Annotated in this window: 104 protein-coding genes, 5 tRNA genes and 1 pseudogene (2 of these 110 running past the window's edge); 47 read left to right on the plus strand and 63 right to left on the minus strand. The window is 70.8% G+C overall.

The features are described from left to right. Positions 1-79 carry the 5' end (the start) of a hypothetical protein gene (locus NFX31_RS09420; protein WP_045250081.1) on the minus strand. It extends 524 nt beyond the left edge of the window, so the window shows 79 of its 603 coding nt (coding positions 1-79); its start codon is at positions 77-79; its stop codon lies beyond the left edge, outside the window. Positions 80-303: 224 nt separating this feature from the next. Next, positions 304-1077 carry a hypothetical protein gene (locus NFX31_RS09425; RefSeq protein WP_045250080.1) on the minus strand — a complete coding sequence of 258 codons (774 nt, stop codon included), beginning with the start codon at positions 1075-1077 and terminating at the stop codon, positions 304-306. A 173-nt stretch (positions 1078-1250) separates the two neighbouring features. Between NFX31_RS09425 and NFX31_RS09430 the strand changes: the two genes are divergently transcribed. Both NFX31_RS09430 and NFX31_RS09435 read left to right on the plus strand, forming a co-directional pair. After that, positions 1251-3251, plus strand: coding sequence for a DUF262 domain-containing protein (locus NFX31_RS09430; protein ID WP_262955564.1), 2001 nt, complete (start codon positions 1251-1253; stop codon positions 3249-3251). Continuing rightward, complete coding sequence (locus NFX31_RS09435; protein WP_045250078.1) at positions 3251-4513, plus strand: alpha/beta fold hydrolase; 1263 nt, start codon at positions 3251-3253, stop codon at positions 4511-4513. Before NFX31_RS09430 ends, NFX31_RS09435 begins: the two co-directional genes overlap by 1 nt. Before the next feature lie 9 nt (positions 4514-4522). Here NFX31_RS09435 and NFX31_RS09440 read toward each other — a convergent pair whose 3' ends face one another. Then, positions 4523-5047, minus strand: a complete 525-nt coding sequence (locus tag NFX31_RS09440) for an SRPBCC domain-containing protein (RefSeq protein WP_045250077.1) — start codon at positions 5045-5047, stop codon at positions 4523-4525. Then, the gene (locus NFX31_RS09445) at positions 5044-5361 is read right to left on the minus strand and encodes an ArsR/SmtB family transcription factor (RefSeq protein WP_262955565.1); all 318 of its coding nucleotides are present in this window, start codon (positions 5359-5361) and stop codon (positions 5044-5046) included. The genes NFX31_RS09440 and NFX31_RS09445 overlap by 4 nt, the downstream gene beginning before the upstream one ends. Positions 5362-5509: 148 nt before the next feature. Between NFX31_RS09445 and NFX31_RS09450 the strand changes: the two genes are divergently transcribed. Further along, positions 5510-5716, plus strand: coding sequence for a CsbD family protein (locus NFX31_RS09450; RefSeq protein WP_045250075.1), 207 nt, complete (start codon positions 5510-5512; stop codon positions 5714-5716). A gap of 65 nt (positions 5717-5781) precedes the next feature. Here NFX31_RS09450 and NFX31_RS09455 read toward each other — a convergent pair whose 3' ends face one another. From NFX31_RS09455 to NFX31_RS09475, 5 genes are all read right to left on the minus strand, one after another. Further along, positions 5782-7578: an alpha/beta fold hydrolase gene (locus NFX31_RS09455; protein ID WP_262955566.1), complete on the minus strand. Its 1797-nt coding sequence runs from the start codon at positions 7576-7578 to the stop codon at positions 5782-5784. After that, on the minus strand, positions 7575-8174 hold the full coding sequence (locus tag NFX31_RS09460) for a TetR/AcrR family transcriptional regulator (RefSeq protein ID WP_262955567.1): 600 nt from the start codon (positions 8172-8174) through the stop codon (positions 7575-7577). The genes NFX31_RS09455 and NFX31_RS09460 overlap by 4 nt, the downstream gene beginning before the upstream one ends. Before the next feature lie 79 nt (positions 8175-8253). Continuing rightward, a tRNA-Ile gene (locus NFX31_RS09465) sits at positions 8254-8327 on the minus strand. A gap of 47 nt (positions 8328-8374) precedes the next feature. Beyond that, on the minus strand, positions 8375-8905 hold the full coding sequence (locus tag NFX31_RS09470; protein ID WP_091476737.1) for a gamma carbonic anhydrase family protein: 531 nt from the start codon (positions 8903-8905) through the stop codon (positions 8375-8377). Between the two features lie 31 nt (positions 8906-8936). Further along, positions 8937-11042 carry an acyltransferase family protein gene (locus NFX31_RS09475; RefSeq protein WP_262955568.1) on the minus strand — a complete coding sequence of 702 codons (2106 nt, stop codon included), beginning with the start codon at positions 11040-11042 and terminating at the stop codon, positions 8937-8939. A gap of 205 nt (positions 11043-11247) precedes the next feature. Between NFX31_RS09475 and NFX31_RS09480 the strand changes: the two genes are divergently transcribed. Further along, positions 11248-11733, plus strand: a complete 486-nt coding sequence (locus tag NFX31_RS09480; protein ID WP_045250071.1) for a Dps family protein — start codon at positions 11248-11250, stop codon at positions 11731-11733. Positions 11734-11766: 33 nt separating this feature from the next. Here NFX31_RS09480 and NFX31_RS09485 read toward each other — a convergent pair whose 3' ends face one another. The 7 genes from NFX31_RS09485 to NFX31_RS09515 form a co-directional block, all read right to left on the minus strand. Then, positions 11767-12438, minus strand: a complete 672-nt coding sequence (locus NFX31_RS09485) for a response regulator transcription factor (protein ID WP_091476745.1) — start codon at positions 12436-12438, stop codon at positions 11767-11769. 47 nt (positions 12439-12485) lie between these two features. Next, on the minus strand, positions 12486-13850 hold the full coding sequence (locus NFX31_RS09490; protein ID WP_262955569.1) for a sensor histidine kinase: 1365 nt from the start codon (positions 13848-13850) through the stop codon (positions 12486-12488). Between the two features lie 108 nt (positions 13851-13958). After that, positions 13959-15455, minus strand: a complete 1497-nt coding sequence (locus tag NFX31_RS09495; RefSeq protein ID WP_045250068.1) for an amidohydrolase — start codon at positions 15453-15455, stop codon at positions 13959-13961. Then, positions 15452-16111 (minus strand): FMN-binding negative transcriptional regulator, encoded by a 660-nt coding sequence (locus tag NFX31_RS09500; RefSeq protein WP_045250067.1) that lies wholly within the window; start codon positions 16109-16111, stop codon positions 15452-15454. Before NFX31_RS09500 ends, NFX31_RS09495 begins: the two co-directional genes overlap by 4 nt. A 52-nt stretch (positions 16112-16163) precedes the next feature. Next, the gene (locus tag NFX31_RS09505; RefSeq protein ID WP_045250066.1) at positions 16164-17162 is read right to left on the minus strand and encodes an Fpg/Nei family DNA glycosylase; all 999 of its coding nucleotides are present in this window, start codon (positions 17160-17162) and stop codon (positions 16164-16166) included. Next, the gene (locus NFX31_RS09510) at positions 17162-17647 is read right to left on the minus strand and encodes a ribose-5-phosphate isomerase (RefSeq protein WP_262955570.1); all 486 of its coding nucleotides are present in this window, start codon (positions 17645-17647) and stop codon (positions 17162-17164) included. The genes NFX31_RS09505 and NFX31_RS09510 overlap by 1 nt, the downstream gene beginning before the upstream one ends. 61 nt (positions 17648-17708) lie before the next feature. Further along, a complete protein-coding gene (locus NFX31_RS09515; RefSeq protein ID WP_258955300.1) occupies positions 17709-18899 on the minus strand; it encodes a ferrochelatase in 1191 nt (396 codons plus the stop codon). Positions 18900-19080: 181 nt separating this feature from the next. On the opposite strand from NFX31_RS09515, the gene pepN (NFX31_RS09520) reads away from it, so the two are divergent. The 5 genes from pepN (NFX31_RS09520) to NFX31_RS09540 all read left to right on the plus strand — a co-directional run bounded on the left by pepN (NFX31_RS09520) (position 19081) and on the right by NFX31_RS09540 (position 25551). Continuing rightward, positions 19081-21675 (plus strand): aminopeptidase N, encoded by a 2595-nt coding sequence (pepN, locus tag NFX31_RS09520; RefSeq protein ID WP_262955571.1) that lies wholly within the window; start codon positions 19081-19083, stop codon positions 21673-21675. 141 nt (positions 21676-21816) lie between these two features. After that, a complete protein-coding gene (locus NFX31_RS09525) occupies positions 21817-23034 on the plus strand; it encodes a mechanosensitive ion channel family protein (protein WP_082072211.1) in 1218 nt (405 codons plus the stop codon). Continuing rightward, on the plus strand, positions 23031-23468 hold the full coding sequence (locus tag NFX31_RS09530) for a globin (RefSeq protein WP_045250062.1): 438 nt from the start codon (positions 23031-23033) through the stop codon (positions 23466-23468). The genes NFX31_RS09525 and NFX31_RS09530 overlap by 4 nt, the downstream gene beginning before the upstream one ends. Positions 23469-23510: 42 nt before the next feature. Next, a complete protein-coding gene (locus NFX31_RS09535; protein ID WP_045250061.1) occupies positions 23511-25181 on the plus strand; it encodes an FAD-binding dehydrogenase in 1671 nt (556 codons plus the stop codon). 82 nt (positions 25182-25263) lie between these two features. After that, positions 25264-25551 carry a helix-turn-helix transcriptional regulator gene (locus NFX31_RS09540; protein WP_045250060.1) on the plus strand — a complete coding sequence of 96 codons (288 nt, stop codon included), beginning with the start codon at positions 25264-25266 and terminating at the stop codon, positions 25549-25551. A gap of 21 nt (positions 25552-25572) precedes the next feature. Here NFX31_RS09540 and NFX31_RS09545 read toward each other — a convergent pair whose 3' ends face one another. Then, positions 25573-26238, minus strand: a complete 666-nt coding sequence (locus NFX31_RS09545) for a DUF8185 domain-containing protein (protein ID WP_045250059.1) — start codon at positions 26236-26238, stop codon at positions 25573-25575. A gap of 63 nt (positions 26239-26301) precedes the next feature. Here NFX31_RS09545 and NFX31_RS09550 point away from each other — a divergent pair, with 63 nt between their 5' ends. After that, a complete protein-coding gene (locus tag NFX31_RS09550; RefSeq protein ID WP_082072207.1) occupies positions 26302-27186 on the plus strand; it encodes an acyl-CoA thioesterase in 885 nt (294 codons plus the stop codon). Positions 27187-27202: 16 nt separating this feature from the next. Here NFX31_RS09550 and NFX31_RS09555 read toward each other — a convergent pair whose 3' ends face one another. The 3 genes from NFX31_RS09555 to NFX31_RS09565 form a co-directional block, all read right to left on the minus strand. Next, the gene (locus NFX31_RS09555; RefSeq protein ID WP_045250117.1) at positions 27203-27664 is read right to left on the minus strand and encodes an acyl-CoA thioesterase; all 462 of its coding nucleotides are present in this window, start codon (positions 27662-27664) and stop codon (positions 27203-27205) included. A gap of 76 nt (positions 27665-27740) precedes the next feature. After that, the gene (gene ettA, locus NFX31_RS09560) at positions 27741-29420 is read right to left on the minus strand and encodes an energy-dependent translational throttle protein EttA (protein ID WP_045250058.1); all 1680 of its coding nucleotides are present in this window, start codon (positions 29418-29420) and stop codon (positions 27741-27743) included. 108 nt (positions 29421-29528) lie between these two features. After that, the gene (locus NFX31_RS09565; protein WP_248700403.1) at positions 29529-30035 is read right to left on the minus strand and encodes a DUF6993 domain-containing protein; all 507 of its coding nucleotides are present in this window, start codon (positions 30033-30035) and stop codon (positions 29529-29531) included. A 159-nt stretch (positions 30036-30194) separates the two neighbouring features. On the opposite strand from NFX31_RS09565, the gene NFX31_RS09570 reads away from it, so the two are divergent. Beyond that, on the plus strand, positions 30195-31790 hold the full coding sequence (locus tag NFX31_RS09570) for an isocitrate lyase (protein ID WP_262955572.1): 1596 nt from the start codon (positions 30195-30197) through the stop codon (positions 31788-31790). A gap of 102 nt (positions 31791-31892) precedes the next feature. Here the strand turns inward: NFX31_RS09570 and NFX31_RS09575 are convergent, their stop codons facing one another. Both NFX31_RS09575 and NFX31_RS09580 read right to left on the minus strand, forming a co-directional pair. Next, the gene (locus NFX31_RS09575) at positions 31893-32363 is read right to left on the minus strand and encodes a single-stranded DNA-binding protein (protein WP_045250056.1); all 471 of its coding nucleotides are present in this window, start codon (positions 32361-32363) and stop codon (positions 31893-31895) included. 162 nt (positions 32364-32525) lie between these two features. Continuing rightward, on the minus strand, positions 32526-33152 hold the full coding sequence (locus NFX31_RS09580; RefSeq protein WP_045250115.1) for a LysE family transporter: 627 nt from the start codon (positions 33150-33152) through the stop codon (positions 32526-32528). Positions 33153-33255: 103 nt separating this feature from the next. Here NFX31_RS09580 and NFX31_RS09585 point away from each other — a divergent pair, with 103 nt between their 5' ends. The 7 genes from NFX31_RS09585 (at position 33256) to pdxR (ending at position 37057) form a co-directional block, all read left to right on the plus strand. Next, on the plus strand, positions 33256-33519 hold the full coding sequence (locus NFX31_RS09585) for a hypothetical protein (RefSeq protein ID WP_052674237.1): 264 nt from the start codon (positions 33256-33258) through the stop codon (positions 33517-33519). 123 nt (positions 33520-33642) lie between these two features. After that, entirely contained in the window at positions 33643-34341 is a 699-nt protein-coding gene (locus NFX31_RS09590; protein WP_052674236.1) for a phosphatase PAP2 family protein, read from the plus strand. Between the two features lie 65 nt (positions 34342-34406). Further along, on the plus strand, positions 34407-34772 hold the full coding sequence (locus tag NFX31_RS09595) for a hypothetical protein (protein ID WP_082072205.1): 366 nt from the start codon (positions 34407-34409) through the stop codon (positions 34770-34772). Further along, a tRNA-Arg gene (locus tag NFX31_RS09600) sits at positions 34763-34837 on the plus strand. The genes NFX31_RS09595 and NFX31_RS09600 overlap by 10 nt, the downstream gene beginning before the upstream one ends. Positions 34838-34876: 39 nt before the next feature. Further along, the gene (orn, locus tag NFX31_RS09605) at positions 34877-35503 is read left to right on the plus strand and encodes an oligoribonuclease (RefSeq protein ID WP_045250055.1); all 627 of its coding nucleotides are present in this window, start codon (positions 34877-34879) and stop codon (positions 35501-35503) included. A gap of 36 nt (positions 35504-35539) precedes the next feature. After that, positions 35540-35612 (plus strand) — tRNA-His (locus NFX31_RS09610). Positions 35613-35680: 68 nt separating this feature from the next. Continuing rightward, positions 35681-37057, plus strand: coding sequence for a MocR-like pyridoxine biosynthesis transcription factor PdxR (gene pdxR / locus NFX31_RS09615; protein ID WP_262955573.1), 1377 nt, complete (start codon positions 35681-35683; stop codon positions 37055-37057). A 40-nt stretch (positions 37058-37097) separates the two neighbouring features. Here the strand turns inward: pdxR and NFX31_RS09620 are convergent, their stop codons facing one another. Next, complete coding sequence (locus tag NFX31_RS09620) at positions 37098-37709, minus strand: LysE family translocator (protein WP_262955574.1); 612 nt, start codon at positions 37707-37709, stop codon at positions 37098-37100. 140 nt (positions 37710-37849) lie between these two features. Here NFX31_RS09620 and NFX31_RS09625 point away from each other — a divergent pair. From NFX31_RS09625 to NFX31_RS09640, 4 genes and pseudogenes are all read left to right on the plus strand, one after another. After that, positions 37850-38203 (plus strand): annotated as a pseudogene (locus NFX31_RS09625) (GNAT family N-acetyltransferase); the annotation flags it as partial. Between the two features lie 159 nt (positions 38204-38362). Beyond that, the gene (locus tag NFX31_RS09630) at positions 38363-38710 is read left to right on the plus strand and encodes a metallopeptidase family protein (RefSeq protein ID WP_420847436.1); all 348 of its coding nucleotides are present in this window, start codon (positions 38363-38365) and stop codon (positions 38708-38710) included. Beyond that, positions 38707-39003 carry an ATP-dependent Clp protease adapter ClpS gene (gene clpS / locus NFX31_RS09635; RefSeq protein WP_091477472.1) on the plus strand — a complete coding sequence of 99 codons (297 nt, stop codon included), beginning with the start codon at positions 38707-38709 and terminating at the stop codon, positions 39001-39003. The genes NFX31_RS09630 and clpS overlap by 4 nt, the downstream gene beginning before the upstream one ends. A 5-nt stretch (positions 39004-39008) precedes the next feature. Beyond that, a complete protein-coding gene (locus NFX31_RS09640; RefSeq protein ID WP_262957204.1) occupies positions 39009-39494 on the plus strand; it encodes a DUF2017 domain-containing protein in 486 nt (161 codons plus the stop codon). A gap of 9 nt (positions 39495-39503) precedes the next feature. Here NFX31_RS09640 and NFX31_RS09645 read toward each other — a convergent pair whose 3' ends face one another. The 8 genes from NFX31_RS09645 to NFX31_RS09680 all read right to left on the minus strand — a co-directional run bounded on the left by NFX31_RS09645 (position 39504) and on the right by NFX31_RS09680 (position 46793). After that, entirely contained in the window at positions 39504-40085 is a 582-nt protein-coding gene (locus NFX31_RS09645) for a nucleoside/nucleotide kinase family protein (protein WP_262955576.1), read from the minus strand. Then, positions 40069-40401, minus strand: coding sequence for a hypothetical protein (locus NFX31_RS09650; protein ID WP_045250051.1), 333 nt, complete (start codon positions 40399-40401; stop codon positions 40069-40071). The genes NFX31_RS09645 and NFX31_RS09650 overlap by 17 nt, the downstream gene beginning before the upstream one ends. Positions 40402-40460: 59 nt before the next feature. Then, positions 40461-41714: a DNA polymerase IV gene (gene dinB / locus NFX31_RS09655; protein ID WP_045250050.1), complete on the minus strand. Its 1254-nt coding sequence runs from the start codon at positions 41712-41714 to the stop codon at positions 40461-40463. A gap of 67 nt (positions 41715-41781) precedes the next feature. Next, the gene (gatB, locus tag NFX31_RS09660) at positions 41782-43296 is read right to left on the minus strand and encodes an Asp-tRNA(Asn)/Glu-tRNA(Gln) amidotransferase subunit GatB (protein ID WP_045250049.1); all 1515 of its coding nucleotides are present in this window, start codon (positions 43294-43296) and stop codon (positions 41782-41784) included. Further along, the gene (gatA, locus tag NFX31_RS09665) at positions 43296-44810 is read right to left on the minus strand and encodes an Asp-tRNA(Asn)/Glu-tRNA(Gln) amidotransferase subunit GatA (protein WP_045250048.1); all 1515 of its coding nucleotides are present in this window, start codon (positions 44808-44810) and stop codon (positions 43296-43298) included. The genes gatB and gatA overlap by 1 nt, the downstream gene beginning before the upstream one ends. Further along, positions 44807-45106 carry an Asp-tRNA(Asn)/Glu-tRNA(Gln) amidotransferase subunit GatC gene (gene gatC / locus NFX31_RS09670; protein ID WP_045250047.1) on the minus strand — a complete coding sequence of 100 codons (300 nt, stop codon included), beginning with the start codon at positions 45104-45106 and terminating at the stop codon, positions 44807-44809. The genes gatA and gatC overlap by 4 nt, the downstream gene beginning before the upstream one ends. A gap of 55 nt (positions 45107-45161) precedes the next feature. Further along, positions 45162-45950, minus strand: coding sequence for a cache domain-containing protein (locus NFX31_RS09675; RefSeq protein WP_052674233.1), 789 nt, complete (start codon positions 45948-45950; stop codon positions 45162-45164). Between the two features lie 57 nt (positions 45951-46007). Further along, positions 46008-46793, minus strand: a complete 786-nt coding sequence (locus tag NFX31_RS09680; RefSeq protein WP_045250046.1) for a FadR/GntR family transcriptional regulator — start codon at positions 46791-46793, stop codon at positions 46008-46010. Between the two features lie 120 nt (positions 46794-46913). Between NFX31_RS09680 and NFX31_RS09685 the strand changes: the two genes are divergently transcribed. From NFX31_RS09685 to NFX31_RS09710, 6 genes are all read left to right on the plus strand, one after another. Beyond that, positions 46914-47996 (plus strand): ABC transporter ATP-binding protein, encoded by a 1083-nt coding sequence (locus tag NFX31_RS09685; protein WP_052674232.1) that lies wholly within the window; start codon positions 46914-46916, stop codon positions 47994-47996. 44 nt (positions 47997-48040) lie between these two features. Next, on the plus strand, positions 48041-49216 hold the full coding sequence (locus tag NFX31_RS09690; protein WP_262955578.1) for an ABC transporter substrate-binding protein: 1176 nt from the start codon (positions 48041-48043) through the stop codon (positions 49214-49216). A gap of 64 nt (positions 49217-49280) precedes the next feature. Continuing rightward, positions 49281-50204 (plus strand): ABC transporter permease, encoded by a 924-nt coding sequence (locus NFX31_RS09695; RefSeq protein WP_091476814.1) that lies wholly within the window; start codon positions 49281-49283, stop codon positions 50202-50204. 8 nt (positions 50205-50212) lie between these two features. After that, the gene (locus tag NFX31_RS09700) at positions 50213-51013 is read left to right on the plus strand and encodes an ABC transporter permease (protein ID WP_045250043.1); all 801 of its coding nucleotides are present in this window, start codon (positions 50213-50215) and stop codon (positions 51011-51013) included. Between the two features lie 78 nt (positions 51014-51091). Then, on the plus strand, positions 51092-52792 hold the full coding sequence (locus NFX31_RS09705) for a long-chain-fatty-acid--CoA ligase (protein ID WP_262955579.1): 1701 nt from the start codon (positions 51092-51094) through the stop codon (positions 52790-52792). 55 nt (positions 52793-52847) lie between these two features. Continuing rightward, entirely contained in the window at positions 52848-54746 is a 1899-nt protein-coding gene (locus NFX31_RS09710) for a DEAD/DEAH box helicase (RefSeq protein ID WP_045250347.1), read from the plus strand. Between the two features lie 39 nt (positions 54747-54785). On the opposite strand, the gene NFX31_RS09715 is transcribed toward NFX31_RS09710, so the two are convergent. The 5 genes from NFX31_RS09715 to NFX31_RS09735 all read right to left on the minus strand — a co-directional run bounded on the left by NFX31_RS09715 (position 54786) and on the right by NFX31_RS09735 (position 61690). Next, positions 54786-55535 carry an ABC transporter permease gene (locus tag NFX31_RS09715; protein WP_262955580.1) on the minus strand — a complete coding sequence of 250 codons (750 nt, stop codon included), beginning with the start codon at positions 55533-55535 and terminating at the stop codon, positions 54786-54788. A 98-nt stretch (positions 55536-55633) separates the two neighbouring features. After that, positions 55634-57949 carry an NAD-dependent DNA ligase LigA gene (gene ligA / locus NFX31_RS09720; RefSeq protein ID WP_262955581.1) on the minus strand — a complete coding sequence of 772 codons (2316 nt, stop codon included), beginning with the start codon at positions 57947-57949 and terminating at the stop codon, positions 55634-55636. A 52-nt stretch (positions 57950-58001) separates the two neighbouring features. After that, the gene (locus NFX31_RS09725; RefSeq protein WP_045250344.1) at positions 58002-59273 is read right to left on the minus strand and encodes an ATP-binding protein; all 1272 of its coding nucleotides are present in this window, start codon (positions 59271-59273) and stop codon (positions 58002-58004) included. Positions 59274-59378: 105 nt separating this feature from the next. Next, a complete protein-coding gene (gene mnmA / locus NFX31_RS09730; protein WP_262955582.1) occupies positions 59379-60476 on the minus strand; it encodes a tRNA 2-thiouridine(34) synthase MnmA in 1098 nt (365 codons plus the stop codon). A 41-nt stretch (positions 60477-60517) separates the two neighbouring features. Next, positions 60518-61690, minus strand: coding sequence for a cysteine desulfurase family protein (locus tag NFX31_RS09735; RefSeq protein WP_262955583.1), 1173 nt, complete (start codon positions 61688-61690; stop codon positions 60518-60520). Positions 61691-61789: 99 nt separating this feature from the next. On the opposite strand from NFX31_RS09735, the gene glgX reads away from it, so the two are divergent. From glgX to NFX31_RS09765, 6 genes are all read left to right on the plus strand, one after another. Then, complete coding sequence (gene glgX, locus NFX31_RS09740; protein WP_262955584.1) at positions 61790-63889, plus strand: glycogen debranching protein GlgX; 2100 nt, start codon at positions 61790-61792, stop codon at positions 63887-63889. A 46-nt stretch (positions 63890-63935) separates the two neighbouring features. Next, complete coding sequence (locus NFX31_RS09745) at positions 63936-66017, plus strand: maltotransferase domain-containing protein (protein ID WP_420847408.1); 2082 nt, start codon at positions 63936-63938, stop codon at positions 66015-66017. Next, entirely contained in the window at positions 66014-68212 is a 2199-nt protein-coding gene (gene glgB / locus NFX31_RS09750) for a 1,4-alpha-glucan branching protein GlgB (protein WP_262955585.1), read from the plus strand. The genes NFX31_RS09745 and glgB overlap by 4 nt, the downstream gene beginning before the upstream one ends. Before the next feature lie 59 nt (positions 68213-68271). Continuing rightward, positions 68272-68832, plus strand: coding sequence for an RNA polymerase sigma factor (locus tag NFX31_RS09755; protein ID WP_045250340.1), 561 nt, complete (start codon positions 68272-68274; stop codon positions 68830-68832). Next, positions 68829-69926, plus strand: a complete 1098-nt coding sequence (locus NFX31_RS09760; protein ID WP_262955586.1) for a DUF4349 domain-containing protein — start codon at positions 68829-68831, stop codon at positions 69924-69926. Before NFX31_RS09755 ends, NFX31_RS09760 begins: the two co-directional genes overlap by 4 nt. A 61-nt stretch (positions 69927-69987) precedes the next feature. Beyond that, the gene (locus NFX31_RS09765; protein WP_262955587.1) at positions 69988-71337 is read left to right on the plus strand and encodes an acyltransferase family protein; all 1350 of its coding nucleotides are present in this window, start codon (positions 69988-69990) and stop codon (positions 71335-71337) included. Here the strand turns inward: NFX31_RS09765 and proS are convergent. Both proS and NFX31_RS09775 read right to left on the minus strand, forming a co-directional pair. After that, the gene (proS, locus tag NFX31_RS09770; RefSeq protein ID WP_262955588.1) at positions 71331-72749 is read right to left on the minus strand and encodes a proline--tRNA ligase; all 1419 of its coding nucleotides are present in this window, start codon (positions 72747-72749) and stop codon (positions 71331-71333) included. The two genes, NFX31_RS09765 and proS, sit on opposite strands and share 7 nt — an antisense overlap. A 77-nt stretch (positions 72750-72826) precedes the next feature. Further along, positions 72827-72899, minus strand: a tRNA-Glu gene (locus NFX31_RS09775). Between the two features lie 128 nt (positions 72900-73027). Between NFX31_RS09775 and NFX31_RS09780 the strand changes: the two genes are divergently transcribed. After that, positions 73028-73666 carry an MBL fold metallo-hydrolase gene (locus tag NFX31_RS09780; RefSeq protein WP_045250337.1) on the plus strand — a complete coding sequence of 213 codons (639 nt, stop codon included), beginning with the start codon at positions 73028-73030 and terminating at the stop codon, positions 73664-73666. 15 nt (positions 73667-73681) lie between these two features. On the opposite strand, the gene NFX31_RS09785 is transcribed toward NFX31_RS09780, so the two are convergent. Together NFX31_RS09785 and pepN (NFX31_RS09790) are read right to left on the minus strand one after the other, a co-directional pair. Then, complete coding sequence (locus tag NFX31_RS09785; protein ID WP_045250336.1) at positions 73682-74854, minus strand: cation:proton antiporter; 1173 nt, start codon at positions 74852-74854, stop codon at positions 73682-73684. 26 nt (positions 74855-74880) lie between these two features. Next, a complete protein-coding gene (gene pepN, locus NFX31_RS09790) occupies positions 74881-77376 on the minus strand; it encodes an aminopeptidase N (RefSeq protein WP_045250335.1) in 2496 nt (831 codons plus the stop codon). A gap of 55 nt (positions 77377-77431) precedes the next feature. Between pepN (NFX31_RS09790) and NFX31_RS09795 the strand changes: the two genes are divergently transcribed. Together NFX31_RS09795 and NFX31_RS09800 are read left to right on the plus strand one after the other, a co-directional pair. Further along, positions 77432-77929, plus strand: coding sequence for a YbaK/EbsC family protein (locus NFX31_RS09795; RefSeq protein ID WP_045250334.1), 498 nt, complete (start codon positions 77432-77434; stop codon positions 77927-77929). 81 nt (positions 77930-78010) lie between these two features. Then, the gene (locus tag NFX31_RS09800; RefSeq protein WP_262955589.1) at positions 78011-79165 is read left to right on the plus strand and encodes an acyltransferase family protein; all 1155 of its coding nucleotides are present in this window, start codon (positions 78011-78013) and stop codon (positions 79163-79165) included. Positions 79166-79208: 43 nt separating this feature from the next. On the opposite strand, the gene NFX31_RS09805 is transcribed toward NFX31_RS09800, so the two are convergent. The 6 genes from NFX31_RS09805 to NFX31_RS09830 form a co-directional block, all read right to left on the minus strand. Beyond that, entirely contained in the window at positions 79209-81650 is a 2442-nt protein-coding gene (locus NFX31_RS09805) for an HAD-IC family P-type ATPase (RefSeq protein WP_262955590.1), read from the minus strand. 3 nt (positions 81651-81653) lie between these two features. Continuing rightward, positions 81654-82508 (minus strand): SDR family NAD(P)-dependent oxidoreductase, encoded by an 855-nt coding sequence (locus NFX31_RS09810; protein ID WP_262955591.1) that lies wholly within the window; start codon positions 82506-82508, stop codon positions 81654-81656. Between the two features lie 43 nt (positions 82509-82551). Continuing rightward, positions 82552-83868, minus strand: coding sequence for an MFS transporter (locus tag NFX31_RS09815; protein WP_262955592.1), 1317 nt, complete (start codon positions 83866-83868; stop codon positions 82552-82554). Next, a complete protein-coding gene (locus NFX31_RS09820) occupies positions 83865-84452 on the minus strand; it encodes a helix-turn-helix domain-containing protein (RefSeq protein WP_262955593.1) in 588 nt (195 codons plus the stop codon). Before NFX31_RS09820 ends, NFX31_RS09815 begins: the two co-directional genes overlap by 4 nt. Before the next feature lie 114 nt (positions 84453-84566). Then, on the minus strand, positions 84567-85835 hold the full coding sequence (locus NFX31_RS09825) for an MFS transporter (RefSeq protein ID WP_045250363.1): 1269 nt from the start codon (positions 85833-85835) through the stop codon (positions 84567-84569). An 87-nt stretch (positions 85836-85922) separates the two neighbouring features. Beyond that, positions 85923-87128, minus strand: a complete 1206-nt coding sequence (locus tag NFX31_RS09830; RefSeq protein WP_045250329.1) for a trans-sulfuration enzyme family protein — start codon at positions 87126-87128, stop codon at positions 85923-85925. 113 nt (positions 87129-87241) lie between these two features. Here NFX31_RS09830 and NFX31_RS09835 point away from each other — a divergent pair, with 113 nt between their 5' ends. From NFX31_RS09835 to NFX31_RS09845, 3 genes are all read left to right on the plus strand, one after another. Continuing rightward, the gene (locus NFX31_RS09835) at positions 87242-87715 is read left to right on the plus strand and encodes an Lrp/AsnC family transcriptional regulator (protein WP_262955594.1); all 474 of its coding nucleotides are present in this window, start codon (positions 87242-87244) and stop codon (positions 87713-87715) included. 114 nt (positions 87716-87829) lie between these two features. Continuing rightward, positions 87830-90379 carry a phosphatidylglycerol lysyltransferase domain-containing protein gene (locus NFX31_RS09840; RefSeq protein ID WP_262955595.1) on the plus strand — a complete coding sequence of 850 codons (2550 nt, stop codon included), beginning with the start codon at positions 87830-87832 and terminating at the stop codon, positions 90377-90379. Positions 90380-90747: 368 nt separating this feature from the next. Beyond that, the gene (locus NFX31_RS09845) at positions 90748-91602 is read left to right on the plus strand and encodes a peptidoglycan DD-metalloendopeptidase family protein (protein ID WP_248700421.1); all 855 of its coding nucleotides are present in this window, start codon (positions 90748-90750) and stop codon (positions 91600-91602) included. A gap of 67 nt (positions 91603-91669) precedes the next feature. Here the strand turns inward: NFX31_RS09845 and NFX31_RS09850 are convergent, their stop codons facing one another. Further along, the gene (locus NFX31_RS09850; RefSeq protein WP_262955596.1) at positions 91670-92191 is read right to left on the minus strand and encodes a hypothetical protein; all 522 of its coding nucleotides are present in this window, start codon (positions 92189-92191) and stop codon (positions 91670-91672) included. Between the two features lie 7 nt (positions 92192-92198). Beyond that, positions 92199-92609: a DUF4383 domain-containing protein gene (locus tag NFX31_RS09855; RefSeq protein ID WP_091476860.1), complete on the minus strand. Its 411-nt coding sequence runs from the start codon at positions 92607-92609 to the stop codon at positions 92199-92201. Between the two features lie 218 nt (positions 92610-92827). On the opposite strand from NFX31_RS09855, the gene NFX31_RS09860 reads away from it, so the two are divergent. Continuing rightward, positions 92828-93787, plus strand: coding sequence for a DNA topoisomerase IB (locus tag NFX31_RS09860; RefSeq protein ID WP_262955597.1), 960 nt, complete (start codon positions 92828-92830; stop codon positions 93785-93787). Between the two features lie 43 nt (positions 93788-93830). Here the strand turns inward: NFX31_RS09860 and NFX31_RS09865 are convergent, their stop codons facing one another. The 3 genes from NFX31_RS09865 to NFX31_RS09875 all read right to left on the minus strand — a co-directional run bounded on the left by NFX31_RS09865 (position 93831) and on the right by NFX31_RS09875 (position 96297). Continuing rightward, positions 93831-94244 (minus strand): SRPBCC family protein, encoded by a 414-nt coding sequence (locus NFX31_RS09865; protein WP_262955598.1) that lies wholly within the window; start codon positions 94242-94244, stop codon positions 93831-93833. A gap of 14 nt (positions 94245-94258) precedes the next feature. After that, positions 94259-94723: a DUF6098 family protein gene (locus NFX31_RS09870; protein WP_091476871.1), complete on the minus strand. Its 465-nt coding sequence runs from the start codon at positions 94721-94723 to the stop codon at positions 94259-94261. A 104-nt stretch (positions 94724-94827) separates the two neighbouring features. Next, positions 94828-96297: an SDR family oxidoreductase gene (locus NFX31_RS09875; protein WP_262955599.1), complete on the minus strand. Its 1470-nt coding sequence runs from the start codon at positions 96295-96297 to the stop codon at positions 94828-94830. Positions 96298-96510: 213 nt separating this feature from the next. On the opposite strand from NFX31_RS09875, the gene NFX31_RS09880 reads away from it, so the two are divergent. Continuing rightward, entirely contained in the window at positions 96511-98394 is a 1884-nt protein-coding gene (locus tag NFX31_RS09880; protein ID WP_082072258.1) for a bifunctional metallophosphatase/5'-nucleotidase, read from the plus strand. Between the two features lie 51 nt (positions 98395-98445). Here the strand turns inward: NFX31_RS09880 and NFX31_RS09885 are convergent, their stop codons facing one another. Together NFX31_RS09885 and NFX31_RS09890 are read right to left on the minus strand one after the other, a co-directional pair. After that, on the minus strand, positions 98446-99270 hold the full coding sequence (locus tag NFX31_RS09885) for a glutamate ABC transporter substrate-binding protein (protein WP_262955600.1): 825 nt from the start codon (positions 99268-99270) through the stop codon (positions 98446-98448). 1 nt (position 99271) lies between these two features. After that, positions 99272-100999, minus strand: coding sequence for an amino acid permease (locus tag NFX31_RS09890; RefSeq protein ID WP_082072257.1), 1728 nt, complete (start codon positions 100997-100999; stop codon positions 99272-99274). A 189-nt stretch (positions 101000-101188) separates the two neighbouring features. On the opposite strand from NFX31_RS09890, the gene NFX31_RS09895 reads away from it, so the two are divergent. The 3 genes from NFX31_RS09895 (at position 101189) to NFX31_RS09905 (ending at position 102529) form a co-directional block, all read left to right on the plus strand. Beyond that, a complete protein-coding gene (locus tag NFX31_RS09895) occupies positions 101189-101560 on the plus strand; it encodes an MmcQ/YjbR family DNA-binding protein (protein ID WP_045250322.1) in 372 nt (123 codons plus the stop codon). 166 nt (positions 101561-101726) lie between these two features. Further along, positions 101727-102176 (plus strand): hypothetical protein, encoded by a 450-nt coding sequence (locus NFX31_RS09900; RefSeq protein WP_045250321.1) that lies wholly within the window; start codon positions 101727-101729, stop codon positions 102174-102176. Beyond that, the gene (locus NFX31_RS09905; RefSeq protein WP_045250320.1) at positions 102173-102529 is read left to right on the plus strand and encodes a hypothetical protein; all 357 of its coding nucleotides are present in this window, start codon (positions 102173-102175) and stop codon (positions 102527-102529) included. Before NFX31_RS09900 ends, NFX31_RS09905 begins: the two co-directional genes overlap by 4 nt. 3 nt (positions 102530-102532) lie before the next feature. Here the strand turns inward: NFX31_RS09905 and NFX31_RS09910 are convergent, their stop codons facing one another. Further along, positions 102533-103102 carry a DUF4386 domain-containing protein gene (locus NFX31_RS09910; protein ID WP_262955601.1) on the minus strand — a complete coding sequence of 190 codons (570 nt, stop codon included), beginning with the start codon at positions 103100-103102 and terminating at the stop codon, positions 102533-102535. A 121-nt stretch (positions 103103-103223) separates the two neighbouring features. On the opposite strand from NFX31_RS09910, the gene NFX31_RS09915 reads away from it, so the two are divergent. After that, complete coding sequence (locus NFX31_RS09915) at positions 103224-103907, plus strand: TetR/AcrR family transcriptional regulator (RefSeq protein WP_045250318.1); 684 nt, start codon at positions 103224-103226, stop codon at positions 103905-103907. A 181-nt stretch (positions 103908-104088) separates the two neighbouring features. Then, positions 104089-104526 (plus strand): VOC family protein, encoded by a 438-nt coding sequence (locus NFX31_RS09920; protein WP_045250317.1) that lies wholly within the window; start codon positions 104089-104091, stop codon positions 104524-104526. Between the two features lie 130 nt (positions 104527-104656). Here the strand turns inward: NFX31_RS09920 and NFX31_RS09925 are convergent. The 9 genes from NFX31_RS09925 to NFX31_RS09965 all read right to left on the minus strand — a co-directional run. Continuing rightward, a tRNA-Gln gene (locus tag NFX31_RS09925) sits at positions 104657-104731 on the minus strand. 114 nt (positions 104732-104845) lie between these two features. Further along, positions 104846-106351: a glutamate--tRNA ligase gene (gene gltX / locus NFX31_RS09930; protein WP_262955602.1), complete on the minus strand. Its 1506-nt coding sequence runs from the start codon at positions 106349-106351 to the stop codon at positions 104846-104848. Positions 106352-106477: 126 nt separating this feature from the next. Further along, positions 106478-108028 carry a S53 family peptidase gene (locus NFX31_RS09935; protein WP_262955603.1) on the minus strand — a complete coding sequence of 517 codons (1551 nt, stop codon included), beginning with the start codon at positions 108026-108028 and terminating at the stop codon, positions 106478-106480. Between the two features lie 134 nt (positions 108029-108162). After that, positions 108163-109437: an MFS transporter gene (locus tag NFX31_RS09940; RefSeq protein WP_262955604.1), complete on the minus strand. Its 1275-nt coding sequence runs from the start codon at positions 109435-109437 to the stop codon at positions 108163-108165. Continuing rightward, positions 109434-110213 carry a fumarylacetoacetate hydrolase family protein gene (locus NFX31_RS09945; protein WP_045251861.1) on the minus strand — a complete coding sequence of 260 codons (780 nt, stop codon included), beginning with the start codon at positions 110211-110213 and terminating at the stop codon, positions 109434-109436. Before NFX31_RS09945 ends, NFX31_RS09940 begins: the two co-directional genes overlap by 4 nt. Before the next feature lie 26 nt (positions 110214-110239). Beyond that, the gene (gene gnd, locus NFX31_RS09950; RefSeq protein ID WP_091477218.1) at positions 110240-111298 is read right to left on the minus strand and encodes a phosphogluconate dehydrogenase (NAD(+)-dependent, decarboxylating); all 1059 of its coding nucleotides are present in this window, start codon (positions 111296-111298) and stop codon (positions 110240-110242) included. A gap of 77 nt (positions 111299-111375) precedes the next feature. Then, positions 111376-112488, minus strand: a complete 1113-nt coding sequence (locus tag NFX31_RS09955; RefSeq protein WP_045251859.1) for a branched-chain amino acid aminotransferase — start codon at positions 112486-112488, stop codon at positions 111376-111378. A 51-nt stretch (positions 112489-112539) separates the two neighbouring features. Beyond that, the gene (locus NFX31_RS09960; protein WP_262955607.1) at positions 112540-113601 is read right to left on the minus strand and encodes a 3-isopropylmalate dehydrogenase; all 1062 of its coding nucleotides are present in this window, start codon (positions 113599-113601) and stop codon (positions 112540-112542) included. A gap of 98 nt (positions 113602-113699) precedes the next feature. Next, positions 113700-114505: the 3' portion of an MFS transporter gene (locus tag NFX31_RS09965; protein ID WP_045251857.1), read on the minus strand. 733 nt of this gene lie beyond the right edge of the window; 806 of the gene's 1539 nt are visible here — the last part of the coding sequence; its start codon lies beyond the right edge, outside the window — the gene reads right to left on this strand; it ends in the stop codon at positions 113700-113702.

Genomic DNA, 114505 nt, shown 5'->3' on the forward strand with positions numbered 1-114505 from the left:
CGCAGCCGGCGAGCAGGACGAGTGCAGTCCCCGCCAGCAGAGCCGTCGCCCGCGCACGCAGGTCTCTTCGCCGCACCATGAGCGCCCCCCGGTCGTCGAGAGCCGTCTCGCTTCGCGTACGGCACGTTCCCGAAGCTAGCACGAGGGCGGGACCGACCCTCAACGAGTCGGGGTGCCCCGACCACGCGAAGGGCCCTCGGCAGCGCCGCTCCCGTCTCCTGTGGAGGGTGCGCGAAGCACGCCGGGAACTGCATTGCCGAGGGCCCCTCGGTGCCCTGGGACGGGCTCAGGGACTGACGAGGCTCAGGCCTCGCTCATCGCGATCTTCTCCTGCTGACCCTTGGCGGCGTAGTACGCGGCGCGAGCGGCGTCACGACGCGCCTGCTCCTCGTAGCCCGCGTCGAGGATCGCCTGGTCGACGGGGTAGTTCTCCACGTCCTGCGTGCCGTGGTACTTCTCGATGTAGGCGTCGAGCTCCGGGCCCGAGGTCCACGACGTGATGAGGCAGTAGCGCGGCTCGGTGCCGTTGTGGGTGGCGGCGTGCCAGAGGCGCTGGGTGTCGACGATCAGCTGCGCCCCCGCCGGGAGGGCGATGCGGTACTCGACGCTCGGGTCGGTGCGGTTCTCGCGCAGGACGAAGTAGCTGTCCTTGTCGTCGGTGAGGTTGAAGAAGCCGCGCACGACCCATCCGGTGCCATCCGGGTTGAGGCGGTTGTTGTCGTCCTGGTGCAGGTTGTACAGGCACTCGCCGTAGGGCGTGGGCTGCAGCTCGATGACGCGGCAGCGGCCGACGTTCGCGCCCGGCTCCTGCGCGCGACGCGTGAGGTTCGGGGCCTTGGCGGTCTGCGACTCGATCCAGACGCCGTCCTTGTCCGTACGTGGGGGCACGTGGTTCCAGAAGCCGTTGCACTCGATCTCGCCCTTGGCGCTGGCGAGCGGCGCGAAGCGGGTGTCACCGGAGGACTTCCAGTCGTTGTACTCGATGTCGAGCCACTCCTTGGGGTCGAGCTCCTGGTTGTAGCTGTCGAGGACGACGAAACCCTTGTCCTCGAGGGCGGCGGACTTGATGTATGCCATGAGCGAGTCATGTCCTTTCATAAGGGGCCAGCACGTTTTAACAGGCCCTTCTTAGGACAGCCTAACAGCGGCCCTCCGACGCGCCCCGGGGCCCGGCCGTGAATATCCGAGCCCGGATCCGCGCCTGAATAGACTGGATGAGCAGTCCGGAACCGAGGAGAAGCGCAGCGAGCATGAGCACGGCCACCAACGTCGAAGCAACCGCAGTGTCAACGATCGAGTGGCTGTCCTCCCCCGAGACCACGATCGTGGTTCCCGTCTACCAGCGCCAGTACCGCTGGGACATCGGCGGCTGCGAGAAGCTGCTCACCGACATCCGCGCCGTCGCCGACGAGGACGATGCGCACCGCCACTTCATCGGCTCGATCCTGTCCGCCGCCGACGACGCGCATCCGCAGGCCGACCTCATCCTGATCGACGGTCAGCAGCGCATCACCACGCTGATGCTCCTCATCGCCGCCCTGCACCACTCCGTGCGCGAGACTGATCGCGCGCTCGCCGAGGAACTCGAGCGCGTCCTGGTGCGCCCCGGCGATCCGGACCGCACCAAGCTGCGTCCGCACGAGGCGTGGGCGGGGCTCTTCGAGTCGGTCGTGCTCGATCGTCGTGCACCGGACCAGCCCGAGTCCCGCTTCGACGACAACTACGCGTTCTTCCGCTCCCAGGTGCATGCCGACGAGGCGCCGCGGATCTGGCGCGGGCTGCAGAAGCTCGAGCACGTCGCGATCACGCTCGGCGCGGCAGCCAGCGCGCAGCAGATCTTCGAGAGCCTGAACTCCACCGGCGAGCCGCTCCGCGACCACGAGCTGATCCACAACTACGTGCTCATGGGCCTCTCCCACGCCGAGCAGCAGCAGGTGGAGGACGAGTTCTGGCTGCCGATCGAGCGCAGCACGGGTGAGGCGATCGGCGCCTTCTGGCGGCACTACCTGATCATGACCACCGGTCGTGAGGTCGCCGTCGCCGGAGAGCACGGCGTGTACAGCGCATTCCGCCACGAGTTCCCCCGGCCGGACCTCGAGACGCTGCGGGCGCAGGCGCTCGTCTGGCGCGAGTATGCCGAGATCTACGGCGTGCTGCTCGATCCCGCACGGGAGCAGGATCCGGAGATCCGCCGGCAGCTGGCGTACGTGAACACCTTCGGGCGCTCGACCTACCCCCTCGTGATGAGCGCCTACCGCGACCACCGGCACGGGGCGATCACGAAGGACGAGCTCCTCCGCACCCTCGAGCGGGTGCAGTCCCTGCTGCTGCGCCGCGCGGTGGTCGGCGTGCCGACCGACCGCCTCATCGCGCGCCTGTGTCGGGCCAGGACCGAGGGCCCCGAGCAGCTGCTCAAGGCGTTCGCGCGCATCACCCCCTCGGACGAGCGCATCCGGGTGGCGCTGAAGTTCGCCGATCTGCCGCACGCGCTGTACGTGCTCGGACGCCTCGAAGGGCTGCAGGATCCGGAGGGCTACGACGTCGAGTACGTGGCGCCTCCGGCCCCGCACAACAACTGGTCCGGCGACGGCGTGCGGCCGTGGAGCGAGTACACCGAGGACGAGCAGAACAGCCACCGCGCCCTCGCCACCACGCTCGGCAACCTGACGCTCATCGAGGAGTCGCTCGCGGAGCGCGTCTTCGGAGACTCCTTCCCCAGCAAGCGCGACGCGTACCGTCGCAGCCGGATCGCGGGGACCGCCGCCCTCGCCGAGCTCGACGCGTGGGGCACCGCTGCGATCTCGCGGCGCACGGCCGACCTCACCGACGCCTTCCTGCGGATCTGGCCGCGCCCCGCGGTCACCGACATCGACGACGACGGCCTGACCCCGATCCTCGACGCCGTGCGCCGCCGCGGCTGGCCCGCGGGCTGGGAGCGCGAGTTCGAGTACGTCGAGTACCGCGGCGAGCGGTGGGACGTCCCCGACGTGAAGTACCTGTTCAACCGCGTCTTCCGTCGCGGCTGGACCGATACCCGTGCGGCGCTCGACGCGTTCAACGCCCGCAACGGAGGACCGATCTACGACGAGAAGGCGTGGAACGGGCCCTGGGACCAGCTCGACGACGACCACTTCCTCTACATGGGCTGGGACTCGAAGTACATGATGAGTGCCGTGCAGGGACTGCTGGAGGAATCGGGTCTCGCCGAAGAAGTGTTCGTGAAGTACTCCTACATCGGGAATGTGATGTGATGACGATCTCTGCCGCCCCTGTCCTGCGCCGCCGGATGATGGACCTGACGCTCGAGGAGCACACGCTCACCGTGCCCCTGGTGTGGTCCGATCCCGCAGACGCCCGCACGATCGACGTCTTCGCGTCGGTGGTGATCCGTCCGGGCGGAGAGGACCTGCCCTATCTGGTGTTCCTCCAGGGAGGTCCGGGACACGAGGCGCCGCGGGCCCTGCACACGCCCGCCGGCCCGTCCTGGCTCGACCAGGCGCTGGCCCACTATCGCGTGGTGATGATCGACCAGCGCGGCACGGGCCGGTCGACGCCGGTGTCGGACGACATCCTCGCCCTGGGCTCCGAGGCCGTCGCCGAGCACCTCACGCATCTGCGGGCGGACTCGATCGTGCGCGACTGCGAGGCGATGCGCGAGCACCTCGGCGCGGAGCGATGGAACGTGCTCGGGCAGTCCTTCGGCGGCTTCACGACGCTCGCCTACCTCTCCACGAACGCCGCCTCGGTCGACACCGCCTATCTCACCGGCGGTCTGAGCACGGTCACGCGCACCCCGGACGAGGTCTACGCCCTCTGCTACGACAAGATGCGCGACGCCTCCGAGCGGTACTACCGCCGGTTCCCCGAGCACCGCGACCGCATGCGCCGGCTCGTGGATCTTGCGGACGCCGGCGAGATCGTGCTGCCCGACGGAGAGGTTGTCTCGCCGTCCCGGCTGCGGTCGGTCGGCTCCGCGCTGGGCACCGACGACGGGTGGCAGACCGTGTGGAAGCTGCTCGAGCTCGAACCGGGCTCCAACGCGTTCCGGTACGACCTCGCCGCGGCCATGCCGTTCGACGGCCGCAACCCCCTCTACTTCGTGTTCCACGAGTCCAGCTACGCGAACGGGCATGTGACCGACTGGTCGGCGGAGCGCGTCGAACCCGCCGACTTCGCGGCCGACGTGACGCTGTTCACCGGAGAGCACATCCGCCGCGACTGGACGGAGACGGTGCCGGCGTTCCGCCCGTGGCGCGACGTGTCGCTCGCGCTCGCGCAGCACGCGTGGCCCACGATCTACGACGCCGAGGCCATCGCGGGCTCCGGTGCCCGGGGTGCGGCGGCCGTCTACGTCAACGACCCGTACGTGCCGCTGGAGTTCTCGATGGAGACGGCAGCCCTCCTGCCCGACCTGCGCCTGTGGGTGACGAGCGAGCATGAGCACAATGGCCTGCGCTCCGGCCCGGTGCTGGAGCGGCTCATCGCACTCGCGCAGGACCGCCGCGTGCGCTGACGACGTGCGTCAGCCGGCGCGGACCTGCTCGTAAGCGGGGATCAGCTCCTGCCAGCGTGACCGCCACGCTTCGGCGGGCTGCTGCGACGACCAGCCGCCGGGATGGGTAGGTGCGTCGTTCCGCAGCGAGAGCCCGAGGTCTTCGAGGTGCACCTGCCAGCCCGCGGCGTGGAAGTGCAGCACGCCGGATCCGAGCCCGCGCTCCTCGACGATCAATCGCGTGCGCGTGCCCTCCGCCTGGAGCCAGGCCTCGATCACCGTCTCCTCCTCGGTGCCCGGCTGTTGGGTGAGCACGAGGTGACGGGGCGCCTCGCAGACGTCGATCCGCATCCGCCCGGTCCAGGTGCTCGTGAACGTCGCGTCGAGCACACCGCCCGGGCGGAGGTCGCCGTGCACCTTCACGATCCAGCGCTCCAGACGCGCCGGATCCGTGCACGCCTGCCACAGGTCCGCGATGTCGGTGTCGTACACGTCCTCCACTCGGATGCCCCCGTGGGCGTCGTCGATCTCCCACATCGTGCCGGTCACGATCATGTCCCGTCCTTCTTCCCTCGCGCGATCTCGGTGTGCAGGGCGTCGAGTCGCTGGATCCACAGATCGCGATAGTCGTCCAGCCAGGCGTCGATGCCGATGAGCGCCTCCGGCCGCAGGCGATAGATCCGCCGCTGCGCCTCCTGCCGAACGGCGACGAGGCCCGCCTCGCGCAGCACGCGCAGGTGCCGGGAGACCCCGGGGCGGGCGATCGGCAGCGCGTCGGCGAGTTCGCCCGCCGTAGCCTCATGGTCGCGCAGGATCCCGAGCACGACCCGACGGCTCGGGTCGGCGAGGGCTTGCAGTACGGCGTCCATGGGTTGCAATGTACCTGGAGCGTTACGTACCCGCAAGGATAAATACTCGCGCTCTGTAGCGCCCGCCCCGCGGTCCGTCAACCCCGTCGACCGATCCGCACCCGACTGCGAGCCTGTCAGCATCGACCGACTGGAGAGGAGCAGACCCATGAGCGCTGCCGACCACGTGAAGAACACCGCAGAGAAGATGGCGGGGAAGGCGAAGGAGGCGACCGGGAAGGTCACCGACAACGAGAAGCTCGAGAACGAGGGCAAGCTCGACCAGGCCAAGGCCGACCTGAAGGAGGCCGGCGAGCATCTGAAGGACGACGCGAAGAAGGCCGGCGAGCACCTCAAGGACGCCACCGACCGCTGACGCAGAGCGTTCGCGCCGCCTCGTCGGGGTCCGGAGGGAGTACGACGGGGCGGCGCGACGTCATGTCAGGCGCGGATCACGTCGGACAGCACCTCGGCGAGAGCCGCGCCGTGAGTCAGCTGCGGATGGTGCCCGGCGCCGGCCACCGAGATCAGCTCGACGTTCGGACGGGACGCGAGACGCGCGAGCATGTCGGGATCGAGCGGATCCTCGCTCCCCGTGATGATGCGGACCGGTCCGTCGAATCGTTCGAGCGCCTCTCGCAGCTCGGCACGCCACCGGGGCGAGCCGGCGAGAGCGAGCTGGGCGGCCACGCGTGCTGCACCCGTGCGCCTCAGGTCGCCGATCGTGGACTCGAGGGCCGCCGCGTTCGCCGCCGATCCGGTGAGCCGGATCGACAGGCGCGCCGCGTCGACGTGCCGCAGGTAGCTGCGCACGAACGGTCGCAGGGGCGCTGCGAATCCTGACCGCGGCTGAAGGAAGAACGGCGCGACCAGGGTGAGGGAGGTGACGCGCTCCGGACGGCGCACCGCCGCGAGGACGGCCGCCGCCGCGCCGAGCGAGTGTCCGATCAGCTCGACGGGCTCCTCCCCCTGCACGGCGGGCAGCCAGCGGTCCCAGTCCTGCACGCCGGTGCCGCCGCTCAGGCCCAGACCCGGGAGGTCGACGGCGCGCGCGTCCACGGCCGAGGCGACCTCGGCCCAGGTGTCGGCGTTGACCGGCAGCCCGGGCAGGATCACCCGGCTCGAATCCGATCGCCCGAGCTCGAACGTCCTCAGTCCCCCGCGCTCGACGATCCGCCGGTCCTCGGCGTTCGCACGACCGAAGCGGTGCGCCGCCAGATGGTCCGCCCACCGGTCGAGGGACACCAGGACGTCCGGCGTCCGGAGACCGTGCTTCGCCGCCAGCGCGTTCGCGGGCCCCGTCGGATAGCGGTCGTCCGAGAGGAAGCCGAGGGTCTCGGGATCCGCCTTGGTGATCTGCGGCGGAAGCCGCTTGATGATGCCGACGGGCACGCGCAGCCACGGCACCTTCGCCCCGAGATGCCGACCGACGTGCGACAGCATCTCCGCCAGAGGAGGGGTCGCGTCATCGAGGATCCAGTACGCCTTGCCGACGGCGGCCGGATCACTCGCGGCCTTCGCCATGAACGCCGCCAGGTAGTCGACCGTGAGAACAGGCAGGAAGGTGCCCCTGCCCGCGGGCAGCGCGGTCGCCGTCCCGTCCCAGATCTGCTCGATCGTGGTGGCCAGCCCGATGTGCTGATCGGACTCCCCCGTCGCACTGTCGCCGATCACGCTCGCCGGATTGACGATCGTCCACGGGATCCCGCGCTCCAAGGCTCTGGCCTGGAAGATGGCATCGGATTCCACCTTCGACGCCTCATAGCCGCCGAGCTCCTTGTAGACCGCGGCACGGTGCTCCTCCGACCACGGGACGGTCGCCGGATCCTGCCCGCCCACGCGGTAGCCCGAGATGTGGACGATGCGCTGGAGCGCAGGGATCCCCTCGGCGAAGTCGAGCAGTTTCTCGACGATGCCGACGTTCGCGCGTCGCGCCTCGTCCGCGGGCATCCCGAACCGATAGGCGCCGGCGCAGTTGTGGATCTCGGTGACGGACGCGAACGCCTCCGCTCCGCCTGCCACGATCTCCGGGGCGTCGAAGTCGACGATCGTCGTCTCGATGGCCCGCGTCAGGCCGTGCTCCCTGAGCCAGCGCTCGACGCGAGCGCCGGAACCGGCGCTGCGGACGGCCGCGGTAACGCGCGCCCCGGCCCCGGCGAGGGCGAGGATGAGGTGACGGCCGACCAGGCCCGAGGCACCGAAGACGAGTGCGTGACGCGGTGCATCGAGCGCGCTCATCGGGCTCCTCCGTCCTGCGGAAGGCGCTGTTCGAGAAGACCGGCGATCACGTCGGCGGCCGCGGACAGCGGCTGCGTGGTCTTCATCGCGCGGGACACGATGACCGCTCCCTCGATCGTCGACACGATGACGGTCGCCAGGCTCCGCGCCTCTTCGGCGCCGATGCCGCCGGATTCGAGGAGCGCAGCCGTCGGGCCGATCCACGAGGAGAACGCCGCGGCGCACGCCTCACGGAGCCGCTCACTCTCCGCGCCCATCTCGATGGTGACCACCGAGACCGGGCATCCCAGCCGGAAGTCGCTCCCGCCGACGATCGTCGCGAGCGCATCGATCGCTCGGCGGACCGCGTCGGGGATGCTGTCCGCCGCATCGACGGCCTCGGCGATCAGCGCTCCGAACTGAGCTGCGGCGAGGTCGACGGCCGCGACACCCAATCCCTCCTTGCCGTCGGGGTAATGGAAATAGATCGAGCCCTTCGGCGCGGCGGCGTGTTCGATCACCGCGTTCAGGCCCGTGCCGCTGTAGCCGCTGCTCTGGATCAGCTCGAGCATGGACTCTGCGAGCCGTGCCTTGGTCAGGTCTCCCTTGGTTGCCATGCCACCAGAATAGACCGGTCTACCTATTTTGCAAATCGACGACTACAGCGCCGCTCACAGCGGTCGCAGGTCTTTCAAGTGGGGCGGGCGGGACTTGAACCCGCGATCGTTGGGTTATGAGCCCACTGCCTTCACCAGCTTGGCCACCGCCCCGGATGCTTCGAGACTACCGGGCGCCGGTGACGCCGCGTGCGCGGCTCTCAGAGCGGGCGCGCCTGGCGGTGCAGCGCCGAGTGCTCGCGGTAGACCCGCGCGTTCCGCCGCAGCCCCTCGCGCTCCTCCGCGGTGAGCTCCCGGCGGACCTTGCCCGGGACCCCGGCGACGAGCGAGCCGTCGGGCACCTCCATCCCGCTCAGCACCAGTGCACCGCCGGCGATCAGGCACTCGGAGCCGATCACGGCGCCGTTGAGCACGACGGCGCCCATGCCGATCAGCGACCCGTCGCCGATCGTGCAGCCGTGCACGACGGCGTTGTGACCGATCGAGACGTCGTCGCCGATCGTCACGCCGTGGCCGGGGTCGACGTGCACCGAGACGCTGTCCTGCGCGTTGCTGCCCGCACCGATCCTGATCTCGGCGGAGTCCGCGCGCAGCACCGCGTTGTACCAGACGCTGGATCCCTCTCCGATGGTGACGGATCCGATGATCCTGGCACCGGTGGCGAGGAAGGCGGTCGGGTCGATCGCGGGCGTGCGGTCGGGCAAGGACAGGATCGTGGCGTCGTCGCTCATACGCCGACCCTATCCAGCCCGGGCGCGGAGATCAGCCCAACCCCATCGCGGTCTTGAGCGCGGCGGTGTACTGCGGGGCGAGGGAGTTCGCGAAGGTCACGGTGATGTGGTCCTGATCGCGGTAGATGTTCGCGCCGCCGACCACCGCTCGGCAGTCCTGCTCGCCGCAGAACACCTTGGTGAAGTCGAGCAGGGTCACGTCCTTCTGCCCCGCGGCCGCCTCGCGCAGCGGATCCTTCTCCGTGAGCAGGTCCGATCGCGGTCCGTCGCACGCCGCCTGCGCGCGGGTGCGGAGGCACTTGTTCGGGTCGGTCTCCCACACGGGGTTGTCGACCACGGTGATCACCGGCGTGCCCTTCGACGTCTGCGTGGCCCACGCCTCGCGGTAGCCGGCGACGGCCGCCTCATAGGAGGAGGCGTGATCCCCGGCGGCGTACGGCGTGGTCGACAGGGCGGCGGTGAAGACGGCATCGAAGTGCTTGCTCTCGAGCTGCTTCGCCACCGCCGCGCGATACTGCGTGCACGCGTCGCCGAACGCGCCGCCCGTCGACAGCGGCGTGGTGTTCCAGGGGCAGGCGCCCTTGAAGTAGGTGGTCAGGTGCCACCCCTCCTTCTCGGCGATGCCCTGGAAGGTCGTCAGCAGCTGATAGGCGTGACTGTCGCCGATGAGCGCGATCCGCTTGGCCTTCGGATCCTTCGACCCGAACTCGCAGGCCACCGCCCGCGCATCGTTGAGCTGCACGAAGCACTGCGATTCCTCCGGCCGGTCGACTCCCGCGAAGCCGGGTGCGGGGAGGATCTTGTCGGTCGTCGTGCCCGCACAGGACTCGTCGAGGACCGCGGCGGCGCCGAAGCACGCCGGCGGGTTCGCGCGCAGCTGGGCGATCGCCTGCACGCCCTGCTGGTAGGTGCCCGCGTTCGCCGCCCAGCCCGCACCCGCGGTGCCCGCGACGATGACCATCGCCGCCAGGGCCGCCCACAGCGAGAGCCGCGGCTTGCGCGAGGTGAGCGGCTTCCAGGTGCGGGTGGGGTCCTCGACGAACTTCTTGGTGAGCCACGCCAGCACGAAGCAGATCCCGACGAGGGCGACCCGATGGTAGATCGTGAGACCCCAGAACGGTACCGACGGGGCGATGATGATGAGGGGCCAATGCCAGAGGTACAGGCTGTACGAGATGTCGCCGGTGAAGCGCATCGGGCGGATCGCCAGGATGCGCGTCGGGTACCACCAGCGCTCGGTGTTCGACGCCGCGATGATCGCGGCGGCCGCCAGGGTCGGGATCGCGGCCATGTACCCCGGGAACGGCGTCTGACCGTCGAAGCGGTAGATCACGACGAGCAGCACGATGATGCCGCCCCAGCCCAGAAGGAAGCTGCCGATCGCGTTGCTGACCCGCAGGCGCGGGACGAGGGCGAGCACGGCGCCGACGCCGAACTGCCACATGCGGCCGAACGTCACGAAGTAGGCGGGGGCGGGATTGGTCGCGGTGAACCAGACGCAGAACGCGAACGAGGCGACCGACACCACGCCGATCGCGATCGCGGCGGCGCGCAGCCGTGATCCGCGGAAGTACTTCACCGCGATCCATGCCGCCAGCAGCATGATCAGCGGCCAGAGCACGTAGAACTGCTCCTCGAGCGACAGCGACCAGTAGTGCTGCACCATCGTCGGGTCGCCGGAGTGCGCGAGATAGTCCGCGGAGTTCAGGGCGAGGAACCAGTTCTCCACGTAGAAGGTGGAGGCGACGATCTCCTGCAGCTCCGCCGGCAGCTGCGACAGGGGAGACAGCACGGGGATCGCGGCGACGATCGCGCAGAACAGCAGCACCAGGAGCGATGCGGGCAGCAGACGACGTGCGCGACGCGCCCAGAACTGCCCGAGGTTCACCCGGCCGGTGGCGTTCAGCTCGCGCGCCAGGTGCGCCGTGATCAGGAAGCCCGAGATCACGAAGAAGATGTCGACGCCGACGTAGCCGCCGCTCAGCCGCCCGGGCCAGAAGTGGTAGAGCACGACGGCGAGCACAGCGATCGCGCGCAGGCCCTGGACGTGCGGGATGAAGTTCGCACCGACCTTCTGCGCGGCGGATGTGCGGGAACGGCGCAGGGCCGCACGGGAGGAGGTACGAGCTGTTGCCACCTGACGAAGGTATCCCGGATCACTGTGCGCTCCCGTCTTCCACGCGGTGCTCGACGGGATCCGCAGGCAAGGCAAGCCTTGCCGAAATGTGCTGTGATCTGCGAGTTAGCGTTGCCTCAGCTTGGTTGCGGAACATTCTGAGCCGAGTAGCGTTGAGGTCACCACATCAGCACGCACGGATCCGAGCGATCACCGAGGAGACATCATGAGCAACGCAGAGACCATCACCGCCACCTCCGTCGACCCGACCGTCGCGGCAGGTGCCGCACAGTTCCTCACCCCTGTCGTGCTGGGTCTTCAGGCCCTGACGCTGAACGGCAAGCAGGCGCACTGGCACGTGCGCGGCGCGAACTTCGTCGGCGTGCACGAGCTGCTCGACGTGATCGTGGACCACGCCGGCGACTTCGCGGACACCGCCGCGGAGCGCATCGTCGCCCTGGGCCTGCCGATCGACGCGCGCGCCTCGGTCGTCGCCGAGAAGGCGGGCGCCACGCAGGTGCCGGCCGGCTTCACGAAGTCCGACGAGCTCGTCCGCGCCGTCATCGCCGACATCGACGCGGTCCTCGTGGACGTCAAGGCCGCCGTGGAGGGACTCGACGAGATCGACCTCACCAGCCAGGACGTGGCGATCGAGATCCAGCGCGGCCTCGAGAAGGACCGCTGGTTCCTCGTGTCGCACATCGCCGCCTGACGCCGCACATCACGCGCACGACCCCCGTTCCGCTCAGGGACGGGGGTCGTGCTGCAGGTAGGCGAGCACGGCGAGCACGCGCCGGTGATCGGTGCCGGAATCCTCCAGCCCGAGCTTGGCGAAGATCGCAGAGATGTTCTTCTCCACGGCTCCCACGCCGATGGTCATCCGGGCGGCGATCGACGCGTTGCTGCGTCCTTCCGCCATCGCCTCCAGCACCTCGCTCTCCCGCGGGGTGAGCGTCGCCAGCGGATCCGGGCCCGTGCGCACGAGCTGCTGCACGACCCGCGGATCCAGCACGGTCCCTCCGCCGCGCACCTGGCGCACGGCGGCGGAGAGCTCGTCGAGGGACGTGACCCGGTCCTTGAGCAGGTAGCCGACGCCGCCGTCGCCCGCGCCCAGCAGCTCCCGGGCGTACACGCCCTCCACGTACTGGCTCAGCACCAGGACGCCGACGCCCGGCAGCGCTGCCCGCACCGCGAGGGCCGCGCGGATCCCCTCATCGCGGAAGCTCGGCGGCATCCGCACGTCGAGCACCGCGACATCCGCACCGGACGTCCGCGTGCGGGTGACTACGTCCTCGACGTCGCCGTACGCTCCGACGGTCTCGAACCCCGCCTCGGCGAACAGGCGCACCAGGCCCTCGCGGAGGAGGATGGAGTCCTCGAAGAGGATCACGCGCAGCGGGGTCTCCGGATCTGTCACGTCCTCAGACTAGGGGCCGGCGACGATCGCGCCGGAACGTGCCGGTCTTATGCGGAGACCGGCACGACGGCCGTCACGACGGTGGGGCCTCCGTGCGGGCTGTCGATCTGCAGCGTGCCGCGAAGCCCCTGCACCCGACGCGCGAGTCCCTCGAGCCCACCGCCCGGACGCGGCTCCGCGCCGCCGCGGCCGTCGTCGGTCACCGTGACGCGCACCTCCGCGCCGCTGCGCACCACGTCGACCGACGCGCTGAGCGCGGCCGCGTGCTTGGCGGCGTTGGTCAGCAGCTCCGCGACCACGAAGTACAGGTTGCGCGCCGCCTCCGGGCTCAGCGACGCCGTCACCTCGGGGGCGACCGACGCCTCCACGATCAGCGGACTCGCCGCAGCCAGCGCCGTGATCGCCTCGGCGATCCCGCGATCCTGCAGCAGCGGCGGCGCGACACCGCCCGCGAGCGCCCGCAGTTCGTCGAGTGCGGCCTGCGCGTGTCCCCGGCTCTCCGCGGCGAGGGCGGCGACCGCTGCGGCGTCGCCCTCGGCCGCGCGACGCTCGAGGGCGGCGAGATCCATCTGCAGCCGCACCAGCCGCTGCTGAGGCCCGTCGTGCAGGTCGCGCTCCAGCCTGCGCAGGCCCTCGTCCTCGGCCTGCACGGCCGCACCGCGCGAGGCATCGAGGCCGGCCACCTCGGCCGCGAGGTCGTCCGATTCCCAGCGCCCGACCAGCGCGGAGGCCACCGCCCCGTGCATGGCGACCAGGCCGCGGAGCACGAGCGGAAGAGTGCCGAGGAACACGACGCCCACGATCAGATACAGCATCGACGCCCACAGATGCGGATCCGGATCCGGATCGATGCCCCCGAAGAGATGCTGCACCGCCCAGGGCACCCAGATCTCCTCCGCGCTGCCGTTGCGGGTGAACGGCGACCAGTACCAGTAGGTGGGGCCGCCGAGCGCGAGGACGATCCAGATCGTGGCGAACGCGAAGGCGATGATCGCCACGATCGGGCGCACGAGCAGCGCCGACAGCAGGGCCATCCAGTAGTGCCCGTTGCGCAGCGGCTGCGTCAGCCGCGCCCACCGGCCGTCGCCGCGTGCCCCGCGTCGCCAGTCCGGCGCGGCGATCGGCGGAAAGTCGGTCATCCGCAGGAGTGCGCGCTCGGCTTCGCCGAACCCGCGGGCTACCTGGAGCGCCCCGGCGAGCACGGGGAGGCCGATCACGAGCACGAGGATGCCGAGGCCGAGTCCGAACACCAGCCAGGTCACCGCCATCGCCACGATCGCGAGCGGCACGGCGAGCAGCACGAGGTAGAGTGCGTTGGCCGGCGCGGCGGCCCAGGCGCGTCCGTATCCGCGGCGGCGAGCGGCCGGTGGGGCGTCGGGGTGGGTGTCGAGCCGTCGGGCGACGGTGGTCATCGTGATCTCCTGGAAGTGTGCGAGGCGGGCGCGGATCTGCGCCCTCCTCTACGATGCCGTCGCCCCGCGCTCTCACCCAGGGTGCGGCCCGCCGGATCCGTCCGGGGGTTATCCCCCGTGCGTGACCCGTCCGCCGACGACGGTCGCGACCACCGGCATCGTGCGCAGCGTCTGCGCATCGGCCGTGTACGGATCTGCACCGAGGAGCACGAGGTCGGCCACCGCCCCCGGCGTCACCGCCGCTCCTCCCCCGGTCCCGTCGTGCGCGCTCGCGGCGAGAGCGGTCTCGACGTCGATGCGCTCCTCCGGATGCCAGGCCGGGCGCTCGTCGTCGGTGCGGAAGACGGCGGCCGAGATCGCATGCCACGGATCCAGGGGCGCGACGGGGGCATCGGATCCGAAGCGCAGGCTCGCCCCGGCACGGTGCAGCGACGCCAGCGGGTACGCGATCGCCGTCTGCGCCGCCCACAGCGCGTCGGCGGTGTCGCGGTCATCCAGGGCGTGCTGCGGCTGCACGCTCGCGGCGATGCCGAGCCGCGCGAACCGTGCCAGGTCGCCGTGCCGCACGAGCTGCGCGTGCTCGACGGTGCCGTGGGCGCCGGTCGCAGCGAACGCGTCGAGCGCCGCGGTGACGGCGACGTCGCCGATCGCGTGCAGCGCGATGTCGAGACCGGCGCCGGTCGCGCGCAGGAGCAGGGCGTGGAGCTCGGCAGGCGGGACGGTGAGCACGCCGTGATTGTGCGGGTCGTCCGCGTAGCCGTGGCTGCAGGCAGCGGTCCGCGTGCCCAGCGATCCGTCCGAGATGATCTTCAGCGGGCCGACGCGCACCAGCCCGCGGCGGTCGTCCACGAGATGCTCGCCCGTGCGCAGGCCGGCCGCGATCGCGCGGTCGAGATCATGCGGATACACCGCGAACTCGACACGGTGCGTGTCGAAGCCCGCCGCGAGGCGTCGCGTCCACGCGTCGGCGTTCCACGCCATGTCGAAATCGACGAGGCCCACGACGCCGCGCGCGGCGGCCCGTCGTGCCGCCGCGGCGACCGCCTCGTCGGCGACGGCGGGATCCGTGGCGTTCAGGCGCCGCGAGATCTCGAACGCGTCCTCCTCGCGCAGGATCCCGTCCGGCGGCGCGTCGAAGGCCTCGCGCCGGAAGGCCGCGGAGTTCAGCCAGACGCTGTGCACGTCGGCGTTGATGAGGTACGTGGGGATCTCTCCGCTGCCCTCGTCGAGCAGGGCGAGAGTCGGGCGATCCGTCCAGCGCACGTCACGGAACCCGGCGCCCACGCGGCGTCCGTCGGGGAGCACCGGAGCACGGGACATCAGCGCGGCGGCCTCGACGGCGCTCCGCGTCGCGGACAGATCCTCGCGCTGCGCCGCGAGCGCCCACTGCACGGTGTGCACGTGATGATCCCAGAGTCCGGGTGCGATCCACGCGCCGTCCCCGTCCCGCACCTCCCCGTGCAGCCGAAGGGCCCCGGCGGGCGCGATATCGGCGATCCTGCCGTCCTCGAGGAGCACGTCGACGGGGCCGTCGAGGGCGAGCAGATGCCGCCCCGCCCCGGCGACGCGCACGTCGCGGATCGCCGCGATGGTGCCGCCGCTCATCGATCCGCCGCCGTGGCGGCGCGGGCCGCGAGACGCGCGTCGTGGGCGCGCTGCATCTCGGCGGCCAGAGCCGGGTTCGCATACACGCCGTCACCGGTGAGCTCCAGGATCACGTTCTCGATCACGTCGTCGGGCTTGTTCTGGCTGAGCTTGCGCTTGGCCGTCACCCGCGTCGGAGTGAGCCGGAACCCGACCGTGCCCGCCTCGAGCCGGCGCACGAAGGCCTCGTCGTTCGGCGGGGTCCACATCCCGCGCGGATCCGCGAGCCCGCCCTCGAAGTGATCCACGAGGTGACCGAGCACACGCAGGTTCTCCTCGGGGTCGAGCAGCTCCGGCACGCCGGACAGGTGCACGGCGACGTAGTTCCAGGTGGGGACCGCGGCGACGTCTCCGTACCAGCCCGGCGAGATGTATCCGTGCGGCCCCTGGAACACCACCAGCAGCTCCTGCGTGCCGAGGCCCAGCACCAGGTCGTCCGGCCGCCCCACGTGCGCCACGATCGTGAGGTCGTCACGGTCGGGATCCAGCAGCACGGCGTAGTGCGAGGCGGTCATGCCGCTCTCGTCGCGGCCCACGAGCGTCGCCCACGGGTGCGCGGCGATGATCCGCCGCAGCTCGGCGACGTCGGTCATGGCGAAGCTCGGGTTCTGGCGCATGAGTTCAGCCTAGGGTCGCGCCCGACACGCGGGACTCAGGTCGCGCGATCCGTCACGCCTGGCAGCGCGGGCACCAGTAGAGCTTTCGGGCGCCGATCTCCTCGAGCACGATCGCGGTGCCGCACACCCGGCAGGGCAGGCCCGTGCGGTGATAGACCCAGTGCCGGTCGTCCCGGTGGGCCATCGCCGCACGGTACTGCTCGGGCGACAGATCGTCCATGGTCATCATCTGCCCGGTCTCGACGCCGATCGCGAGCAGGCGCACCCAGTCGCGCCAGAGCGCGCGCACCGTCTCCTCGGGGACATCCCTTCCCGGCGTGTGCGGGTTCAGCTGCGCGCGGAACAGCAGCTCGGCGCGGTACACGTTGCCGATCCCGCTGACCACCGCCTGATCCATGAGCAGCAGCGCGATCGGCACCGCCCGGCGCCGCACAGCGGCCACGAACCGCTCCTCGCCCTCGTCCACGTCGCCCACGAGCGGATCCGGCCCGAGCTTGGCGACCGTGGCGAGCATCTCGTCCGGGGTCTGCAGCACGCAGGCGGTCGGGCCGCGCAGGTCGGCGCAGGTCGCCTCCGTCATCAGGCGCAGACGCACCTGCCCGACCACGGGCGGCGGCCACTCGACGCCCTCATCGGCGAGGCCCTTCGTGGCCTCCGACATGCGCACGTGCACGCGCGTCTTGCGGGGCGCACCGATCGAGGCGAGGGAGTTCTCCCCCGCGTCGTCGAGGATCGGAGCCTCCAGATCGGTGCCGCGCTGGTTCGTCTGGCCCATCCGCCCGTTCGCCGAGGCGATCGTCGGATCCACGAGGATCTCGCCCGAGAAGTCCCAGGCGCCGTAGAGCCCGAGATGCACGCGCAGCCACAGGTCCCCCTCGGTCTCGAGGAACATCTGCTTGCCGACGGCCTGCACGCTCTCGACGACCCGGCCGTCGAGCAGCGCCGCTCCCTCCGCGAAGCGCCCCTGGGGGCTCGACGCGGCGACGGGCCTGCCGACGAAGTTGCGGGCGAACTGCCGCGCGATCCGGTGGACGGAATGGCCCTCGGGCATCAGGCGCGCGGGTCCGGCAGCAGGGATCCGTCGCATTCGAAGTCGGCGATCTGAGCGATCCGGCGCACGTGCCGCTCCTCGTTCGAGAACGGCGTGGCGATGAAGCGGTCGATGAAGCCCGCGACCTCGTCGAAGGTGTGCTGGCGCGCACCGATGGCGATCACATTCGCGTCGTTGTGCTCCCGGGCGAGCTCGGCGGTCGCGATGCTCCACACGAGCGCGGCGCGGATTCCCTCGACCTTGTTCGCCGCGATCTGCTCGCCGTTGCCGGAGCCGCCGAAGACGACGCCCAGCGCGTCCACGCCGGCGCGCTGATCGGCGACGGTCGCCTGCGCCGCGCGGATGCAGAACGCCGGGTAGTCGTCCAGGGCGTCGTACTCGACCGGCCCGTGGTCGACGACCTCATGCCCCGCCTCGGCGAGGTGATGCTGCAGCTGCGTGGAGAACTCGAGACCGGCGTGGTCCGTGGCGATGTGGATGCGCATGCTCCAATCCTACGGAGCGCCGGGCGCGCCTCGGACGGGGTGACGAGCACCCCGTCGGGCGTCAGGGGGCGATGCCGGCCGCGGCGGGCTTGAATCCCGCGCGGATGTTCTCGCAGCAGCCCGGGCGGCACACGTCGAAGGCCGGCCCGAGCGAGGTCACGTGCCGGCGGTCGGCCGCGGGGCGTCCTTCCAGCCGCTCCTCGATGAGGTCGACGATCCCGGCGACGAACGACGCGGACACGCCCGGCGTCGGCGTGCGCACGAAGGCGAGCCCCGCGTCGGCCGCGGCCTCCTTGGCCTCCGTGTCCAGGTCCCAGAGCACCTCCATGTGGTCGCTCACGAAGCCCAGCGGGACGACGGCCACCGCGGTGCGGCCGCGACCGGGCAGCTCCTCGATCACGTCGCAGATGTCGGGCTCGAGCCACGGCTGCGACGCGGGTCCGGACCGCGACTGGTAGACGAGCTCCCACGGCACCTCGGCGGCGACGGGCAGCAGCTCGGCCACCCGGCTCATCACCCACGCGGCGACCGCCTCGTGCTGCGCCGCGTACGCGCCGCCCGTACCCCAGTCGACGTCGCGCGGCCCCGAGCGCAGCGCATCGTCGGTCGGCACGCTGTGCGTCGTGAACAGCACCTGGATCGCCGACGGGGCCGCACCGTCCGCCGTGAATGTCTCGACCGCGGCGCGCACGCCCTCGACGAAGGACTCCACGAAGCCCGGGTGGTCGTAGAACGGACGGATCTTGTCGATCGTCACCGACCGGTCCAGACCCGTCTCCTCGAGCACGCGCGCGAAGTCCTCCCGGTACTGCCGGCAGCTGGAGAAGGAGCTGTAGGCGCTGGTCGCGAAGGCGAGGAGCGTCGTGTCGCCCTGATCGGCGGCCTCGGTGACCGCGTCGGCGAGATACGGCGTCCAGTTGCGGTTGCCCCAGTAGACGGGCAGCGCGATGCCGCGGCGGGCCAGCTCGGCCTCGAGGGCGGCCTTGAGCGCACGGTTCTGCGCGTTGATAGGGCTCACGCCGCCGAAGTGCCGGTAGTGGTGGGCGACCTCCTCCAGACGCTCGTCGGGGATGCCACGGCCGCGCGTGACGTTGCGCAGGAAGGGGATCACATCGTCCTGCCCCTCGGGGCCGCCGAACCCGGCGAGCAGGATCCCGTCGTAGGCGACGGGCGTCTCGACGTACTCGGGGCCGCTCGCCGCAGCCGCGGAAGCGAAGGGGACGGTAGCTTCGGTCACATCTCGCGCACTCACCCTTCCATCTTCCCCTGAGTTTCCTTTGCCGTCGCCGAGCGCCGCTGCGACGCGGCCCGCCGAGCGGCTGCAGTCCTCCGAATCGCGCGACACGCGCACTGGCGTAGGCTGGGACGGTTGCCGCCGGCGCCAGCAGCGCGGATCTTGCGGTCGAAACCCCTCACCCCTGGGAGTCTGAGCAGTGCCTGGAGAGAACCTCACCCGCATCGAGGCGCAGGAGCGCCGCGCGATCGTCGACACCGAGTCGTACGAGATCGCGCTCGACCTGACCAAGGGCGCGGAGGTGTTCGGATCCCGCAGCGTGGTGCGCTTCACCGCGACCGAGGGATCGTCGACGTTCATCGACCTGATCGCCCGCGAGGTGCGCGAGATCACCCTGAACGGCGAGCAGATCGACCCGATCAGCGCCTACGCCGACTCGCGCATCGCCCTCGACGGGCTCGCCGCCGACAATGTGCTCGTCGTCGACGCGGATTGCGAGTACACCAACACGGGTGAGGGCCTGCACCGCTTCGTCGACCCCGTCGACGGCGAGGTCTACCTCTACTCCCAGTTCGAGGTCCCGGACTCCCGTCGCGTGTTCGCGGTCTTCGAACAGCCCGATCTCAAGGCCACGTTCCAGTTCACGATCACGGCCCCGGCGGCGTGGAAGGTCGTCTCCAACTCCCCCACCCCCGAGCCGATCGTGCACGACCCGTCCACCGAGTCGGGCACCGGATCCTCGGCCACGTGGGGCTTCGAGCCCACCCCGCGCATCTCGTCGTACATCACCGCGATCATCGCCGGCCCCTACGAGGAGACGTTCTCCGAGCTCACCAGCGCATCCGGCCGGGTGATCCCCCTCGGCGTCTACGGCCGCAAGAGCCTGTGGGAGCACCTCGACGCCGACTACATCTTCGACAAGACGCGCGAGGGCTTCGCGTACTACGAGGAGAAGTTCGGGGTCCCCTACCCGTTCGCCAAGTACGACCAGCTCTTCGTGCCGGAGTTCAACGCCGGCGCGATGGAGAACGCGGGCGCGGTGACGTTCACCGAGACCTACGTCTTCCGCAGCAAGGTGACGGACGCCGTCAAGGAGCGCCGCGTCGTCACGATCCTGCACGAGCTCGCGCACATGTGGTTCGGCGACCTGGTGACCATGAAGTGGTGGAACGACCTCTGGCTGAACGAGTCGTTCGCCGAGTGGGCGTCGACCATCGCGACCGCCGAGGCCACCGAGTGGACCGAGGCGTGGACGACCTTCAACGCGATGGAGAAGACCTGGGCGTACCGCCAGGACCAGCTCCCCTCCACCCACCCCGTCGTCGCCGAGATCAACGACCTCGACGACGTCCAGGTCAACTTCGACGGCATCACCTACGCCAAGGGCGGATCCGTCCTCAAGCAGCTCGCCGCCTGGGTCGGCATCGAGGCGTTCTTCGCCGGCGTCTCGGAGTACTTCCGCAAGCACTCCTGGCAGAACACCGAGCTCAGCGACCTGCTCGTCGAACTCGAGCGCACGAGCGGCCGCGACCTGAGCTCGTGGTCGAAGAAGTGGCTCGAGACGGCCGGTGTCAACACGCTCGCCCCCGTCATCGCCGAGGCCGCCGACGGTACGATCTCGCGTTTCGCGGTCACCCAGACCGCCCCCGCGGACTACCCGACCATCCGCCCGCACCGCCTGGGCATCGGCTTCTACAACCTCGACGCCGCGGGCGCCCTCGTGCGCACGCACCACGTCGAGGTCGACGTGGACGGCGACCGCACCGAGATCCCCGAGCTGCAGGGCCTGAAGCGCCCGGATCTGGTGCTGCTGAACGACGAGGACCTCGCCTACGCGAAGATCCGCCTCGACGAGCGTTCGCTCGCGACGGCCGTGGCGCACCTCGCCGACATCAGCGACCCGCTCGCCCGCTCGCTCGTCTGGGGCGCGGCCTGGGACCAGACCCGCGACGCCGAGAGCGCCGCGAGCGACTACATCGACCTGGTGCTCGGCAACATCGGCCGTGAGACCGAATCGACCACCGTGCGCACGACGCTGAGCCAGCTGCAGACCGCGGCCGCGCTCTACGTCACCCCGGAGCACCGCTCCGAGGCGCGCACCCGGGTGGCCGACGGCCTGTGGGCCCTCGCTCAGGGCGCCGCGGCCGGATCCGACAGCCAGCTGCAGTTCGTGACCGCGTTCGCGAACTCGCTCACCACGCCGGAGCACGCCGACGTGGTCCGCCGCCTGCGCGACGGCGAGCTCGTGCTGGACGGTCTCGAGATCGACACCGATCTCGGCTGGCAGCTGCTGGTGGGTCTCGCGACGGTCGGCGCCGTGGACGGCGCGGCCATCGACGCCGCGCTGGCGAGCGACAACACCGCGAAGGGCGGCGAGTTCGCCGCCCAGGCGCGTGCGGCCCTGCCGACCGCCGAGGACAAGGAGGCCGCCTGGGCCTCCCTCGTCGAGCGGGACGACCTGTCCAACACGATCGTGCGCGCGGCCGCGCTCGGCTTCACGCACCCGGCCGGCGCCGCGCTGCTCGAGCCGTTCGTGCCGAAGTACTTCGACAGCCTCCTGTCGATCTGGGAGGGCCGCACGTTCCAGGTGGCCAATTACCTGATCGTCGGGCTCTACCCGAAGACGCTCGCGAACACCGCGCTCCGCGATGCGACGCGCGCCTGGCTCTCCGCCCACCAGGATGCGGCCCCCGCGCTGCGTCGCCTGGTGTTCGAGAACCTCGCCGACGTCGAGCGCGCACTGGCCGCCCAGGCGCGTGACGAGGAGAGCGTCGAGGCGACCGCCCAGGCCTGATCGACTGCGCTCGAGGGGCCGGAGGGAGTTCACTCTCCCCGGCCCTTCGTCGCGTCAGGATCGTGCGCAGCCCGGCTTGCCCGGGGAAGCGCCGTCGCCGTTCAGAACCCGCCAAGGGCCTCGGACATAGGATCGGGAGCGATGAACATCGTCCCCATGGATCTGGCCACCGACATCACGAAATGGTGGGAGGGGCTGCCCAGCGCACTCCTCGCCATCGGCGGCAAGGCGCTGCAGGCGGCCCTGGTCATCGTGATCTGCGCAGCCCTCGCCTACGGTCTGCGGTTCGCGATCCGTCGCGTCGTGCGACGCATCGTCGCGGGCGCCAAGTCCAAGGCCGAGGTCACGGACACGAGGGCGCTGGAGCGCTCCCCGCTCGCGGACATGCGGCTCGTGCAGCGCACTCGGACGCTCGGCACGATCCTGCAGAACATCGTCAACGTCATCCTCGTGGTGGTGGCGATCGTGCTGATCGTGAACATCATCGACAACTCCCTGCTGGGATCCCTCACCCTGCTCACGGCCGCGGTCGGCGCGGGGCTCGGCTTCGGCGCCCAGAACATCGTCAAGGACGTGCTGAACGGCATGTTCCTCGTCGCCGAGGACCAGGTCGGCATCGGAGACGTCGTGGATCTGGGCCTCGCCTCGGGCGTCGTAGAGTACGTGAGCGTGCGCATCACCCAGGTGCGCGACGCGAACGGCACGCTCTGGTACGTGCGCAACGGCGAGATCACCCGGATCGGCAACATGTCCCAGGGCTGGGCACGCGCGATCATCGACCTCGGGGTACCGGCCGATGCGGACGTTGCGGCCGTCGAGGAGGCGCTCCTCACCACCGCGCAGGGACTCGCGAAGGATCCGAAGTGGCGCACCCGTATCATCGAGAAGCCCGAGATCTGGGGGCTCGAGTCGATCGACGGCGACGCTCTCGTCATCAGGATCGTCATGAAGACGCGAACGAACGCGATGGACGACGTCGCCCAGGAGCTGCGGATGCGGCTGCGAGACACCGTGCTCGGAATGGACCTGACCGTGCCGAGCATGGCCACGGTCCAGCTCGCCGGTCCCGAGGGCGCGCGCCGCGTCCACGGTGCGAATCCGCCGCGCACCCGCCCGAACCCGGTGGCCGCGCCGTCGGTGCCCGAGCGCGGCTTCTGGCGTAAGAAGAAGACCGGCGGCGAGAAGCCGGCCACCGTCACCCCGCCGCCGCGCACCAAGCCCGCGCCGGCCGACTCATCCGGGCCGAAGAGGACCGAGAAGCCGAAGACCCCGCCTTCCGCGCCGCAGAGCCTTCCTCTGCCTCCCCTCGCCGATCCGCAGAGTCCGCAGGATCCGCAGAACCCGGGAGACGAGCGATGAGCGAGCCGATGTCCTTCTACGACGAGGTCGGCGGCCACGCGACCTTCCAGCGCCTCGTTGACGTGTTCTACCGCGAGGTCGCGCTCGACCCCGTCCTGAAGCCCATGTATCCCGAGGAGGACCTCGGTCCCGCTGCGGACCGGCTCCGCATGTTCCTGGAGCAGTACTGGGGCGGTCCCACCGCCTACGGCGAGCAGCGCGGCCACCCCCGCCTGCGCATGCGGCACATGCCGTTCCACGTCGATCCCGACGCCCGCGACCGCTGGCTGCGCTGCATGCGGACGGCCGTCGACGACGCCGCCCTCTCCCCCATCCATGAGGCGACGCTGTGGGACTATCTCGAGCGCGCCGCGCACGCGATGGTCAACACGTTCGAGCCGAGCCGCGCCGGTGCCGACGGCGCTCCACCCCTGGGCGGGCGCCCGCTCCTGTAGGCGTTCCTCCTGCCCGCACATCGAGAGTTCGACGGAGATCTCATGACGACGAAGACCAGCACCCATTCCACCGACGTCCTGGTGATCGGCTGGGGCCTGTCCGGCCTGGTCGCCGCCGCCGAGGCCGCCGCGGCGGGACGACGCGTGATCGTCGTCGACCAGGAACCTCGCACGAACCTCGGCGGTCAGGCCTGGTGGTCGTTCGGCGGCCTCTTCCTCGTCGACTCTCCGGAGCAGCGGCGCATGGGCGTATCCGACTCCTACGAGCTCGCGCGGCAGGACTGGTTCGGCAACGCCGGCTTCGACCGCGACGAGGACGCCTGGCCTCGGCGCTGGGCGGAGGCGTACCTCCAGTTCGCCTCCGGCGAGAAGCGCGCCTGGCTGCGGGAACGCGGCGTCGGCTTCTTCCCCGTCGTGGGCTGGGCCGAGCGCGGAGGATACGGCGCCCTCGGGCCCGGTAACTCGGTTCCGCGCTTCCACATCACCTGGGGCACCGGACCAGGGATCGTCGCGCCGTTCCAGGCGGCCCTCGAAGAGGCCGAACGCAGCGGGCGTCTCGTGGTGCTCCCCCGCCACCGCGTGACGGGGCTCGCCGCGCAGGATGGCGTCGTGACCGGCGCGCACGGCGAGATCCTGGCGTCCTCGCCGGCAGCCCGCGGAGTGCAGAGCAGCCGGGAGACGATCGGCGCGTTCGAGATCACGGCAGGCGCGACCGTCGTGACCTCGGGCGGCATCGGCGGCAACCACGACCTCGTGCGCGCGGCCTGGCCCAGCCGACTCGGAACCCCGCCCGCGGACATGCTGACGGGCGTGCCGGCCTACGTCGACGGCTCGATGCAGGCCGTGTCCGCGGCGGCGGGAGCGCACCTCATCAACGGCGACCGCATGTGGCACTACGTCGAGGGCATCCGCAACTGGGATCCGGTGTGGCCGGGTCACGGCATCCGCATCCTGCCCGGTCCCTCGTCGCTCTGGCTGGATGCGACAGGCCGGCGTCTCCCCGTCCCGCTGTATCCCGGGTTCGACACGCTCGGCACACTGGCGCACCTGCGCACGACGGGGCACGACCACTCGTGGTTCGTCACCACGCGCCAGATCGTCGAGAAGGAGTTCGCCCTCTCGGGGAGCGAGCAGAACCCCGACCTCACCGGCAAGGACGTGCCGCTGCTGCTGCGCTCGCGTCTCGCCAAGGGGCCCACGGATCCCGTCCAGGCCTTCCTCGACCGCGGCGAGGACTTCGTCGTGGAGTCCGACCTCGGCCGGCTCATCGCGCGGATGCAGGAGCTGCCCGGCGGCGACGTGCTGGATCCGGATCGGGTGCGGGACGAGGTCGTCGCGCGAGACCGGGAGATCGACAACGACTTCACCAAGGACGCACAGATCGCGATGCTGCGCTCGGCCCGCGCGTATCGCGGCGATCGCCTGATCCGCACCGCGACCCCGCACCGCCTGCAAGACGCCTCCGCGGGCCCAATGGTCGCCGTCCGCCTGCGCGTGATCACGCGCAAGTCGCTCGGCGGCATCGAGACGGATCTCGACGGCCGGGCGCTCGGCGCGGACGGCGGGGCCATCCCCGGACTGTTTGCCGCGGGCGAGGCGAGCGGCTTCGGCGGCGGCGGTGTGCACGGGTATCGAGCCCTGGAGGGGACCTTCCTGGGCGGCTGCCTCTTCTCCGGGCGCCAGGCGGGACGTGCCGCCGCACAGGCGACCTGACCCGCTTCCCGATACAGAGAGTTGTACTGAAAGTACAAGTTCCTTTGCTGACTGATCAGCGTGGTCCCGGTCGACTGGAAGCGTGCCCCCTACGCCGCCCGAGCCTGATCTGGATCAGCTCCGCGTGGCGTTCAACCGGGCGCGGCACGCGTCCACCCTCACGTTCGACCAGCTCGCCGAACGCTCGGGGGTGAGCCGGCAGACGCTGATCAACCTCTCGCAGGGCCGGCACTACGGCGACCTGAAGACGTGGCTGAAGCTCTCCGCCGCCTTCGGCGTGAGTCTCGACGATCTCGTCCGCCCGGTCTGGGACGACGGCTCCTCGCCGGAGCACGAGTACACGGCCGAGCTCCGCCGGGCCCGCGGTTGAGGACTCCCCGGGCGACCGGATTCAGCCTGCCGTGCCCGTCGACCTCACCGCGGTCAGGCCGACCGCGGCGGGGCCGCGGCTGAGCACGTGCCCGCGCGCGAAGGCGAGGCGGGTCCAGCGTCCCGAGGTCGTGACCGGCACCAGCTCCGCCCCGGAGATGAAGCCGAACGCGTGTGCGGCGAAGGCGATGCCGCGGGGCAGGCCCAGAAGGTCCTCGTCCGGCTCGCCCCAGATCGCTGCCCGGAGGGAGCGCACCGCATCCTCCCCCGCCCCCGCCGGCGATCCGTGGGCGACTGCCGAGATCCCCCACTGCGCGCGCTGCGCGATCACGTCGGCGCCGAGAGTGCCGGACGGCGCCCATCCGCCGCGCGGCGGCGCGACGCCGGCCCACGCCGGGCTGCGTCCCGTATCGGGCAGCGCGAGGGCCCGGGCGTCGTCGGTGGCCGTGAGCTCGTCGATCACGATGTCGCAGCGCAGCTCGGGATCAGCCCGCACGATCCGCATCGCGAGGATCGTCGGAGTCGCATCGAACAGGCTCTGCGGCGCAAGGGCCGCCGCCGTCATCGCCAGGATGCCGCCGTCGGCCTGCAGGCGCACCCCCTCGTCACCGGCTCGCGCTGCGCGGGCGACGAAGGTGAGCGCGTCGCGCGCGGTCTCGGGGTCGGCGAGGATCAGGGGCGTGGTCACGCCCTCTAAACTATCAATCGGCCCGCGGCAGCCCCGCCCCGTGACCGCGGCGGAGAGGACCCCATGGCTTCGGATGAGGACGCCCGGCGCTCGGTCGACATGCTGCTCGGGATCCTCGATCTCGGCTCCACCGACGCCCGCACCACCGAGGACATCTTCACCGGCGCCTCGCATCCGATGCCCACCGGGCGGATCTACGGCGGCCAGGTGCTCGGCCAGTCGATCATCGCCGCCGAGCGGACCATGCCCGAGGGGCGAGTCCCGCACTCGATGCACGGCTACTTCCTGCGCGCGGGCGACGCCTCGCAGGGCCTGACCTTCGCGGTGGACCGGATCCACGACGGTCGCTCCTTCTCCACGCGGCGCTCGCAGGCGTACCAGAACGGCGTGCCCATCTTCTCGATGATCGCCTCCTTCCAGGACGAGAACCCGGGGATCGAGCACGCCGAGCCGATGCCCGCCGACATCCCGGACCCCGAGACCCTGCGCACGGACGAAGAGCTCTCCGCCGGCATCCACCCGCTGTCCAGGCGCATGCTGACCGAGCGTCCCGTGGACATGCGCCATGTCGAGGGGCCGCTCTTCCTCGACGCCGGCCCGGAGCGGATCGCGCAGCAGGCGGTGTGGATGCGCCTGCGTGCACCTTTCCCGGACGATCCTGCGCTGCACCGCGCGGCACTGGCGTACCTCAGCGACATGTCGATCCAGGAGTCCATCCTCCGTGCGCACGGGCTGAGCTGGTCCACCCCCGGGCTGAAGGTCGCGAGCCTGGACCATGCCATGTGGTGGCACCGCCCCGGCCGTGTCGACGAGTGGCTGCTGTACGTGCAGGACTCGCCGAACGCGCGCGGAGGACGCGGGCTCGCTCGCGGACGGATCTATACCCGCGAGGGCGCGCTGGTGGCCAGCGTCGCGCAGGAGATCACCATCCGCGTGCCGGAGGCGTGAGGCTCCCGCGGACCGCTCAGCGGTGCGTGTAGGTGAGAGGCGCGCCGACGTACGGTGCCCACGCGTCCCGCATCTCCTGGCTGATCCTCGTCGGCCGCCCGCTCGCGGCGTCGACGAGCACGATCACCGCGGTCGAGCGCGCGTAGAGCACCCGCTCCTCGAAAGACGGGTCGTTGAAGACCTCGTAGCAGACCTCGACGCTGGATCCGCCGATCTTGCCGAACCACATCTGCACCTCGAGCGGGTGCCTCTGATAGGGCACGGGGGCGAAGTACTCGATCTCCTGCCGTGCGACGAGCGTCAGCGCGCCGGCGTCGATGCCGGAGTCCAGCACCGCGGTGCTGGGTCCGTGCTCGCCCTCGCCGGGACGCCAGAACGCGCGCACGCGCGCCTCCTCGAGCAGCTTGAGCATCGAGGTGTTGTTGACGTGGTTGAACGCGTCGAGGTCGCCCCAGCGCAGCTGGATCGGGATGTGCAGGCGCTCCCCCGCGGCGGCCCCCTCCGGAGCCGCCGCGTCGGCAGAGCGGGCGGACGCCGCGGCGCCCGTGGCGTCGTCAGTCACGCGTGAGCCTGCGGTGCGTGGAGCGATGCGGGTTGGCCGCATCCGGTCCGAGACGCTCGATCTTGTTCTTCTCGTAGGCCTCGAAGTTGCCCTCGAACCAGTACCACTGGTCGGGGTTCTCGTCGGTGCCCTCGTAGGCCAGGATGTGGGTCGCGATCCGGTCCAGGAACCACCGGTCGTGCGTGATGACCACGGCGCACCCGGGGAACTCGAGCAGCGCGTTCTCCAGCGAGCTCAGGGTCTCGACGTCGAGGTCGTTGGTGGGCTCGTCGAGGAGCAGCAGGTTGCCGCCCTCCTTGAGGGTCAGTGCGAGGTTCAGGCGGTTGCGCTCACCACCGGACAGCACGCCGGCCTTCTTCTGCTGGTCCGGGCCCTTGAACCCGAACTTCGAGACGTAGGCGCGGGACGGGATCTCGGTCTTGCCGACCATCATGATGTCCAGGCCGTCGGAGACGACCTCCCACAGGGTCTTGTCCGGGTCGATGTTGGCGCGGGACTGGTCGACGTAGCTGATCTTGACCGTCTCGCCGACCTTCAGGTCGCCACCGTCGAGCGGCTCGAGCCCCACGATCGTCTTGAACAGCGTGGTCTTTCCGACGCCGTTCGGGCCGATCACGCCGACGATGCCGTTCGGCGGCAGGCTGAAGCTGAGGCCGTCGATGAGCGAACGCCCCTCGAAGCCCTTCTTCAGGTTCTTCGCCTCGATCACGACGCTGCCCAAGCGCGGACCCGCGGGGATCGTGATCTCCTCGAAGTCGAGCTTCCGCGTCCGCTCCGCCTCCGCCGCCATCTCCTCGTAGCGGGCGAGGCGCGCCTTCGACTTGGTCTGACGGCCCTTGGCGCTCGAACGCACCCACTCGAGCTCGTCCTTGAGACGCTTGGCGAGCTTCGCGTCCTTCTTCCCCTGGATGTCGAGACGCTCGGCCTTCTTCTCCAGATAGGTGGAGTAGTTGCCCTCGTAGCCGATGAGGCGGCCGCGGTCGACCTCGGCGATCCACTCGGCCATGTTGTCGAGGAAGTACCGGTCGTGGGTGATCGCGATCACCGCGCCCTTGTAGGCCTGCAGGTGCTTCTCGAGCCACAGCACGCTCTCGGCATCGAGGTGGTTGGTGGGCTCGTCGAGCAGGAGCAGATCGGGCTTCTGCAGCAGCAGCTTCGCGAGCGCGACGCGGCGCTTCTCACCACCGGAGAGGTTCGTCACCGAGGCGTCGGCGGGCGGCGTGCGCAGCGCGTCCATGGCCTGCTCGAGCTGGGAGTCGAGGTCCCAGCCGTCGGCGGCGTCGATCTCCTCCTGCAGCACGCCCATCTCGGCGAGCAGCGCGTCGAAGTCCGCGTCCGGGTCGGCCATCTGCGCCGAGATCTCGTTGAAGCGGTCGACCTTGGCCTTGATCGCCACGCCCTCCTGGATGTTCTCCAGAACGGTCTTGGTCTCGTCGAGCTCGGGCTCCTGCATGAGGATTCCCACGGAGAAGCCCGGCGTCAGCTTGGCCTCTCCGTTCGAAGGCGTGTCGAGGCCGGCCATGATCTTGAGGATCGTGGACTTGCCCGCGCCGTTCGGACCGACCATGCCGATCTTGGCACCGGGGAGGAACGCCATCGTGACGTCGTCGAGGATGAGCTTGTCGCCCACCGCCTTCCGGGCGCGGACCATGGAGTAGATGTATTCGGCCACGAGGGCGCTCCTTCTGTCGTGATGACGACGATCGTGGTGACCAGGCGGACGACTGCGGGCCAGGAGGCTCGCAGCCTCGGGATCGACACTCCAGCCTACCCGGGGCGACTAGGGTCCGACGGGCGCGGTCTTTCCGATGAGGCATGCGCCCGCGTCGAGCTGCGGGAGCACGGCCGTGACCGGATCCCCCGTGGAGGGCCCGACCTGGCCGACGAGGCATTCCGCATCGCCCCAGCGCACGGAGAACTGGAAGCTCTCCGCCGGGTTGCCGACCGTCGAGTGATCCTCCGTCAACTGCATGGCGCTGCGATCGAAGCCCGCCGCGACCAGCGCGTCGATGTACGCCCGGCCCGAGGCGCGCTGATCCGAGCTCCAGACCTGCGCGGTCACCGCCCGGAACAGCGGGAGGTTGTCGTCCGCGGTTCCGCCGGGCAGCAGCGTCGGCGCCGGCGAGGCCGTCGCCGGGCCCTGCGTCGAGCCGGTCGTCGCGGGGGGACCCGTCGTGCTCGTCGGCGCCTGCCCGATCGGGGCGCACCCCGCGAGCGGGATCGCCAGGGTCAGGGCGAGGACGACGACGGTCGTCCTCAGCGCGGCGATCGACGGACGTCTGGGCACGCCCCGAGTCTATGGTGGCGACCTGTGACTTGCGGATCACAGAATTCTGGCGAATCTTCACCTCTGGAATGTTCGAAAGACCCACGACTCCTTAGGCATGGTGGAACCAACCACCGCACAGCCGCTCCCGTCGGCCCACCATCACACGGAGGAATCACCATGACCGCGTTCCAGAACGACGTCGAGGCCGTCGAGGCCCTCAAGAAGCAGCACGGCTCCAGCTGGGATGCGATCAACCCCGAGTACGTCGCCCGGATGCGTGCGCAGAACCGCTTCACGACCGGTCTCGAGATCGCCCGCTACACCGCCGACATCATGCGTCGCGACATGGACGAGTACGACGCGGACTCATCCGTCTACACGCAGTCCCTCGGCGTCTGGCACGGCTTCATCGGTCAGCAGAAGCTCATCTCGATCAAGAAGCACCTCAAGAGCACCAACAAGCGGTACCTGTACCTCTCGGGCTGGATGGTCGCGGCGCTCCGCTCGGAGTTCGGACCTCTCCCGGACCAGTCGATGCACGAGAAGACCTCGGTCCCCGCGCTCATCGAGGAGCTCTACACGTTCCTGCGCCAGGCCGACGCCCGTGAGCTCGATCTGCTGTTCACGAAGCTCGACGCCGCACGCGCCGCCGGCGACGAGACCGCGGTCGAGTTCATCCAGACCCAGATCGACGACTACGAGACCCATGTCGTGCCGATCATCGCCGACATCGACGCCGGCTTCGGCAACCCCGAGGCTACGTATCTGCTCGCGAAGAAGATGATCGAGGCGGGCGCGTGCGCGATCCAGATCGAGAATCAGGTCTCGGATGAGAAGCAGTGCGGCCACCAGGACGGCAAGGTCACGGTGCCGCATGACGACTTCCTCGCGAAGATCAACGCCGTCCGCTACGCCTTCCTCGAGCTCGGTGTCGACAACGGCGTCATCGTCGCGCGCACCGACTCTCTCGGCGCGGGGCTGACGCAGAAGCTCGCCGTCTCGTCGGAGCCGGGTGACCTGGGCGACCAGTACAACGCGTTCCTCGATGTCGAGGAGATCGGTGAGGCGGACCTGAGCGACGGCGACGTGGTCATCCGCCGCGAGGGCCGCCTGCTGCGCCCGAAGCGCCTCGCCAGCAACCTCTACCAGTTCCGTCCCGGCACCGGTGAGGACCGCTGCGTGCTGGACTGCATCACGTCGCTGCGGCACGGCGCCGACCTGCTCTGGATCGAGACCGAGAAGCCGCACGTCGAGCAGATCGCCGGCATGGTCGACCGCATCCGCGAGGTGGTGCCGAACGCCAAGCTCGTCTACAACAACAGCCCGTCGTTCAACTGGACGCTCAACTTCCGCCAGCAGGTCTTCGACCAGCTCGCCGAGCAGGGCGCCGACGTGACGGCGTACGACCGCGGTAACCTGATGAGCGTCGAATACGACGGCACGGAGCTCGCGCGCCTCGCCGACGAGAAGATCCGAACCTTCCAGCGCGACGGCTCAGCACGCGCCGGGATCTTCCATCACCTCATCACCCTGCCGACGTACCACACCGCGGCGCTGTCCACCGACAGCCTGGCGAGGGGCTACTTCGGCGACGAGGGGATGCTCACCTACGTCCGCGACGTGCAGCGCCGGGAGATCCGCGAGGGCATCGCGACGGTCAAGCACCAGAACATGGCGGGCAGCGACATCGGCGACAACCACAAGGAGTACTTCGCCGGCGCAGCCGCCCTGAAGGCGGGCGGCAAGGACAACACCATGAACCAGTTCAGCTGATCCGGCTCGGCTGATCCGTCGTCACCACGGAATCGGGTCCCGGCCTCGCCGGGGCCCGGTTCTGCGCGCAGACACCATGACCGACGACGTCGACCGGGAATGTCAGAACGGAGTCGGGTCCTCGCCGGGCGTCGCCCATCCGTCGCCGGGCGTCTCCGCGTCCGGCGCCGCCGCAGGCTGGGGCGGACCCGCATCCGCCGGGGCGCCGGGCGCCGCCGCGATCGTGCGATGGAAGACCCCGCGCCCTCGGCGCAGATCCGGGCCGATGCTGTCCGCCTCGATCTCCACGCTCATGCCGCGTCTGCCCTCCTTGCCCTCCCATTCGCGCAGCCGCAGCCGGCCGACGACGATGACGGCGTCGCCCTTGGTCAGCGACACGGCCGCGTTCTCGGCGAGAGCCCGGTAGGCCCTGATCTCGAACCAGTTCGTACTGGCGTCCACCCATCCCCCGTTGCCGTCAGGACGCCGGTGGTTGGTCGCCATCCGAAAGCTCAGCGCGGGGATGCCGGTCGCCGTGCTGCGACGCTCCGGCACCGTGGCGATGTTCCCCACGACAGTGATGGTGTCGGCCATGATCGTTCTCCTCTGCTCGCGCGGAGCCCGCGCCGGCTCCGGTCCTGCAGAGATCGTGACGCGGGCGGGGAGCCCACGATGACGTCATCGCGCAATCGGTGCGCGACGGGCGGCATCGCCCGGTTGTGGAGGGCGAGGGCGACGCCGCCGCGGAACGCCGCTTCAGTGCACGAACAGCAGCAGTGCCGCGACCGCGATGAACAGAGCGCCGAAGACGGTGTTGAGCGTGCGCTGACCGGTGCGGCTCGATGTGAGCCGCCGGAAGGTCTGAGCGGTCGCGGCGAAGACGAACCACATCACGACGACGTCGATCACCACAGTCGTGCCGATGAGGATCAGGTACTGGGGCCAGGGGTCGCGATCGAGGCGGATGAACTGCGGCACGAACGCGAGGAAGAACACGATCGCCTTCGGGTTGAGCAGGTTCACCCAGAAGCCGCGCCGAAGCATCGGCCAGCGGCCTTCGGGAGACCGCTCCAGACCGGGTTCCTCGACCGTGTCCGGGACGCGGGCCACGATCAGCCGGATCCCCAGATAGACCAGGTATGCGGCACCGAGATAGCGGATCGTCTCGAACAGCCAGGGGACGCGCGCGACCAGCAGGCCGACTCCCGCGGCCACGATCGCGACATGCACGACGAGGGCCAGCTGCTGCCCCACGATGCCCCAGATGGAACGACGCCATCCCTCGTTCAGGGAGTTGGTCATCGTGTTGATGGCGCCCGCACCCGGAGTGAGGCTGATCACCAGGCACGCGACGACCAGCGAAAGCCACACGGTCACAGTCACCAGCACAGTGTAGGGACTCCTGGGCGCACGCATTCGCACGCCGAGCGCCTTCCGCGGCCGAATGTCGGTGGCCGTCCGTATGTTCGAAGGTGAAGGAGGCACCATGACCACGAACACGACCCCTGCACCCACCATCCGCTGGGCGACGCCCGTCCTCGCACGCGCCGTCGAGACCCTGCAGCCCGCCGGCGAGCGGCTCTGGCGAGTGGTCGACTCCCGCGGCACGATCCGGGGCCATCTGCGGATCGTCCCGCACGACCTGGGTGTGCGCTATCGCGCCGAGCGGCTCCACCTGCCCTCGGGGCTGTTCCGCATCGTCGGCGATTTCTGGAGCGCCGACGACGCCGTGGCGGCCCTGCGGTTCTAGCCGGCGGCCGGTTCTTGGCCAATCCTTAGACAACGCATCGGAACATAGGTCCGGGCGCACGCGCACAGGCGCGACGCCCGCCTCCGATGCCGCCATCGCGAGGACCGCGATGAGGGAGTACCAATGACCGAGCTTCGACGCACGCGCACCCGCCCGCTCACCGGGATCGAGCGCCCGACCTCACGCCCGATCCCGCTCGTGGTGACCGCGATCGTCGGCGCCATCGCTGTCATCGCCCTCGGGTTCGTCATGAAGGCGACCCAGGCGGACCAGGGCGTGGTCGTCGCTCTGAACCAGACGCACACCGGCTGGTGGGGCGCCGTGAGCAATGCGGTCTACCGCGGGATCGAACCGGTTCCCGCCGTAGCGATCACCCTCGTCATCGCCGCTCTCGTCTGGGCGGTATCCCGCTCGCTGCGCACAGCGATCCTCTTCGGACTCACCGTCGCGTTCGCCTGGCTGCCGGTCGCCGCGATCAAGATCCTCGTCGACCGGCCTCGGCCGGACGCCGCCCTGCTGGCCCACCCGTTCTCCCCGCTGCAGACCGACGGGTCCTTCCCCAGCGGGCACACCGCCTACGTCGTCGCCCTCGCGATCGCCTTCTGGTTCCTGCTGCGCGGAACCCGCTTCGCGTGGCTGCCCGTGGCGCTCGGCGTGGTCGCCGGCGTGATCGTCGGGCTCGCCGTCGTCAGCGACGGCCTGCACTTCCCGACGGACGTGCTCGGCTCCGCGATCTGGGCCCTCGCGACGGCGGGCGCCGTCCGCTGGCTGATCGTCGACGTGATCGCCGCGCGCATCGGACGTCGCTCCGCGCGGGGCTGACCTCTCCCCCGGCGAACGTCGGACCTCCTCGCTAGCGTGGCGGTCGATGACGGAGGGGGCCGCTCATGCCCAGCAAGGGTGCGAAACAGTACGAGATGCAGGCGCAGCACCGTGCCCGCAACTTCGAGCTCATGATCCAGTATCTTCTCGCTCACCCCTGCGTCGACTGCGGCATCAATGATCCCGTCGTGCTCGAGTTCGACCATCTGCCGGAGTTCGCAAAGCGGTTCGAGATCGCCCGGGCGATCACTGCATCCACGCGTTCCTGGGCGACGATCGCCGCGGAGATGGCCAAGTGCGAGGTCGTCTGCGCGAACTGCCATCGGCGGCGCACGGCGAAGCGCGCCAGGACCCGGAAGTACCTGATCTCGGAGACCCTGAGAGAGCCCCGATCCATGGGTCCGGATATGCTGAACGACGACCCCCAGTAGCTCAGCGGAAGAGCATCGACCTTCTAAGTCGCCGGTCGCACGTTCGAATCGTGCCTGGGGGACCACGCCGAGGGAGCCATTGCCGACGTCAGTAGGATGGCGGCATGGTTTCTTCGTCCGAGAACGATCGGCTGGTCTGGATCGACTGCGAGATGACGGGGCTCGATCTCGCGATCGACGAGCTCGTCGAGATCGCCGTCGTGATCACCGACTTCGAGCTTCGCCTGGTCGATCCGGGGTTCCAGGTGGTCATCCGCGCCAGTGACGCGGCTCTGGACCAGATGGGCGAGTTCGTCACGAACATGCATCGCACCTCGGGGCTCTACGAGGAGATCCCCCAGGGGGTCACCCTCGCCGAGGCGCAGGCCCAGACTCTGGCGTACATCCAGCGGTTCGTGCCGCAGGAGCGCAAGGCGCCGCTCGCGGGCAACACGATCGGCACCGATCGGATGTTCCTCGCGAAGTACATGCCCGACGTGGACCAGTACCTGCACTACCGGAACGTCGACGTCTCCAGCATCAAGGAGCTCTCCCGCCGGTGGTACCCGCGGGTGTTCTTCCACGCCCCGACGAAGGACGGCGGACACCGCGCTCTCGCCGACATCCTCGAGTCGATCCGCGAGCTCGAGTACTACCGTCGCGCGGTGTTCGTGGACCAGCCCGGCCCGTCCAGCGAGGAGGCGCAGAGCGCCTCGGACGCCGTCGTGTCAGAGTTCGCTCCGAACCTGTAATACACTGGTCAGGTTGCCCGCTCCGGCAGGCACATGGTGGCTATAGCTCAGTTGGTAGAGCACCGCGTTGTGGTCGCGGGGGTCGCGGGTTCAAGCCCCGTTAGCCACCCAGAGGAAGAGGCCCGGATCCCCATGGATCCGGGCCTCTTCGTCGTCTGCGGATAGGATCCGTGGCAGATGACCGGCTCCGATTTCCTCCGCCTCCAGCCCTCGACCGCGCCGGCGCGCGGCCGGACGGCCTGGCTCACCGCGCAGCTGCGCACGGCGATCTCCGACGGCACGCTCGGCGCAGGGACGCGTGTGCCTCCGAGCCGCGAACTCGCCGAAGAGCTGGCCTTCTCCCGCGGCGTGGTGGTCGAGGCGTACCGCCGGCTCACCGAGGAGGGCCTGCTCGTCACGAACCGGGGCGCCGGCACGAGGATCGCCGAGGTCGTGACGCGGCCGGTCCCCTCTCCAAGGGCGAGCGACACGCCCGACCCCACCCTGGTGCTGCATCTCTCCGAAGGCGTTCCCGACCTGAGCGCCTTCCCCCGCTCGGCCTGGCTGCAGGCCGAGAGGCGCGTGCTCGCGACCGCGACCTCCCGCGAACTCGGATACGCCGACCCGCAGGGGGCGCCGGAACTCCGGAAGCAGCTGTCCGGATGGCTCGCCCGCAGCCGAGGAGTCTCCGTCGCACCCGAGCGCATCATCGTCACCGCAGGCGTCACCGGCGCGCTCAGCCTCATCGCCCAGGTGATGCGCGCACACGGCGTCTCGACGTGCGCGATCGAGGATCCGGGCGCCGACGGGAACCGGCGGATCCTCGCCTACTGGCTGGACCGCCTGGAGCCGGTGCCGGTCGACGGCGAGGGCATCGACGTCGCAGCGCTCGCCGCGACGGACGCCCGCGCCGTGCTCACGACGCCGGCGCACCAGTTCCCGACCGGCGCCGTGCTCTCGGCGGCGCGCCGCCGCGACCTCGTCGCCTGGGCAGAGCAGAGAGACGGCATCATCATCGAGGACGACTACGACTCCGAGTACCGCTACGACCGGACGCCGGTCGCCGCTCTGCACTCGGCGGCCCCGGATCGGATCCTGCACGTGTCGAGCCTCTCCAAAGTGCTGGCGCCGGCGCTGCGGATCGGATGGCTGGTCGCCCCAGACGCGTGGCACGCGGACCTCGTGCGCACGCGCTGGGCCACGGATCTCGGATCACCCGCCCTGCCTCAGCTGGCCCTCGCCGACCTCATCCGCTCGGGTGCCCTGGAACGGCAGATCCGACGCCTGCGACGGCGGCACAGGGAGCGTCGCGACGCGGCGGTCGCCGCCGTCAGGGAGCACCTGCCCCGTGCACGGATCGAAGGGATCGCTGCCGGCCTGCATCTGCTGGTCCTGCTGCCCGATCACGTCGACGACGCGGCTCTCGCGGAACGGGCCGCCGCCGCGGGGATCCACATCACGCCGCTGTCGGCCTACCGGTCGACCCCCGGCGCCCCGGGGCTCGTGATCGGCTACGGTCCGCATTCGGAGGCGCGTCTCGCTTCCGCCATCGCCACGATCGGACGCCTGCTCTGATGGGAGGCGCGCCTCCTTGCCGCAGTGCGGGCGATTCCCGTCAATGCGGGGCGATCGCGAGGAGTGCCGCGAGCACGACGAACGTCACTGCGAACCCGCGACCGAGAAGACGATTGATCCTCGGACGCGCCGTCACGAGACGCCCGAGCCGCGCCGCAGCGACCCCGTACACGCCGAAGATGACGAGCGTGACCATCATGAACGCCGCCCCCAGGCCTGCCAGCTGCAGCGTGGCCGCAGGCGCGGAGCCCCCGACGAACATCGGCAGGAAGACGAAGAAGAAGATCGTGAGCTTGGGATTGAGCAGGTTGACGAGCACTGCCTCGCGGATCACCCGCGTCGCGCGGGGCGGGTCGGATCCCTCCCCGGCGGCGAAGCCCCGCTCGTCCCGCCACATCGCCCAGGCCAGATAGAGCATGTAGCCGACGCCCAGCCACCGAAGTGCCTCGAACAGCGCCCGATTGGTCGAGACGACCACCGCGACGCCGGTCAGCGCGAGGACGAGGTGCGGCACGATGCCGAGCGTGCAGCCGATCGCCGCGAGCATTCCGGCGCGGGCACCGCGCGAGATCCCCGCGGCGATCGTGAACAGGGCCCCCGCCCCGGGTGTCGCGGTGATCACGATCGACGTCATCAGGAAGCTCAGGTCCATCCCCTCAGCGTGGGGCGCGTGCGGACCTGCGAGAAGATCCAAGACCGATGCCCTTCTCAGGACCAAGTGCGCACGCGCGCGGCGCCCGGGCGCTCTCCTGATCGCGCCGGCGACCGGGCTCCGGCGGCTAGCATCGAGACATGGCCTCCTTCGTGCGCACCGCGACCGACGCCGACCTCGCTGAGCTCGCCCGGATCGAGGACGAGGCCGACGCCGTGTTCGCCGAGCGCTTCGGCTCCGCCCTCGGCCAGGACGCCCCCTCCGGACACGACCGGGCCGCCGAGCCCGGCTTCGTCCTCGTGGTCGCCGAGCACGAGGGCGGCCCCGCGATCGGCTTCGTGCACGTGCTCGAGCACGACGGCATCGCGCACCTGGAGCAGCTCTCCGTGCTGCCCGCCCACGGACGTCGCGGACACGGTCGAGAGCTCGTCGAAGCGGCCCTGGACGAGGCCTCCGAGCGCGGCCACGACACCGTGACGCTGCGCACCTTCGCCGACATCCCCTGGAACGCGCCGTTCTACGCCTCCCTGGGCTTCATCGAGAGCGACTCCCCCGACCTCGCTTTCTACCGCGGGCTGATCGACACCGAGCGCCGTCTCGGTCTCGACGAACTGGGCCGACGCGTGCACATGACGATCGATGTGCGCGGCGGCATGACGATGGATCCGGAGCAGTTCGAGGAACTCGTGGCGGATGAGCTCGACCGTCTTCCCGACGACATGGTCGACGGCCTGGAGAACCTCGTGTTCGTGGTCGAGGATCGCCCCGAGGACGGATCGCTCGATCTGCTCGGACTGTACGACGGCCTCGCGGTCACCGAGCGCGGCAACTACGGGATGGGCGAGCTGCCGGATCGGATCATCGTGTACCGCGAGCCGCATCTCGCGCAGTGCGCCGACGAGGACGAGCTCCGCACCGAGGTGCACACCACCCTCGTGCACGAGATCGCGCACTACTACGGCATCGACGACGAGCAGCTGCACGAGCTGGGGTGGGCATGAGCTCGCCGCTGAGCACGCCCGAGGTCGGCGAGCAGCTCGATCTGCAGGCCGCTCCCGCCGTGCCCTGGGAACTGGTGGTGTGGGACGATCCGGTCAACCTGATGAGCTACGTGGTGCGGGTGTTCCGCACCTACTTCGGATACCCCAGGGACCGCGCCACGCGCCTCATGCTGGCGGTGCACAACGAGGGGCACGCCGTCGTCGCCACCGGCCCGCGCGAGACCATGGAGGTGCATGCCCAGGCGATGCACGACTACGGACTGTGGGCGACCGTGCGCAGGGCCGGGGAGTGAGCGACATGGCGGGATCCGGGATCCGCGTGCCGATGCAGGCGATCGAGGCGCAGCAGCTCGCCGAGCTCGTGGACCAGTTCCTCGAGCTGCTCCGCGACACCGAGATCGGCCAGGACTCCGCGCTGGATCGCCTGACGCCGTCCGTCTACCCGCAGGACCCCGAAGCGTCCGCGGAGTTCGCCGAGGCCACCAGCGCCGACCTGCTGGACCGCCGTGCCGCGGATGCGCGCGTCGTGCGCGACGGTCTCGAGGCGGCCTCGGACGATCACGCGCCGATGCCGGACGAGGTCGTCATCCGCGACGCCGATGTCGATGCCTGGCTGCGGACGCTCGCCGCGCTGCGGCTCGTCATCGCGTCCCGGCTCGGCATCGAGAACCAGCTCGCACCGGATCCCGAGGACCCGCGTCTCGGCGTCTACGAGTGGCTGGGCTATCGCCTGGACGTGCTCGTCGAGGCTGCGGACGCGCTCGACGACGCGTCCGACGGCTGAGCAGCCCGGCTACGGGATCGAGACCACCAGCGTCGCGTGGCCGATCGGATCGTCCCGGCGCTGGTGCACGGTCTCCTGCAGCGCCCAGCGGTCCCAGTGCGGACGGAAGACGTCGCCGTCCCGGTCCAGCGCACGGCGCTTACGACTGCCCTCGGGCGACTCCACCCACACGCGGACGTCGGCGACCCGTGCGGTCCGCGGGGTCAGCGCGCCGCAGCCCTCGAGGATCACGCCGCGCGCGGGGTCGACGGCATGGCTCTCCGCGTACTCCCCCGCCTCCCAGTCGTAACGCTGCCACGTGCCGACGATCCCACGACCGTGCGGGTGCAGGATCTGGTCGTAGGCGCGCTCGACGCCGGCGTCCAGTCCGTCCCATCCGGGGTAGATCGAGTCCAGCGCGATCAGCTGCGGCTCGGTGCGCAGCGGCCACTGCTCGGCCACGAGTCGCGCCAGCGTCGACTTGCCGGCACCGCTGCGTCCGTCGATGAGCACGACCGGGTTCGACGCCTGCACGGCGCGCACGGCATCGGCGATCCGGGCGACCGCCTGCGTCAGCGCCCGCGCGACCGGGTCGTCACTTCTTGAGGGCACGGATGATGCGGGAGATCGCTCGACCGGCGACCCAGACGAAAGGCACGGCCACCGCGATCAGCGAGACGAGGTTCGGCTCGAACCGCAGGCCCTCTTCGCGCCGCACGTACACGCCGAGCGGGATCGCGAGCCCGCCCCCGCCGCCGCCTTCACCCTCGCCGGCGCCCTCGGCACCGCCTTCGCCCCCTCCGAAGCCGGAGACGGTGAGCGCCACCGGGGTGAACTGCGCGCCGTCCACCTCCTGGGTCTCGCCATAGGCGCTCTTGACGCCGAAGGACGCGGAGTTCTTGCCAAGCTCGAGTGCGATGTGCGGCATGGGTCCACGCTAGCCCACCCTGACGACGGCGACCACCGGGCCTCCGGCCGAGCGGATCGTCAGTCCAGGCCGTGCGCACGCGGATGCGGGGCGGATCCGCGTCCGGGGCGGGCACCGAGGTGCCTGGCGCGCGTGACGGTGCCGGTGCCGAACCGCGCCTGGGCGCTGTCGAGCGCATCCTCGACCCGTCGCCACTCCGCATCGTCGTCCCACAGCCCGAGCGCGCCTCCGGCGTCCGAGAGGCGCTCGGCCCGCACGCCGACGAGCCGCACCGGGTCACGACGATCGATCGCGTCGAAGAGCGTGCGCGCGACCTCGCCGATCCGCTGCCCCACAGACGTCGCCTCGGGCAGCGTCTGGGAACGGCTGATCGTGGTGAAGTCGGAGAACCGGACCTTGATCGCCACCGTGCCCGCCTCCCAGCCGGCGCGCCGCAGGCGAGCGGCGACGCGGTCGGCGAGCCGCAGCAGCTCCGAGCGCAGGGCTTCGCGGTCGACGACGTCGACGTCGAAGGTCTCCTCGTGGCCGACGCTCTTCTCCACCCGGCTGGTCTCGACACCGCGCGGGTCGCGTCCGGCGGCGAGCTCGCGCAGACGCTGGGCGAGGGCGGGACCGACGGCGCGCTCGAGCGCGGAGGGCGGGGTCGCGAGGATGTCGCGGATCAGCCGGATGCCGCGCGACTCGAGGGTCTCGGCCGTCTTCGGACCGACGCCCCACATGGCGCGCACCGGTTTGGCGGCCAGGAAGTCGAGGGTGTCGGCCTCCGCGACCACCAGCAGGCCGTCGGGCTTGGCCATGGTCGACGCCATCTTCGCCACGTGCTTCGTCGCCGCGACGCCCACGCTGCATGTGATGCCGACCTCCTCGTGCACCCGGCGGCGGATCATCGCGCCGATGGTCCCCGGACTGCCCCAGAGACGGCGCACGCCGCGCACGTCGAGGAACGCCTCGTCGATGGAGAGCGGCTCGACCAGCGGGGTGACCTCTTCGAAGATGGTCATCACCTTCTGCGAGGCGTCGCGGTACTTCGTGAAGTCGGGCGGGACGATCCTCGCGGTCGGGCACAGGCGGATCGCCTGCGACACGGGCATCGCCGAGCGCACGCCGTAGCGTCGCGCCTCGTACGAGGCGCTGGAGACCACCGAACGCCCGTCCGGAGCCCCGATGATCAGGGGAAGCCCACGCAGCGACGGATCGTGCAGGACCTCGACCGCGGCATAGAACGCGTCCATGTCGACGTGCAGGATCCCGGTGCCGCTGTCGTCGGCGTCCGGAGCGGAGACGATCCGCCCGGATCCGTCGCCTCTTCCCATGTCACCATTCTCGCCGAGGCCGCCGACATCGCGTCGGCGGCCTCGGCTCTCAGAGAATCTCGGGGACCTACTGCGCAGCGCGCTCGAGGATGAGCTCGCGCACGCGGGCGGCGTCCGCCTGACCCTTCATCGCCTTCATCACCGCGCCGATCACGGCACCGGCCGCCTGCACCTTGCCGTCCTGGATCTTGGCGAGCACATCGGGCTGCGCGGCGAGAGCCTCGTCGATCGCGGCGATGAGCGCGCCGTCGTCGGAGACCACGGCGAGTCCGCGCGCGTCCACGACCTCCTGCGGAGCGCCCTCGCCCGCGATGACGCCCTCCAGCACCTGGCGGGCCAGCTTGTCGGTCAGCGTTCCGGCATCGACGAGCTTCTGCAGCGCGGCCACGTTCTCCGGGCTGATCAGCGATGCCGCGTCCCGCTCCGCCGCGTTCGCGATGCGGCTGATCTCGCCGGTCCACCACTTGCGCGCCGCATCCGGCGAGGTTCCCGCGGCGATGGTCGCCTCGACCTCATCGAGCAGCCCGGCGTTCACGACGCCCTGGAACTCGATGTCGCCGAAGCCCCAGTCCGCCTTCAGGCGGCGCCGCCGCGCGACCGGCTGCTCCGGCAGCTCCGCGCGCAGCGCCTCGACCAGCTCGCGGGCCGGCTGGACCGGAAGCAGGTCGGGCTCCGGGAAGTACCGGTAGTCGTCCGCATCCGACTTCGGACGTCCCGGTGACGTGGTGCCGGTGTCCTCGTGCCAGTGCCGCGTCTCCTGCGTGATGCTGCCGCCGTCGGCGAGGATCGCCGCCTGCCGCTGGATCTCGTAGCGCACCGCGCGCTCCACGGAGCGCATCGAGTTCACGTTCTTGGTCTCGGTGCGGGTGCCGAGCTTCTCCTGGCCGCGGGGGCGGAGCGAGACGTTCGCGTCGCAGCGCAGGTTTCCGCGCTCGAGCCGCGCCTCGGAGATCCCCAGTCCGCGCACGATGTCGCGGATCGTCGCGACGTACGCCTTCGCGATCTCGGGGGCGCGGTGCTCGGCCCCGAAGATCGGCTTGGTGACGATCTCGACGAGCGGCACCCCGGCGCGGTTGTAGTCGACGAGCGAGTACTCCGCGCCCTGGATCCGGCCGGTCGCGCCGCCGAGGTGGGTGAGCTTGCCCGCGTCCTCCTCCATGTGCGCGCGCTCGATGGGGATCGTCACGAGCGTTCCGTCCTCGAGCTCGACCTCGACCGAGCCCTCGAACGCGATCGGCTCGTCGTACTGCGAGATCTGGTAGTTCTTGCCCAGGTCCGGGTAGAAGTAGTTCTTCCGCGCGAACCGGCACGACTCCGCGATCGAGCAGCCGAGCGCGAGCCCCAGGCTGATCGAGGAGCGCACGGCCGTCTCGTTCACGACCGGCAGGGATCCCGGGAGGCCCAGATCCACCGGCGCGATGAGCGTGTTCGGCTCGGCGTCGTGGTTGCGCTCGTTCGCCGGGTTCGGGGCGTCCGAGAACATCTTGGTCTCGGTGTTGAGCTCGACGTGCACCTCGAAGCCGAGCACGGGCTCGAAGAGCTCGAGCGCCTTGTCGTAGTCCATGAGCTTCACGGCGGACATCAGCGGGTTCCTCCCAGCAGGGGTGCGCGGTCGAGCAGCGGCCCGCCCCACGCGTCGACGAGCAGAGTCTCGAGGGCCGCGCCGACGCGGTACAGACGGGCGTCCTCGCGGGCGGGGGCCAGGAACTGGATGCCGACCGGCAGCCCGTCCTCCTCGGCCAGGCCCGACGGGATCGAGATCCCCGGCACGCCGGCGAGGTTGGCCGGGATCGTGGTCAGGTCGTTCAGGTACATCTGCAGCGGATCGCCGATCTTCTCGCCGAGCTTGAACGCGGTGGTCGGGGCGGACGGCGTGGCGATGACGTCGACCTGCGCGAACGCGGCGTCGAAGTCCTGCTGGATGAGGGTGCGCACCTTCTGCGCGCTGCCGTAGTACGCGTCGTAGTACCCGGCCGAGAGGGCGTAGGTGCCGAGGATGATGCGGCGCTTGACCTCGGGCCCGAAGCCGACCTCGCGGGTGAGGGACATGACGTCCTCGACCGTGCCGCCGCCGTCGGGCGTGACGCGCAGGCCGAACCGGACAGAGTCGAACTTCGCCAGGTTGCTCGAGGCCTCGGCCGGGAGGATCAGGTAGTAGGCGGCGACGCCGTACTCGAAGTGCGGGGCGGAGATCTCCACGATCTCGGCGCCCTGCGCCTCCATGAGCTTCAGCGCGGCGTGGAAGGATGCGGCGACTCCCGCCTGGAAGCCCGAGTCCGGCAGCTCCTTCACGACGCCGACCTTCAGCCCCTTGAGCACCTGCCCGGTCGCGCCCTCGCGCGCGGCTGCCGCGAACGACGGCCAGGCGTCGGGAAGCGACGTCGAGTCCTTGGGGTCGTGCCCTCCGATGACGTCGTGGAGCAGACCGGCGTCGAGGACGGTGCGCGACACCGGCCCGACCTGGTCGAGGCTGGACGCGAGGGCGATCGCGCCGTAGCGGCTCACACCGCCGTAGGTGGGCTTGATGCCCACGGTGCCGGTGACGTGCGCCGGCTGACGGATCGAGCCGCCGGTGTCCGAGCCGAGGGCGATCGGCGCCTCGAACGCGGCCACCGCAGCGGCCGAGCCGCCGCCCGAGCCGCCCGGGATCCGGTCGAGGTCCCACGGGTTGTGGGTGGCGCCGTAGGCGGAGAACTCCGTGGAGGATCCCATCGCGAACTCGTCCATGTTGGTCTTGCCGATGCCGACCAGGCCGGCCGCCCGGGCGCGGGCGACCACCGTGGCATCGAACGGCGACCGGTACCCCTCGAGGATCCGGGATCCGCTCGTGGAGGGCTGGTCGGTGGTGACGAGCACGTCCTTGATGGCCAGCGGGACACCCGCGAGTTCGCCGAGCTGCTCGCCCCCGGCGCGGCGGCGATCCACCTCCGCGGCGGCGTCGAGCGCGTGCTCGTTGACGTGGAGGAAGGCGTGCACGTCGCCGTCGACGGCGGCGATGCGGTCGAGGTGCGCCTGGGTCGCCTCGACGCTCGACACCTCTCCGGCGGCGAGCTTGGCGCCGAGCTCGGCGGCGGTCCAGCGGATGATCTCGCTCACTGCTCCTCCCCCAGGATCGCGGTGACGCGGAAGCGGTCGCCGTCCGCGTCGGGCGCGTTCTGCAGCGCCTGCGCGGTCGTGAGGGTCTGGCCCACGACGTCCTCGCGGAAGACATTGTGCATCGCGATCGGGTGGCTCGTGGCGACGACGTCGGGGGTCGCGACCTCGGACACCTTGGCGATGTTGTCGACGATGGCGTCGAGCTGACCGGTCAGCTTCGTCACCTCGTCATCGGAAAGCTGGATGCGCGCGAGCACGCCGAGGTGGCGCACGAGATCAGGGGTGATTTCAGACACCTGGACAGTCTAGCCAGCGGGTGGCGAGCCCCCTGCCGGCCGGCGGCCGCGACGATCAGTCCTGCAGCACGAGCACGAGCGTCGTACCGCCGCACGGCACCGCTCTGGTGCCGCCGGCGACGGCGCCGACCGCACCATCGGCGCGCAGCGCGTCGAGCGCCTGCCGGACCTCGTCGCCGCGCAATAGCGTGCCGGTCACCCGGTGCGAATCGCTCGATGCGACCACGCGTCCTGAGGCGTTCACGACCGTGCCGGTCCCGGTGACGTCGCGCAGGATCGGCAGGATCGCGCGCTCCAGCCGGGATACGTGCACGTCGATGCCGACGACCCCGACCATCCTCCCCGCCTGCTCGACCGGCGCCGTCACCGTGACCGTGTAGTCGTCCGTGCAGAGGTAGTCGACGTAGGGCCCTGTCACGTGCCGCTCGCCGGTGCGCTCCGGCACCCGCCACCACTCCAGCTGCCGGTAGTCGCGGAACTGGTCGGAGTCGGGATCGTCGACCGTGTCCAGGCGGCGCACGCTGCCGCGATCGCCCCTGTCGAGGCCGTGGATCTCGCGCAGCCACCAGGCCAGGTGCCACGGCGCGTCGGCGAGCACGCCCGGCGTCGCGACGAAACCGGCTCCGGTCACGAGTCCGGCCGGAACGGTCAGCGCGGGACGCGCCAAGGCGTCCATGAACGGATCCAGCGTCGCGGCGGCGGGGGCGACGCCCAGGGCCGCGAAGGAGCGGAACTCCTCCTCGACCCCGCGGCGCCACGTGTCCACGAGCGCGAACAGCGGCGCGAACGTGCTCTCGATCCGCGCGGCGATGCGCTCATCATGCTCGGCGACGGTGCCGGTCATCTCCCGCTCCTTCTGTGTGTCGGGTTCCGTGGGTCGGGTCGGGTGTGTAGGGGCGCGTCAGCGCGGCGACGGCGCGGACTGCTCCGCGGACTCCGCCGCCACCTCCAGCCGTGACTTCTCGTCCAGGAGCCACTCGACGCCTGCGGCGATCCGCCGCACCGCGACGGCACGGGCGGCCTCGGTGTCGGCGGCGCCGATCGCGTCCAGCTGGGCGACCCGGGCGGCACGGCTGTGCGCGCGGTTGTCGGGCTCGCGCAGACCCAGCCAGATCAGGGATCCGATCTCGGACTGCAGGCGCAGCTCCTCCCGCACCAGCCGCGGCGACTGGCTGAGCGCGGCCACCTCGAGCTGGAACCGGGCGACGGCGCGCCGCGCCCCGCCCTCGCTGGACAGGTCCTCCTGCTCGACGAGCTCGCGGAGACCGCGCACGTCCTCCTCGCCCGCCCGGTCGGCGGCGAGCTCGGCCGCCATGCCCGCGATCGCCGAGTAGTGCGTCGAGGCGTCGCGCAGCTCGACCCGGCTCAGCGCGCGGATCCGCTCGTCCGTGAAGCGACGCGCCGTCTCGGGATCGAAGGTGACGAAGCTGCCGCCGTCGCGTCCGCGGCGGGTCTGGATGAGGCCGGCGTCGCGCAGCGCCTCGAGCGCCTCGCGTGCGGTCACGACGGCGACGCCGAGGCGGCGGCCGAGCTGCGACTCACTGGGCAGCCGCTCGCCGTCGTGCAGCACGCCGGACGTGATCGCGTCCTGCAGTCGCCGCTCGACGAGCTCGGCGCGGCCGACGTCGGACAGGGGCGCGAAGACGGCGGACCGCGCGGGGTCCACGCCTGCCGACACCTGTGCCACGCCGCTCTCCTCTCGAGGCCGTGACACGACGGTAACACGCGTGTTGACAAAATCCTCTGTTCCCATATGATTCCAAACATCTAGTAACAGAGGATTAGTCCTCGCATCGAAGGGGATGTGATGACCGACAAGCCCGTCGCGATCAGACTCAGCGGACTCACCCGCGCCTTCGGATCCGTCACCGCCGTCGACGGCGTGGATCTGGAGATCGCAGAGGGAGAGTTCTTCTCCATGCTCGGGCCGTCCGGCTCCGGCAAGACCACGGTGCTGCGCCTCATCGCCGGCTTCGAGCAGCCGACCGCCGGCACGGTGGAGCTGTTCGGGGAGGACGTCACGCGCACGCCGCCGTTCGACCGCGACGTGAACACGGTCTTCCAGGACTATGCGCTGTTCCCGCACATGACGGTGCTCGACAACGTGGCCTACGGGCTGCGTGTGCGCGGGGTCGGCAAGAGGGAACGCCGCGAGCGCGCGCGCAGGGCGCTCGCGAGCGTCCGGCTCGAGCATGTGGCGGACCGCAAGCCGAGTCAGCTTTCCGGCGGGCAGCGTCAGCGCGTCGCGCTGGCCCGCGCCACGGTGGTCGAGCCCAAGGTGCTGCTGCTGGACGAGCCGCTGGGCGCGCTGGATCTGAAGCTGCGCGAGCAGATGCAGGTCGAGCTGAAGCAGATCCAGCGCGATCTGGGCATCACGTTCATCTTCGTCACGCACGATCAGGAGGAGGCGCTGACCCTGTCCGACCGCATCGCGGTGTTCAGCGCCGGCCGCATCGAGCAGCTGGGCACGCCGTTCGAGCTCTACGAGCGCCCGGTGTCCCGCTTCGTGGCCGACTTCGTGGGCACCTCGAACCTGTTCGACGACGCGACCAGCGCACGCGTGCTCGGCCGCCAGGGCAACCACTCGCTGCGTCCGGAGAAGCTCCTGGTCGCCGCGGCCCCCTCCGACGAGGCCGGCCGCCGATCGGCCGCAGGTGTGGTCGCCGAGGCGATCTACCTGGGCTCGGGGGTGCGGCTGGTCGTCGACCTCGATGAGGGACCGCGCGTCACGGTGCTCCAGCAGAACATCGGCGGGCACGCGCACGGCGACCACGGGGACCGCGTGTTCGTCTCGTGGCGCGACGCCGACGTCGTCCCGCTGGGCGACGCGCCCCTGGCCGAGCAGAACGACACCCCCTCCCGCACCATCCGTACGGCCGGCATCCGCTGACCGCCCCTCGCACCCGCGAACGCAGAAGAACGAAGGAGTATCCCATGCGCAAGAACGCCCTCCCGGCCCTCGCGGCCCTCGGCCTGACCACGGTCGTGCTCGCCGCCCTCACCGGCTGCGGCACCGCCGGCTCGTCCGGCGGTGGCGGCACCGGTCCCGTCGACAAACTGGGCAAGAACGAGGGCGCGGTCAAGATCCTCGCCTGGCCCGGCTACGTCGAGGACGGCTCGAACGACCCGAAGGTCGACTGGGTCTCGGAGTTCACGAAGAGCACCAAGTGCAAGGTCGAGGCGAAGACCTTCGGGACATCCGACGAGGCGCTCAACCTCATGAAGACCGGCGACTACGACGTGGTGTCGGCATCCGGCGACGCCTCGCTCCGCCTCATCGCCTCGGGCGACGTGGTCGAGGTGAACACGAAGCTCCTGAAGAACTACGACGGCATCTTCCCGTTCCTCAAGGACCGCGCCTGGAACACCGTCGACGGCAAGCACTACGGCGTGCCGCACGGGTACGGCGCCAACCTGCTGATGTACAACACCGAGGCGTTCCCCACCGCGCCGACCTCCTGGGACGTCGTGTTCGACAAGGCCTCGGACCACAGGGGCAAGATCACCGCCTACGACTCCCCTATCTACATCGCCGATGCGGCGGTCTATCTCATGGCGCACAAGCCCGAGCTGAAGATCACGAACCCCTATGCGCTCGATCAGAAGCAGTTCGACGCCGCCGTGTCGCTGCTCAAGGAGCAGCGCCCGAACATCAGCGAGTACTGGGGCGACTACCTCAAGGAGGTGCAGTCGTTCCAGTCCGGTGACAGCGTCGCAGGCACCACGTGGCAGGTGATCCAGAACACGCTCGAGGGCGAAGGCGGCAAGACGGCCGTGGTGCTGCCCGACGAGGGCGCGACCGGCTGGAGCGACACCTGGATGATCTCGTCCAAGGCGAAGAACCCGAACTGCGCCTACGCGTGGCTGGACTACATCTCCAGCCCGAAGGCCAATGCCCAGGCCACCGCGTTCTTCGGCGAGGCCCCCTCCAGCGAGAAGGCCTGCGACTTCCGCGATGACTGCGCCTCGTACCACGCGGGCGACGCCGAGTACGCGAAGAAGATCTGGTACTGGACGACGCCGATCGCGAAGTGCCTGGACGGTCGCACGGATGTGAAGTGCATCGATTACGCCGGGTGGACGACGGCCTGGCAGCAGATCCGCAACTGATCCGATCCGGTCGTCCGGGGCGCGCGCTCCGGACGACCGGGCCCGGTCCCCGAAAGGACTCCTCATGAGCGCCATCGCACCGGCGAAGACGCCGCGGCCGGCCGTCCCGTCCCCGCGCCGCACGCCATCGCGCCGCGGATCCGCCTACCTGTCCGCGCATCCGCGCGCCCGCCTCGCCCTCCTGCTGTCCGCCCCGCTGTTCTGGCTCGCCGCGGTCTACGTCGTGGCCCTCGCGCTGCTGCTGGTCACGGCGTTCTGGACGACGGACACGTACACGGGCCAGATCCGCACCGAGTTCACGGCAGACAACATCGTGACGGTCGTGACCGACGCGTTCTACCAGGGCATCACTCTGCGCACGGTCGGGATCGCCCTGGCCGTCACCGTGATCGACGTGGCGCTCGCCCTGCCGATCGCCTACTTCATGGCGATGGTGGCCTCCCCCGCCCTGCAGCGCGTGCTGGTCGTGCTGGTGCTGACGCCGCTGTGGGCCTCCTACCTCGTCAAGGCGTTCGCCTGGCGGTCGGTGCTGTCCAGCGACGGCATCCTCGAGTGGCTGCTGCGCCCGCTCGGCGGTCACACCCCCGGATACGGGATCGCCGCGACGATCATCACGCTGTCCTATCTGTGGCTGCCCTACGTCATCCTGCCGATCTACGCGGGACTGGAGCGCGTGCCCAGCTCGCTGCTCGAAGCCTCCGGCGACCTCGGCGGGCGCAGCTGGGCCACCCTGCGCCTGGTGGTGTGGCCGATGGCGCTCCCCGCCATCATCGCCGGCACCATCTTCAGCTTCTCGCTCTCCCTCGGCGACTACATCACGATCGGCATCGTCGGCGGCGGCGCCCAGATGCTCGGAACGCTCGTCTACCAGGACATCGGCGCGGCGAACAACCTCCCGCTCGCCGCGGCGATCGCGCTGATCCCCATCGTCATCATCTTCGGCTACCTGTTCCTCGTGCGCCGCACCGGCGCCCTGGACAACCTGTAGGAGGCCTCGTGCGCATCTCCCTCGGCACCAGGGTCACCCTGGGCATCATCACCGCGGTCATCCTCGCGGTCGTCTACGTGCCGCTCCTGGTGGTCCTCGTCAACTCGTTCTCGACCTCGGCGTCGCTCACCTGGCCCCCGCCCGGGTTCACCCTGGAGTGGTGGGGCAGGGCGTTCCGCAGCGACGGCGCGCTCGAGGCGGTCGGCACGAGCGCGCTGGTCGCGCTGATCTCCTCGCTTCTCGCTCTGGCGCTGGGGACCATGCTCTCGTTCGCGCTGCAGCGGTTCGCGTTCTTCGGGCGGAACACCGTCAACCTGCTCGTCATCCTGCCGATCGCGCTTCCCGGCATCATCACCGGCATCGCGCTAAACAACCTGTTCCGCACGATCCTCGGCGTCCCGCTCTCGATCTGGACGGTCATCATCGCGCACACGACGTTCTGCATCGTCACGGTGTTCAACAACGCCGTGGCACGCCTGCGGCGCATGGGCACCTCCCTCGAGGAGGCGTCGAGCGACCTCGGCGCCGGGATCTGGACGACGTTCCGCCTGGTCACGTTCCCGCAGCTCCGCTCGGCGCTGCTCACCGGCGGGCTGCTCGCCTTCGCCCTGTCCTTCGACGAGATCGTCGTGACGACCTTCACCGCCGGATCCGGGGTGCGCACCCTGCCGATGTTCATCATCGACAACGTCGCGCGGCCGAACCAGGCGCCCATCGTCTCGGTGATCGCCGTCGTGCTGGTCGTCGTCTCGATCGTCCCGATCGCGCTCGCGCAGAAGCTGTCCGGAAGCGAGCAGCAACGGCGATGACGGCATCCCCGGGCGGCGCAGTGGGGCGACCCTCGGGGGCGTGCCCGCGCGATCGGCGACGCGGCATAGGCTGAGCACGTGACGACGTTCGTTCCTCCCCGTCCCTGGACCGCCAGCTACGCCGAGGGGGTGCCGGAGGACCTCGCGGAGGTCTCCGGATCCCTCGTCGACATCGTCGAGGCGTCGGCACACGACTACCCGGACGCGGCGGCCCTGCAGTTCTTCGGCCGCACGACGTCGTACCGCGACCTGCAGCAGGCGATCGATCGCGCGGCCGCCGGCCTTGCGGCGCTCGGGGTCAAGGCGGGGGATCCGGTCGCCATCGTGCTGCCGAACTGCCCCCAGCACATCGTCGCGTTCTACGCCGTGCTCCGGCTCGGCGCCGTCGTCGTCGAGCACAACCCGCTGTACACCGCCCGCGAGCTGCGCAAGCAGTTCGAGGACCACGGCGCGAAGCACGCGATCGTGTGGAACAAGGTGGTCGCCACGGTGCAGGAGTTCCCCTCCGACCTCGCCGTCACGAACCTCGTGTCCGTAGACGTGACGCGCGCGATGCCCGCGCTCACCCGCTTCGCCCTGCGCCTGCCGGTGGCGAAGGCCCGCGAGTCCCGGGACGCGCTCACCACCAGGGTGCGCGGCACCGTGCCCTGGGAGTCCGTGGTCGGCCATGCCCCGCTGCGCGCCTCCCACCCCCGCCCCGCGACCGACGACCTGGCGATCATCCAGTACACCTCGGGAACCACGGGCACGCCGAAGGGCGCCTCGCTGACCCACCGCAACCTGCTCGCCAACGCCGCACAGGCGCAGGCGTGGGTGCCCTCCATCACCCGCGGCGACGGGTGCGTCGTGTACGCCGTACTGCCCATGTTCCACGCCTACGGCCTGACCCTGTGCCTGACGTTCGCCATGTCGATGGGCGCACGACTCGTCCTGTTCCCGAAGTTCGACCCGGATCTGGTGCTCGAGGTCACCAAGAAGCGCCCCGCGACCTTCCTCCCCCTGGTGCCGCCGATCGCCGACCGGCTGCTGGCCGCGGCGACGGCGAAGGGCGTGTCGCTCGCGGGGACGGAGATCGCGATCTCCGGCGCGATGGCGCTGCCGCACGAGCTCGTCGTGCCGTTCGAGAAGGCGACCGGCGGCTACCTCGTCGAGGGGTACGGGCTCAGCGAGTGCTCCCCCGTACTCATGGCGAACCCCGTGGCGGGGAACCGCGTCCCCGGCACCGTGGGGCTGCCGCTGCCCGGCACCGAGTGCCGCGTCGTGGATCCCGACGAGCCCACCACCGACGTCGCGCCGGGACAGCCCGGAGAACTGGTCGTGCGCGGACCCCAGGTCTTCGGCGGCTACTACGGCAAGCCCGAGGAGACCGAGGCCGTGTTCGCGGACGGCTGGTTCCGCACCGGCGACATCGTCACGATCGACGACGCCGGCTTCGTGCGGATCGTCGACCGGATCAAGGAGCTGATCATCACCGGCGGGTTCAACGTCGCCCCGACGGAGGTCGAGGGGGCGCTGCGCCAGCACCCCGACGTGGTGGACGCCGCTGTCGTGGGCCTTCCCAGCGACCACTCCGGCGAGGAGGTCGTGGCCGCGATCGTGGTGGATCCGGGCAAGGACGTCGATGTCGAGGCGATCCGGGAGTTCGCGCGCGGCATCCTCACGCCGTACAAGGTGCCGCGGCGCATCTTCGTGGTCGACGAGCTGCCGAAGTCGCTGATCGGCAAGGTCCTGCGGCGTCAGGTCAAGGAGCGCCTGGTCGCCCTGACGTCCGGGAGCTGACGCTCGCCCGGGGTCCCTCCCAGCGGCGGCACCGGCCGGGACGGTACTCTGAGATGTGACTGAAGACGCCGCGACTCACGAAGACGCCCCCGCCGACGCCGAAACGACCCCCGGATTCGAGGAGCTCGGCATCACCGGGCCGGTGCTCGCCGCGATCAAGGCGCTCGGCTACGAGACTCCGTCCGCGATCCAGCGCGAGACGATCCCGCTGCTGCTCGGCGGCCGCGACGTGCTGGGCACCGCGCAGACCGGAACCGGCAAGACCGCCGCGTTCGCCCTCCCGATCCTGGAGAACCTGGATCTGCGTCAGAGCAAGCCGCAGGCGCTCGTGCTCGCCCCCACGCGCGAGCTCGCCCTTCAGGTCGCCGAGGCGTTCGAGGCCTACGCCGCCCAGATGCCCGGCGTGCACCTGCTGCCTGTGTACGGCGGGCAGGGGTACGGCGTCCAGCTGTCCGCCCTGCGCCGCGGCGTGCACATCGTCGTCGGCACGCCCGGTCGCATCATGGACCACCTCGCGAAGGGCACGCTCGACCTGTCCGAGCTGAAGAACCTGGTGCTCGACGAGGCCGACGAGATGCTCAAGATGGGCTTCGCGGAGGACGTGGAGCAGATCCTCGCCCAGACGCCCGAGGACAAGCAGGTGGCCCTGTTCTCGGCCACGATGCCCGCCACGATCCGCCGGCTCGCGCAGCAGTACCTGCACGACCCCGAGGAGATCTCGGTCAAGGCGAAGACCACGACGAACGCCAACATCACGCAGCGCTACCTGGTCGTCTCGTACGCCCAGAAGGTGGATGCCCTCACGAGGATCCTCGAGGTGGAGAACTTCGAGGGGATGATCGTGTTCGTCCGCACCAAGAACGAGACCGAGACGCTCGCCGAGAAGCTCCGCGCCCGCGGGTACTCCGCCGCCGCGATCAACGGCGACATCCCGCAGCCGATGCGCGAGCGCACGGTCGGACAGCTCAAGGACGGCAAGCTCGACATCCTCGTCGCCACCGACGTCGCGGCCCGTGGTCTCGACGTCGAGCGGATCAGCCACGTCGTCAACTTCGACATCCCGACCGACACCGAGTCGTACGTGCACCGCATCGGCCGCACCGGGCGCGCCGGCCGCTCGGGCGACGCGATCAGCTTCATCACCCCGCGCGAGCGGTACCTGCTCAAGCACATCGAGCGCGCCACCCGACAGCAGCCCGCGCAGATGCAGCTGCCCACGACCGAGGACGTGAACAGCACGCGCCTGGCGCGCTTCGACGACGCCATCACCGCGGCGCTGGAGGAGACGGGACGGATCGAGGGATTCCGCGACATCATCGCCCACTACGTGCGCCACCACGACGTGCCCGAGGCCGATGTCGCCGCCGCCCTCGCCGTCGTCGCGCAGGGCGAGACCCCGCTGCTGCTGGATCCCGAGAACGACGCGCTGTCCGCCGCCGTCGCCGCGGACAACCGCCCCCCGCGGACCGACCGCCCGGACCGCGCCGGTGGCCGCGACGCGCGAGACCGCGAACCCCGCACCGAGCGTCGCAGCCGCGGCGATTACACGCCGTACCGCATCGAGGTCGGCCGGCGCCATCGCGTCGAGCCGCGGCAGATCGTCGGCGCGCTGGCGAACGAGGGCGGCCTCGGTCGTGACGACTTCGGCGCGATCACGATCCGCCCGGACTTCTCCATCGTGGAGCTGCCGGCGAACCTCGACTCCTCGGTGCTGGACCGCCTCCGCGACACGCGCATCTCCGGGCGGCTCATCGAGATCCAGCGCGACACCGGGCGCCCGAACCGCGGCCCGCGTCGTGACCGGGATGACCGAGGACGCGACGACCGCGGCTACGGCGACCGCCCGCGTCGTGACGACCGCGGCTACGGCGACCGGCCCCGCCGCGACGACCGTCCCCGGGACGACCGCAGCACGGACGCGCGCCCGCCGCGCAAGCCGCGCCACAAGGACTGAGCCGACCCCGGTCGGTTCGCGGCCCGCGAGCCGACCGGGTCAGGCCGCCAGCACGGGCTTCGTGCGCACGGGCCCGAGCCAGGTCGCGATGAGCACGGCGGTGACCGCGCCGGCGGCCATGATCGCCGCCAGCACCACGATCTGGAACCGTCCGGCCTCCAGCGGGGAGAGCCCGCCGAAGATCGCGCCGACGAACGCTCCGGGGAGCACCACCAGGCCTGTCGTCTTCGTCTGGTCGATCGACGGGATCAGCGCTTCCCGCACAGCTCTGCGAGCCAGGTCGAGCGTCGAGCGGCGCGGCGTCGCGCCGAGCGCGAGCCACCCCTCGACCTCTTCCCAGCGATCCGCGACGGATGCCGTGAAGCGCCGCCCCGCGAGGGTGGCGATGCTCATGGAGTTGCCGATCAGGATCGCCCCGATGGCGAGCAGATAACGGGGCGTCGGCGCGAGCGCCCCGGTGGCGAACACGGTCCCGATCGAGACGACGGCGCCGGCGCCGATCGAGGACGCCATGACGGCGACCATGTGGCGGCCGCCGCCGGTGCGGCGCACGGCGACCCCCGTCGCGATGCCGAACATCACCAGCAGCGCCACGCCGATCCAGGCCGGCTGCGCGACGATGCCGGTCAGGATCATGCTGATCACGGCGAGCTGCACCGCTCCGCGCAGGATCGCGAAGGCGGGCGTCCACCGACCCGGCGTCCGGAACAGCGCGAGCGCGACCGTCGCGATCGCGGCCAGCACCAGCACGCCGACGATGGTCGGCAGCAGATCGACTCCGCTCGTCATGGCATCCCTCTCTTCGGCCACTCTAGGCGGCCCGCAGCGCCCAGGACCGGGGATCCACGACGCACGACCGCGGCGTCAGCGCCCGTGCCCCTCCGGGCTCAGCCGAGCGCCGCAGGCCCCTCCGTCACGAGCAGGTGGAACTGCGCGGCGTCGAGGACCCGCACCCCGAGCTCCTCGGCCTTGGCGAGCTTGGACCCCGCCCCCGGGCCGGCGGCGACGAAGTCGGTCTTCTTGGAGACGCTCGAGGCCGCCTTGCCGCCGGCCTTGATGATCGCCTCCTGCGCGCCCTCGCGCGTGTACCCGTCGAGGGAGCCCGTCGCCACGACGGTGAGCCCGTCCAGCACACCGCCCTCCGACACGGCGGCCCCCGGGCCGGGATGGCCGGGCGTCGCCCACTGCACCCCGGCGTCCGCCCAGCGCCGCACGATCTCCTGGTGCCAGTCGACCGTGAACCAGTCCAGCAGCGAGTCGGCGATGATCCCGCCGACCCCCTCGACCGCGGCGAGCTCCTCACGCGACGCGGCGCGGATCGCGTCGAGCGAGCCGAACCACTGCGCGAGCGCGCGCGCCGCGACCGGTCCGACGTGCCGGATGTTCAGGGCGACGAGCAGCCGCCACAGCTCCTTGGTCTTCGCCTTCTCCAGCTCCGCCAGCAGCTTGACCGCCTGCGAGGACGGCTGCGGCGCCGTGATCCCGTCCTTCTTCTCCGCTGCCGTGGCGTTGCGCCGGAACGGGGCCCGGGTCTTCACGATCCCGTCCTCGTCCTCCTTCGGCAGCCCGGTCTCGGCGTCGCGAACGACGACCTCGATGGGCACGAGCTGATCGAGGGAGAGCGTGAACAGCCCGGCCTCGGTCTCCAGGGGCGGCACCGCGGGGTGGCTGGGCTGCGTCAGAGCCGCGGCCGTCACCTCGCCGAGCGCTTCCACGTCCAGGGCGCCGCGCGAGCCGATGTGCTCGACCCGACCGCGCACCTGCGCGGGGCACGAGCGCGTGTTGGGGCAGCGCAGATCGATGTCGCCCTCCTTGGCGGGCGCGAGGATCGACCCGCACTCCGGGCAGCGCTCGGGCATCACGAACTCGCGCTCGGTGCCGTCACGGCGTTCGACCACGGGGCCGAGCACCTCCGGGATCACGTCGCCGGCCTTGCGCAGCACGACGGTGTCGCCGATGAGCACGCCCTTCGCCTTGACCACGTCCTTGTTGTGCAGCGTGGCCTGCCGCACCACGGATCCGGCGACGTGCGCGGGCGCCATCACGGCGAACGGGGTGGCGCGCCCCGTCCGGCCGACCGAGACGACGATGTCGAGGAGGGTGGTCTGCACCTCCTCCGGCGGGTACTTGTAGGCGATCGCCCAGCGCGGCGCGCGGCTGGTGGCACCGAGCTCGTCGTGAAGCTCGAGCTCGTCGACCTTGACCACGATGCCGTCGAGCTCGTGCTCGATGTCGTGGCGATGCTCGCCGAAGTACGCGACGAACTCGGCGACCTCGTCGATCGAGGAGCACACCCGCGTGTGCGGGCTCGTGGGCAGACCCCACTCGGCCAGCAGGTCGTACACCTGGCTCTGCGCCGCGACCGGCGGATCCTGCCAGGCGCCGATGCCGTGCACGTACAGCGCGAGCGAGTCGACGCGGAGCAGTCCCGCCTCGAGCTCCATGCCGTCCTTCTTGTCGAGCTGCTGACGCAGGCCTCCGCTCGCCGCGTTGCGCGGGTTCGCGAACGACGGGAAGCGGCGCGCCGCGGCCGTGCGGGCCTTCTCCTCGTCGAACGGCTTCTTGGCCCCGCCCCGCGCCTGCCAGCGCTCCAGGGCCTCGGCGTACGCGCGGTCCCGGAAGGCGGCCTGCGCGGCGTTCAGGCGCTCGAAGGCGGCGACCGGGATGAACACCTCTCCGCGCACCTCGACGATCGGCGGGTGGCCGGATCCGCTCAGGCGCTCGGGGATGCCGGCGACGCGCAGCGCGTTCTCGGTGACGATCTCGCCGACGCGCCCGTCGCCGCGGGTCGCCGCGGACGTGAGCACGCCGTTCTCGTAACGGAGGTTGATCGCGAGCCCGTCGATCTTGAGCTCGGTGAGCCAGGCCACCTCGCGGCCCGCGGCGGCGCGGGTCTTGGCGGCCCACTCCCGCAGCTCCTCGATCGAGAACACGTTGTCGAGGCTGAGCATGCGCTCGGCGTGCTCGATGGTCTGCAGGCCCGTCGCCTCGGCCGCGCCCACCATCTGGGTCGGCGAGTCCTGCCCCTGGAGCTCGGGGTGCAGTCGCTCGAGCTCTTCGAGCCGGTGCATCCAGCCGTCGTACGTCGCGTCGTCCACGAGAGACGTGTCGCGCCCGTAGTACGCGTCCTTCGCCTCGAGGATGCGGGTGGTCAGCTCCTCCGCCTCGGCGCGGGCGGCTTCCAACGAGATGTTCTCCGGCACCTCTGAAGTCTACGAGCGGGCGGCGACATCCACCCCGCGCCCGCGCGGGAGCTCAGAGCCGGGCGATGGTCTCGATGTCGTCGCGGAACTCCGCGACCTCCTCGGCCGACACCGTCGCCCGGGTGCTGCCGAGGGCGCGGGCGTAGTCGTCGGTCCCGAGCGCGGAGCCGTCGACGCCGTCGCGCAGCGCTCGGGCGAGCGCCTCCTGGGATGCGCGCCGCGCGGCGTACTCGATGTCCGCCGGGGTGAGCCCGTCGCTGGCCGCGACGAGGCGGTCCAGATCCACGTCGTCGGCCGACTCGACCGGGATGTACCGCGCCCAGATCGCGCGACGGGCCTCGGCGTCGGGCAGGCCGATCGGGATGACGTAGTCGAAGCGCCCGTGCCGCAGGAACGCCGCGTCGAGCGCGCGGATGAAGTTCGTCGCGCAGATCAGGATCCGCCCCTCCCGGTCGCGGAAGTCGGCCACGAGCTTGAGCAGCTCGTTGGTCACGCCCTGCGTCGGGGACGGCGGCGTGCCGCCGCGGCGCGAGGCGATCTCCTCCACCTCGTCGATGAACACGACGGCGTGCTCGAGCTCGTCGATGGTCTCGAACGACGCGCGCAGGCCGCCGGCGAGCCCAGCGCCGCCGTCGGCGAGCCGCGACGGGAAGAGCTCCACGAACGGCCAGTCCAGACGCGAAGCCACGGCCCGCGCGAACGTCGTCTTGCCCGTTCCGGGAGGGCCGAACAGCATGACCGCACGCGGCGGCACGACGCCGAACCTCTCGGCGAGCTCCGGACGGGCGAGCGGCGTCACGAGGCGCTCCTCGAGCAGGGTCTTCTCGTGCGTCATGCCGGCGACGCGGTCCCAGAGGTGCGGGGGCAGGATCCTGCCGCCGACCTCCTTGAGCGCGTCGATCTCGCGCCGCTGGATCGGCATGCCCCGCTCGAGGTAGCGCACCGAGTGATGCACCTCGAAGCCGTTGTCGGTGAACGCGCCCAGTCCGTCCGCCTCCGGGATGAGCACGGACAGCTTGGCGAGCCCGAGCGGCGCCATCCGTCGCTCCAGCGCGTGCAGCAGCGACGAGCTCACGTCGGAGGGCGCATCGTCGGTCGTTCCGAAGAACACGATCCACCCCTGCGCGTGGGCGGCGCGGCCGACGGCGACCCCGACGAGCAGGTCGCCCTGCACGGCCACGACCGCGTGGTCCTGCTGGCAGGAGGCGATCACCTCGGCGAGGGAGTAGATCGGCCATTCGTTGCCCCGGGTGACCTGACCCCAGAGGCGGACGACCTGGTCCAGGTCATCGCCGTGGAAATCCCGGATGTACGTCCTCGTCATGGCGGCCCCTTCGTCGCACTGTGGACCCATCATCACAGAGTCCGGCACCGCCCTGCGCCGAGATGACGCCGGTGACAACCGAGGTCGTCGGCCGCGACAGCGCGCTCAGGCGCCGACCGGAACCGCCGACACGGTGCGATCGATCGTGAACTGCCCGAGCACCCGGGTGCCCACGTACAGCACGGCGCTCTGTCCGGGTGCGACGCCGTCGAGCGGCCGGTCCGGAACCACCCGCACGCCCTCGACCGAGACGTGCGCCCGCGCGGGGACCGGATCCGCGTGCGCACGGATCTGCACCTCGCATGCGAACTCCTGCTGCGTCGGTGCGGCGCCCGCCCAGGAGCGGCGGGATCCTGCGATCTCGGCGATCGCGAGGGCCTCCTTCGGCCCGACCACGACGGTGTTCGAGACCGGGCGCACCTCGAGCACGAAGCGCGGCTTGCCGTCCGGCGCCGGAACGCCCAGGCGCAGACCCCGGCGCTGCCCCACCGTGAACGCGTGCGCGCCGTCGTGGGTGCCGACCACCGCGCCGTCGCGGTCGACGATCTCGCCCTGCTCGGCGCCGACCTTCTCCGCCAGCCAGCCGCGGGTGTCCCCGTCGGGGATGAAGCAGATGTCATGGCTGTCGGGCTTCTGCGCCACGCTCAGCCCGCGCTCGGCGGCCTCGGCGCGCACGAGGGCCTTGGAGGGCGTGGATCCGAGCGGGAAGTACGTGTGCGCCAGCTGCTCGGCGTTCAGCACGCCCAGCACGTACGACTGGTCCTTGGCGGCGTCCGAGGCGCGATGGAGCTCGAGGCCGTCGGCGCCGTCGACCAGCGTGGCGTAGTGACCGGTGCAGACGGCGTCGAAGCCGAGCTCGATCGCCCGCTCCAGCAGAGCCGCGAACTTGATCTTCTCGTTGCACCGCAGGCACGGGTTCGGAGTGCGGCCCGCCCGGTACTCGGCGACGAAGTCGTCGATCACGTCCTCGCGGAAGCGCTCCGAGAAGTCCCAGACGTAGAACGGGATCCCGAGGAGGTCGGCCGCCCGCCGGGCGTCCATCGCGTCCTCGATGGTGCAGCAGCCGCGACTGCCCGTGCGCAGCGTGCCGCCGGCGCGGGACAGAGCCAGATGCACGCCCACCACGTCGTGACCGGCCTCGACCGCGCGCGCCGCGGCGACCGCGGAGTCCACTCCCCCGCTCATCGCCGCCAGAACACGCATGGATCCAGTCTACGAGCGGCTTGCTGGAGAGGGGCCGACCCTCAGCGTCCGGCGCCGGAGGCCCGCCCGTAGGCGTCGCCGATCACGGAGAGCAGCGCGTCGACGTCGGCGTCGCCGGAGGTGCGCCCGAGCGTGAACCGGATGACACTGCGGGCCTCCGTCTCGGTGCGTCCGAGCGCCTGCACGACGTGGGACGGCTCGGCGACGCCCGCCTGGCAGGCGGATCCCGCCGACGCCGAGATCCCCGAGGCGTCGAGCAGGAACAGCAGGCTCTCGCTCGGTGCTCCGGGGAACAGCAGGTGCGCGTTGCCGGCGAGACGACCCTCCGGATCCGGATCGCCGAGCAGCGCCGCCTCCGGCACGCGCGCGAGCACGCCCGACACGAGCCGGTCGCGCAACGACGCCAGACGCACGGACTCGGCGGCCCGCTCGGATTCCGCGAGCTCCACGGCCACGGCGAACGCCGCCGCTCCGGCGACGTCCTGGGTGCCCGATCGCAGCCCGCGCTGCTGCGCGCCGCCGTGCAGCAGCGGAGCGAGGCGGGCGGAGCGCGCGACCACGAGGGCTCCCGTGCCGACCGGGGCACCGATCTTGTGCCCCGCGACGCTGAGCGCGACGAGTCCGGATCCGGCCCGCGCCTCCCCTCGCCACGCCCGGAACGACAGCGGCAGGTGGCCGAGCGCGGCGACGGCGTCGAGATGCATCGGGACCGCGGCCTCCGCGGCGGCGCCCGCCAGGGCGGCCGCGTCGTTGACGGTCCCCACCTCGTTGTTCGCGACGAGGGCCGTGGCCACGGCGATCCCGCCGCCGGCCACGGCGTCGCGGAACCCGGCGACCGGGATGCGCCCGACGGCGTCGAGACGGACGGGGACCACCCGGGCGCCGTCCGCGGCGAGCGCGGCGACGGTGTCGAGGGTGGCGTGGTGCTCGCCGTCGGGCAGCACCACGGCGTCGCTCCCCGCGGGTCGGGCGCGCCACAGGCCCTGCACGGCGAGGTTGACCGACTCCGTGCCGCCGGAGGTCAGCACCACCTCGATCGGATCGCAGTCGAGGACGGCCGCGATCCTCTCCCTGGACTCCTCCAGGATCCGGCGGGCCTGTTGTCCGGCGCCGTGCGTGGACGAGGCGTTGCCGGTGGTCTGCGCGACCCGCAGCCATTCGTCCGCGGCCTCGGGGCGCAGATCGGTGGTGGCGGCGTGATCCAGGTAGTGCACCCCTCCACTCTCGCATCTTGCGACGCTTCGGGACTCGGTGGCACGGATCGCGACACGCGGTGGCATCCCAGGCGGCGCACGCCGCGTATTCTTTCCCTCATGTGTCCGCATGCCATTGAGGACGAGACGCCGGCACCCGACGGCGAGGGCTGTGCTCTGTGCAGCCCGTCTCTGGACGACCTGGGCGTCCGCCTCCACGACGGGGTCGCGACGCTGCGCGTCTGGTCTCAGAACGCCTCGTCCATCGAGCTCGTGATCTTCGACGAGACCGACCTGGACTGGGAGACCGCCCAGCTCGCGCTCGAGCGGCGCCCGGGCGGCGTCTGGGAGCTCACGACGGAGCTCCTGCAGCCCGGCACCCGGTATGCGCTGCGCGTGGACGGTGCGCACAGTCCCGGCAACACGTTCAACCCGGAGACGCTGCTGCTCGACCCGTACGCCCGGGGTCTCGCGCAGGGCGACGGCTACGAGGAGTGGCGGTCGGTGGTGATCGCCGACGGCTTCGACTGGGCGGGTGTCGCCAAGCCGAACACCCCGCTGGATCGCACCGTGATCTACGAGGGCCACGTCAAGGGCCTCACCAAGCGCCACCCCGGCGTTCCGCCGGCACTGCACGGCACGTACGCCGGACTCGCCCACCCGGCGATGATCGAGTACTACCGCGAGCTCGGGATCACGGCCGTCGAGCTGCTCCCCGTGCACGCGTTCGCGTCGGAGCCGCGCCTGCTGGATCGGGGCCTCACGAACTACTGGGGCTACAACACCCTGAACTTCTTCACCCCGCACGCGGCCTATGCGACCGACGAGGCCCGCAAGGAGGGCCCGGAGGCGGTGCTGCGCGAGTTCAAGGGCATGGTGAAGCTGCTGCACGAGGCGGGAATCGAGGTGATCCTCGATGTCGTGTACAACCACACGAACGAGGAGGGCATCGGCGGCCCGCGCACGAGCCTGCGCGGCATCGACAACGCCCTGTACTACCGCCAGCTCCCGGACGGCAGCTACGTCGACACGACGGGCTGCGGCAACACGCTGAACACGGCGACGCCGGCGGCCGCCCGCCTGGTGCTGGACTCGCTGCGCTACTGGACCACCGAGATGCAGGTCGACGGATTCCGCTTCGATCTCGCCACGACCCTCGGGCGCGACGAGGCGAACACGTACACGCCGGACCACCCGCTGCTGCACGCGATCCGCACGGATCCGGTGCTCGCGGACGCCAAGATCATCGCGGAGCCGTGGGACGTCGGGCTGGGCGGATGGCAGACGGGCAACTTCCCCACCGGGTGGAGCGAGTGGAACGACCGCTACCGCGACCGCGTCCGCAACTTCTGGCTCAGCGACATCGACTACGCTCGCCGGGCCTCGGCGCCGACCGGCATCGGCGGGTTCGCGAACCGTCTCGCCGGATCCGCGAACACCTTCAGCGACGAGCGCGGACCGCTCGCGAGCATCAACTTCGTCACCGCCCACGACGGCTTCACCCTGCACGATCTCGTCGCCTACGACGTCAAGCACAACGAGGCGAACGGCGAGGACAACCGCGACGGCGCCGACATGAACCGCTCGTTCAACCACGGTGCGGAGGGCCCCACGGAGGATCAGGGCATCCTCGCGGCGCGGCGCAAGGCCATGCGCAACCTGCTGGGCACGCTGCTCTTCTCGGCCGGCGTGCCGATGATCACGGCAGGCGACGAGTTCGGTCGCACCCAGCGCGGCAACAACAACGCCTACTGCCAGGACTCCGCGATCAGCTGGCTCAACTGGGATCACGAGCCGTGGCAGAAGGACCTCCTCGCGCACGCCTCGCTGCTCACCCGGCTGCGGGAAGAGAATCCGGCACTGCGCCCGCTCCTGTACGCCCGGCTCGGCGAGCACATCCCGAACGCCTCGGTGATGGACTGGTTCGATCAGGACGGCGACACGATGGAGGTCGAGCAGTGGAACGACCCCCGCAACCGCACGCTGCAGTACGTGGCCGCGTCCACTCCCGACAAGGAGGCGTTCAACCGCATCCTGCTGATCGTGCACGGCACGGAGTCTCCGATCGACGTGCGCCTGCCCGTCATCGAGGACGTGACGCGGTATGTCTCGCTCTGGTCGAGCGCGGATGAGCGTCCCTCCCCCGTGGAGACCGTGCATCGTCCCGGCGACGTGATCGCGCTGCCCGGCACCTCGATGCGACTGTTCCGCGCGGAGTGACGCGCCCGTTACCTCCAAGTCGGCCCGGGAGCGGTAGGTTCAGGGTGTGTCCGAACGAACTGCCGCACAGCCCTCGTCCGATGCTCTCCGCAGCACCGCTCAGATCCCGGTGCGCGCGCTGCCGGACATCGATGCCGCCGACGCGCAGACCACGCGGATCCCGCTCGTGGACGCCTCTCCGGCAGCGCCCGAGGGCTTCCCGCCCAAGGCCTTCTCGGGCGAGGTGATCCCGTTCCGGGTCGTCGCCTTCCGCGAGGGACACGACCTGATCGGGGTGCATCTGCGCCTGCGTACCCCGAACCACCAGGAGAGCCTGCACCGGCTCACGCCGCTGCAGGACGGCACCGACCGGTGGCAGGTCGACGTCGCCCTCGACGAGGAGCACGCCTGGACTTTCCGGTTCGAGGCGTTCGCCGACGAGTTCGCCACGTGGGCGCACGCCGCCGAGCTGAAGATCGCGGCGGGCGTCGACGTCGAGGTCATGCGCGCCCTCGGCGCGGGTCTGCTCTCGCGCGCCGCCAAGGACAAGTCGCGCCCCAAGCCCGAGCGCAAGCACCTCGCCGGGATCGCGGAGTCGCTGTCCTCCCCCGACGGCACCGGCGACGAAGCCCTGGCCGTCGCGACGGACCCCGAGCTCGCCGCGCTCTTCGCGGAGCGTCCGCTCACCGCGCTCGACTCGGCCACGGCCTGGCAGACGATCGTCGTCGAGCCGACCATCGCGGGGGCCGCGGCCTGGTACGAGTTCTTCCCGCGCTCCGAGGGCGCCGTGCAGAACCCGGACGGCACGATCGCGAGCGGCACCTTCAAGACGGCGGAGAAGCGCCTGCCGGCCGTGGCCGCGATGGGATTCGACGTGCTGTACCTCCCGCCGATCCACCCCATCGGCCGGCTCAACCGCAAGGGACCCAACAACACTCTTGTCGCCGGACCCGCCGATCCGGGCTCCCCGTGGGCCGTGGGCGCCGCCGAGGGCGGGCACGACGCCGTGCACCCCGATCTCGGCACACTGGCCGACTTCCGCCGCTTCGTGAAGAAGGCGAACGCCCTGGACCTCGAGGTCGCCCTCGACCTCGCGCTGCAGGCCGCGCCGGACCACCCCTGGGTGGCAGCGCACCCCGAGTGGTTCACCGAGCTGCCCGACGGCACGATCGCCTACGCGGAGAACCCTCCCAAGAAGTACCAGGACATCTACCCGCTGAACTTCGACCGGGATCCGGTGGGCCTGTACACCGAGGTGCTGCGGATCGTCGAGCACTGGATCGCGCAGGGCGTGCGGATCTTCCGGGTGGACAACCCGCACACCAAGCCGCTGCGCTTCTGGGAATGGCTGATCCGCACGGTCAACACCAAGCACCCCGACGTCGTCTTCCTCGCCGAGGCGTTCACGCGCCCCGCTCCCATGCGCGGGCTCGCCGCGGTCGGGTTCCAGCAGAGCTACAGCTACTTCACCTGGCGCAACACCAAGGCGGAGCTGGAGGAGTTCCTGCTCTCGGTGTCGCAGGAGACGGCCGACTACATGCGGCCGAACCTGTTCGTGAACACCCCGGACATCCTGACCGAGTACCTGCAGTTCGGAGGACCTGCCGCGTATCGGATCCGCGCGGCGATCGCGGCCACGGCCGCACCGCTCTACGGCGTCTACGCCGGCTACGAGCTGTACGAGAACGTCGCCCGGCCGGGCTCCGAGGAGAACATCGACAACGAGAAGTACGAGTACAAGCTGCGCGACTGGGCGAAGGCCGAGGCGGAGGGACGCTCGCTGGCCCCCTACCTCACCCGGCTCAACGAGATCCGTCGTGCGCACCCGGCTCTGCGTCAGCTGCGAAACCTGCGGCTGCACTGGAGCGACGACGACGCGATCCTGGTGTTCTCCAAGCACCTGGACGCGCCCTTCACCGGCACCGGCGCCGCCGACACGATCATCGTCGTCGCCAACGTCGACCCGCACTCGGTGCGGCAGACCACGGTGCATCTCGACACCCTCGCCTGGGGTGTCGAGCCCGGGACGGCGTACGAGGTCGAGGACCTCGTCACCGGATCCGTCTGGACCTGGACGGATCACAATTTCGTGCGCCTGGACGCCTTCACGGAGCCGGTGCACATCCTCCATGTGAAGGGGCAGCCATGATCACCACGACGATCGATGCGGCTGTGCTCGAGGCCGTGGCCTCGGGCTCGCACCACGACCCGCACTCCGTGCTCGGAGCGCATCCGCAGCCCGTCGAGGGCGGCAGACGGGTCGCGGTCGTGCGCGCGCTGCGCCCGCTGGCCAAGAGCGTGTCGGTGCTGGTCGACGACGGCGTCGAGACTCCCCTGACGCATCTCGCGGAGGGGATCTGGGAAGGCGAGGTCACCGGTCCGCTCGACGGCTACCGGATCAAGGCGACCTACGGAGACGCCCCCGACTGGATCGCCGCAGACCCGTACCGCCACGCACCGACGATCGGCGAGCTCGACCTGCACCTGATCCGCGAAGGACGGCACGAGCGCCTCTGGGAGGCGCTCGGGGCCCATCCGCGCACGGTCGACGGCGAGGCGGGAACGGCGTTCGCCGTGTGGGCGCCGCACGCGCAGGCGGTGCGCGTGGTGGGCGACTTCAACGGCTGGGACGGCCGCCTCGACGCGATGCGCTCGATGGGCTCGAGCGGCGTCTGGGAGCTGTTCCTGCCCGGCGTCGACCTGGGCGCCCGCTACAAGTTCGAGATCCTCACGCGCGGCGGCGCCTGGATCCTGAAGGCCGACCCGATGGCGCAGCTCGCCGAGGTGGCGCCCGCGACCGCGTCGATCGTCACGCGCTCCGGATACACCTGGGGCGACGGCGCGTGGATGACCCGCCGCGCGGCGACGCACGCGGTCGCGCAGCCGATGAGCGTGTACGAGCTGCACCTGGGCTCCTGGCGACCGGGCCTCGGGTACCGAGACATCGCCGACGAGCTCATCGCGCACGTGACGGCCACCGGGTTCACGCACGTGGAGTTCATGCCGGTCGCCGAGCACCCCTTCACGGGCTCCTGGGGCTACCAGGTGACCGGGTACTATGCCGCGACGCACCGCTTCGGCGAGCCCGACGACCTGCGCTACCTGATCGACCGGCTGCACCAGGCCGGCATCGGCGTGATCATCGACTGGGTGCCGGGGCACTTCCCCAAGGACGCGTTCGCCCTGGCGCGCTTCGACGGCGAGCCCGTGTACGAGCACCCGGACCCCCGGCGCGGCGAGCACCGCGACTGGGGCACCCTCATCTTCGACTACGGCCGCAACGAGGTGCGCAACTTCCTCGTGGCGAACGCGCTGTTCTGGCTCGAGGAGTTCCATGCGGACGGGCTGCGCGTCGACGCCGTCGCATCGATGCTCTACCTCGACTACTCGCGCAACGAGGGCGAGTGGGAGCCGAACGTGCACGGCGGACGGGAGAACCTGGAGGCGATCCGGTTCCTGCAGGAGGTCAACGCCACCGCCTACCGCCGCCACCCCGGCATCGTCATGGTCGCGGAGGAGTCGACGAGCTTCCCCGGGGTCACCGCCCCCACGGACCATCACGGGCTCGGCTTCGGGTTCAAGTGGAACATGGGCTGGATGAACGACTCGCTCGTCTACATCGAGCGCGATCCGCTGTACCGCTCGCACCATCAGGGCGAGATGACGTTCTCGTTCGTGTACGCGTTCGGCGAGAACTACATCCTGCCGATCAGCCACGACGAGGTCGTGCACGGCAAGGGCAGCCTGCTCTCGAAGATGCCGGGCGATCACGCCGCGAAGCTCGCGAACGTGCGCGCCTACCTCGCGTACATGTGGGGGCATCCGGGCAAGAACCTGCTGTTCATGGGACAGGAGTTCGGGCAGCTCTCCGAATGGTCCGTGGACCGCGGGCTGGACTGGTGGCTGCTCGACCAGCCCTCGCACCGCCAGCTGCTGGAGTTCGTCGGCGCGCTCAACGGCACGTACCGGCAGAACGCCCCGCTGTGGGAGCGCGACCATGACAGCAGCTCGTTCACCCGGCTCGGTGCGCCCGACTGGGATCCGAACATCGTCGCCTTCGTGCGCCGTGACGCGCACGGCGGGCATCTCGCCGTGATCAGCAACTTCGCCGGCAGCACCCGGCACGGGGTGCGCCTGGACCTGCCGCTCGCCGGCGGGTGGACGGAGGTGCTGAACACCGACGCCGCCGAGTTCGGCGGGCACGGCGAGGGGAACCTCGGCCTGGTGTACGCCACCGACGTCGAGAACGGCTCTCCGCAGGCGACGCTGACCGTGCCCGCGCTCTCGACCATCTGGCTGCGGCACCAGAAGGACCCGCACGTGCCGATCGTCAGCAAGGGCTGAGTGAGACGATCCCGCCGCGCCCGACACTCCTAGGGTGAGAGACACCGAACGGAGCCGGCATGGCACACGACGCACACGACAGGACGCTGGTCGCGCGGGCGGCGGCGGGGAGCGAACCCGCCTTCCGCACGCTGTACCGCGCCTACGTCCGCCCCGTCTACTGGATCGCGTACGGCATCCTCGGCGACGCCGGGGATGCCGAGGATGCGACGCAGGAGACGTTCGTCGTCGCCTGGCGGAAGCTGCCCGGCCTCGAGCTGGCGGGCGAATCGCTGCTGCCCTGGCTCGCGACGATCTGCCGGTTCCAGGCGGCCAACCGCCTGCGCCGGCGTCGCCGCGACACCGCCCACACGGCCGAGGAGGCGGATGAGAGCATCCCCGCGCTCGTGGACGTCGAGCAGCAGGTCATCGCCGCCGAGCTCGCCGACCGCATCGCCGCCGAGCTCGGCGGGATGAGCGCCCTCGACCGCGACATCTTCCGCCTGTGCGCGACCGAGGGCTATGACTACCGCGCCGCCGCCGAGGAGCTCGGCGTGGGGCACGGCGTCGTCCGCAACCGTCTCTCCCGCGTGCGCACCCGCCTGCGCGGCGCTGTGACCGAAACGGAGCCCGCATCATGACCACCACCCCGATCGCGCTGCCGGAGCTGTCCGACGACGCCGCCGACCGCATCGAGGAGGCGGTCTTCACCCAGATCGCCGAGGAGCGTCGCGCGGAGCACGCCCGCGCCTCGGCGTCCCGCGGACGGGCGCGCCGTCGCGGCTGGCTCACGGCGGGCGGCATCGCCGCGGCCTTCGTCGTCGGCGTCCTCGTCACGCCGCAGATCCTTCAGCTCACGGGTTCCTCGGGCGCCGCCGGCTCGTCCGCGGTCTCCGCCCCCGACGACAGCTCCGGGGGCGCGGCACCGCTCGGCGGCAACTCCAAGGAGCTCACGCAGAGCGCCGACGGCGGGGCGTCGCGGAATGCCGCAGGATCCTCCTCGAGCACGCCGCGCGACATCATCCGCACGGGCTCGGCCACGATCCAGGTGGACGACGTGCGCAAGGCCGCCGACGCCCTCGCGGCACTCGCGCAGAAGCACGGAGGATTCGTCGAGAGCCAGCAGATCGGATCCTCCCAGCGGCCGGCGGCCACGGACGGCATCGTGCCGCCGTCCACGGGCGACGGCTGGGTGACCCTGCGCGTTCCCGCCGCCGACCTTCCGGCGGTCATGGACGCGCTGCGCGCGGAGGGCACGGTGCTCGCCACCTCCGTGGGTGCGAACGACGTGACGGCGACCACGACCGACCTGCGCGCCCAGGTCGACTCCCTCACCGCGTCGGTGCAGCGACTGACCCAGCTGATGTCGCAGGCGACGAGCGTGGCCGATCTGCTCACTGCCGAGACCGCCCTGACCGAGCGCCAGGGACAGCTCCAGTCCGCGCAGCAGCAGCTGAAGGATCTCGAGTCCCAGGTCGACATGTCGGCCGTGCAGGTCACGCTCGTCCGGCAGGCGCCGGCGGCAGCCGATCCCGCCGGCTTCGGCGACGGGCTCGCAGCCGGGTGGAAGGGACTCATCGTCTCGCTCAACGCCCTGGTGATCGCGCTCGGCTTCCTCCTCCCCTGGCTCGTCGTCGCCGCGGTGCTCGTCGCGATCGTGTGGGGCGTGCGCCGTGCCCGTCGCAGCGCCCGTGCGAGGCGTGACGCCGTCGCGCAGCCCGAATCGACGGACTGATCGCGGCCACTCCGTCGCTTGCCTCCCGTGCGGGCGCCCCGCTCCTCGCTAGGGTCGGGACATGAGCGACGACGTGGCCACTCTCGGCAGGGCCGTCCCCGCGGGACGCGATCTGACGCTCGACCTGACGCGGGTCGCCTGCGTGATCCTGGTCGTCTTCGTGCACATCCTCTTCACGGGCGTCGGCCGTCGTGCCGACGGGAGCCTCGTCATCGAGCGCACCGTCGAGGGACAGAGCTGGTTCGACGCGGCCTCGTGGATCCTGAACATCATGCCGCTGTTCTTCGTGGTCGGCGGCTTCGCGGCCCGCGCCGGATGGCGCTCCGCGCAGGGGCGCGGAGAGGACGCGGTCGGCTTCGTGCGCCTGCGTCTCGCGCGACTCGCACGCCCCGCGATCCCCGTCTTCGTGTTCTTCACGGTAGCGCTCGGGGTCACGCGCCTGCTCGGGATCGATGCGGGTCTCGTCGACACCGTGGCGATCGGCGTCGGCTCCCCGCTGTGGTTCCTCGCCGCGTATCTGCTGGTGCAGGCCCTCGCGCCCTGGATGATCGGAATGCATGCCCGATTCGGCATACGCGTGCCGGCCGTGCTGCTCGTCGGCGCGCTCGCGTCCGACGCGCTGCGCTTCGTCGTCGCCTCCGGTGTGCTCGGCATCCCCCACGTCCCCGCCACCGGCTACGGCATCGGCAGCGAGCTGTTCGGGATCCCCAACGTCGCGTTCATCTGGCTGTTCGCGCAGCAGATCGGCTTCTTCCTCTTCGACGGATGGTTCGCCCGGCGCCGCGCCGGGGCTCTGCTCGCGCTGATCGCGATCGGATACCTGGCGACCTGGGCACTGGTGTCGCTCGGCGGCTACTCCTGGAACATGCTGAGCAACCAGTGGCCGCCGACCGCGCCGCTCGCGATCCTCGCCGTCGTGCAGGCAGCCGCGCTGACGCTGCTGCACCGTCCGCTCTCCGCGCTCATGCGCACACGGCCCGCGCAGGGCCTCGTGCTGCTGATCGGGTCGCGATTGATGACCGTCTACCTCTGGCATCTGCCGATGATCATGGTGCTGATCGGGGTGGAGCTGCTCCTGCCGGTGCCGATGCCATCGCCCGGAACCCCGCTGTGGTGGTGGACCCGCGTGCCGTTCCTGCTCATCGTGCTCGCCGCCGTGTGGGTGCTGTCCCTGTGGCTGGTGCGCTACGAACGGACGCCGAGGATGGGGCCCGCTCCGACGGCACCCGTCACCGCGCTCGCGGTCGCCGTGTTCCTGGCGCCGATCCTCGCGATCACCGCCTACGGGCTCGATCTCCTTCTCGCCGCGTGCGCCCTGGTCGCGTCGTTCGCCGCGCTGAGGCTCGTCGGAGCCTTTCCGCGCCCCCGCGCAAGGACCGGGATCGCCGCCGGGACGCGCCGCAGTCAGTAGGCGCGTGCGACGACCGCGACCAGATCCTGCTCCGGCTCGTGCGGGTCGGGCAGCGCGCCCTCGCGGGTCTGCAGGCAGCGCACCGTGATCGCGTCCCGGTTCAGGAGCTTCTCGCCGGCCTCGCCGAGCGCGTTCCAGTCGATGACGGCGAATCCTGTGCGCGCGGCTTCACGCGCCTCGTCGACGGTGGACACGCGTGCGGTACGGTCTGCGAGGCGCGTGCGGGCAACAGCGAACAGATCGCGCTGGATCTCGTCCAGCAGCGCAGGCACACGGGACGCGACCTCCGTCGCCGGCATCTGCTGCTTGCCGACGCGATCGCGGCGCACGAACGTGAGCACTCCGGCGTCCAGGTCCCGCGGACCCACCTCGATGCGCACCGGCACGCCCTTGAGCTCCCACTCGGTCGCGCGCCGGCCGAACCCGACCTGCGTGCGGTCGTCGAGCTTCACCCGGACGCCGGCGGCCGTGAGGTCGGCGACGATCGCCCGGGCCGCCGCGAGGGTGCGCGCGTCCTCCTTCACGACGAGCACGACGACCTGGTGCGGCGCGATGCGCGGCGGCAGAACGAGACCGGAGGCGTCGCCATGCGACATGATGAGCCCGCCCATCATGCGGGTGGACGAACCCCACGACGTGGTCCAGGCAGTCTGCGCGACGCCCTCCGCATCGGAGAACGTGATGCCGAACGCGTTCGCGAAGTTCTGCCCCAGCTCGTGCGAGGTCGCCATCTGCAGCGCCTTGCCGTCACCCATCATGGCCTCGCAGGTCATGGTGTTGATCGCTCCTGCGAAGCGCTCGGACGGGGTCTTGAAACCGGGGAGCACGGGGATGGCCAGCACGTTCTCCAGGAAGTCCTGATAGACGTCCAGGTGGATGCGCCGCGCGTAGTCTGCGGCGTCCTCCCTCGTGGCGTGCGCGGTGTGCCCCTCCTGCCAGAGGAACTCAGTGGTGCGCAGGAAGACCCGGGGACGCATCTCCCAGCGGACGACGTTGGCCCACTGGTTCAGCAGCAGAGGCAGATCCCGATGCGACTGGATCCACTTCGCCATGACCTCGCCGAACAGGGTCTCGCTCGTCGGACGGACCACGACGGGCTCGGTGAGCTCCTTGCCTCCGGCGTGGGTCACCACGGCCAGCTCGGGGCTGAACCCCTCGACGTGCTCGGCCTCGCGCTCCAGATAGGACTGCGGGATGAACAGGGGAAGGTAGACGTTCTCCGCACCGGTCGCCTTGATGCGCGCGTCCATGGCGGACTGCATCCCCTCCCACATCGCGTAGGAGTACGGTCGCATGACCATGGTGCCGCGCACCGGACCGTTGTCCGCCAGCTGCGCCTTCTCCAGCACGTCCTGGTACCACTGGGGGAAATCGTTCTCGATCGACGCGAGAATGCCCTGTCGCTCAACCATTCGTCGAGGATACGACGCGATCGGATCCGCAGACGACGAAAGCCCTCGGCGAACCGAGGGCTTTCGTGTGCTGCCTGTGACCCCAGCGGGATTCGAACCCGCGTTACCGCCGTGAGAGGGCGGCGTACTAGGCCGCTATACGATGGGGCCGTCTTTGCGATCCGTTTCCGTCTCGCGACAACCGTTCAAGTATGACATGACGCTCAGCGCCCGCCAAATCGGGGCCGGTCGATCGCGATCCCCGGGAGTGTCGCGCCGCGCAGGATTACGCTCGGAGCATGCGCATCACCAAGCATGAGCACGCCGCGCTCCGCATCGACGACCACGGGCAGACCCTCCTCATCGACCCCGGGAGCTTCACCCTCCCGCTGGACGAGCTGCAGCGTCTGGTGGGCGTCGTGATCACCCACGAGCATCCCGACCACTGGACCCCCGAGCACCTGGACCGGATCCTGCGGGATGCGCCGGGCACGCCGGTCTTCGGCCCCGCCGGCGTGGTCCGCGCCGCGGAGGGCTACGAGATCACCGAGGTCGCTCCCGGCGACAGCGTGACGGTCGGCGACTTCACCCTGCGCTTCTTCGGCGGGGTGCACGCCGAGATCCACTCGTCCATCCCGCTCATCGACAACGTGGGCGTGCTCGTCGACGACGAGCTCTACTACCCCGGCGACTCCTACGCGGTCCCCGAGGGCGTCGAGGTGCAGACCCTCGCCGCCCCGCTCGGAGCACCGTGGCTGAAGATCGGCGACGCGATCGACTTCGTGCTCGCCGTCACGCCGCGCCGCGCCTTCGGCACGCACGACATGACGCTGTCCGTGATCGGGTCCACCATGCACCGCGGGCGCCTCAAATGGGCGACGGAGCAGAACGGCGGCGAGTTCTTCGAGCTGGATCCGGGCGACGAGCTCGAGGTCTGATCCCCGGGACCGGCGTCACCCCGCTCGGCTCTCCGCGGGGGCGGGCCCTGGCGGTTCCGCCGGCGTCGCCGCGCGCTTCGACACCGCCGCGACGGCCACCGACGACGACACCACGGCGACCAGGGCGCCGAGGAGGATCGCAGCGCCCTCGCCCGGCAGGAGCGACGAGGTCTCCACGCCGAGCGCCACCGCCGCCACCGGGACGCCGAGCTGACCGGCGGACGCGACCGTCTGCGACCAGGGCAGCCCGGCTGCGCGAGCGAGGAGATGCGCGAGCACCGCGGCGGCGCCGAGCGCGAGGCCCAGGAGGATCATCTGCGGGTGCGCCACGAGGTGGCGCAGGTCGATGGAGGCACCGAGCCAGACGAAGAACAGCGGGCCGAAGAAGCCCTCGGTCATGCCGAAGAGCTGCCGGGCCAGGCGCCGCGGCTGGCCGATGGCGGCGAGCACGAGCCCGAGCGTGAAGCCGGCCATCATGACCGAGACGTGGGTGAACTGGGCGATCCCCGCCAGGGCGAACAGCGCCAGCAGGCTGAGCCGCAGCTCGAGCGCGAACCGGCGCGACTCCGAGAGCTTGTGCAGCCGGTGCAGCCGCCGTGGCCCGATCCGACGCAGCACGATCACGAGCACCGCGCCGGCGGCGGCGATCCCCAGACCGCCGAGCGCCACCAGGGGCACCCGCGAGGGCTGCAGGACGAGCGGAAGCGCGACGATGCAGGCGACGTCGGCGATCGCGATCTGCGCGATCAGCTGCGCCGCCGATGCTGCCGTGATACTCAGGGACTGCAGCATCGGCAGCACGAGCGCCGCCGAGGACGAGGCGATCAGCACCGCGTACACGGCGCCGTGCTGCGTGCCGAACAGCGCGGCGACCCCGATGCCGAGGCCGATCGCCACCACGGCGACGAGCAGTGCGCCGAGCGCGCCCTTGCCGACCGCCGCGCGCACCGTGCGGTTCAGCACCGGGATGTGCGATCCGATCACGAGCATGATCAGACCGAACCCGATCTGGGCGAGCAGGGTCAGCGTCGGCTCGGTCGCATCCACCCAGCGGAACCCGGTGGCGCCGACCACGAGGCCGGCGAGCAGCTCGCCCGCGATGAGCGGCACCCGCCAGGCGCGCCGCGCGGACAGCAGCGGACCGGCGAGTCCCACCAGCACGAGGAGCGCGAGCGTCGCGAACGTCATGCGAGAACTCTAGGACCGCGCGGGGCTCAGCCCACCAGGACTCCCTGCGCGTCCCGCACCCGGATCGCGCGCTGCTGATGATCGCGCTGCTCGAGCACGATGCGGCGCAGCGCGGCCGGAGCCTGCGGATGCGCGTCCAGCCAGGCGTCGACGAGCTCCGTGGTCTCGGTCTCGGGGTAGAGGCCGATCACGAGGCGGCGGGCGATCTCGATCGAGCGCTCCGCCCAGGCCGACTCGATCCGGGTGAAGTACTCCTCGTCGAACGCCTCGACCAGATCGCGGCGGCCGCCCGCCGCGAACCCGCGGATCGTCGCGTCGAGGTGGTCGTTGCTGAGCGTCAGGTCGCCCCACGCCGCTCGCCAGTCCGCGGCCCGCACGGCCGCGTTCGGCGTCGACGCCGCCGCCGCGAGGGCTGCCGTGCGTCCGCTCGCGGTGTGGTCGCGCAGGTGCTCCTCCGTGATCTCCTCGGCGCCCGCGTGCCCCGTGGTCACGAGTGCGGTCAGCAGCTCCCAGCGCAGATCCGCGTCCATCGGAAGCCCTTCGGGACCCGCCCCGATGAGCAGCGTGGACACGTCGAGCCGGCGTGCGTCGTCGAACGAGGCCGCCGCGGCGAAGGCGCGCGCCCAGATGAGCTGCGCATCACTCCCGGCAAGGGCTCCGCCGAGCGCCCGCCACGTGGTGTCGAGCCAGGCCCGACGCGCTGCGGTGCGGTCGCGGCCGGGCAGATAGTGCCCGATGGCGGCCGCGGCGTTCAGGACGACGCCGCCGAGCAGCGCGCTGTCGGTCTCGGCCGGGGCGTGCGCACGCACGATGTCGAGGTAGCGGGCCACGGCCAGGTCGCCGTCCCGCGTCGCGTTCCACAGCGCGGACCACACGAGACCGCGGGCGAGCGGGTCGTCGAGCGAAGAGAGACCCCGCTCGACGGCGGCGAGGGAACGGTCGTCGAGGCGGGCCTTGGCGTAGGTGAGGTCGCCGTCGTTCAGCAGCACGAGGTCGGCGTCGGGCAGCGCGATCGACGTGCGCTCCTCGGCGATGTCGACGGGGATCCGCTCCCGCCGCGCGAGAGAGTCGCCCCGGAGCTCGTACAGGCCGATCTGCAGTCGATGCGGCCGGGGATCGCTCTGCACGACCACCGCGGTGCCGTCCGCACCGCGCTCGATGGCGAGGGTGCTCATGCCGGTGGTCTGCAGCCAGGCCTGCGCCCACGCGCGCATGTCCCGCCCCGAGGCGTCCTCGAGCTCGACGAGCAGGTCCTCCAGGGTCGTGTTGCCGTAGGCGTGCCGCGCGAAGTAGCGCCGTGCGCCGTCGAAGAACGCCTCCTCCCCCACGAAGGCGACGAGCTGCTTGAGCACCGCCGCACCCTTGGCGTAGGTGATGCCGTCGAAGTTGAGCTTCGCCGCTTCCAGATCCGCGATGTCGGCGACGATCGGGTGCGTGCTGGGCAGCTGGTCCTGCGTGTACGCCCAGGCCTTGCGCCGGTTCGCGAACGCCACCCAGGCGTCGGTGAACTCCGTCGCCGCGACCGAGGCGTGCGCCCCCATGTAGTCGGCGAACGACTCCTTCAGCCACAGATCGTCCCACCACCGCATCGTGACCAGGTCGCCGAACCACATGTGCGCCATCTCGTGCAGGATCGTGTTCGCGCGGGCCTGCCGCTGCGCACGGGTGGCCGCGCCGCGGTACAGGTAGGACTCCGTGAAGGTGACCAGGCCGGGGTTCTCCATCGCGCCGATGTTGTACTCGGGGACGAAGATCTGGTCGTACTTCCCCCAGGGGTACGGGAACGAGAACGCCTCCGCGAAGAAGTCCAGCCCCTGCCGTGTGACCTCCAGGATCTCGTCGGCGGCGAGGTGCTCCGCCATCGAGGCGCGGCTCAGCACGGAGAGGGGCACCACGAGATCGTCGCGGCGCCACTCGGACGACACGCGCACGTAGGGCCCGGCCGCGATGCAGGTGAGATAGCTGGACAGCGGGAGGGTCGGCGCGAACTCCACCGTCTGCCGCCCGGCACCCGTGCGCACGGAGACGGGCGACTCGTTCGCCAGCACCTCCCAGCCCTCGGGCGCGGTCACGACGACGGTGAGCGGCGCCTTCATGTCGGGCTGTTCGAAGCACGCCATGAAGCGGCGGGCGTCGGCGGGCTCGTCGTGCGTGTAGAGGTAGACCTTGCCGTCGACCGGGTCGGCGAAGCGGTGCAGGCCCTCGCCCGAGCGGCTGTAGGCACCGGTCGCGCGGATCACCGCCGTGTTGTGCGCGGCGAGGCCGGTGAGCCGGATGCGCGCACCGTCCCAGTCGACGTCCTGCACACGGCCGTTGAGCACGACCTCCCGCACGTCCTCGCCGATGAAGTCCACCCAGGTCTCCGTCGCCGTCGCGTCGAACTCGAGCGTGCTCGTGGTCGGGAACCCCGTCGTCGCGGCATCGGCGGCGTCGGCGACGTCGAGCTCGAGCCTGATCCGGCGCAGGGTGATGCTCGCGGACCGTGCGGAGGTCTCGGCGCGGGTGAGGTTGGCGGTGGTCATGGATCCATCGTTCCATGACCTCCGACCGGGTGGGATGCTGTGCCAGCATGGTCGCATGACCGACCAGGCCGCGACCGCCCCCCTTCCCGAACGAAGCAGGCTCGTGCAGGAGCACGTCCGCGCCGCAGGACTCGCCTCCCAGGTGCGGGAGCTGCCCGACTCGGCGCGCACGGCGGCGCAGGCCGCAGCGGCGCTGGGCTGTGAGATCGGCGCGATCGGATCCAGCCTCCTGTTCCTCGCCGACGAGCAGCCGCTCCTCGTGATGACGAGCGGACGGCACAGGGTCGACCTCGATCTGCTCGCCGCGGCGGTGGGTGCGGCGAACGTCGTGATGGCGCCTGCGGCCACGGTGCGGGAGGTGACGGGGCAGGCCATCGGCGGTGTGGCGCCCGTCGGCCACCCCTCTCCCGTGCGCACGGTGATCGACGCGGCACTGCGCGACTACGACGTCGTCTGGACCGCCGGCGGCACTCCGCACACCGTGATGCCGATGAGCTTCGACGAGCTCGTGGCCCTCACGGGAGGCGACGTCGTGGTGGTCGCCGCCGACTGAGCCGCCCGGCCGACGCACTCTTCGCGGGTGCCCAGGAACGGTCCAGGGGGCGTCCAGACTCCGCCCCTACCGTGGAAAGGGATGTCACGGAACGGTAACAGGATCGGTTCTCTCGACGGACTCCGCGGGCTGGCCGCGGGGATCGTCCTCATCCATCACGCCTCGCTGATCGCGGAGCCCTGGCTGGATCCGGCCGGCTGGGCGGTGCTCACGCAGTCGCCGCTGAAACTGCTGATCGCCGGCTCCGAAGCCGTCATGGTCTTCTTCGTGCTCTCCGGTCTCGTCGTGGCCCTGCCGGCGCTGCGACCCGGATTCTCCTGGGCGCGCTACTTCCCGGCACGGCTGTTCCGGCTCTACGTGCCGGTGATCGCCGCGCTCGGCGCCGCCGCCCTGCTCGTGAAGGTCGTCCCGCGCGACGCGTCGACGATGCCGGACGACTCCTGGATGCAGGACGCCCAGGCCACGAGCGTCTCGGCCGGCGACGTGCTGTCGCAGATGACGCTGCTGCGCGCGGACTACCCGATCGACAACGTGCTCTGGTCGCTGCGCTGGGAGCTGTTCTTCTCCCTGCTGCTCCCCCTGTACGTCTGGGTGGCGCTGCGCGTGCGCCGCTTCGCCGTGCCCGTCGGGGTGCTCACCGTGGTGCTGATGTTCGCGGGGCGGGCGAGCGGCAACTCCGCGCTCGCGTACCTGCCGGTGTTCCTGCTCGGCACGCTCATCGCCGTCCGCTTCGACGACCTGCGCGGACTGGCGGCCGGCCCGCGGGCACGTCGCGCCCTCCCGTGGGTCGCCGCGCTGGCCGGAACGATGCTCATCGCGAGCTGGCTGGCCCGCCCGCTCACGGCGGGCACGATCGCCGCCGACGTGCTGTGGGCGCTGGCGGGCGCGGGCGCGGCCCTGCTCGTGATCCTCGCCGTGATCTGGCCGCGGGCCGAGCGCGCGCTGGGCACGCGACCGATGCAGTGGCTGGGGCGGATCTCGTTCAGCCTCTATCTCGTGCACGCCCCGATCCTGGCCACGCTCTGCTACCTCCTGGGCGCAGAGCGGTGGTGGCTCGCCTGCCTGATCGGCGTGCCGCTGAGCCTCGTGGCGGCGGCGGCGTTCCACGCGCTCGTGGAGCGGCAGTCGCAGGTGCTCGCCCGCCGGGCCGGGGCGATCGGCGAAGCGCTCGCGGAGCGCGCCTCCGTGCGTCGCGTCGGCGCCGCACGGAAGGTCGCGCTCGCCCGCGCGCAGTGACGACGGACTCCGGTCGCCGCCTCCCTCGGATCGTCCGGCGAGGTCACTGCTGCCCGGCCACGGCCTCGCGACGCTGCCGCCGCCGGGTCACCGCGCCGTACACGGCCCGCAGCAGCGCCCGCGCGGCATAGCGCACGCCGATGCCCGCCGCGCCGAACGCGCAGGCGATCAGGACGGCGCGGGCGTCGTGCAGGTCGACGTCGAAGATCCGGGATCCGAGCGGGGTCAGGATGGCGACGAGCATCCCGCCGATCATGGCGCCCACGAGCGCGATCTTCCAGGGACGGAAGGGGCGGGCGACCGTGATGAGCACGAAGAACGCGACGATGACGAGCGCCAGGAACGCCGTCGAGGAGGTGAGCTTCGCGGTGTCGTGGCCCGTCCCGAGCACGGCCCGGGCCGTCAGATACGCGCCGTACGACGCGAGCGCCGCCCCGATGCCGCCGGGCACGGCCGCATCGAGCACCCGGCGCACGAAGCCGTCCTGCGCGCGGGCCGTGTTCGGGGCGAGCGCGAGGAAGAACGCCGGGATGCCGATCGTGAACCATGCGATGAGGGTCACGTGCCGCGGGAAGAACGGGAACGGCACCGCGGTGACCGCGACGAGCAGCGCCAGCAGGATCGAGTACAGCGTCTTCGTGAGGAACAAGGTCGCGACCCGCTCGATGTTGCCGATCACGCGGCGCCCCTCGGCGACCACATGCGGCAGCGTCGCGAAGGAGTTGTCCAGCAGCACGATGCGCGACACCGCGCGCGCCGCCGGCGATCCGGATCCCATCGCGACGCCGACGTCCGCGTCCTTGAGCGCGAGCACGTCGTTGACCCCGTCGCCGGTCATCGCCACGACGCGCCCGTCGCCCTGCAGCGCATGCACCATGGCGCGCTTCTGCGTGGGCGTGACCCGCCCGAAGGCCGTGCGCGCCCGCACCTCGGCGTCGAAGTGCGCGGAGTCCGGATCCAGCGTGCGCGCATCCACCGCGTCCCGCCCGTTCGGCACGCCCGCCTCGGCGGCGATCGCGCCCACCGCCGCCGCGTTGTCGCCGGAGATCACCTTGATGCCGACGTCCTGCTGCGCGAAGTACGCGATCGCTCCGGACGCCTCGGCGCGCAGGCGCTGGTCCAGGATGACGAGCGCGGTCGGGACGAGTCCCGCGGGCAGGCCGTCGCCGGACGCCTCCGGATCCGGAAGCGCCGCATCGACGCGGGTGAGCGCGAGCACGCGAAGTCCTTCGGCGGCGAGCGCATCGGAGCGGGTGCGCACGGCATCCCCCTCGGGAAGCAGCACGTCAGGAGCTCCGAGCACCCAGCTCTCCACGGCCGCCGCGCCTGTGGCGGGGCACTGCACCGCGGCCCACTTGCGCGCCGAGGAGAACGCCACGGACGTCTGCACGGTCAAAGCCGGCGCGTCTCCGACATACTCCAGGATCGCCGCCATGCTCGCGTTCGGCTTGCCCTCGGCCCGGCCGATCGCGGCCAGAGCCGCGTCGATCCGCGCATCGTCGGCGAGCCGTTCGACCGCGCCGACCCGCATCCCGTCCTCGGTGAGCGTCCCCGTCTTGTCGGTGCACACCACGTCGACGCGGGCGAGCTGCTCGATCGCCGGAAGGTCCTGGACGAGGCAGTTGCGACGGCCGAGCCGGATCACGCCGACGGCCATCGCGACGCTCGTCATCAGCACGAGACCCTCGGGGACCATGGGGACCAGGGCGGCGACCAGGCCGCGCACCGCATTCCGCCAGTCCTCCGCATGACCCCAGATCTGATTCACGATCGTGAGCACGCCGACCGGGATGAGCGCCCATGTGACGTACTTCAGGATCTGATCGATCCCGGCACGCAGCTGCGAGGTCGGCTTACGGAACTCGGAGGCCTCCTTGGCCAGGCGCGCGGCGTACGCGTGCTCCCCGACCGCCGTCGCGCGGAACGCGGCCGAGCCCGCCGCCACGAAGCTGCCCGACTTGAGCTCGTAGCCGGGCCCGGCGAGCACCGGCTCGGACTCCCCCGTGAGCAGCGACTCGTCGACCTCGAAGCCGGTGGCGTCGAGCACGATCCCGTCCACCGGGATCTGATCACCGGCGGCGACGAGCACGATGTCGTCCTGCACGAGCTCTTCGACGTCGACCTCCGAGACGCCGTCCGCGCGCTCGACCCTGGCGGGAGCCTTGCTCAGCAGCGCGAGCCGGTCCAGCATGCGCTTGGCGCGCACCTCCTGCACCATGCCCACCACGCTGTTCACGATGATGAGCAGGCCGAAGAGCCCGTCGATGAAGTACCCCGTGCCGAGGATCAGCAGGAACATCACGAGATAGATGCCGTTGACCCGCGTGAACGCGTTCGCCCGGAAGATCTCGCCGAAGCTGCGGCTGGTGCGCGACTCGATGACGTTCGCGTCGCCGCGCGCCCGTCGCTCCGCGACCTCCGCCGCGGTCAGCGGAGCACGCGCCGTCGTGATGCCGCCGGCGCCGGGATAGATGCGGTCCGCCATCCGTCAGGCCGGGCGGTCCGTCGCGATCCACGGTGCGGTGAACGCACGCACGCGGGATCCGTCGAGGTCAGCGAGCGATACGCCGACGAATGCCGTCGCCGCCTCGGAGCTCTGCCAGCGGAACCGCGCCTCGCCGGAGAGCGCAGCGGCCGCGATCGCCGCCCCGGCGTCTGCCGCCGACTGCGCGTTCGCGAACGCCCCCGTCGAGCGGGCGATGTAGGCGCGCAGCTGATCCTCGTAGGCTCCGGCGTCGGTCGGGCGGACCGCGTTCTGCACGAAGTCGCTCGCGACGGCCGCGGGCTCGATGACCCGCACGTGCACGCCGAACGGCTCCGCGACGGCGGCGAGGGACTGCATGAAGCCCTCGACCGCGAACTTCGCGCCGCAGTACGCATCGGCGAAGGGCTGACCGACCACGCCGCCGACGCTGGTGACGGTGAGGATCGTGCCGTGCCCCCGCTCGCGCATCCCGGGGAGGACGAGCTTGGCGAGGTGCACGGGCGCGAGGTAGTTCACCTCGAGCTGGGCTCGGATCTGCTCCATCGACAGCTGCTCGGCCGTGCCGACGCCACCCTGACCGGCGTTGTTGACGAGTACGTCGATGCGCCCGTGGGCGGCGGTGACCTCGTCCACCACGCGTGCGGCCGCCGCATGATCCGTGACGTCGAGGGCGTGCACCTCCAGCGTCACGCCCGCGGCGTCCGCCGTCTCCTGGAGGCGCGCGGAGCGCGCGGTGTCGCGCATCGTGGCGATCACCTGCGCGCCCGATCTCGCCAGCTCCACGGCGGCGTGCATGCCCATCCCGGACGACGTCCCCGTCACCAGCACCACTTCGCCGATCCGGCCGTTTTCGCTCATACGGCTCACCGTAACAGCGCGCCGTCCGCCCGCGCTGGACGAATCAGGCCAGGCTCGTCGCGCTCGCCTCGTCGACCGCGCCGGCAGCGCGTTCCTTGCGCAGCGCAGGGAGATAGCAGAGGGCGCCGAGCACGCTGAAGGCTCCCGCCACCACGGTCGCCATGGCGGCCGAGGTCGCTCCGGCGAACGCCGTCAGCACCAGCAGCCCGATGCTGTAGGCGCCGCCCGAGACCATCGAGTTGAGAGAGAGGATCGTCGCCCTCGTGGACCGGTCGGCCTCGCGGTGCAGCAGCGCGGCGTGCATGGGTCCGGCGCCGCCGTGCGCGAGATAGGTGAGGCCGTAGCCGATCAGCAGGCCGACGACGCCCGACGCGAGCCCCATGAGCACGACGAAGACGCCGTTCAGGATCCTGCTGAGGATCGCGGTCCAGGCGACACCGATCACGCCGCTCAGCCGGCTCGCGAGCAGCGATCCCACCGCGAACAGGCCCCAGGCGGCCGCCGAGGCCGGACCGAACACCGCCGCGGCCGCGTCCTCGCCGCCGAGGATGCCCTCCAGCTGCAGCGGGGTGAGCGTCTCGAAGCCGATCATCGCCACGGACCAGAAGACCTCGACGAGCACGAGTCCCAGGAGCACCCGCGACCGCGCCGCACGGCGCAGGCCGTCGACGATCGTCCGCGGGGTCAGGCGCGCGGCATCGGCCATCGCGGTCAGCGGGCGGATCGGGGGTGCGTCGTGCTCCCGCGCATCCCGCACCAGGATGAGCACGAGGAGCGTGTAGAGCGCGTAGAGCCCGATCGCGACCAGCATCGGAAGGATCAGGGCGGACACCCCGGGGAGCGGACGCCAGGCCACCAGCAGGCCGCCGAGCAGCGCACCGCCCGCGATCGCGACGCCGAGCGCCGTCCCTGCGCGCGCCAACGGCGCCGCCACCTCGGCCCGGGGCTCGTGCTCGTGCACCGCATCGACGAACCACGCCTCGAGCGCTCCCGAGTCGAGCACGCGGAACACCCCCTGCAGCAGCAGGGAGACGGCGAACAGCGCGTACGAGTCTGCGAGGAGGAACAGCGTGCTGGCAGTGATCGCCAGCACGCCGGATGCGGCGAGCACAGGCCTCCGGCCGAGCGTGTCGGCGAGCGCGCCCGTCGGCAGCTCCAGGGCGAGCGCGACGAAGCCCTGGATGGCGAGGATGGATCCGATCGCGGCGATCGACATGCCGCGCTCGAGCGGCACGAGCACCGTGAGCCCGAGCGTCACTCCGACGGGCAGCCAGCGCAGGGCGGTGAGCAGCAGAAGCCGCCGCTGGGCCACGGCGATCGCCTGCCGCGCCACGGAGCCTGCCGCGATCGACGCGGTCACGGCTGCACCGGCGGGTCGAAGTCGACGGGCGTGCTCTGCACCACGATCTGGACCCGCCGCGCGGCGGGGTCGCCCTCCCCCGCGCGGCGGTACTTCTCGGTGAGCGCCTCGAGCTCCGCCTGGAACTCGGCGAGCTGCCCCGCGGTGACGGTGACGAGCGTGTCGCCGAAGCCGAGCTGGTCGACCCACTCGGCGGGCCAGGTCGCCTCCGCATCGAGCCACTCCTCGGTGCGGTGCGCGTACTGGCGCACGTAGTCGCGGCGCAGCCAGCCGAGCGCGGTCTGCGCATCCTCGTCGTCCGCGAAGTCGGAGTTGCTCCAGGAGTGGTAGTCGGTGCTCGCCCGCCAGATCCGCCGTTTGCCCGCCCCCTCGCCGGTGTCGGCGACGAGCCCGACGTCCTCGAGCGCGCGCAGGTGATAGCTGGTGGCGCCGGTGTTGGTGCTCAGCGCGGCGGCGAGCTGGGTCGCCGTCGCCGGTCCGTGCAGGCGCAGCGCGCCGAGGATCCGGGAGCGCAGCGGGTGGGCCAGCACGCGCACGGCGCGTTCGTCGAGACGCATTCCGACGGGCTTCTGCGGGGTGTCCATGCCCTCATGATCACATGCACACTTTCTGTGCACAAGACTTATGCACAAGAAATGTGCACATCGGCATTTCCCCGATGATCTTCCCCTGGGTGCTCCGCTGCCGCCGCCGACGCCTCAGTGCTTCTCGGCCTCGACCACGCTCTCCTCCGCCTCGATGCCGTTGGCAGAGGGCGGCACGCGACGCTCGAGCGCGAACGCCAGCACGCAGATGAGCAGGGATCCCGCGACCATCGACACGATGAACCACGCCTGACGGCCTTCACCGAGCAGCAGGCCCGCCGCGATCGGGCCGGCGATGGCGCCGCCCTGGAACGCCGCCGAATTGATGGCGTTGTAGCGCCCTCGGCTGCGATCCGAGGCGAGGTCGTTGTAGATCGCGGGCACCGTGGGCTGCAGCATCGTCTCGCCGAACGCGAAGACGCCCATGAACAGCAGCACCCCGATGGCGGCCGCCAGCGACTTCGGCAGCAGCCCGGTGAGACCCAGCACCACCCAGGACAGCCCCCAGGTGAGCGTCATGATCTGCATGACCCTGGTGCGCCGGTGTCCGCGGATCAGCTTCAGCACCGCGAACTGCAGCAGCACGATGACGGCCGTGTTCACCGCGAAGGAGAAGCCGATCACCTGCGTGGAGACGCCGGACACCTGGCGGGCGAACGCGGGGAATCCGCCCTCCATCTGCCCGTAGCCGATGAAGACCGCGAGGAACGTCAGCAGCGTCAGCCAGAGCACGGCCGGCCGCCGCAGGATCTGCCGATACCCCTCGGCCGGCTCCGTGTGGACCTCCGCCGGATCCGCATGGGTGCGGACGTGCCGCAGTGGACCGAGCAGCAGCGCCATCGGGATGAGCGAGCTCACCGCGTCGATGAGGAAGATCGCCGTGAAGGTCTCCGGCCGGTGCACGTCGATGAAGAAGCCGCCGATGATGCCGCCGACGCCGATCCCGAGATTGATCAGGGCGAAGTTCACGCCGAAGTACTGCTGCCGGAGCTCGCCCTCGACGATCGAGGCGATCACCGCGTTGAACCCCGGCCAGGAGACGCCGAAGTTGACCCCCATCAGCACCAGCGCGATCGCGGCCGCCGCCGGCGTCGTCGCGAACGCCAGCAGCGCGCAGCCGGCGATCATCGCGGCGAGCCCGACCAGGAGCACCCGGCGCGCCCCGTACCGGTCGATGAGGGTGCCGCCGGGCCCCGTCACCAGCAGGCCGGTCACGGCGATGATGCTCATGAGCGCACCGGAGACGCCCAGGTCGAACCCGCGCACCTCGTGCAGGTAGATGATGGTGAAGGGCAGCGTCAGCCCTCGGCCCAGCGTCTGGATCGCCACGGTCGACAGCAGCCATCGCCCTTCGGTGGGCAGGGCCGTCCAGAACGCTCTCATACCGGTCACCGCACAAGTCTGCCGGAGGCCACGGACACTCCGGCCACCGGCCGGACCCGCGCGGGGCGGATCCGGCCGGCGCGCAGGTCAGCGCACGACGGCCGCGACCCGAGCCAGCGCCTGAGCCAGATCCCGGACGAGATCCTCCGGGTCCTCCAGCCCGATCGACAGGCGCACGATGTCCGCCCCCGGGCGCGCCTCGGCGGCCACGGGGCGATGCGTCAGCGCCGCCGGGTGCTGCACGAGCGAGTCGACGCCGCCAAGGGAGACGGCGTGGGTGAACAGGCGCACCGAGCCGGTGAGAGCCTCCGCGGCCGCGTAGCCGTCGCGGAGCCGCGCCGCGATCATGGCTCCGCCGCCGCGCATCTGGCGCGGGACTAGACCTCGATCGTCCCCGATCCCGGGATAGAAGACCTCAGCGACGGCGGGATGCTCGGCGAGCCAGGCGGCCACGTGCTCGGCGGAGCGCTGCTGGCGCTCCATCCGCACCGGCAGCGTCGCCAGGCCCCGGTGCAGCAGGTAGGCGCCGAGCGGGTGCAGCAGTGCTCCGGTGATCGCCCGCACGCGCCGCAGCGCCTGAGCGGTCGGCTCCGAGCACGCGATGACGCCCGCGATCACGTCCCCGTGCCCTCCGATGTACTTCGTGGCGCTGTGCAGCGACATCGCCGCGCCCAGATCCAGCGGGTTCTGCAGCAGCGGCGTGGCGAACGTGTTGTCCACGAGCACCGGCACATCGCCCGCCTGGGCGACGACCGCCGCGATGTCGACGAGATCGAGCGTCGGGTTGCCCGGGGTCTCGACGACGACCAGACCGGTGTCCTCCCGCAGATGGGCGCTCACCTCGTCCTCCGCGCAGAACGTGGTGTCCGCGCCGAGCAGCCCCGAGTCGAGCAGGTGGTCGGTGCCGCCGTAGAGGGGACGCACGGCGACGATGCGGTGCTTGCCCACGGCCGTCGTGTGCGACAGGATCGCGGCGGTCATCGCCGCCATGCCGCTGGAGAAGGCCACCGAGGACTCGGCGTGCTCGAGCTCGGCGAGCGCCTCCTCGAAGCGCGCGACGGTGGGGTTCCACAGGCGCGCGTAGACGTTGCCGCCGTCGGGCAGCGGATGCCCTCCGTTCGCCATCGACTCGTAGGAGTCGCCGCCGTGCAGGATGTCGGGCAGGGGGTTGGTCGAGGAGAGGTCGATCGGGGCGGCGTGCACGCCGAGGGCGGCGAGGTCGGCACGGCCGGCGTGCACGGCAACGGTCTCGGGGCGCAACGGGGTCTCTCGCAGGGAATCGTCGTCGATCATGGGTTCAGGATCCCTCCGCGCGCAGGATACTGCCAGATCGCTTGCTGCAATCGTCGATGAAGCATGAGACGCTTGCGTCACGAACAATCCCTGGCCACGTGGAGGGGCGGATCTTGACCTCGGGACAGCAGACCGTCGACGCGCTCGACCTGCGCATCCTCGCCCACCTCTCGGCGCACCCCGATGCGCCGATCAAGGAGCTCGCCGCGGCGCTCGGCATCCCGGCGTCCACGTGCGCGTTCCGGCTGCGCTCTCTACGGACGCGCGGCGTGATCCTCGGCATGCGGCTGCTCCTGGACCCCGCGGCCCTCGGCCGCCCGGTGCAGGCGGTGATCCGGGTGCGCCTCGGCAATCACAGCAAGTCCGGCGTGGAGGCGCTGTTCGACGCCCTCGCCGCCACCGAGGGCGTGCTGCAGGTCTTCCACATCGCCGGTGCCGACGACTTCCTCGTGCACGTCGCCGTCGCCGACGCCGCGGCCCTGCGCGACATCGTCCTCGAACGCATCACCGTGCACGACGTGGTGCGCGCCACGGAGACGCAGCTCGTCTTCGAGCGCCGCGACGGCACCGCGGTCGCGGCGCTCTGACGGGCGCGGCGGGCATGGCTGCTGTACAACCTCTCGGCTGTTCGGCACTCTGAGAGAGGACCCGGGCACGACCTCGCTCCCGGGCCGGACGATCATCGCAGAGAGGGCCACCGCATGACCGCCTCCGACAGCGCGCCGACGGGCGCCGTGCCGCCGCCGACGTCTTCGACGTCTCCGGCACGTCCGACGCCGCGATGGCTCCGCGCGGTCGCCACCTACCTTCGGCGCAACCCTTTCGCCGCGATGCTCGCCGTCGTCGTGATCGCGACCGGTTTCGTCACGGGCACGTTCCTGGGACGGTTCCCCGAGGAGTTCGCGGCCGGCGAGGGCACCACGTTCGAGCTGGGGCTCTGGTGGACCCCGTTCACGGCGCTGCTGTTCGGCGATTCCGTGATCGGCGGAGTGCTCGCCCTCGCGCTGATCCTCACCGCCGGCGCGTACGCCGAGCGCAGGCTCGGCACCGTCCGGGCGGTCTGGGTGTTCTTCCTCACGGGGATCCTCGGCATCCTCGTGGGCCTGGGCGCGCAGGCGCTGCTGCTCTCCTGGGGATCCTCCTGGGGCATGCTCGCGAGCTTCGACCTCGTCGCGGATCCGACGATCGGCACCGTCGGCCTGCTCATGGCCGCGTCCGCCTTCGCGCCGGCGCTGTGGCAGCGGCGCATCCGTGTCGTCGGCTTCACCCTCCTCGTGATGTTCGCGCTGTACGCCGCCGACAGCGACAGCGTCTTCCGGCTGCTGTCCGGCGTCGTGGGCGCCGTGCTGGGGGTGATGCTCGCGCACGGCACCGCACGGCCCTCGTGGCACCGAAGCTCCTATCGGGAGGTGCGCACCCTCGTCGCGGCGATCGTGGCGGCGACCGGCCTCGGTCCGTTCATCGTGCTCGTCTCGGGGTCCTGGTACGCGCCGCTGGGCCTCGTGGTCTCCGGGTTCTCGCCCGTCGACGCGCAGCCGATGGACACGTCGTGCACGCAGGACTTCACCGCGGACTGCTCCCGGCAGGCGGCCGCGCTCCTGCAGTCCGGTCCCGGCCCGTTCCTGATCAGCCTCGTGCCGCTCCTGCTGACCCTGCTGGCGGCCTGGGGGCTGCGCACCGGACGCCGCGCCGCGTGGATCCTCGCCCTCGTCGTGAACGCGGCCATCGCGCTGCTCACGGCCACGGCCGTCGGGATCAACGAGCTGCTCGACGACAAGACGCGCGGCAAGCTCCTGATCGAGGACGGCATCGCCATGGTCCTCGCGGTGCTCGTGCCGATCGGGGTCATCGCGCTGCTGCTGATCACCCGCGCGCGCTTCCAGGTGACGGCGCCCCGCGCGGCCGTGCGACGCTTCACGATCACCGTGGTCGGCGCGTTCCTGGTCTGCGCGGGGATCTACCTGGTCATGGGCCTCATCGACGGCGACAACTACCTCGACGGCCAGCCCTCCGTGGGCGAGCTCCTCGCAGACCTCGTGCGCCCGTTCGTCTCCGCAGGGCTGCTGCCCGCCATCGCCGACCCGGGCATCCCGGTCGACGGCGCCGCGCTGTTCGTCTACCAGTGGGTGGGCGTGCCGTTCTGGATCGTCTTCATCGTCGCCGCGATCCGGCTGTTCCGCGCCACCCAGGTCGGCAGCCACGTCATGGAGGAGGCGCAGTTCCGCGAGCTGCTGCGCCGCGGCGGCGGCGGCACTCTGGGCTTCATGGGCACGTGGGCCGGCAACACCCACTGGTTCACGCCCGACGGCCAGGGCGCGATCGCCTACCGGGTCGTCAACAAGGTCGCGCTCACGATGTCGGATCCCGTCTGCGCGCCCGGTGCGGAGCGCGAGACGATCGAGGGCTTCATCGCCCACTGCGAGGCACAGGGCTGGTCGGCCTGCTTCTACAGCTTCCACGAGCGCTATCTGCCGATCTTCCAGTCGTTCGGGTGGCAGTACATGTCCGTCGGCGAGGAGACCGTCATCGACCTCCCCGGCTTCGAGCTCACCGGAAAGGCGTGGCAGAAGGTGCGGCAGCCGCTCAACCGCGGCGAGCGCGAGGGCATCACCACCCTCTGGTCGACGTGGAACGAGCTCCCCTCCCGCTACTCGCGCGAGATCACCGCGGTCAGCGAGGAATGGGTCGCCCACAAGAAGCTCCCGGAGATGGGCTTCACCCTCGGCGGCATGGAGGAGCTCAAGGACTCCGATGTCGGGATCTTCCTCGCGATCAACAAGGACGGCGGGATCGAGGCGACCACGAGCTGGCTGCCGAGCTGGACCGACGGCCGGGTCACCGGCTGGACGATCGACTTCATGCGGCGCAGCGACGGATCGATGCCCGGGATCATGGAGTACGTGATCGCGTCCGCAGCGCTTCACATGAAGGAGCAGGGCGCACAGGTGCTGAGCCTGTCCGGGGCGCCGCTGGCGACCAAGCCGGGCCAGGAGGTCACCGAGCCGACCGTCATGGACCGGCTGCTCGCCTGGCTGGGCGAGATCCTCGAGCCGGCCTACGGGTTCACGTCGCTGTTCCGCTTCAAGAGCAAGTTCAACCCGCGCTACGAGACGATCTACATGGCGTATGCGGATCCGGCGCAGCTCCCCCGCATCGGGATGGCGATCGGCAGCGCGTACCTGCCGGAGGCGACTCCGCAGGAGTATCTGGCGCTCATGCAGACCATCACCAACCGCGCCGGAGAGCGCTGAACCTCGTCCGTCGAGGCCACGCCGACGCCACGCCGACGCGCCCGTTTCACGGCCAATGTATGGAACTCTCAGGAACCATCCGTATTATTACGGAGTTGTAACACCCTCCGTTCCCCCCGAAGGCGGAGAAAGTCACACCCCCTCCGCTGCCCGAGGAGCACATCATCAGTTCGCGAGCCCCCGAGACCGAGCTCCCCTCTGCCCGTTCCGCAGGATCCCCCTCTGCGACCCCCGGTACCGCCGCGCCCCGCTCCCGTCGTGAGCTGCGCGAGCAGGCCGCGGCCCAGGCATCCGCCGCTTCGACGACGCCCGCCGCCTCGGCCCCCGCGGCACCGGCCGCCGAGACCCGCAGCACCCCCGCCTCCGAGGTGCGCGGCACGTTCGCCGGCACCCGCGCGGCAGACCCGACCGCGCCCCAGGCGCGCATCCCCGCGCCACCGCAGGCCTCCGAGCCGGCCGCCCGATCCGCGGCCCCGGCCCAGCTTCCTCCGCACGCCGTCCCCGCAGGCCGTCGCCCGCGTCGCAACGTCAAGCGTCTCAGCCGCAGCACGGGCGCTGCGCTGGCGATCTCCGCACTCGTCGTCGGCACCGCGCTCCCCGCCATCGGCATGGTCCGCGCCAGCGACGCCCAGGCCGCGAACAACGCCTCGGCCGACATCCGCGCGCAGTCGTTCACCGCTGCCAACGGCGTGCTGCCCGACGTGCAGGTGCACGGCACGTTCACGGCCACCACGCCCACCGAGCTCAGCGCGAAGCAGGCCGCCACCGCTGCGGCCGCGCGCACCGGTGTCGCGTCTATCGCGCAGCCCGGCCAGGTCATCTACCCGATGGCCGCCGGCTCCTACACGCTGACCGACGGATTCGGCGCCCCGCGCACCGGACGCAGTCACATGGGCCAGGACTTCGCGGCCCCCATCGGCACCCCCATCTACGCCGCGGCCGACGGCTGCGTCACGCTCTCCCAGGAGAGCTACCAGGGCTACGGCGTCTCGGTCGAGCTCTCGCACGCCGCACTGAGCGGCCAGAACGCCGTCTCCACCCTGTACGCGCACATGGACTACGGGACGCGCGCGGTGCAGGTCGGCGAGTGCGTCACGGCCGGCCAGTTCCTCGGCCGCGTCGGCAACACCGGCTGGACGGTCGGCTCCTGCCTGCACTTCGAGGTGCACATCAACGACAGCGCGATCGACCCGCTCGCCTGGCTCCAGTCCAACGTCTTCTGATCCGACCTCGGACAGGACGAAGCCCCCGCCGAGACGGGGGCTTCGTCGTATCCGGCCCTCCTGCCGATCAGTGACCGCTGTGCGGATCGACGACGACCAGGTCCCCGCCGTGGTCGTGTCCTGATCCGTGACCGACCGCGTCGGTCAGTGCGAGGGCGGGCGTCGCCACCGCGGCGACGAGGAAGACTCCCAAGGCCATCCCCGTCGCCCGCACGCGCAGCGCCCTGGCCGGTTCCTCCCCCGTACCGGCCGAGCCCTCCCCCTTCCGCGCGGCGCGCGCCGCCATGGATCCCCCCACGACGACGAGCGCCGACGAGATCGCGACGGCGCCGACCGGTGCGCCGCCCCCGAGCGACACCGCACCGAGCAGCACCGCCGCGATCGCGCCGGCCGCCGCTCCCCGCCCGCCGATGATCCGCCCCGCCCGCAGCACGGCGATGCCCCAGCCGAGCTCGACAGAGCCGATCAGCAGCATCGGCGCGCACAGCGCCCTCGTCACGTCACCCGATGGCGCGACGATCGATGCCCCGATCGCGAGGTGGATCAGGCCCGCTCCCCACGCGAGCAGAGCGGGCCAGGTGCGCAGCATGACGACCTCAGGCCGTCGCCCCGCGCGGCACGCTGCGCTCCACGCCCAGCCCGACCGCGAGCAGCAGCAGAGCGCTCGCCAGGTGCAGGAAGTGGTCGAAGGTGTTCAGCGCGAGGATGTTCGCCGCCGTGCCCACCAGGAAGAACCCGATGATGCCGAGCAGCAGATACGCGGCTCCCACGACGGTGTTGGTGCCCTTCGCGGCGGGCGTCGACACGAGTCCCGCCACGAGCAGCGCCGCGCCGATCAGCAGATGCGCGACGTTGTGCAGAGGGTTGACCATGAAGATCCCGAGCAGCATCCCTCCCTGGGTCGCCAGGAAGGAGACTCCTCCGGTGACGGCGAAGCCGAGTGCTCCGACGACGATGTAGACGGCGCCGAAGATGACGGCGATCAGACGGTTCGGTGACGAACGCATTGCTCCTCCTCGATTCGGGCGGCGGGATGCCGCTCACCTCTTCTTCGGAGGCCCCGAGGAATCGGATTGCACGCATCCGACAGGACTTTCGCCCCTCCTTCGGGAGAGGTGCCGCAGGGACGATCCGGCCGAGGCAAGCCCCTTGCGGCGTCGCCCGTCGCACGCCAGGATCAGCCGCGGACCGGGGCGATGCCGCCGGGGCGATCGGAGGGGGCAGGATGGCGCTGCGCATCGTGGACGGGCAGGAGCCGGGCATACGCCGGATCCGGCGCGGACGGGGGTTCGAGTACCGGGACGCCCGAGGCCGGCACCTCGACGACGCGCGCACGCTCGAGCGGATCAGGGCGCTCGCGATCCCGCCGGCGTGGGAGGACGTGTGGATCTGCCCGCACCCGGACGGCCACCTCCAGACCACCGGCGTCGACGCCGCAGGGCGCACGCAGTACCGGTATCACCCGGAATGGGCGCGTCGGGCTGCGGAGGCGAAGTTCGACCGCGCCCTGGACCTCGCGCGGGCGCTGCCGGCGGCACGCCGCTCGGTCACCCGCGACCTGCGCGCCGGCGGGACGTCACGCGCGACCGTCCTCGCCGCCGGCTTCCGGATGCTCGACGTGGCGCTGCTCCGGGTCGGCTCCGAGGAGTACGCCGAGCGACACGGCAGCGTCGGGCTGTGCACGCTGCGCGCACGCCATGTCGCCGTCGACGGAGAGACGGTGCGGTTGAGCTTCCGCGGCAAGAGCAGCGTCCCGTGGCAGACGGAGCTCGAGGATCCCGACCTCGCCGCGGTTCTGGGTCAGCTCCGCCGACGCGGTTCGCGGACCCGGCTGCTGGCATGGCGGGAGGACGGCCCCTGGCATCCAGTGCGTCCGGCGGACATCAACGAGGACGTCCGCGCCCGCACCAGCGGCGACTTCACCGCCAAGGACTTCCGCACGATCCATGCAACGGTCATCGCCGCGCGCAGCCTCGCGCGCTCGGGTGCCGCCGAGACCGCGGCCGCCGGACGACGCGCCGTGCGCCTCGCCGTCGAGGAGACGGCGCTCGCGCTCGGGAACACGCCGGCTGTGGCGCGCGGAAGCTACATCGACCCTCGGCTGTTCGAGCGCTACGCGCAGGGGCTGATCGTGCATCCGAACGGCCACAGCGTCGAGCAGCAGCTGATCGAGCTGCTGCCCTGACGCATCCGCGGCCGACGGGGCGCGGATGCGTCGGGCGGCGGTCTCACGCGAGGTCGTTGTAGGACTCGCCCTCGGGCGGTGTCGTCTCGCCGTTCACGGTGCCGCGCCACACGCCGGTCGCCGTCCCCCGGTTCTCGATGAACTTGAACCGGTGCAGGTCCCGTTCCGCCGCGTGCTCGTCGAGCGCGAGCGTGGACCCGACCCGCTCCAGGAAGCCCTCGGGCTCCCAGGTCAGCGTGAGGTCGACGCGCGTTCCGACGGGTCCGCTGGTGAACGCCACCTGGCCGGAATGCACCTTCTCGCCCGAGCTCTCCCAGCGGATCAGGGAATCCGGGATCTGCTCGGTGATCGTCGCCTCGAAGGTCCGCTTCACTCCGCCGATCTCCGTGTCCCAGCGCGTGCGGACGTCATCGAGCTGCTCGACGTGGCGTACCGCACCGCCGCCGGGGTTCCGCATCGCGCTCGTATCGGCTATCGTCGCGCGTCCGCCACCATCTGGCCCCGCTCGAACGAGGCCGAGTACACCGTCTCCGCCTCCTCGAGCACGCGCGGAGCGAGCACGGCGACGGGGATCGCGTCCGCCAGCAGGGGCTCCGCGTCCGGCCCTCTCCCGACCTCGTCGCCGGTGAGGATCCAGGCCACGCGCCCCTCCCCTTCGCGCTCGAGATGCCGGTACTTCACCAGCTGCCGGGAGACCCACTGCTCGACCGGGCGCGTCCACCACTGCTCGGGCGTGAGCGGGCTCGCCGACAGTCCGGGGAGCGTCAGGCCGCTCTCTCCGTCCATGCTGCGGCCGCCGACGTCGGCGCGCGGGTCCTCGCTGTATCGCACGTAGAGCGGCTCCACGGTCTCGGCGAGATGCACGACCTCGCGCAGCGCTCCGTACACCGGAAGTCCGTCATCCTGTGCCCTGCCCACGGTCTCGGCGATCGCCATCGGGGTCTCCTCTGCGTCGGGTGCGGTACCGGGCCCCAGCCTGACGCCTGTGCGCGCCGCCGTCACCGGGATTGACAAACGCCGCCGCGGTCCTCCCGCGTCCCTCAGTCGCGGTGCGGATCGCGCTCGGCCTCGCGGAGGATGCTCGCGACCATGCCGCTGAAGATGATGCCGTGGAACGGCAGCAGCATCGCCCAGTAGATGCGCCCGGCGAGACCCTTGGGGAAGAACACCGCGCGCTGGCGATACAGGCTGCCGTCGCCGTCCGGGCGCACGCTCAGCTCGAGCCATCCGCGCCCCGGCATCCGCATCTCCGCACGCAGTCGCAGGGACCGTCCTCGTGCGATCGACTCCACCCGCCAGACGTCGACCACGTCACCGGTGTTCAGGCGGGAGGGGTGCCGACGCCCGCGCGTCATCCCCACGCCGCCGGAGAGACGATCGATCCAGCCGCGCGCGGCCCAGGCGAGCGGCGCGGAATGCCATCCGCTCTCCCCTCCGATCGATTCGATGACCCGCCATACCGCTGCGGGCGATGCCGCACTGTGCCGCTCGCGCTCATCGGTGAATACGACCTGCCCCGCCCATTCCGGATCGCTCGGCAGCGGGTCGCTCGGCGCGCCTGCGACGGTCGCGTTCTGCCAGCTCGTCTCCACCTCGCCGGCGCGCTCGCGGCGCAGGGCGAGTCGCACCGCCACCCGGTACGGAAGCAGCCCTCCCTCGGGCGGCGGGATGTAGCGATCGATGTCGTGCTCGTGCGCCACGCAGTCGTTCTGCAACGACGCGATGATCGGCACGGCGAGCGCCCGCGGCACGGGCGTGACGAGGTTCACCCACTGCGACGCGAGCCAGGGCGTCAGCACGGGCAGCGCCGCGATCGGCCGCTGGCGGAGCCCCGCCTCGACGGCGTAGCCGTTCATCATCTGCCCGTAGCGCAGCACGTCGGGGCCGCCGATGTCGAAGGTGCGATTGAGGACATCGGGAAGACCCGCCGCCTGCACGAGATAGCGCAGCACATCGCGCACGGCGATCGGCTGCACCCGGTTGCGCACCCAGCGCGGCGCGGGCATGTACGGCAGCACCTCGGTGAGGTGGCGGATCATCTCGAACGAGGCGGACCCGGATCCGATCACGATCCCCGCCTGGAAGACGATCGCCGGAACCGGCGAGTCGAGGAGGATGCGGCCCACCGCAGCGCGCGACGCGAGGTGCGACGAGAGGCGTCCCTCGGCGGGATGCAGTCCGCCGAGATAGACGAGGCGCCGGACTCCGGCTTCGGCGGCGGCCGCCGCGAAGGTCTCGGCCTGCCTGCGCTCTGCCTGTTCGAACCGGCCGCCCGCGCTCATCGAGTGCACGAGGTAATAGGCGATCTCCGCGCCCTCCATCGCGGCGCGGACCCCGTCCCCCGTGGAGAGGTCCGCCGTGACGACGCGCACACGGTCCCGCCAGGGGACGTCGGTGAGCTTCCACGCGGAGCGCACCAGACAGGTCACCTCGTAGCCCGCATCGAGCAGCTGCGGAACCAGGCGTCCGCCGATGTACCCGGTCGCGCCCGTGACGACGACTCTCGTCATTCGATCAGCTCCCCTAAGCGTTTGTCTAACCAGGTTAGCCAAAATCGACTCGACATGGCGCACCTCGCTCCGGAGAACCGGATCCCCCGGATGGGCGGCCGGATCCGCTCGATCGCGCACCCAGACGGATCCGGTCCGCTCATGCGCGCGATGCCCGAGTGTTCACTCGCACGTTGTTGTCCGCATCCCCTCGGCGTGGTTGCATCGGTCTTCATGACCGATGAAACACATCTGCACCGCCACGCCGCCGCTCCCGAACCCCGCTGGTGCTCGTGCGCGGTTCCCGACGAGGCCGCACAGGAGCACCGCTCCGGACTGAATCGACGAGGATTCCTCACGGGCGTCACCGCGGCGAGCGCCCTCGCCGCCGCGGGCTGGGTCGCCACCCCGGAGAAGGCGTCGGCCGCGGCCGGCGGCGTCGGCAAGTCCGTGACCATCACGATCATGGGCACGTCCGACATCCACTCGCACGCCGTGAACTGGGACTACTACAAGGACGCGGCGTACACCGACAAGGCCGGCAACGTCGTCGGCCTCTCCCGGGTCTCGAGCGTCGTGAACCAGATCCGCGCCGACCGCGGTCGCGAGCGCACGCTCCTCTTCGACGCGGGCGACACCATCCAGGGCACGCCGCTGGGCTTCTACTACGCCACGGTCGACCCGATCACCCAGACCGGCGCCACCCACCCGATGGCCGCGCAGATGAACGCGCTCGGCTACGACGCCGTCGCCCTCGGCAACCACGAGTTCAACTACGGCCTCGACTTCCTCGACACCTGGATCTCGCAGATGGATGCGCCCGTGCTCGGGGCCAACGCCGTGCGCGCCGGCACGACCGTGCCCGCCTACACGCCGTACACGATCAAGACGATGAAGATCCCGGGCTACAAGCCGATCAAGGTCGGCGTGCTCGGCCTCACCAACCCCGGCATCGTCATCTGGGACAAGGCGCACGTGAGCGGCACGCTCGAGGTGCTGGACATCGTCGAGACCGCCAAGCGCTGGGTCCCGGTCATCCGCGACCAGGGCGTCGACCTCGTCGTCGTGAGCGTGCACTCCGGCGACAGCGGCACGTCTTCCTACGGCACGGATCTCCCGAACGAGAACGCCGCGGGAATCCTCGCCGAACAAGTGCCTGGTATCGACGCGATCCTGTTCGGCCACGCGCACAAGGACATCCCGCAGCGCTTCGTGACGAACGCGCAGACCGGCCAGCAGGTGGTGCTCAGCGAGCCGATGTGCTGGGGGCAGCGCCTCAGCGTGTTCGACATCGAGCTGCAGCAGGTCAAGGGCAAGTGGACGGTCGTGTCGCGCAAGTCCACGAACCTCAACACGAACACCGTGCAGGACGATCCGGCCATGGTCGCGCTCGTCCAGGCGCAGCACGACGCGGTCGTGACGTACGTCAACAAGCCGGTGGCCACCTCGACCGAGGAGCTCTCCGCCGCGGAGTCCTGCTGGAAGGACACCGCGATCCTCGACTACGTCAACGCGGTGCAGGTCGACACGGTGTCCAAGGCGATCGCCGGCACGGCGGAGGCGTCGCTGCCCGTCGTCTCCATCGCCGCCCCCTTCAACCGCCAGGCGACGTTCCCTGCGGGCGAGGTCACGATCCGCGACGTGGCAGGGCTGTACATCTACGACAACACCCTCATGGCGTCCGTGCTGACCGGCGCTCAGATCAAGGACTACCTGGAGTACTCGGCGAAGTACTTCCAGCAGGTCGCGCCGGGCGCCCCGGTGGATCCGGCGAGCTGGACGAATGCGCTCAACACCCCGGACTACAACTACGACCAGTTCTCCGGCGTGACCTACGACGTCGACATCGCGCAGCCGCAGGGCTCGCGGATCCAGAACCTGTCGTGGCAGGGCGCGCCGGTCGACCCCGCGCAGAAGTTCGTGGTCGCGGTCAACAACTACCGCCAGTCCGGCGGCGGCGGATTCCCGCACATCGCCACCGCGCCGGTCGTCTACAACGCCCAGGTCGCCATCCGCGAGGCCATCGTCGCCTACGCGTCGGCCGCCGGGACGATCGACCCGGCCGATTTCCACGTCGTGAACTGGAAGCTGACCCGCAACGGCGTGTCCGTCTTCTGATCCGGCACGACGACGCCCCTCCGCGCTTCGCGGAGGGGCGTCGTCATTTCGCTACTTCACGGTCGGCGGCGCGGGGATCGCATACCCGGAGGGGGCGATGTTGGCGTCGAGCGACTTCTTCCATGCGCCCGAGGAGATGTACTCCTTGAGGGCCGCCCGCACCTGGTCGGCCCGGTTGTCGCCCTTTTTCAGCCCGATCCCGTACATCTCGTCGGTGAAGCCCTTGCCGATCACCCGCAGCACGCCCTTGTATTCGGGGACGGCGGCGAAGCCGGCGAGGATCAGGTCGTCCGTCGAGACCGCGTCGACGGTGCCGGCTGCGAGATCGCGCACGCACTCCGACCACGACGGCACTTTCACCACGGTGATCTTCCCCTCGTAGTGGGAGGTGAGGTAGTCGATCGACGTGGTGCCCGCCGCCGCACACACCTTCTTGCCGTCCAGGGTCTCCGGCCCGGTGATGGTGTCGTCGTTGCGGCGGATCAGGAGATCCTGATGGGCCTCGAAGTACGGGCCCACGAAGGCGATCTCCTTCTCGCGCTCCGCGGTGATCGAGAACGTCGAGACGACGAGGTCGACCTTGCCCGAGGTCAGCGAGCTCACCCGCTCGTCCTGGTCGATGCGCTGCCAGGTGATGTTCTTCGTCGGCACGCCGAGCTTCCCGGCGACGTAGTTGGCGATGTCCACGTCGAATCCCGCGTAGCCGGCCTCCGTCTTGAGGCTGACGCCGGGGAGGTCGTCCGCGATCCCGATCGTGAGGGTCGCGGATCCGGTCGCCGTGTTGTCGCCGGTGCTGCTCGGAGGCGTGGCCGAGCAACCGGCGACGAGCACGGTTCCTGCGGCGAGGGCGGCCGCGACGAGCGCGAGACGGCGCATGTCACCGTCCCCCTTCATCCTTGCCCGTATCGCCGGGCGGGTTCTTGTCCGGCTCCTCGAGGTTGTCCCACTCGTGCATCCCGATCTCGACCGGGCCGAGATCGATGCCCTCGTCCCGATGGTGCGGGTCCTTGTGCTCCTCATCCCGCTCGTGCACGTCGAACTGCACGGTGCCGATGGCTGCGATCGACTCGGTGCGCGGTCCCGCCGGCTGCGGCGGGTAGCGCAGGCCCGTGTCCGTCCACTTGCTGAGCATGCGCCCCTCGGTGTGCGCGGACACGCGGCCCTTCACGATCAGCCATCCCAGCTCGAAGATGACGAGAAGCACCGGGATGCCGACGACCACGACGACGAAGCCCGTCTTGTGCCAGAAGTACGGGGACGCCTGCCAGCCCGAGATCGCCATGCCCACGATCACGAACACGAGGAACGCGAGGCCCAGATAGCTCGTCCACGGCGTGCCCGGTGCACGGAACGTGCTCGCAGGCAGCACTCCCCTGTCGCTGAGCCTGCGCAGCCGCAACTGGCAGACGAAGATCGTGCCCCAGGTGAACACGACCGCGATGGAGGCGGCCTCGAGCGCGATCTCGAAGGCGTCGGGGCTGACGGCGTTGAGGATCGACCCGAAGACGTAGACGACCGCGGTCATCACGATGCCCGCCCACGGCACTCCGGACCGGCTCATCTTGAGCGTGAAGCCCGGCGCCTGCTTCGCCATGCCGAGGCTGCGCAGCACCCTGCCCGTCGTGTACAGACCGGAATTGAGCGACGACATCGCGGCCACGATGAGGATCGCCTGGATGACGTTGGCCATCCAGGGCATCCCCATCCGGCCGAACACCGTCACGAACGGGCTGATGCCGGGCGTGAACTCGCTGGTCGGCAGGATGCACACGAGCAGCAGCAGGGCACCGCAGTAGAAGACGGCGATGCGGACGATGACCGCGTTGACCGCCTTGGGCACCTCGCGCTTGGGGTCCTCCATCTCGCCGGCCGCGATGCCGACCATCTCGATCGCCGCGTACGCGAACACCACGCCCGACATCACGATGATCGGGCCGTACCAGGCGAACCCGCCGCCGGTCGGCCAGAATCCGCCCGGATTGGACCAGAGGTTCTGGACGCCTGCACGGTGTCCGCCGACGTCGAAGCTGAATGCGACGACGATCACGCCGACGACGAGGAACACGATGATCGCCGCGACCTTGAGGACCGAGGCCCAGAACTCGAACTCGCCGAAGGCCTTCGCCGACAGCAGGTTGACCACCAGCACCACCGCGAGCGCGATGAGCACCGTGGCCCACGTCGGCATCTGCGGCCACCAGTACTGGATGTAGAGGCCGACGGCACTGAGCTCCGCGATGCCGGTGAGAGCCCAGTTCGTCCAGTACATCCAGCCGGTGTAGTAGGCCGCCTTCTCGCCGAAGAACTCGCGCATCCATGACACGAACGCCCCGGAGGTCGTCCGGTACAGCACGAGCTCGCCGAGGGCGCGCATGAGGAAGTACGCGATCACGCCCACGAAGGCGTAACTGAGCACGAGAGCGGGTCCGTTGCTGTGCAACCGGGACGCGGATCCGAGGAACAGGCCCGTGCCGATCGCGCCGCCGATCGCGATCATCTGCACCTGGCGCCGGTTCAGGCTCTTCTTGTAGCCCGCCTGCTCCGCATCGTGCTCGGCGCCGTGGTCCGGACCGCGTGTGAGGTCCGTGGTTTCCGTCTGCGACATGTGTTCCCCCTTGTCGTTCGCCGGTGGCGCCGTGAGCGGGTCGCGGAACGACTCGGTACATCAGCGCTGACGTGGTACAGAGGATGGCACGGTTTCTGGACTGAGGGCAACGGACGGCGGCGCGCCGCCCCGTAGACTCGCCGCAGCGATCACGGCGGCATCGAACCGCGACGCGAGGAGAGGTGGGCGATGGACGTGCTGCAGGAGTGGGCGGCGACGCGCGCCGAGGAGCTTCCCGGCGTCACCGTCGACCAGCCGTTCGGCCCCGAGGTCGACGTCTACCGGGTCCGCGAGCGGATGTTCATGGCGCTGTCCCCCATGGGACGGACGTCGGTGACCCTCAAGGCGGCGCCGGAGGACGCCGAGGCCCTGCGCGAGACGTTCCCGGCGATCATCCCCGGCTATCACATGAACAAGCGGCACTGGATCACCCTCCGCTCCGACGGGAGCCTCGAGCAGGACCTCGTCCGGGAGCTCGTCACGGAGGCGTACCGGCTGGTCGTGGCGAAGCTCCCCCGCGCGCAGCGTCCGGTGGATCCGGAGCTCTTCGGCCGCCTCTGAGCGCGCGGAACGACGACGCCGTTTGGCGTCCTCGATGTCGCGTTCTGCACGCGAATCACCGCGGGCTCGCGCGACGCCGCACGGACAGCGGGATGCCCCGTCGATCGATCGCGATATTCCGCGCGAACCCGCGTCATAGAACCTCCCTCGACGTGTCTCCTGTGGTGTGAGCATTGAGTACGACGCCGAGACCCGCGTCGAGTCCCCGGTCCTGACGTCCGAGCTGGACGAGGGCATCCAGCGCGCCCTGTCGCGAGGGAGGACGTTCGCCGCCAGCCTGCCGACCCACGCGTGGATGACGCTCAATCAGATCGCGGATGCGGAACGCATGTCCGTGGAGGGGCTGCTCGCGCGCGGCGCGGGCCAGGGTCTGCTGCACCGCTGGAGGACGCGGCGCGCGCTGAACCACCTGCTGTCGCGGGGGTACCTGCGGCGCGACGGCGAGCACGTGATCCCGACGGTGGCCGGCATCGGCGCGATCCGCCCGTACATGTCGATGGATCCCACCAGCTCGGCGTTTCCGGCCCTGCGGGAGCGGCGACGCCAGGAGCTCGCCGCCGAGCGGACCGGCGCCGGCGCGCGCGAAGGCTCCCGCGCGGACGGAGCCCGGCGGTGACCCCGGAGGAGCAGGCGTTCGCCGCCTTCGCCCACGCCGTCGATGCGATCTACTTCGGACTCGGGGTCCTCAGCGCGGGGATGTGCGTGGTCGCCGTGATCCTGGTGATCCTCTCGCTGCGAAGGGACCATGCCACCCTGCTCAGCGCCGGAGCCATCTGCTGGCTCTCCGCGACGATCCTCGGCCTCGTGTGGATCGGGCAGGGCCTGTGGCCCCTGGCGGTGCTGCAGGCGGGGTCCGTTCCCGCAGTGGTGACCGTCGAGCTCGCCCGGCGACGCTTTCTCGGATACCTCACTTCCCGCCGCATGAGCCGAAGCACCGCGTCGCAGACGGACGTCGTTGCGGCGGGATGACGTTCAGCGCGCCCCGACGGGCTCCTGCGGCGTCCGAAGACCACGCGCGATGAGGAAGATCGCGAACCACAGCTCGAACGCGAACACAGGAAGCGCCGCCCCGCCTGCGATGGGTCCGTTGAGGGGGATGACACCCCACAGCTGACACAGGTTGCTGATCAGCACGAGGCCCCCTCCCCCGACGCCGAGCGCGGCGAGCGCGCGCGGCACCGCGCGCGAATCCCAGAGGAGCCAGCCGAGGACGATCGTGTTGACGCTGATCACGAGGCCCTGCCCGATCAGGAACGACGCCGTGTGCATCGCCGACGCGAGCTCCGCCACGGGTCCCGATGTCTCGTGCGACCACATCATCGCGAGCATCGGCAACGCGCCGGCGACGATGACCGCCGCTTCCACCGCGCGAAGGGCGGCGAACGTCGCTGCGCGGACAGGCCCGGACGCCCGCAGCAGGTTCCACAGGAGCACCCCGGTTCCGGCGCAGCCGATCGCGAGCCCGAACTCGAGAGTGACGCCTGCGGCAACGAATCCCGCTCCGTACGCCACGACGGCGAGGACGGACGTCGCGTGGGTCACGAGATAGAGGATGCCTGCGGCACGGGCGTGCTGCCGGGCCACGTGAGAGGCGGATGCCCGATGGTCGTTTCGGTATACGGCGTAAGCTTGCATGAGGTCATCGTAGGTATACTATGTATACGTGTCAACCCGATCCTCTCGACCGCAGCGCACACGTCTTGATCGCGACCTCATCGTCGACGTGGCGATCACCCTTGCAGACGCGCACGGGCTGGATCGAGCGAGCATGCGCGGGGTCGCGGAGCACCTGAACGTCACACCCATGGCGCTCTACAAGCACGTCGCCCATCACTCCGAGCTCATCGACCACATGCTCGACCGGGTGATCGGCAGCATTCCCGACGTCCGCTCCGGCGCGGACTGGCGGGAATCGACCCGGGCTCGCGTCTTCGCGGCGCGGAGCATCTTCGCCGCGCACGCATGGGCCCGCGAAGCCATCGAGTCCCGCCCTCTGGCCACCCCGCAGACGCTCCACCACATGGACGCGCTGATGGCCGGGATGTTCGAAGGCGGGCTCTCGGCCGACCTCGTGCACCACACCATGCACGCGCTCTCCACGCGCATGTGGGGGTTCACCCGCGACGTGCTGCCGACACCGCAGCTGCCCGAGGATCCTGAGCAGCGAGCCCGGGCGATGACCGACTTCGCGGCCTCCTACCCCGCGATCGTGCACATGGCCACGGCGTCTCCTCATGCCGGCGAAGCGTGCGACGACGACGCCGAGTTCGCGTTCGCGCTGGATCTCATCCTCGACGGCACGCAACGCCTGCACGAGAGCGGATGGACTCGCGAGGCGCCGTTCTGAGCGCGCGGAGGCGGCAGAAGTGCGAGGGAGACGCGCCCCGTCGCGCCGACAGCAGGGTCACCGGCACCCCACGGGCATAGGGTGAGGCCGATGAACGAGATCGAGCGCGAGCCTTCGGACCTCGGTGCGCATGTCACCACCGTGCTGACCGAGGCGCGCTCCGACGAGCAGGAGCGCTGAGATGAGCATACGGATGGACAACATGGGCATCGTCGTCGAGGATCTCTCGACGGTCATCGATTTCTTCGCCGCGCTCGGCCTCGAGCTCGAAGGCCGCGCCATGGCCGAGGGCGAGTGGGCCGGGCGCGTGACCGGCCTCGGCGACCAGCGCGTCGAGGTCGCCATGATGCGGACCCCCGACGGTCACGGCCGCCTCGAGCTGTCGCGGTTCCTCGCGCCGGAGATCGTCGCCGACCACCGCAACGCTCCCGTCAACGCGCTTGGCTACCTCCGCGTCATGTTCGAGGTCGACGATCTCGACGAGACCCTTGCCAGGATCGAAGCCCACGGCGCCCGCCTCGTGAGCGACGAGGTCGTGCAGTACGAGGACATCTACCGGCTCTGCTACATCCGCGGCCCCGAGGACATCCTGGTCGGACTCGCGCAGAGCCTTCGCTGAAGCGCGGAGGTCATGCCCGCAGGAAGGCGAGCACGACTGCGCTGGATCCGCGCCGCGATATCCAGACACCGCCGGGAACGACAGAGGCCCGGATCACTGATCTTCCTCAGTGTTTCCGGGCCTTCTCTGTTGGCTGGGGTACCTGGACTCGAACCAAGAACAACTGAACCAGAATCAGCCGTGTTGCCAATTACACCATACCCCAAGGGCGAAACCTGGGCCTCGCACCGAGAGTCAAGCTTACCCGAGCTTATCCCGGGATCCAAACCGGGGCGGGATCCCGCGCGCGTCGCGCTCCCCCGCCCCGATCCGGACTCTCTCAGCCCAGGAACTCGGCCAGCGCGCGCAGGCGGCGCAGGGTCTCGTCCTTGCCGAGCAGCTCCATCGACTCGAACAGCGGCGGCGACACGCGGCGGCCGGTGAGCGCGACGCGGGGCGGGCCGTAGGCGACGCGCGGCTTGAGGCCCCGCTCGTCGACGAGCGCCGCGGAGAGCGCGTCCTGGATCGCCTCGGGCGTGAACGTCTCGAGCGGCTCGAGGGCCGCGGCGGACGCCGTCAGCACCTCCGCCGCGTTGTCCGGCAGGCCCTTCAGCGCGTCCTCGTCGTACGACACCTGATCGGCGAAGAGGAAGCCGAGCAGTCCCGGCACCTCGCCGAGCAGCTGCACGCGCTCCTGCACCAGCGGCGCAGCCCGGAACGCCTGCACGATCTGCTCGTGAGTGGGCTCGCCGTCGAACACGTCGGCGGCCGCGAGATAGGGCAGGATCCGCTCGGCGAAGTCCTTGGGCTCGAGCCGGCGGATGTGGTCGCCGTTGATCGACTCGGCCTTCTTCTGGTCGAAGCGAGCCGGGTTCGGGTTGACGTCGACGATGTCGAACGCCGCCGTGAACTCCTCGAGGGAGAAGACGTCGCGGTCGGGACCGATCGACCAGCCGAGCAGTGCGAGATAGTTGAGCAGACCCTCGTGGATGAAGCCGCGCTCGCGGTGCAGGAACAGGTCGGCCTGCGGGTCGCGCTTGCTGAGCTTCTTGTTGCCGGTCTCCCCCAGCACCAGCGGCATGTGCGCGAAGCGCGGCACGAACGTCGTCACGCCGGCGTCGATGAGCGCGCCGTAGAGCGCGAGCTGGCGCGCGGTCGACGGCATCAGGTCCTCGCCGCGCAACACGTGGGTGATCCCCATGAGCGCGTCGTCGACCGGGTTCACCAGCGTGTACAGCGGGGCGCCGTTCGGACGCACGACCACGAAGTCCGGGAAGGATCCGGCCGGGAACGTCACCTCGCCGCGGATGAGGTCGACGTAGGTCAGATCCTCGTCGGGCACGCGCAGGCGCAGCGCCGGCTGGCGGCCCTCGGCGCGGAACGCGGCGCGCTCCTCGTCGGTCAGATCACGGTCGTGGTTGTCGTAGCCGAGCTGCTTGGCCCGCCCGTTCGCCTCGTTGCGGGCGTCGATCTCCTCCGCGGTCGAGTAGCTCTCGTACACGGCTCCAGACGCGACGAGCTTCTCGATCACCTCGCGGTAGATGTCGCCGCGCTCGGACTGCCGGTAGGGCCCGTGCGGGCCGCCGACCTCGACGCCCTCGTCCCAGTCGATCTTGAGCCAGGTGAGCGCGTCGACGAGCTGCCGGAAGCTCTCCTCGCTGTCCCGGGCAGCGTCGGTGTCCTCGATGCGGAACACGAGCTTGCCGCCGGTGTGCCGGGCGTACGCCCAGTTGTAGAGGGCGGTGCGGACCATGCCGACGTGCGGCAGACCGGTCGGCGAGGGGCAGAAGCGGACGCGGACGTCGGCACCGGACGCAGTGGTGGTGCGGGGATCGGGAGTAGCCATAGCCCTTCGATTCTAGTTGCGGGCGTCCGGCTCCCCCTGACGGCGGATCCTGGTTTCGAGGAGCGATGTCCGTCCGGGATCGGACGAGGTCGGAGCGGACATCGCTCCTCGAAACCGAGGGTGGCGCTACTGCGCGACGAGCTGATCCACGTAGCCGGGCATCCGGGGCGCGCCCCAGCCGGTCGTGAGGTCGTAGCCGCCTGTAGTGGCGTACCCCGGCACGGCGTTCGGGGTGAGGGATCCGTCATCGGCCAGTGCCCACATGCGGTTGCTCGCGAGGTCGCCGCTCGGCGTCGTGCCGTACTGCAGCGGGACGATGTCGCCGAACGCCGCGGACTTGTCGAAGGATCCGCTGTACAGCGCCTTGTTGAGGTCGCCGATCGGGCCCTTCCCGGCGGCGGCGCGCGCCTGGTTGGCGATCGCCGTGGCCGCCGCCGCCTGCGGCGAGGCCGCCGACGTGCCGCCGTAGACGCCCCAGGCCGCGGGGCCCTCGGTGCTCGGGAAGTAGGAGTGGAACACGAGCACGCCGCCGTTCACCGCCGCGTTCCACGCGAGGTCGGGAACGCCGCGCGCGGTGCCGACCACGCCCGCGACGCCGTCCTGGAACGCGGGACGGGAGTAGACGGTCGAAAGACCGCCGCCAGTGCCGATCTGGAAGCCGCCCTCGTTCCAGACGGCCTCGCTCTCACCCCCGGCGTTCCAGCCCCAGTACGCGGGGTTGCGGGCGCCGCCGGCGAGATACGGCACGTCCTGCGTGGGGTTCCACGTCCATCCGGACTGCACCTGGGTGCCGCCGACCGACGTCACGTACGGCGAGACGTTCGGGTAGCTGACCTCGGGAGTGGAGCCGACCGTGCCGGCACGGTGCGAGCGGACGTAGCCGGTGGATCCGTCATCGCCGGAGGAGGCGAAGAACGTGTCGCCCTTGGCGAGGCCGCGCTGGAAGGTCTGGTCGAACTTGGCGAACTGGCTCTTCGCCGCGGACGCGGATCCGAAGGTCTGCTCGTCGGTGCCGAACGACATCGAGAACACCGTGCCGGAGGGGTACTTCTGGATCGCCCAGTCGATGGCCTTCATCAGGTTGGGCACGCCCTGCACGCCCTGCGTCTCGGCCGGCGGCGTCGACAGCAGCACGATGTGCGCCTTGGGGGCCATCGCGTACGCCCACTGCACGTCGAGGTTGGCCTCTCCCGCCCAGCCGGCGGCGGAGTTCGGGCCGGACTGGCCGACGCCCTTCCCCGTCGGGTTCTTGTAGTCGGGCGTGCCGAGTGGCGACACGGCCTCGAAGTCGGGGGCGGGACCTCCGAAGGTCTGCGCGAAGAAGTTCAGGTCGTCGGCCGCCGTCGGGCTGCCGTATGCGTCGACGAGCACGATCGTCTGACCGGCGCCGTCGTTGCTGGAGGCGAGCGGGCCGAGGCCGTAGTGCGCGCGCAGCTGGTCGGGCGTGTAGCAGTGGATCGTCGTGGACACGCGGTTGTCGGGAGCCGGCCTGGTGCAGGCGGCAGGTCCTCCGGCATCGGCCTGCGATGTGAAGGCCGAATCCGGCGCCTGCGCGGCGAAGGGAACCACTGCCGCGGCCGCCGGGGGTGGCGAGGCTACCGGTGAGAGGGCGAGCGCGGTCGCGCCGGCCATCGCGGAGACGCCGAGTACGGCGCCGAGGGTCCTCATTCGGGACATGCCAACCTCCTTGTTGACGGATCACCCGGCGCACGGGGTCGGCGCGCCGGGACCGAGCAAGACGCTACACCCGCATCAGCGCGCTGCTACCGGATGTTCAGCCGTCTCATAAGGTCGGCTCGAGACCTGCCGTCTCAGCGCCGGCCGAAGGGCGACAGGACGACGATCGCGACCACCACGACGAGCGCGGCGATCGCGAGCCCCGCGTAGGAGAAGCTCTGCAGGATGACGCCGGCGAGCACCGCGCCGCCCGCCGCGCTCAGGCTCATCAGCGAGTCGCTGCGTCCTTGACGGCGGGTGCGCAGCGCAGGCGCCGAGGCCTCGGTGAGCAGTGCGGCGCCGGCGACGGTCGCCGCGCTCCAGCCCAGCCCCAGCAGGATCAGCGCGACCATGACGCCCCACGCGGTCTCCCCTGCGAACATCGCGAAGCACAGCGAGACGACCAGCAGCGCCTGTCCGAGCAATACGGTGCGCAGGCGGCCCCACCGGTCGGCGAGGATGCCGAACACCGGAGAGAGGCCGTACATCCCGGCGACGTGCAGGGCGATCGTGACCCCGACCAGCACCGTCACGTCGACGTCCGCCATCGGGTGCGAGCCCAGGGATCCGGCGCCGTGGTCCATGCCTGCCATCGTCATGTTCACGAGGTGCACCGGCGTCATGGCCATCACCGACGCCATCGTCACGTGCGAGCCGGCGACCGCGAAGATCGCGTAGCGCGCGGCGAGGGGACGGTCGACGCGCTCGACGACCCCGGCGGCGGATGCGGTCTCGGGGAGCTCGCGGGAGACGAGCAGCGGATCCGGCCGCAGCGCGACGAGATACAGCGTGAAGGCCGCGATCTGCGCCACGAGCGAGAACAGGTAGGACCCGGTGTGCACCGGCATGCCGATCGCGCGCCCCAGCTGCTCCCCCGCGCCCAGCAGCAGGGGTCCGGCGACGCCGCCGATCGTGGTCGCCCAGACGACGATCGACAGGTCGCGCCCGCGATGCGCAGGGTCTGCGAGATCGGTCGCGGCGAAGCGCGACTGCAGGTTGCCGGCGTTGCCCATGCCGATCAGCACGATGCCGGTGAGCAGGAGCGGGAACGAGCGCACCGCGGCGGCCGAGATCACGATCGCGATGCCGACGAGCGCGAGCAGGTTTCCCGCGGTCAGCGCGAAGCGGCGCCCTCTGGTGCTCGCCAGACGCGCGAGCGGGATCGCCGCGAGCGCAGCACCGAGCGTGACGGATGCGGTCGCGAGCCCCGACAGGGCGTCGCTGCCGGAGATGTCCTTCGCCAGGAGCGCGCCGAGCGACACCGTGGCGCCGAACGCGACCCCGCCGAGCACCTGCCCGAAGGACAGGATGCCGACAGTGCGGCGCTGGATCCGGATCCGGTCGGCCTGCGACAGGACGACGCCGGTCACGACGCGGGAAGCGCGTCGCGCACGGCGTTGCGGAGCGTGCCGATGCCGCTGATCTCGACCTCGACCGCGTCGCCCGCCTCGAAGGCGCCCACCCCGGCCGGGGTGCCGGTCATGATCACGTCTCCGGGCAGGAGCGTGAACACGGCCGAGGCGTAGGCGATGACGTCGGCGACGGAGTGGATCATGTCGGTGAGGGGCGCGTGCTGGCGCACCTCACCGTTGAGCCGGGTGGTGAGCTCCGCGGCGTCGAGGTCGAACTCGGTCTCGATCCACGGACCCAGCGGACAGAAGGTGTCGAAGCCCTTGGCGCGCGACCACTGGCCGTCCTTGCGCTGCAGATCCCGGGCCGTCACGTCGTTGCCGACGGTGTACCCGAAGACGTACTGGTGCGCGTTCTCCGCCGACACGTTCTTGGCGATGCGACCGATCACGACCACGAGCTCGCCCTCGTACTCGGTGCGCTCCGAGAGCGCGGTCGGGCGCACGATCGTGTCTCCCGGGCCGATCACCGACGTGTTCGGCTTGAGGAACAGCAGCGGCTCGGCCGGAGCCTCGCCGCCCATCTCGGCCGCATGGTCGTGGTAGTTCTTGCCGACGCAGACCACCTTCGAGCGCGGGATCACGGGCGCCAGCAGCGCCACGTCCACGAGCGGCACGCGCTCCCCCGTGGTCTCGTAGCCCGCGAACATCGGATCGCCGGCCAGCACGACCAGCTCCGCCTCGTCGAGGATCCCGTACTTGATGCCGTCGTTGTGGCTGAACCGTGCGATCTTCACAGGCTCAGCCTAGCGACGGCGCGCGATCAGCTCGTCGTCTCGGCCTTGTTGCCGCCCGCCTCGAGCACGTCGCCCGCGGGAAGCTCCTTGTGCCCGCCGAACTGCAGGCGCATCGCCGAGAGCACCTTGTTCGCGTACAGATCCTCGTCGCGCGAGGCGAACCGCTCGAACAGGGACGCGGCGAGCACCGGGACCGGCACGCCCACGTCGACCGCGGCCTTGACCGTCCAGCGCCCCTCGCCCGAGTCGGACACGCGGCCGGCGAGGCCGTCGAGCGTGGGGTTGCCCTGCAGCGCGGCTGCGGTCAGGTCGAGGAGCCAGGACGAGATGACGGATCCGCGGCGCCACAGCTCGGCGACCTTGGGGGTGTCGATGTCGAACTGGTAGTACTCCGGCTCCTCCAGGGGCGCGACCTCCGCGGAGTGCTCCGCCTCGCGGATGCCCGCGTCGGCGTTCTCCAGCAGGTTCAGGCCCTCGGCGAGGGCGGCCATGACGCCGTACTCGATGCCGTTGTGCACCATCTTCACGAAGTGCCCGGCCCCCGAAGGGCCGCAGTGCAGGAAGCCGAGCTCCTCGTCCGTGAGCTCGCCGGTGCGACCGGGCGTGCGCTCGATCTCGCCGGCTCCCGGCGCGATCGTCTTCAGGATCGGCGTGATCGTCGCGAACGCCTCGTCCGGGCCGCCGACCATGAGGCAGTAGCCGCGCTCGAGGCCGAAGACGCCGCCGCTGGTGCCGACGTCGACGTAGTTCAGCCCCTTCTCCCGCAGCGCCTTGGCCCGGCGCACGTCGTCGCGGTAGTTCGAGTTGCCGCCGTCGATCAGGATGTCGCCGGGCTGCAGCACCTCGCTGAGCTCGTCGACGACCCGGCCGGTGAGCCCGGCGGGGATCATGAGCCAGACAACGCGCGGGCCGTCGAGCTTGGCCGCGAGATCGGCGTAGTCGGTCGCGCCGATCGCCCCCTCCGCGACCAGGGCGGCGACGGCATCCGGGTTGACGTCGTAGACGACGCACTCGTGCCCTCCGCGCATGAGGCGGCGCACGATGTTCGCCCCCATCCGTCCGAGTCCGACCATGGCCAGCTTCATAGCAGGGTCCTCTCCTGTCAGGGATCGCGGTTCGTGCGCCGCCTCCGCGTCGGAAGCGGCGTGCGTCGTGCCGGGGTTCAGGCGTCCAGGCGGACGAGCCAGCCGTGGGTGTCCTCGCGGCGGCCGTACTGGATGTCGGTGAGCTCCTCACGCAGCGACATCGCCAGCTCGGTCGCTTCGGGGCCCTCGTGCACGATCTCGAAGTCGTCGGCCAGGAGCTTCCCGATCGGCACGACCACCGCGGCGGTGCCGCACGCGAACGCGCCGACGATCTCGCCGGATGCGGCGCCGTCGCGCCACTCCTGGATCGAGAGCTTGCGCTGCTCGACCGTGAGTCCGCGATCCTTCGCGAGCTCCAGGATCGACGCCAGGGTGATGCCCTCGAGGATCGAGTCCGACGCGGGCGTGAGCAGCCTGCCGTCGCGCGTGACGAGCACGAGGTTCATTCCGCCGAGCTCTTCGATGTAGTCCCCGTCGAGGAACAGCACCTGCTGGCAGCCCTTCTTGTACGCCTCCTCCTGCGGAAGCAGGCTCGAGGCGTAGTTGCCGCCGGTCTTGGCCGCGCCGGTGCCGCCGTGTCCGGCGCGCGCGTACTCGCGCGACAGCCAGATGTTGACGGGCTGCACGCCGCCGGGGAAGTAGGCGCCGGCCGGGCTGGCGATCAGGTAGTAGGCCACCTTCTTCGCCGCGCGCACGCCGAGGAACGCCTCCTTCGCGAACATGAAGGGGCGGAAGTACAGGCTCTCCTCGGGATTGCTGGGCACCCACGAGGAGTCGACGGCGACCAGCTGCTTGAGGGACTCGATGAACAGCTCGGTGGGCAGCGGGGGCAGCGCGAGGCGCGCGGCCGAGCGCTGCAGGCGGGCGGCGTTGCGGTCGGGACGGAAGGTCCACACCGATCCGTCCGCGTGACGATACGCCTTGAGGCCCTCGAAGATCTCCTGCGAGTAGTGCAGCACCGCGGCGGCCGGGTCGAGCTCGATCGGGCCGTACGGCGAGACGCGGGGGCGGTGCCACCCGCCCTTCTCCGACCAGCACAGGTCGACCATGTGGTCGGTGAAGTACTGCCCGAATCCGGGGTTCTGCAAGATCGTCTCGCGCTCGGCGTCCGAGCGCGGCTCCTCGTTGCGGGTGACCCGCCAGATGAGTCCGGCGGGAGACGGTGCCTGAAGAGGGAGTTCGATGGTCATGAGTGTGTCCTGACAGGTCGAAGGGGACGGCGTCGTGCGCGTGACTTCAGGTTACGCCTGGAGCCGGGCGATGATCGCCGCGCCGGTCTGTTCGGTGGTGCGGGTGCCTTCCCGCGAGGCGATGTCCTCCTCGACCGCGCGCTGCACGCGCGCGGCCTGTGCGCCGAGCCCCAGGTGGTCCAGGAGCAGGGCGACCGAGAGGGTCGCCGCGGTGGGGTCGGCCTTCTGCTGACCCGCGATGTCGGGTGCCGAGCCGTGCACGGGCTCGAACATCGACGGGAACGCGCCGTCGGGGTTGATGTTGCCCGAGGCGGCGAGGCCGATGCCACCGGTGACGGCGCCGGCCAGATCCGTGAGGATGTCCCCGAAGAGGTTGTCGGTGACGATCACGTCGAAGCGCGAAGGGTGGGTGACCAGGAAGATCGTGGCCGCATCGACGTGCAGGTAGTCTACGGCCACATCGGGGTGCTCCCGCGCCACCTCGTCGACGACGCGCTTCCAGATCGCCCCGGCGTGCACGAGCACGTTGGTCTTGTGCACGAGCGTGAGCCTCTTGCGGCGCTTCTCGGCGAGGGCGAACGCGTAGCGCACGACACGCTCCACACCGAACGCGGTGTTGACGCTGGTCTCGTTCGCGACCTCGTGCGGAGTGCCCTTGCGGATCGCCCCGCCGTTGCCGACGTAGGGACCCTCGGTGCCCTCGCGCACGACGACGAAGTCGATCTCACCCGGATCCGCCAGCGGACCCGGTGCCCCCGGGTACAGCTTCGACGGACGCAGGTTCACGTAGTGGTCGAGCTCGAAACGGAGCTTGAGCAGCAGACCGCGCTCGATGTTCGCGTCCTTGAGGCGCGGATCCCCCGGCTGCCCGCCGACCGCGCCGAGCAGGATCGCGTCGTGCGCGCGGATCGCATCCAGGTCCTCGTCGGTGAGCGTGTCGCCCGTCTCCAGGAACCGGCCGGCGCCGAGCGAGAACCGCGTCTTCTCGAAGGTCACGCCGCTGTCGGCGACGACCGCGTCGAGCACCTTCTCCGCCTCCGCGACGACCTCGGGGCCGATCCCGTCACCGGGGATGACGGCCAGCTTGACGACACGGGACGAGGCTTCGGACACGGACGCTCCTCAATCGTTGCGGGTGGAGGATCCCAGGCTATCGGGCGCGAGGGATCCCCCATGCACGCATGTCGCGGATCCGCGGCGCGGAACCCCGCTCAGCGGCCGAGGCGGCGGCCGAGCGTGAGCGCCGCGATCACCGCGGCGCAGATCACGAGCAGTCCGCCGATGAGCGAGGTGACCATCACGCCGGTGCCGAACGCCTCGGCCGCCGCCTGCCGCAGCGCCGCCCCGAGCGCGTCGGGCAGCTGCGCGGCCGCCGAGAACGCCCCCGCGAGGGTCTCGGTGGCACGTGCGGCCACAGCCTCCGGCACTCCGTCGGGGACGACGAGGGAGTTGCGGTAGAACGCGGTGATGATGCCGCCGAGGATCGTGGTGCCGAGCACCGCGCCCAGCTCGTACGCCGTCTCGGACACGGCGCTCGCCGCTCCCGCCTTCTCCGGCGGGGCCGCCGCCAGGATGAGCTCGTTCGACACCGTCTCCGCGGCACCGATTCCGATGCCGAGCAGCACGAACGCGACGATCAGGGGCGCGACGCCGTGCGCGTGCGTGGTGAAGGCCACCACCAGGTAGCCGGCCAGCGAGAACACGAGTGCCGCCGGTACGAGCACCTGCGGCCGAACCCGGCGCGCGATGGGGACGACGATCAGACCGGAGACGATCATCATGGCCATACCCGGGATGAGCGCGAGTCCCGCCTGCACGGGCTTGAGCCCGAGCACGAGCTGCAGATGCTGCGACACGTAGTACAGGAAGCCGACGAGGGCGACGACGCTGAGGAGGTTGACCAGGATCGCGCCGCTGAACATCCCCCGGCGGAACAGCGCCATGTCGAGCATCGGGGTCTCCGCGCGCAGCTGACGGCGCACGAACAGCACGCCCACGCCGACGCCGAGCACGACCA

The organism is Microbacterium azadirachtae, from assembly GCF_025583665.1.
GTDB classification, from domain to species: domain Bacteria; phylum Actinomycetota; class Actinomycetes; order Actinomycetales; family Microbacteriaceae; genus Microbacterium; species Microbacterium azadirachtae.

Bases quoted from the DNA above. Each gene is read 5' to 3' on its own strand.
- NFX31_RS09510 (WP_262955570.1), bottom strand. From the start codon at position 17,647: ATGCGCATCCACATCGCCACGGACCACGCCGGTCTCGAGTTCTCCACG.
- NFX31_RS09530 (WP_045250062.1), top strand. From the start codon at position 23,031: ATGAGCGAGCCGATGTCCTTCTACGACGAGGTCGGCGGCCACGCGACC.
- NFX31_RS09955 (WP_045251859.1), bottom strand. From the start codon at position 112,488: ATGACCATCGAACTCCCTCTTCAGGCACCGTCTCCCGCCGGACTCATC.
- NFX31_RS09525 (WP_082072211.1), top strand. From the start codon at position 21,817: ATGAACATCGTCCCCATGGATCTGGCCACCGACATCACGAAATGGTGG.
- NFX31_RS09445 (WP_262955565.1), bottom strand. From the start codon at position 5,361: ATGGACGCCGTACTGCAAGCCCTCGCCGACCCGAGCCGTCGGGTCGTG.
- mnmA (WP_262955582.1), bottom strand. From the start codon at position 60,476: ATGCGTGTTCTGGCGGCGATGAGCGGGGGAGTGGACTCCGCGGTCGCC.
- NFX31_RS09460 (WP_262955567.1), bottom strand. From the start codon at position 8,174: ATGGCAACCAAGGGAGACCTGACCAAGGCACGGCTCGCAGAGTCCATG.
- NFX31_RS09490 (WP_262955569.1), bottom strand. From the start codon at position 13,850: ATGACCACCGTCGCCCGACGGCTCGACACCCACCCCGACGCCCCACCG.
- NFX31_RS09860 (WP_262955597.1), top strand. From the start codon at position 92,828: ATGGCGCTGCGCATCGTGGACGGGCAGGAGCCGGGCATACGCCGGATC.
- NFX31_RS09890 (WP_082072257.1), bottom strand. From the start codon at position 100,999: ATGTCGCAGACGGAAACCACGGACCTCACACGCGGTCCGGACCACGGC.
- NFX31_RS09715 (WP_262955580.1), bottom strand. From the start codon at position 55,535: ATGACGAGCGGAGTCGATCTGCTGCCGACCATCGTCGGCGTGCTGGTG.
- NFX31_RS09480 (WP_045250071.1), top strand. From the start codon at position 11,248: ATGAGCAACGCAGAGACCATCACCGCCACCTCCGTCGACCCGACCGTC.
- NFX31_RS09920 (WP_045250317.1), top strand. From the start codon at position 104,089: ATGAGCATACGGATGGACAACATGGGCATCGTCGTCGAGGATCTCTCG.
- NFX31_RS09495 (WP_045250068.1), bottom strand. From the start codon at position 15,455: ATGAGCGGCGGCACCATCGCGGCGATCCGCGACGTGCGCGTCGCCGGG.
- glgB (WP_262955585.1), top strand. From the start codon at position 66,014: ATGATCACCACGACGATCGATGCGGCTGTGCTCGAGGCCGTGGCCTCG.
- NFX31_RS09575 (WP_045250056.1), bottom strand. From the start codon at position 32,363: ATGGCCGACACCATCACTGTCGTGGGGAACATCGCCACGGTGCCGGAG.
- pdxR (WP_262955573.1), top strand. From the start codon at position 35,681: ATGACCGGCTCCGATTTCCTCCGCCTCCAGCCCTCGACCGCGCCGGCG.
- NFX31_RS09695 (WP_091476814.1), top strand. From the start codon at position 49,281: ATGAGCGCCATCGCACCGGCGAAGACGCCGCGGCCGGCCGTCCCGTCC.
- NFX31_RS09795 (WP_045250334.1), top strand. From the start codon at position 77,432: ATGACCGACCAGGCCGCGACCGCCCCCCTTCCCGAACGAAGCAGGCTC.
- NFX31_RS09640 (WP_262957204.1), top strand. From the start codon at position 39,009: ATGGCGGGATCCGGGATCCGCGTGCCGATGCAGGCGATCGAGGCGCAG.
- NFX31_RS09840 (WP_262955595.1), top strand. From the start codon at position 87,830: ATGACCGCCTCCGACAGCGCGCCGACGGGCGCCGTGCCGCCGCCGACG.
- gltX (WP_262955602.1), bottom strand. From the start codon at position 106,351: ATGGCTACTCCCGATCCCCGCACCACCACTGCGTCCGGTGCCGACGTC.
- NFX31_RS09450 (WP_045250075.1), top strand. From the start codon at position 5,510: ATGAGCGCTGCCGACCACGTGAAGAACACCGCAGAGAAGATGGCGGGG.
- NFX31_RS09425 (WP_045250080.1), bottom strand. From the start codon at position 1,077: ATGGCATACATCAAGTCCGCCGCCCTCGAGGACAAGGGTTTCGTCGTC.
- NFX31_RS09755 (WP_045250340.1), top strand. From the start codon at position 68,272: ATGGCACACGACGCACACGACAGGACGCTGGTCGCGCGGGCGGCGGCG.
- NFX31_RS09880 (WP_082072258.1), top strand. From the start codon at position 96,511: ATGACCGATGAAACACATCTGCACCGCCACGCCGCCGCTCCCGAACCC.
- NFX31_RS09500 (WP_045250067.1), bottom strand. From the start codon at position 16,111: ATGCGCCAGAACCCGAGCTTCGCCATGACCGACGTCGCCGAGCTGCGG.
- NFX31_RS09935 (WP_262955603.1), bottom strand. From the start codon at position 108,028: ATGTCCCGAATGAGGACCCTCGGCGCCGTACTCGGCGTCTCCGCGATG.
- NFX31_RS09650 (WP_045250051.1), bottom strand. From the start codon at position 40,401: ATGCCGCACATCGCACTCGAGCTTGGCAAGAACTCCGCGTCCTTCGGC.
- NFX31_RS09620 (WP_262955574.1), bottom strand. From the start codon at position 37,709: ATGGACCTGAGCTTCCTGATGACGTCGATCGTGATCACCGCGACACCC.
- pepN (WP_045250335.1), bottom strand. From the start codon at position 77,376: ATGACCACCGCCAACCTCACCCGCGCCGAGACCTCCGCACGGTCCGCG.
- NFX31_RS09470 (WP_091476737.1), bottom strand. From the start codon at position 8,905: ATGAGCGACGACGCCACGATCCTGTCCTTGCCCGACCGCACGCCCGCG.
- NFX31_RS09870 (WP_091476871.1), bottom strand. From the start codon at position 94,723: ATGGCGATCGCCGAGACCGTGGGCAGGGCACAGGATGACGGACTTCCG.
- NFX31_RS09685 (WP_052674232.1), top strand. From the start codon at position 46,914: ATGACCGACAAGCCCGTCGCGATCAGACTCAGCGGACTCACCCGCGCC.
- NFX31_RS09810 (WP_262955591.1), bottom strand. From the start codon at position 82,508: ATGAGCGAAAACGGCCGGATCGGCGAAGTGGTGCTGGTGACGGGGACG.
- clpS (WP_091477472.1), top strand. From the start codon at position 38,707: ATGAGCTCGCCGCTGAGCACGCCCGAGGTCGGCGAGCAGCTCGATCTG.
- gnd (WP_091477218.1), bottom strand. From the start codon at position 111,298: ATGAAGCTGGCCATGGTCGGACTCGGACGGATGGGGGCGAACATCGTG.
- dinB (WP_045250050.1), bottom strand. From the start codon at position 41,714: ATGGGAAGAGGCGACGGATCCGGGCGGATCGTCTCCGCTCCGGACGCC.
- NFX31_RS09800 (WP_262955589.1), top strand. From the start codon at position 78,011: ATGTCACGGAACGGTAACAGGATCGGTTCTCTCGACGGACTCCGCGGG.
- NFX31_RS09895 (WP_045250322.1), top strand. From the start codon at position 101,189: ATGGACGTGCTGCAGGAGTGGGCGGCGACGCGCGCCGAGGAGCTTCCC.
- NFX31_RS09435 (WP_045250078.1), top strand. From the start codon at position 3,251: ATGACGATCTCTGCCGCCCCTGTCCTGCGCCGCCGGATGATGGACCTG.
- NFX31_RS09440 (WP_045250077.1), bottom strand. From the start codon at position 5,047: ATGATCGTGACCGGCACGATGTGGGAGATCGACGACGCCCACGGGGGC.
- gatB (WP_045250049.1), bottom strand. From the start codon at position 43,296: ATGTCCGCCGTGAAGCTCATGGACTACGACAAGGCGCTCGAGCTCTTC.
- NFX31_RS09780 (WP_045250337.1), top strand. From the start codon at position 73,028: ATGCGCATCACCAAGCATGAGCACGCCGCGCTCCGCATCGACGACCAC.
- NFX31_RS09875 (WP_262955599.1), bottom strand. From the start codon at position 96,297: ATGACGAGAGTCGTCGTCACGGGCGCGACCGGGTACATCGGCGGACGC.
- orn (WP_045250055.1), top strand. From the start codon at position 34,877: ATGGTTTCTTCGTCCGAGAACGATCGGCTGGTCTGGATCGACTGCGAG.
- NFX31_RS09505 (WP_045250066.1), bottom strand. From the start codon at position 17,162: ATGCCCGAGGGCCATTCCGTCCACCGGATCGCGCGGCAGTTCGCCCGC.
- NFX31_RS09825 (WP_045250363.1), bottom strand. From the start codon at position 85,835: ATGAGAGCGTTCTGGACGGCCCTGCCCACCGAAGGGCGATGGCTGCTG.
- NFX31_RS09820 (WP_262955593.1), bottom strand. From the start codon at position 84,452: ATGGACACCCCGCAGAAGCCCGTCGGAATGCGTCTCGACGAACGCGCC.
- NFX31_RS09455 (WP_262955566.1), bottom strand. From the start codon at position 7,578: ATGAGCGCGCTCGATGCACCGCGTCACGCACTCGTCTTCGGTGCCTCG.
- NFX31_RS09850 (WP_262955596.1), bottom strand. From the start codon at position 92,191: ATGCTGCGCACCTGGCCCGCTCTGCTCGCGTGGGGAGCGGGCCTGATC.
- NFX31_RS09630 (WP_420847436.1), top strand. From the start codon at position 38,363: ATGACGATGGATCCGGAGCAGTTCGAGGAACTCGTGGCGGATGAGCTC.
- NFX31_RS09785 (WP_045250336.1), bottom strand. From the start codon at position 74,854: ATGACGTTCGCGACGCTCGCGCTCCTCGTGCTGGTGGGACTCGCCGGT.
- NFX31_RS09550 (WP_082072207.1), top strand. From the start codon at position 26,302: ATGGCTTCGGATGAGGACGCCCGGCGCTCGGTCGACATGCTGCTCGGG.
- NFX31_RS09595 (WP_082072205.1), top strand. From the start codon at position 34,407: ATGCCCAGCAAGGGTGCGAAACAGTACGAGATGCAGGCGCAGCACCGT.
- NFX31_RS09590 (WP_052674236.1), top strand. From the start codon at position 33,643: ATGACCGAGCTTCGACGCACGCGCACCCGCCCGCTCACCGGGATCGAG.
- NFX31_RS09585 (WP_052674237.1), top strand. From the start codon at position 33,256: ATGACCACGAACACGACCCCTGCACCCACCATCCGCTGGGCGACGCCC.
- NFX31_RS09830 (WP_045250329.1), bottom strand. From the start codon at position 87,128: ATGATCGACGACGATTCCCTGCGAGAGACCCCGTTGCGCCCCGAGACC.
- NFX31_RS09430 (WP_262955564.1), top strand. From the start codon at position 1,251: ATGAGCACGGCCACCAACGTCGAAGCAACCGCAGTGTCAACGATCGAG.
- proS (WP_262955588.1), bottom strand. From the start codon at position 72,749: ATGGTTGAGCGACAGGGCATTCTCGCGTCGATCGAGAACGATTTCCCC.
- NFX31_RS09805 (WP_262955590.1), bottom strand. From the start codon at position 81,650: ATGGCGGACCGCATCTATCCCGGCGCCGGCGGCATCACGACGGCGCGT.
- NFX31_RS09535 (WP_045250061.1), top strand. From the start codon at position 23,511: ATGACGACGAAGACCAGCACCCATTCCACCGACGTCCTGGTGATCGGC.
- NFX31_RS09855 (WP_091476860.1), bottom strand. From the start codon at position 92,609: ATGCGTTCGTCACCGAACCGTCTGATCGCCGTCATCTTCGGCGCCGTC.
- NFX31_RS09885 (WP_262955600.1), bottom strand. From the start codon at position 99,270: ATGCGCCGTCTCGCGCTCGTCGCGGCCGCCCTCGCCGCAGGAACCGTG.
- glgX (WP_262955584.1), top strand. From the start codon at position 61,790: ATGTGTCCGCATGCCATTGAGGACGAGACGCCGGCACCCGACGGCGAG.
- NFX31_RS09725 (WP_045250344.1), bottom strand. From the start codon at position 59,273: ATGACGAGGACGTACATCCGGGATTTCCACGGCGATGACCTGGACCAG.
- NFX31_RS09570 (WP_262955572.1), top strand. From the start codon at position 30,195: ATGACCGCGTTCCAGAACGACGTCGAGGCCGTCGAGGCCCTCAAGAAG.
- NFX31_RS09765 (WP_262955587.1), top strand. From the start codon at position 69,988: ATGAGCGACGACGTGGCCACTCTCGGCAGGGCCGTCCCCGCGGGACGC.
- NFX31_RS09865 (WP_262955598.1), bottom strand. From the start codon at position 94,244: ATGCGGAACCCCGGCGGCGGTGCGGTACGCCACGTCGAGCAGCTCGAT.
- NFX31_RS09760 (WP_262955586.1), top strand. From the start codon at position 68,829: ATGACCACCACCCCGATCGCGCTGCCGGAGCTGTCCGACGACGCCGCC.
- NFX31_RS09675 (WP_052674233.1), bottom strand. From the start codon at position 45,950: ATGACCGGCACCGTCGCCGAGCATGATGAGCGCATCGCCGCGCGGATC.
- NFX31_RS09690 (WP_262955578.1), top strand. From the start codon at position 48,041: ATGCGCAAGAACGCCCTCCCGGCCCTCGCGGCCCTCGGCCTGACCACG.